The 114,774-nt window shown below is 67.3% G+C and carries 97 protein-coding genes and 1 pseudogene (1 of these 98 only partly in view); 50 read left to right on the top strand and 48 right to left on the bottom strand.

The window, feature by feature from the left end; translation table 11 throughout:
* The 5 genes from nadA to purN all read right to left on the bottom strand — a co-directional run.
* Positions 1-1,077, bottom strand: the 5' portion of a protein-coding gene (nadA, locus tag F7Q96_RS06105) for a quinolinate synthase NadA (protein WP_151022252.1). 72 nt of this gene lie to the left of the window's left edge; the window shows 1,077 of its 1,149 coding nt (coding positions 1-1,077); the start codon lies at positions 1,075-1,077; its stop codon lies beyond the left edge, outside the window.
* A 178-nt stretch (positions 1,078-1,255) separates the two neighbouring features.
* Positions 1,256-2,446: a DesA family fatty acid desaturase gene (locus F7Q96_RS06100; protein WP_151022250.1), complete on the bottom strand. Its 1,191-nt coding sequence runs from the start codon at positions 2,444-2,446 to the stop codon at positions 1,256-1,258.
* A 353-nt stretch (positions 2,447-2,799) separates the two neighbouring features.
* A complete protein-coding gene (locus tag F7Q96_RS06095) occupies positions 2,800-4,173 on the bottom strand; it encodes a mechanosensitive ion channel family protein (protein WP_053822442.1) in 1,374 nt (457 codons plus the stop codon).
* A 109-nt stretch (positions 4,174-4,282) separates the two neighbouring features.
* The gene (locus tag F7Q96_RS06090; RefSeq protein ID WP_053822443.1) at positions 4,283-5,686 is read right to left on the bottom strand and encodes an RsmB/NOP family class I SAM-dependent RNA methyltransferase; all 1,404 of its coding nucleotides are present in this window, start codon (positions 5,684-5,686) and stop codon (positions 4,283-4,285) included.
* Positions 5,683-6,387 carry a phosphoribosylglycinamide formyltransferase gene (purN, locus tag F7Q96_RS06085; protein ID WP_053822444.1) on the bottom strand — a complete coding sequence of 235 codons (705 nt, stop codon included), beginning with the start codon at positions 6,385-6,387 and terminating at the stop codon, positions 5,683-5,685. The genes F7Q96_RS06090 and purN overlap by 4 nt, the downstream gene beginning before the upstream one ends.
* A gap of 197 nt (positions 6,388-6,584) precedes the next feature.
* Between purN and F7Q96_RS06080 the strand changes: the two genes are divergently transcribed.
* Entirely contained in the window at positions 6,585-7,244 is a 660-nt protein-coding gene (locus F7Q96_RS06080) for a response regulator (RefSeq protein WP_053822445.1), read from the top strand.
* Between the two features lie 57 nt (positions 7,245-7,301).
* On the opposite strand, the gene F7Q96_RS06075 is transcribed toward F7Q96_RS06080, so the two are convergent.
* A complete protein-coding gene (locus F7Q96_RS06075; RefSeq protein WP_390885696.1) occupies positions 7,302-9,149 on the bottom strand; it encodes a hybrid sensor histidine kinase/response regulator in 1,848 nt (615 codons plus the stop codon).
* A 234-nt stretch (positions 9,150-9,383) separates the two neighbouring features.
* Between F7Q96_RS06075 and F7Q96_RS06070 the strand changes: the two genes are divergently transcribed.
* The 5 genes from F7Q96_RS06070 (at position 9,384) to dut (ending at position 15,858) form a co-directional block, all read left to right on the top strand.
* On the top strand, positions 9,384-10,400 hold the full coding sequence (locus F7Q96_RS06070; RefSeq protein ID WP_151022248.1) for a bifunctional riboflavin kinase/FAD synthetase: 1,017 nt from the start codon (positions 9,384-9,386) through the stop codon (positions 10,398-10,400).
* 117 nt (positions 10,401-10,517) lie between these two features.
* On the top strand, positions 10,518-13,436 hold the full coding sequence (gene ileS / locus F7Q96_RS06065; RefSeq protein WP_151022246.1) for an isoleucine--tRNA ligase: 2,919 nt from the start codon (positions 10,518-10,520) through the stop codon (positions 13,434-13,436).
* Positions 13,436-13,960 carry a signal peptidase II gene (lspA, locus tag F7Q96_RS06060; protein ID WP_053822447.1) on the top strand — a complete coding sequence of 175 codons (525 nt, stop codon included), beginning with the start codon at positions 13,436-13,438 and terminating at the stop codon, positions 13,958-13,960. The genes ileS and lspA overlap by 1 nt, the downstream gene beginning before the upstream one ends.
* Before the next feature lie 93 nt (positions 13,961-14,053).
* Positions 14,054-15,253 carry a bifunctional phosphopantothenoylcysteine decarboxylase/phosphopantothenate--cysteine ligase CoaBC gene (gene coaBC, locus F7Q96_RS06055; RefSeq protein ID WP_053822448.1) on the top strand — a complete coding sequence of 400 codons (1,200 nt, stop codon included), beginning with the start codon at positions 14,054-14,056 and terminating at the stop codon, positions 15,251-15,253.
* A 104-nt stretch (positions 15,254-15,357) separates the two neighbouring features.
* Positions 15,358-15,858, top strand: coding sequence for a dUTP diphosphatase (dut, locus tag F7Q96_RS06050; protein WP_053822449.1), 501 nt, complete (start codon positions 15,358-15,360; stop codon positions 15,856-15,858).
* A 57-nt stretch (positions 15,859-15,915) separates the two neighbouring features.
* Here the strand turns inward: dut and F7Q96_RS06045 are convergent, their stop codons facing one another.
* The 4 genes from F7Q96_RS06045 to clpS form a co-directional block, all read right to left on the bottom strand.
* Positions 15,916-16,770, bottom strand: coding sequence for a VOC family protein (locus F7Q96_RS06045; RefSeq protein ID WP_053822450.1), 855 nt, complete (start codon positions 16,768-16,770; stop codon positions 15,916-15,918).
* A gap of 64 nt (positions 16,771-16,834) precedes the next feature.
* Positions 16,835-17,827, bottom strand: a complete 993-nt coding sequence (locus F7Q96_RS06040; RefSeq protein ID WP_053823193.1) for a tripartite tricarboxylate transporter substrate-binding protein — start codon at positions 17,825-17,827, stop codon at positions 16,835-16,837.
* 172 nt (positions 17,828-17,999) lie between these two features.
* Positions 18,000-20,297: an ATP-dependent Clp protease ATP-binding subunit ClpA gene (clpA, locus tag F7Q96_RS06035; protein WP_053822451.1), complete on the bottom strand. Its 2,298-nt coding sequence runs from the start codon at positions 20,295-20,297 to the stop codon at positions 18,000-18,002.
* A complete protein-coding gene (gene clpS, locus F7Q96_RS06030; RefSeq protein ID WP_006578051.1) occupies positions 20,294-20,620 on the bottom strand; it encodes an ATP-dependent Clp protease adapter ClpS in 327 nt (108 codons plus the stop codon). The genes clpA and clpS overlap by 4 nt, the downstream gene beginning before the upstream one ends.
* 469 nt (positions 20,621-21,089) lie before the next feature.
* On the opposite strand from clpS, the gene F7Q96_RS06025 reads away from it, so the two are divergent.
* Positions 21,090-21,296, top strand: coding sequence for a cold-shock protein (locus F7Q96_RS06025; protein ID WP_006578050.1), 207 nt, complete (start codon positions 21,090-21,092; stop codon positions 21,294-21,296).
* Between the two features lie 281 nt (positions 21,297-21,577).
* Here F7Q96_RS06025 and icd read toward each other — a convergent pair whose 3' ends face one another.
* Positions 21,578-22,828: an NADP-dependent isocitrate dehydrogenase gene (gene icd, locus F7Q96_RS06020; protein ID WP_023263378.1), complete on the bottom strand. Its 1,251-nt coding sequence runs from the start codon at positions 22,826-22,828 to the stop codon at positions 21,578-21,580.
* 264 nt (positions 22,829-23,092) lie between these two features.
* Here icd and F7Q96_RS06015 point away from each other — a divergent pair, with 264 nt between their 5' ends.
* Positions 23,093-23,785, top strand: coding sequence for a pseudouridine synthase (locus F7Q96_RS06015; protein WP_082371545.1), 693 nt, complete (start codon positions 23,093-23,095; stop codon positions 23,783-23,785).
* Positions 23,786-23,917: 132 nt separating this feature from the next.
* On the top strand, positions 23,918-24,415 hold the full coding sequence (locus tag F7Q96_RS06010) for a DUF192 domain-containing protein (RefSeq protein WP_170265883.1): 498 nt from the start codon (positions 23,918-23,920) through the stop codon (positions 24,413-24,415).
* Positions 24,416-24,498: 83 nt separating this feature from the next.
* Here the strand turns inward: F7Q96_RS06010 and F7Q96_RS06005 are convergent, their stop codons facing one another.
* Entirely contained in the window at positions 24,499-24,984 is a 486-nt protein-coding gene (locus tag F7Q96_RS06005; RefSeq protein ID WP_053822452.1) for a YajQ family cyclic di-GMP-binding protein, read from the bottom strand.
* Positions 24,985-25,153: 169 nt separating this feature from the next.
* On the opposite strand from F7Q96_RS06005, the gene murB reads away from it, so the two are divergent.
* Complete coding sequence (gene murB, locus F7Q96_RS06000; protein ID WP_053822453.1) at positions 25,154-26,164, top strand: UDP-N-acetylmuramate dehydrogenase; 1,011 nt, start codon at positions 25,154-25,156, stop codon at positions 26,162-26,164.
* A gap of 49 nt (positions 26,165-26,213) precedes the next feature.
* Here the strand turns inward: murB and F7Q96_RS05995 are convergent, their stop codons facing one another.
* The 4 genes from F7Q96_RS05995 to argF form a co-directional block, all read right to left on the bottom strand.
* On the bottom strand, positions 26,214-27,254 hold the full coding sequence (locus F7Q96_RS05995) for a patatin-like phospholipase family protein (protein WP_053822454.1): 1,041 nt from the start codon (positions 27,252-27,254) through the stop codon (positions 26,214-26,216).
* A gap of 76 nt (positions 27,255-27,330) precedes the next feature.
* The gene (gene ppnP, locus F7Q96_RS05990) at positions 27,331-27,642 is read right to left on the bottom strand and encodes a pyrimidine/purine nucleoside phosphorylase (RefSeq protein WP_053822455.1); all 312 of its coding nucleotides are present in this window, start codon (positions 27,640-27,642) and stop codon (positions 27,331-27,333) included.
* 156 nt (positions 27,643-27,798) lie between these two features.
* Positions 27,799-29,028 carry an argininosuccinate synthase gene (locus F7Q96_RS05985; protein WP_053822456.1) on the bottom strand — a complete coding sequence of 410 codons (1,230 nt, stop codon included), beginning with the start codon at positions 29,026-29,028 and terminating at the stop codon, positions 27,799-27,801.
* A 163-nt stretch (positions 29,029-29,191) separates the two neighbouring features.
* Entirely contained in the window at positions 29,192-30,115 is a 924-nt protein-coding gene (gene argF, locus F7Q96_RS05980) for an ornithine carbamoyltransferase (RefSeq protein WP_053822457.1), read from the bottom strand.
* A gap of 404 nt (positions 30,116-30,519) precedes the next feature.
* Between argF and F7Q96_RS05975 the strand changes: the two genes are divergently transcribed.
* On the top strand, positions 30,520-30,819 hold the full coding sequence (locus tag F7Q96_RS05975) for a DUF3579 domain-containing protein (protein ID WP_006579060.1): 300 nt from the start codon (positions 30,520-30,522) through the stop codon (positions 30,817-30,819).
* A gap of 106 nt (positions 30,820-30,925) precedes the next feature.
* Here F7Q96_RS05975 and rpsT read toward each other — a convergent pair whose 3' ends face one another.
* The gene (gene rpsT, locus F7Q96_RS05970) at positions 30,926-31,192 is read right to left on the bottom strand and encodes a 30S ribosomal protein S20 (RefSeq protein WP_006579059.1); all 267 of its coding nucleotides are present in this window, start codon (positions 31,190-31,192) and stop codon (positions 30,926-30,928) included.
* Between the two features lie 329 nt (positions 31,193-31,521).
* On the opposite strand from rpsT, the gene murJ reads away from it, so the two are divergent.
* Together murJ and F7Q96_RS05960 are read left to right on the top strand one after the other, a co-directional pair.
* Positions 31,522-33,072 carry a murein biosynthesis integral membrane protein MurJ gene (murJ, locus tag F7Q96_RS05965; protein WP_053822458.1) on the top strand — a complete coding sequence of 517 codons (1,551 nt, stop codon included), beginning with the start codon at positions 31,522-31,524 and terminating at the stop codon, positions 33,070-33,072.
* A 33-nt stretch (positions 33,073-33,105) separates the two neighbouring features.
* Positions 33,106-33,954, top strand: coding sequence for a SirB1 family protein (locus F7Q96_RS05960; protein WP_023263957.1), 849 nt, complete (start codon positions 33,106-33,108; stop codon positions 33,952-33,954).
* 93 nt (positions 33,955-34,047) lie between these two features.
* Here the strand turns inward: F7Q96_RS05960 and F7Q96_RS05955 are convergent, their stop codons facing one another.
* Positions 34,048-34,695, bottom strand: a complete 648-nt coding sequence (locus F7Q96_RS05955) for a VTT domain-containing protein (protein WP_170265880.1) — start codon at positions 34,693-34,695, stop codon at positions 34,048-34,050.
* Between the two features lie 173 nt (positions 34,696-34,868).
* On the opposite strand from F7Q96_RS05955, the gene mutL reads away from it, so the two are divergent.
* The 3 genes from mutL (at position 34,869) to F7Q96_RS05940 (ending at position 38,432) form a co-directional block, all read left to right on the top strand.
* Complete coding sequence (mutL, locus tag F7Q96_RS05950) at positions 34,869-36,866, top strand: DNA mismatch repair endonuclease MutL (RefSeq protein WP_151022244.1); 1,998 nt, start codon at positions 34,869-34,871, stop codon at positions 36,864-36,866.
* A gap of 34 nt (positions 36,867-36,900) precedes the next feature.
* Entirely contained in the window at positions 36,901-37,854 is a 954-nt protein-coding gene (gene miaA / locus F7Q96_RS05945; protein ID WP_053822461.1) for a tRNA (adenosine(37)-N6)-dimethylallyltransferase MiaA, read from the top strand.
* A gap of 71 nt (positions 37,855-37,925) precedes the next feature.
* Entirely contained in the window at positions 37,926-38,432 is a 507-nt protein-coding gene (locus F7Q96_RS05940; protein WP_053822462.1) for a GNAT family N-acetyltransferase, read from the top strand.
* A 92-nt stretch (positions 38,433-38,524) separates the two neighbouring features.
* Here F7Q96_RS05940 and purM read toward each other — a convergent pair whose 3' ends face one another.
* On the bottom strand, positions 38,525-39,577 hold the full coding sequence (purM, locus tag F7Q96_RS05935; protein ID WP_053822463.1) for a phosphoribosylformylglycinamidine cyclo-ligase: 1,053 nt from the start codon (positions 39,575-39,577) through the stop codon (positions 38,525-38,527).
* A gap of 281 nt (positions 39,578-39,858) precedes the next feature.
* Between purM and F7Q96_RS05930 the strand changes: the two genes are divergently transcribed.
* From F7Q96_RS05930 to F7Q96_RS05890, 9 genes are all read left to right on the top strand, one after another.
* A complete protein-coding gene (locus F7Q96_RS05930; RefSeq protein ID WP_053822464.1) occupies positions 39,859-40,929 on the top strand; it encodes an AI-2E family transporter in 1,071 nt (356 codons plus the stop codon).
* Between the two features lie 10 nt (positions 40,930-40,939).
* Complete coding sequence (gene hda / locus F7Q96_RS05925; protein WP_064576515.1) at positions 40,940-41,647, top strand: DnaA regulatory inactivator Hda; 708 nt, start codon at positions 40,940-40,942, stop codon at positions 41,645-41,647.
* A gap of 113 nt (positions 41,648-41,760) precedes the next feature.
* Positions 41,761-42,435 carry a histidinol-phosphatase gene (locus tag F7Q96_RS05920; RefSeq protein ID WP_053822465.1) on the top strand — a complete coding sequence of 225 codons (675 nt, stop codon included), beginning with the start codon at positions 41,761-41,763 and terminating at the stop codon, positions 42,433-42,435.
* 1 nt (position 42,436) lies between these two features.
* Positions 42,437-43,942 (top strand): polynucleotide adenylyltransferase PcnB, encoded by a 1,506-nt coding sequence (gene pcnB / locus F7Q96_RS05915; RefSeq protein WP_053822466.1) that lies wholly within the window; start codon positions 42,437-42,439, stop codon positions 43,940-43,942.
* On the top strand, positions 43,939-44,457 hold the full coding sequence (gene folK / locus F7Q96_RS05910) for a 2-amino-4-hydroxy-6-hydroxymethyldihydropteridine diphosphokinase (RefSeq protein WP_053822467.1): 519 nt from the start codon (positions 43,939-43,941) through the stop codon (positions 44,455-44,457). Before pcnB ends, folK begins: the two co-directional genes overlap by 4 nt.
* On the top strand, positions 44,421-44,783 hold the full coding sequence (locus F7Q96_RS05905) for a DMT family protein (RefSeq protein ID WP_006578922.1): 363 nt from the start codon (positions 44,421-44,423) through the stop codon (positions 44,781-44,783). Before folK ends, F7Q96_RS05905 begins: the two co-directional genes overlap by 37 nt.
* A 49-nt stretch (positions 44,784-44,832) precedes the next feature.
* A complete protein-coding gene (panB, locus tag F7Q96_RS05900; RefSeq protein WP_053822468.1) occupies positions 44,833-45,654 on the top strand; it encodes a 3-methyl-2-oxobutanoate hydroxymethyltransferase in 822 nt (273 codons plus the stop codon).
* Positions 45,655-45,663: 9 nt separating this feature from the next.
* On the top strand, positions 45,664-46,362 hold the full coding sequence (locus tag F7Q96_RS05895) for an ABC transporter permease (RefSeq protein WP_023263954.1): 699 nt from the start codon (positions 45,664-45,666) through the stop codon (positions 46,360-46,362).
* Positions 46,359-47,081, top strand: coding sequence for an ATP-binding cassette domain-containing protein (locus tag F7Q96_RS05890; RefSeq protein WP_053822469.1), 723 nt, complete (start codon positions 46,359-46,361; stop codon positions 47,079-47,081). The genes F7Q96_RS05895 and F7Q96_RS05890 overlap by 4 nt, the downstream gene beginning before the upstream one ends.
* Here the strand turns inward: F7Q96_RS05890 and F7Q96_RS05885 are convergent.
* The gene (locus tag F7Q96_RS05885; protein WP_170292916.1) at positions 47,078-48,943 is read right to left on the bottom strand and encodes a bifunctional anthranilate synthase component I family protein/class IV aminotransferase; all 1,866 of its coding nucleotides are present in this window, start codon (positions 48,941-48,943) and stop codon (positions 47,078-47,080) included. The genes F7Q96_RS05890 and F7Q96_RS05885 overlap by 4 nt on opposite strands.
* A gap of 357 nt (positions 48,944-49,300) precedes the next feature.
* Between F7Q96_RS05885 and F7Q96_RS05880 the strand changes: the two genes are divergently transcribed.
* Entirely contained in the window at positions 49,301-53,233 is a 3,933-nt protein-coding gene (locus F7Q96_RS05880) for a hypothetical protein (protein ID WP_053822470.1), read from the top strand.
* Between the two features lie 336 nt (positions 53,234-53,569).
* Entirely contained in the window at positions 53,570-54,397 is an 828-nt protein-coding gene (locus F7Q96_RS05875) for a hypothetical protein (RefSeq protein WP_151022242.1), read from the top strand.
* 114 nt (positions 54,398-54,511) lie between these two features.
* Here the strand turns inward: F7Q96_RS05875 and dnaJ are convergent, their stop codons facing one another.
* The 3 genes from dnaJ to F7Q96_RS05860 all read right to left on the bottom strand — a co-directional run bounded on the left by dnaJ (position 54,512) and on the right by F7Q96_RS05860 (position 58,533).
* Positions 54,512-55,645 carry a molecular chaperone DnaJ gene (gene dnaJ, locus F7Q96_RS05870; RefSeq protein ID WP_006575623.1) on the bottom strand — a complete coding sequence of 378 codons (1,134 nt, stop codon included), beginning with the start codon at positions 55,643-55,645 and terminating at the stop codon, positions 54,512-54,514.
* Between the two features lie 185 nt (positions 55,646-55,830).
* On the bottom strand, positions 55,831-57,786 hold the full coding sequence (dnaK, locus tag F7Q96_RS05865) for a molecular chaperone DnaK (protein WP_053822472.1): 1,956 nt from the start codon (positions 57,784-57,786) through the stop codon (positions 55,831-55,833).
* Between the two features lie 195 nt (positions 57,787-57,981).
* Complete coding sequence (locus tag F7Q96_RS05860; protein WP_053822473.1) at positions 57,982-58,533, bottom strand: cob(I)yrinic acid a,c-diamide adenosyltransferase; 552 nt, start codon at positions 58,531-58,533, stop codon at positions 57,982-57,984.
* Positions 58,534-58,733: 200 nt separating this feature from the next.
* Between F7Q96_RS05860 and F7Q96_RS05855 the strand changes: the two genes are divergently transcribed.
* The 9 genes from F7Q96_RS05855 (at position 58,734) to F7Q96_RS05815 (ending at position 69,182) form a co-directional block, all read left to right on the top strand.
* A complete protein-coding gene (locus F7Q96_RS05855; RefSeq protein ID WP_053823196.1) occupies positions 58,734-60,152 on the top strand; it encodes an FAD-binding oxidoreductase in 1,419 nt (472 codons plus the stop codon).
* 29 nt (positions 60,153-60,181) lie between these two features.
* The gene (locus F7Q96_RS05850; RefSeq protein WP_006575626.1) at positions 60,182-61,072 is read left to right on the top strand and encodes a LysR substrate-binding domain-containing protein; all 891 of its coding nucleotides are present in this window, start codon (positions 60,182-60,184) and stop codon (positions 61,070-61,072) included.
* A gap of 195 nt (positions 61,073-61,267) precedes the next feature.
* Positions 61,268-62,791 carry an FAD-linked oxidase C-terminal domain-containing protein gene (locus F7Q96_RS05845; RefSeq protein WP_053822474.1) on the top strand — a complete coding sequence of 508 codons (1,524 nt, stop codon included), beginning with the start codon at positions 61,268-61,270 and terminating at the stop codon, positions 62,789-62,791.
* A 17-nt stretch (positions 62,792-62,808) separates the two neighbouring features.
* Positions 62,809-63,753 (top strand): ion transporter, encoded by a 945-nt coding sequence (locus F7Q96_RS05840; protein ID WP_170265881.1) that lies wholly within the window; start codon positions 62,809-62,811, stop codon positions 63,751-63,753.
* A gap of 122 nt (positions 63,754-63,875) precedes the next feature.
* Positions 63,876-64,982: a glycolate oxidase subunit GlcE gene (glcE, locus tag F7Q96_RS05835; RefSeq protein ID WP_053822475.1), complete on the top strand. Its 1,107-nt coding sequence runs from the start codon at positions 63,876-63,878 to the stop codon at positions 64,980-64,982.
* A 128-nt stretch (positions 64,983-65,110) separates the two neighbouring features.
* Entirely contained in the window at positions 65,111-66,346 is a 1,236-nt protein-coding gene (gene glcF / locus F7Q96_RS05830; RefSeq protein ID WP_053822476.1) for a glycolate oxidase subunit GlcF, read from the top strand.
* A 67-nt stretch (positions 66,347-66,413) separates the two neighbouring features.
* Positions 66,414-66,821 carry a CidA/LrgA family protein gene (locus tag F7Q96_RS05825; RefSeq protein WP_053822477.1) on the top strand — a complete coding sequence of 136 codons (408 nt, stop codon included), beginning with the start codon at positions 66,414-66,416 and terminating at the stop codon, positions 66,819-66,821.
* Entirely contained in the window at positions 66,818-67,540 is a 723-nt protein-coding gene (locus tag F7Q96_RS05820; protein WP_053822478.1) for an LrgB family protein, read from the top strand. The genes F7Q96_RS05825 and F7Q96_RS05820 overlap by 4 nt, the downstream gene beginning before the upstream one ends.
* Positions 67,541-67,625: 85 nt before the next feature.
* Positions 67,626-69,182 (top strand): glycine betaine uptake BCCT transporter, encoded by a 1,557-nt coding sequence (locus tag F7Q96_RS05815; protein ID WP_006578594.1) that lies wholly within the window; start codon positions 67,626-67,628, stop codon positions 69,180-69,182.
* A 53-nt stretch (positions 69,183-69,235) separates the two neighbouring features.
* Here the strand turns inward: F7Q96_RS05815 and F7Q96_RS05810 are convergent, their stop codons facing one another.
* Positions 69,236-69,730, bottom strand: a complete 495-nt coding sequence (locus F7Q96_RS05810) for a glutathione peroxidase (RefSeq protein WP_006580237.1) — start codon at positions 69,728-69,730, stop codon at positions 69,236-69,238.
* A gap of 90 nt (positions 69,731-69,820) precedes the next feature.
* On the opposite strand from F7Q96_RS05810, the gene F7Q96_RS05805 reads away from it, so the two are divergent.
* Both F7Q96_RS05805 and proC read left to right on the top strand, forming a co-directional pair.
* Positions 69,821-70,519: a YggS family pyridoxal phosphate-dependent enzyme gene (locus F7Q96_RS05805; protein ID WP_151022240.1), complete on the top strand. Its 699-nt coding sequence runs from the start codon at positions 69,821-69,823 to the stop codon at positions 70,517-70,519.
* 88 nt (positions 70,520-70,607) lie between these two features.
* Positions 70,608-71,447 (top strand): pyrroline-5-carboxylate reductase, encoded by an 840-nt coding sequence (gene proC / locus F7Q96_RS05800; RefSeq protein ID WP_053822479.1) that lies wholly within the window; start codon positions 70,608-70,610, stop codon positions 71,445-71,447.
* A gap of 115 nt (positions 71,448-71,562) precedes the next feature.
* Here the strand turns inward: proC and ubiA are convergent, their stop codons facing one another.
* The 5 genes from ubiA to recG all read right to left on the bottom strand — a co-directional run bounded on the left by ubiA (position 71,563) and on the right by recG (position 78,557).
* Complete coding sequence (ubiA, locus tag F7Q96_RS05795) at positions 71,563-72,420, bottom strand: 4-hydroxybenzoate octaprenyltransferase (protein ID WP_151022238.1); 858 nt, start codon at positions 72,418-72,420, stop codon at positions 71,563-71,565.
* A 173-nt stretch (positions 72,421-72,593) separates the two neighbouring features.
* Complete coding sequence (locus F7Q96_RS05790) at positions 72,594-73,079, bottom strand: Dps family protein (protein WP_006577618.1); 486 nt, start codon at positions 73,077-73,079, stop codon at positions 72,594-72,596.
* Positions 73,080-73,238: 159 nt separating this feature from the next.
* Entirely contained in the window at positions 73,239-74,687 is a 1,449-nt protein-coding gene (locus F7Q96_RS05785) for a catalase (protein ID WP_053822480.1), read from the bottom strand.
* A gap of 430 nt (positions 74,688-75,117) precedes the next feature.
* Positions 75,118-76,068, bottom strand: a complete 951-nt coding sequence (locus tag F7Q96_RS05780) for a LysR substrate-binding domain-containing protein (protein WP_053822481.1) — start codon at positions 76,066-76,068, stop codon at positions 75,118-75,120.
* Positions 76,069-76,331: 263 nt separating this feature from the next.
* Positions 76,332-78,557 (bottom strand): ATP-dependent DNA helicase RecG, encoded by a 2,226-nt coding sequence (gene recG, locus F7Q96_RS05775; RefSeq protein WP_053822482.1) that lies wholly within the window; start codon positions 78,555-78,557, stop codon positions 76,332-76,334.
* Between the two features lie 301 nt (positions 78,558-78,858).
* Here recG and queA point away from each other — a divergent pair, with 301 nt between their 5' ends.
* The 5 genes from queA to secF all read left to right on the top strand — a co-directional run bounded on the left by queA (position 78,859) and on the right by secF (position 84,698).
* Positions 78,859-79,896: a tRNA preQ1(34) S-adenosylmethionine ribosyltransferase-isomerase QueA gene (gene queA, locus F7Q96_RS05770; protein WP_053822483.1), complete on the top strand. Its 1,038-nt coding sequence runs from the start codon at positions 78,859-78,861 to the stop codon at positions 79,894-79,896.
* A gap of 46 nt (positions 79,897-79,942) precedes the next feature.
* A complete protein-coding gene (tgt, locus tag F7Q96_RS05765; protein WP_053822484.1) occupies positions 79,943-81,073 on the top strand; it encodes a tRNA guanosine(34) transglycosylase Tgt in 1,131 nt (376 codons plus the stop codon).
* A gap of 132 nt (positions 81,074-81,205) precedes the next feature.
* Positions 81,206-81,535: a preprotein translocase subunit YajC gene (gene yajC / locus F7Q96_RS05760; RefSeq protein ID WP_006577207.1), complete on the top strand. Its 330-nt coding sequence runs from the start codon at positions 81,206-81,208 to the stop codon at positions 81,533-81,535.
* 209 nt (positions 81,536-81,744) lie between these two features.
* Positions 81,745-83,619, top strand: coding sequence for a protein translocase subunit SecD (gene secD / locus F7Q96_RS05755; RefSeq protein ID WP_053822485.1), 1,875 nt, complete (start codon positions 81,745-81,747; stop codon positions 83,617-83,619).
* Positions 83,620-83,726: 107 nt separating this feature from the next.
* Positions 83,727-84,698, top strand: a complete 972-nt coding sequence (secF, locus tag F7Q96_RS05750; protein WP_053822486.1) for a protein translocase subunit SecF — start codon at positions 83,727-83,729, stop codon at positions 84,696-84,698.
* Between the two features lie 125 nt (positions 84,699-84,823).
* On the opposite strand, the gene F7Q96_RS05745 is transcribed toward secF, so the two are convergent.
* The 8 genes and pseudogenes from F7Q96_RS05745 to purB all read right to left on the bottom strand — a co-directional run bounded on the left by F7Q96_RS05745 (position 84,824) and on the right by purB (position 94,101).
* Positions 84,824-85,816: a response regulator gene (locus F7Q96_RS05745; protein WP_053822487.1), complete on the bottom strand. Its 993-nt coding sequence runs from the start codon at positions 85,814-85,816 to the stop codon at positions 84,824-84,826.
* A complete protein-coding gene (locus F7Q96_RS05740) occupies positions 85,813-86,997 on the bottom strand; it encodes a hybrid sensor histidine kinase/response regulator (RefSeq protein WP_053823198.1) in 1,185 nt (394 codons plus the stop codon). Before F7Q96_RS05740 ends, F7Q96_RS05745 begins: the two co-directional genes overlap by 4 nt.
* Before the next feature lie 5 nt (positions 86,998-87,002).
* Positions 87,003-88,332, bottom strand: a pseudogene (locus F7Q96_RS05735) (sensor histidine kinase).
* A gap of 20 nt (positions 88,333-88,352) precedes the next feature.
* The gene (locus F7Q96_RS05730) at positions 88,353-89,744 is read right to left on the bottom strand and encodes an SAM-dependent methyltransferase (RefSeq protein WP_053823199.1); all 1,392 of its coding nucleotides are present in this window, start codon (positions 89,742-89,744) and stop codon (positions 88,353-88,355) included.
* Between the two features lie 496 nt (positions 89,745-90,240).
* On the bottom strand, positions 90,241-90,831 hold the full coding sequence (locus tag F7Q96_RS05725) for a YceI family protein (RefSeq protein WP_053822489.1): 591 nt from the start codon (positions 90,829-90,831) through the stop codon (positions 90,241-90,243).
* A gap of 98 nt (positions 90,832-90,929) precedes the next feature.
* Positions 90,930-91,502 carry a YceI family protein gene (locus tag F7Q96_RS05720; protein WP_053822490.1) on the bottom strand — a complete coding sequence of 191 codons (573 nt, stop codon included), beginning with the start codon at positions 91,500-91,502 and terminating at the stop codon, positions 90,930-90,932.
* A 65-nt stretch (positions 91,503-91,567) separates the two neighbouring features.
* Positions 91,568-92,116 carry a cytochrome b gene (locus F7Q96_RS05715; protein WP_053822491.1) on the bottom strand — a complete coding sequence of 183 codons (549 nt, stop codon included), beginning with the start codon at positions 92,114-92,116 and terminating at the stop codon, positions 91,568-91,570.
* 593 nt (positions 92,117-92,709) lie between these two features.
* Positions 92,710-94,101 carry an adenylosuccinate lyase gene (gene purB, locus F7Q96_RS05710; protein ID WP_053822492.1) on the bottom strand — a complete coding sequence of 464 codons (1,392 nt, stop codon included), beginning with the start codon at positions 94,099-94,101 and terminating at the stop codon, positions 92,710-92,712.
* A gap of 417 nt (positions 94,102-94,518) precedes the next feature.
* Here purB and F7Q96_RS05705 point away from each other — a divergent pair, with 417 nt between their 5' ends.
* Positions 94,519-95,133 (top strand): glutathione S-transferase family protein, encoded by a 615-nt coding sequence (locus tag F7Q96_RS05705; protein ID WP_053822493.1) that lies wholly within the window; start codon positions 94,519-94,521, stop codon positions 95,131-95,133.
* A gap of 19 nt (positions 95,134-95,152) precedes the next feature.
* Here F7Q96_RS05705 and F7Q96_RS05700 read toward each other — a convergent pair whose 3' ends face one another.
* From F7Q96_RS05700 to F7Q96_RS05690, 3 genes are all read right to left on the bottom strand, one after another.
* Positions 95,153-97,120, bottom strand: coding sequence for a hypothetical protein (locus tag F7Q96_RS05700; RefSeq protein WP_144425833.1), 1,968 nt, complete (start codon positions 97,118-97,120; stop codon positions 95,153-95,155).
* Positions 97,121-97,354: 234 nt separating this feature from the next.
* On the bottom strand, positions 97,355-98,491 hold the full coding sequence (gene mnmA / locus F7Q96_RS05695; RefSeq protein ID WP_257720531.1) for a tRNA 2-thiouridine(34) synthase MnmA: 1,137 nt from the start codon (positions 98,489-98,491) through the stop codon (positions 97,355-97,357).
* On the bottom strand, positions 98,488-98,991 hold the full coding sequence (locus F7Q96_RS05690; RefSeq protein WP_170265882.1) for an NUDIX hydrolase: 504 nt from the start codon (positions 98,989-98,991) through the stop codon (positions 98,488-98,490). The genes mnmA and F7Q96_RS05690 overlap by 4 nt, the downstream gene beginning before the upstream one ends.
* A gap of 267 nt (positions 98,992-99,258) precedes the next feature.
* On the opposite strand from F7Q96_RS05690, the gene F7Q96_RS05685 reads away from it, so the two are divergent.
* From F7Q96_RS05685 to F7Q96_RS05660, 6 genes are all read left to right on the top strand, one after another.
* The gene (locus F7Q96_RS05685) at positions 99,259-100,380 is read left to right on the top strand and encodes a Re/Si-specific NAD(P)(+) transhydrogenase subunit alpha (protein ID WP_053822496.1); all 1,122 of its coding nucleotides are present in this window, start codon (positions 99,259-99,261) and stop codon (positions 100,378-100,380) included.
* Between the two features lie 160 nt (positions 100,381-100,540).
* Positions 100,541-100,903, top strand: coding sequence for an aspartate 1-decarboxylase (gene panD / locus F7Q96_RS05680; RefSeq protein ID WP_006577190.1), 363 nt, complete (start codon positions 100,541-100,543; stop codon positions 100,901-100,903).
* A gap of 121 nt (positions 100,904-101,024) precedes the next feature.
* Positions 101,025-102,080, top strand: a complete 1,056-nt coding sequence (locus F7Q96_RS05675) for an HAD family hydrolase (protein WP_249041651.1) — start codon at positions 101,025-101,027, stop codon at positions 102,078-102,080.
* 68 nt (positions 102,081-102,148) lie between these two features.
* Positions 102,149-102,481 carry an NAD(P) transhydrogenase subunit alpha part 2 gene (locus F7Q96_RS05670; RefSeq protein WP_053822498.1) on the top strand — a complete coding sequence of 111 codons (333 nt, stop codon included), beginning with the start codon at positions 102,149-102,151 and terminating at the stop codon, positions 102,479-102,481.
* A complete protein-coding gene (locus F7Q96_RS05665; RefSeq protein ID WP_053822499.1) occupies positions 102,478-103,941 on the top strand; it encodes an NAD(P)(+) transhydrogenase (Re/Si-specific) subunit beta in 1,464 nt (487 codons plus the stop codon). The genes F7Q96_RS05670 and F7Q96_RS05665 overlap by 4 nt, the downstream gene beginning before the upstream one ends.
* A 190-nt stretch (positions 103,942-104,131) precedes the next feature.
* Positions 104,132-105,169: a response regulator gene (locus tag F7Q96_RS05660; protein ID WP_053822500.1), complete on the top strand. Its 1,038-nt coding sequence runs from the start codon at positions 104,132-104,134 to the stop codon at positions 105,167-105,169.
* Positions 105,170-105,196: 27 nt separating this feature from the next.
* On the opposite strand, the gene F7Q96_RS05655 is transcribed toward F7Q96_RS05660, so the two are convergent.
* The 8 genes from F7Q96_RS05655 to dapB all read right to left on the bottom strand — a co-directional run bounded on the left by F7Q96_RS05655 (position 105,197) and on the right by dapB (position 114,460).
* A complete protein-coding gene (locus F7Q96_RS05655) occupies positions 105,197-106,462 on the bottom strand; it encodes a THUMP domain-containing class I SAM-dependent RNA methyltransferase (protein ID WP_053822501.1) in 1,266 nt (421 codons plus the stop codon).
* A gap of 144 nt (positions 106,463-106,606) precedes the next feature.
* A complete protein-coding gene (locus F7Q96_RS05650; RefSeq protein ID WP_053822502.1) occupies positions 106,607-107,212 on the bottom strand; it encodes a 2-hydroxychromene-2-carboxylate isomerase in 606 nt (201 codons plus the stop codon).
* A gap of 39 nt (positions 107,213-107,251) precedes the next feature.
* Positions 107,252-107,674, bottom strand: a complete 423-nt coding sequence (locus F7Q96_RS05645; protein WP_053822503.1) for a CopD family protein — start codon at positions 107,672-107,674, stop codon at positions 107,252-107,254.
* 24 nt (positions 107,675-107,698) lie between these two features.
* Positions 107,699-108,979, bottom strand: a complete 1,281-nt coding sequence (locus F7Q96_RS05640) for a glutamate-5-semialdehyde dehydrogenase (protein ID WP_053822504.1) — start codon at positions 108,977-108,979, stop codon at positions 107,699-107,701.
* A 119-nt stretch (positions 108,980-109,098) separates the two neighbouring features.
* Positions 109,099-110,154 (bottom strand): DNA polymerase III subunit delta, encoded by a 1,056-nt coding sequence (gene holA, locus F7Q96_RS05635; protein WP_053822505.1) that lies wholly within the window; start codon positions 110,152-110,154, stop codon positions 109,099-109,101.
* Between the two features lie 77 nt (positions 110,155-110,231).
* Complete coding sequence (locus F7Q96_RS05630; RefSeq protein ID WP_006579735.1) at positions 110,232-110,738, bottom strand: LPS-assembly lipoprotein LptE; 507 nt, start codon at positions 110,736-110,738, stop codon at positions 110,232-110,234.
* A 62-nt stretch (positions 110,739-110,800) separates the two neighbouring features.
* Positions 110,801-113,425 (bottom strand): leucine--tRNA ligase, encoded by a 2,625-nt coding sequence (gene leuS / locus F7Q96_RS05625; RefSeq protein WP_053822506.1) that lies wholly within the window; start codon positions 113,423-113,425, stop codon positions 110,801-110,803.
* Positions 113,426-113,662: 237 nt separating this feature from the next.
* Positions 113,663-114,460 (bottom strand): 4-hydroxy-tetrahydrodipicolinate reductase, encoded by a 798-nt coding sequence (dapB, locus tag F7Q96_RS05620; RefSeq protein WP_053822507.1) that lies wholly within the window; start codon positions 114,458-114,460, stop codon positions 113,663-113,665.
* Positions 114,461-114,774 lie beyond the last annotated feature (314 nt).

Below are 114,774 nucleotides of genomic sequence, written 5' to 3'. Positions count from 1 at the left end.
CTGCTGGGCGGCAAAGTCCAGCATGCGATCGATGCAGGTATAGGCGCGGCGGCCGATCTGAGGATCGACGTGGATCTCGTTGCGGCCGGTCTCCAGCACCTCGGCCAGATTGGTCAGCGCATTCATCGCCATCCACGGGCAATGCGCGCAGCTCTTGCAGGTCGCGCTGTTGCCGGCGGTCGGCGCCTCGATGAAATGCTTGCCCGGCGCGGCCATCCGCATCTTGTGCAGGATGCCGTTGTCGGTGGCGACGATGAACTCGCTGGCGTCGAGCTGCTGGGCGGCGGCGATCAGTTGCGAGGTCGAGCCGACCACGTCGGCCTGCGCGACCACGTTGGCCGGCGATTCCGGATGCACCAGGATCTTGGCCTTCGGATGTTCCTTGCGCAGCAGATCAAGCTCGATGCCCTTGAACTCGTCGTGCACCAGGCACGAGCCCTGCCACAGCAGCATGTCGGCACCGGTCTGGCGCTGGATATAGCTGCCCAGATGCTTGTCCGGCGCCCACAGGATCTTCTCGCCGCGCGCGTGCAGATGCTCGACGATCTTCAGCCCGATGCTGGAGGTCACCATCCAGTCGGCACGCGCCTTGACCGCGGCGCTGGTGTTCGCATAGACCACCACGGTGCGATCCGGATGCGCGTCGCAGAATGCCGCGAACTCGTCGGCCGGGCAACCCAGGTCCAGCGAGCAGGTCGCGTCCAGGTCGGGCATCAGGATGGTCTTTTCGGGGCTGAGGATCTTGGCGGTCTCGCCCATGAAGCGCACGCCCGCCACCACCAGCGTCTGCGCCGGATGGTCGCGCCCGAAGCGGGCCATCTCCAGCGAATCGGACACGCAGCCGCCGGTTTCCTCGGCCAGGTCCTGCAGGTTGGCATCGACATAGTAGTGCGCGACGAGCACCGCATTGCGCGCCTTCAGCAAGGCGCGGATGCGATCCTTCAACGCGGCGCGCTCGTCCGGGGTCAGCGCGGGCGGCACCTTGGCCCAGGCGTGGGCCACACAGCTCGCGCCACCTTCGGCCTGCATCTGCGTCGGTTTCTCGAACTCGACGGTCTTGATCGTTTGGGGGGTCATCTCCTGTACTCCTCGGGGCACCCTGCGCTCGCCGCCGCATCGCAACGCGTCTTCATGGCGGCCGGGACCGGCCTCTAGATGGGGCGGCGTCGCCAAAAGAAAAGCCCCGCCAGCGACAGCATGGCGGGGCTTCGGGCGCGCCTGGCATTGTAGCAGGCGCTGTCCTTCTTATCAGGCGTTACGCGTAGCGGCGCAGGCGCAGCGAGAACTCCTGCAGCGCCTGGATGCCGCTGGCTTCGGCGCGGTGGCACCAGGCCTGCAGCTGCTGCAGCAACTGTTCGCGCGTCAGGTTCGAACGGCCCCAGATCGCGGCCAGTTCGCGGCGCATTTCGACGAAGGTCTGCAGCGCCTTGTTGTGCTCGACGATGCTGGCCAGTTGCTGGCGCTGCGGCTCGGCCAGCTTGGTCTCGTCACGGTGGAACCACTTGCGAGCCAGCTTGAAGCGCCGATAGTCGGCAACGCGCTTGGCCTTCAGTTGAGCCAGTTCCTCGCGGTACGCGTTCTTGACGGCCTTGGCATAGCGGGCCATCACGTCATAGCGGTTGGCGATGATCGCCTCCAGCGTGTTGTGATCGACCGGACGGGCCTCGACCAGACGCGCCTTCGGCGGGGTCTTCTTGACCTTGGCCAGGCCGACCGCCTGCATCGCGCGGATATACCACCAGCCGATATCGAACTCGTACCACTTGATCGAGAACTTGGCCGACGTCGGGTAGGTATGGTGGTTGTTGTGCAGTTCCTCGCCGCCGATGATGATGCCCCACGGCGACACATTGGTCGACGCGTCCTCGCAATCGTAGTTGCGATAGCCCCACCAGTGGCCCAGGCCGTTGATGATGCCGGCGGCATGGATCGGGATCCACAGCATCTGCACGCCCCAGACCGACAGGCCGACCACGCCGAACAGCGCCAGGTCGATGATCAGCATCAGGCCGACGCCCTGCCAGGTGAAGCGCGAATACAGGTTGCGCTCGATCCAGTCGTTGGGCGTGCCGTGGCCGAACTTGGCCAGCGTTTCCTTGTTCTTCGCTTCGGCCCGGTACAGCTCGGCGCCTTCGAGCAGCACCTTGCGGATGCCGCGCGTCTGCGGGCTGTGCGGATCGTCTTCGGTTTCGCACTTGGCGTGGTGCTTGCGGTGGATCGCGGTCCACTCCTTGGTGACCATGCCCGTGGTCAGCCACAGCCAGAACCGGAAGAAGTGCGCGGCGATCGGGTGCAGATCGAGCGAGCGGTGCGCCATGCACCGGTGCAGGAAGATCGTGACGCCGGCGATGGTGATGTGGGTCATGACCAGGGTGAAGATCACGATCTTCCACCAGGACCAGTCGAGAAGGCCGTTGGCGGCCCACTGAAGAATTGTGTCGAACAAACTGTTCTCCGTGCTAGATAGAGGCTGGCTGCGACGCGTCAGGGTGTCGCAGCAACGCGCAGAAAAATGACTGCAAATCCAGTGATTGCGTCTTATGGCGTCAGCCAAGGCGCCTTGCGCCTTCGCGGGACCCCGGCACGCGCCGCTGCAATCTGGCGGCTGGCCCTCGGGCACGGATCGGTAGTCCGGCCGGGAGAATCCCCGGGACGACCCGCGATTTTACCGGAACGCCAGCGTCCCGGCATCCGCTTTTACCCGTGCGTGTGCTTTTCGTTTGCGGTGTTGGACGCCGAAAACGATACTTCGTTCCTGCAATGGCAAAGGCGTCACATCGGTGTTGAGTCTCACACCACTTATGCCGATTCCGCCGCATTGGCGGCGACCGTCGACACCGGCGTCGTGGTCAGCGCGCCGCTCTGGGGCAGCACCCGCAACTCGCGCTGCGGATAGGGAATCGAAATGCCGTTGGCGCGGAACGCCTTCCAGATCGCGCGGTTCATTTCGGATTGCACGCCGAGCTTGCCGTTCTGGGGATCGGCGATGAAGCCGGCCACCTCGTATTCGACGCCGCTGTCGGCAAACGCCACCAGGAAGGCCGACGGCGCCGGGTCGGCCAGCAGCCGCGGCACGCCGCGCACCGCCTCGGTCAGCAGCGTCAGCACCATCTCGGGATCGGCGTCGTAGTCGGCCTGCACCCGCGTCGCCACCCGCACGTTGGTGTTCGAGAACGAATGGTTCTGCACAGATTGCGCGACCAGCTGCTCGTTGGGCACCAGCGTCTCGCCGTCGCCATTGCGCACCACGGTGTAGCGGGTGCGGATCTGCGCGACGATGCCGGTGTACTTGTCGACCGTGATCTGGTCGCCGAGCTTGACCGAGCGGTCCAGCAGGATGATGAAGCCGGACACGTAGTTGCTGGCGATCTTCTGCAGGCCCAAACCCAGGCCGACGCCCAGCGCGCCGCCAAACACCGACAGCACGGTCAGGTCGATGCCGACCAGCGACAGGCTGAACAGCAGCGACACCAGCAGCAGCAGCGCCTTGGACAGCCGCGTCAGCACCACGCGCAGGCTGGTGTCGATCGTCGCCGAACGCATCAGCCGCTCCTCCAGCCACGAGCCGAACCACAGCGCGGCCAGCACCGTCAGCAGGATCCACACGCATGCCATCAGCAGATCGGCCACGCTGATGCGCTGCTGCCCCAGCGCGAACTGGATCGAGTCGAGCCACTGCACCGCCTCGGACAGCATGCCGAGCACGTACAGCGCCATGCCGGCCCAGACCAGCGTGGTCAGCACCTTCTCCACCAGCGTCAGCATCCCGTGCAGCTGGCCGTTGCCGGACAGCACCCGGCGCAGCACGTAGAAGGCGAAATAGAGGAAGGTGATGCCGAACAGCGGCACCAGCGCCAGCCGCAGCATGCTGACCGGAATCAGCGGCGCCAGCGCGAAGCGTGCCGCCAGCACCAGCAGCCAGCCGAACAGCGGAAACATCGCGCGCTCCAGGCTCGCGGCGGCAAAGCGCAGCGCGAAGCTCGACCCCGCGTAGCGCGCCTCGAGCCGGGCCGCGACATGGCGCGCCAACGGCCAGGCCAGCAGCACGCAGCCGGCCAGCACGGCCAGTTGCCAAAGAAAGCCCGGGTCGCCGGCGTCTTGCATCAGGTCGCCCAGCATCTTGCCGAACACGGCGTGGGATTGCGACAGATCGGTCAGGGAATTGGAGGCCATCGATCGACGAGTTCAACCAGTGGAGACAATGGAAACAGCGAAGAACAAAAAAATACCGGGCCATCGGTGCCCGGTATCCGTGAAACGACAGGGGCCGGAGCCCCCATGCTCATGGACGCGTCCGCTCCAGCACCGCCGCGAAGAAGCCATCGGTCTGGTGCAGATGAGGATAGAGCGCCAGCGTCTGCGCGTCATCCGGCAGGTCGGCGATCGCAATTTTCTGCTCGGCCAGCACCTGCGCGACCGGCACCAGCTGGAAGTCGGCATGGCGGCTCAGGAAGTCGCGCACGATCGCCTCGTTCTCGGCCTCCAGCACGCTGCAGGTCGCGTAGACCACGCGGCCGCCCGGCTTGACCAGCCGCGCCGCCGATTCGAGGATCGCGGTCTGCTTGGCGGTCAACTCCAGCACCGTCTGCGGAGTCTGGCGCCATTTGAGGTCCGGATTGCGCCGCAGCGTACCGAGGCCGCTGCACGGCGCGTCGACCAGCACGCGGTCGATCTTGCCGGCCAGGCGCTTGACCTTGGCATCCTGTTCCGAGTCGATCAGCACCGGATGGACGTTCGACAGGCCGCTGCGCGCCAGCCGCGGCTTCAGGTTCGCCAGGCGCTTGTCGGACACGTCGAAGGCATAGAGCCGTCCGGTCGAGCGCATCAGCGCGCCAAGCGCCAGGGTCTTGCCGCCCGCGCCGGCGCAGAAATCGACCACCATCTCGCCGCGCCGCGGCGCCACCAGATGGCACAGCAGCTGACTGCCCTCGTCCTGCACCTCGACCAGTCCGTTGACGAAGATCGGCAGCTGGTTCAGCGCCGGCTTGCCGGCCAGCCGGATGCCGGTCGGCGCGATCGGCGTCGGCTCGGCCGCGAGTTCGGCCTCCTCCAGCTGCGCCAGCACGGCCTCGCGCGAGGTCTTGATCAGATTGGCGCGCAGATCCAGCGGTGCCGGACGCAGCCAGGCATCGCCGAGCGCCGCGGTAAAGGCCTCGCCATGCCGGGCGACCAGCTGCTCGTACAGCCATTCGGGCAGGTTGGCGCGCACGCGCGGTGCCAGGCTGGCGCGCTCGATCGTCATCAGCCGGTCCAGCCACTGCGCCTCGTCGGGGTACAGGAACGGCGTCAGCGCGTCGCGGCCCAGCGTCGCCGCCAGGCCCAGCAGCGCCAGCCGGCGCGGGGCGGCGCCCGAGCCCGACTCGGCAAACTGGGCGAATTCCACGCGCCGGCGCAGCACGGCGAACACCGCCTCGGCGATGATGCCGCGCTCGCGATGGCCCAGTTTGGGGTTTTCGCGGAAGTAGTAGCTGACCACGGCGTCGGCGGGCCGCGCGAACAGCATCACCTTGCCGAGCAGCCGGTCGATATGCTGGATATGCGTGGCATGCAGGGCGCCATGCGGACGAACCTGGCCATCGCTGGCGCTCTCGCGCGGCGCGCCGGCCTTGCGCAGCGGGGTGGGCTTGCGCTTGCTGCGCGGGGACGGACGCGCGCCGCCGCGCGGTGCCTGGGCGGGACGGGTCATTGACGGGCTCCGGTGGTATCGACAGGGTTGGCGGAGTCCGAGGGGGAGTCCGAGGGGGAGTCCGAGGCCGCCAGCGCGATCAGCAATTGCGGCTCCGGCGGATCGACATGGACCACGCCGTCCTTGACGCGCAGCCGTCCTTCGACGAACCAGCGCACCGCGCGCGGATAGATCTGGTGTTCGCAAGGCAGCAGCCGCGCCGCCAGCGTTTCGGGCGTGTCCTCGGGCCCGATCTCGATGGCCGCCTGCAGCACGATGGGACCGTGGTCCAGCGCCGCGGTGACGAAATGCACGCTGGCGCCGTGCACCTTGACGCCGGCTTCCAGCGCCTGCTGGTGGGTATGCAGGCCGGGGAAGCTGGGCAGCAGCGACGGATGGATGTTCATCATCCGGCCGGCATAGTGCTCGACGAATTCGGGCGTCAGGATCCGCATGAAGCCAGCCAGCACCACCAGATCGGGCACGTGGGCGTCGATCGCGTTGGCCAGCGCCTTGTCGAAGCTGGCCCGGTCGGGATAGTGGCGATGATCGACCACGCCGACCGGAATGCCTTGCGCCGCGGCGAACTTGAGGCCGGGCGCGTCGGGACGGCTGGACAGCACGGCGGCGATCCGTGCCGGCCAGGCCTGCTCGCTGCAGGCCCGGACGATCGCTTCCATGTTGGAACCGCGTCCCGAGATAAGGATGACGATATTTTTCATCGCGCAATTCTACCAAGGCGGCGCCCCGCCACAGCGCGCTGGAGACCCCGGCGGCGCAAACTCGCCGGCCGTTGCTTCCCCCGATTGCGGATTGTGACGCCCCGCTCGCTCTGCTAGAGTCGCCCTATCGCCAATCCGCCTGCTCGACGGGACGGGACCATACAACAAGGGCGAAGCTGTTTTAGACGGGAAATCGCATGTCGAATGTTGCACCGACCTTGCTGGTGGTCGACGACCACCCCATGGCGCTGTCCGGCACTACCCTGTTCCTGGCGCAGGTCATGCCCGATGTTGCAGTCCATGCCGCCGGGAGCGCCTCCGAGGCGCTGAGTACTCTCCAGCGCGGGCTGCGGCCCGATATCGTGCTGCTCGATATCTGGCTGAACGACGGCACCGGCTTCGACGCCATGCAGACGCTCAAGTCGATCGTGCCGGCCGCGCGCTTCATCTTCATGTCGGCCGAGGCCACGCCCGAAATCGTCGAGCGTGCCCGCGCGCTGTCGGCCTTCGGCTTCGTCGGCAAGCATCTGGACGCGCCCGCTTTCGCCGCGGTGGTACGCCGCGTGCTGGCCGGCGACACCGCCTTTCCGTCCGACGAGGCCTTGAACGGCCAGCCGCGCGCCTTCGGCCCCACGCACAGCATTCCGGTCACGCCGGCCGAGCTCGGCCTGACGCCGCGCCAGGGCTCGGTGCTGGCGCTGGTGCTCGAGGGCCTGCCGAACAAGGTGATCGCGCGCGAGCTCGGGCTGACGGAAAACACCGTCAAGGAGCACGTGTCGGCGATCCTGCAGCGGCTGGGCGTGCGCACGCGGATGCAGGTGATGTCGCGGATGGAGCGGTTCCGGCTGCGGCAGTAGGGGCCGGCGCCTGGCCGCTCCGGCCGCTCCGGCCGCTCGGCCGCTCGGCCGGCGCTGTCAGACCGTCCGCAGCCAGCGCCGCAGCAGCATCCGCAGCGCGCCCGGATCGACCGGCTTGGGCAGCACGAAGTAGCCCGCCTCCTCGGCCTCGGCCAGCGCCGCCGACTTCAGGTCGCCGGTCAGCAGCGCGCTGCGCGCCTGCGGCTGCGTCTGCTGCCAGCGTTCGAGCAGCGCCAGGCCGTTTTCCTTTCCCGGCAGGCGCAGGTCGCAGAAGATGATGTCGGGCCGCAGGCCGTCCGCAAACATCCGCTCGGCCTCGGCGCCATCGGCGGCGCACGACACCCGCACGCCCCAGGCCTCCATCAGCGCGATCCAGGCGTTGCGCACGTGGCTGTCGTCGTCGACCACCAGCACCTCGCCATGCAGCCGATCCGGCATCGTACGCTGCGCCACCGCGTCGCTGCGCATCGCGCGGATCGTCGCGACCGACTCGGCCGGGGCCGGATTCAGCGTGAACCAGAACATCGAGCCCTTGCCCGGCACCGAACGCACGCCGTAGGTGCCGCGCATCAGCCGCACGCATTCCTTGAAGATCGCCAGACCCAGGCCGAGGCCGTGCGAGCGGTCGCGCTGCGGATTGTGGACCTGGAAGTACGGGCCGAAGATCTCCGGCAGGTGCTCGGCCGGGATGCCCGCGCCGGTGTCCCAGACCTCGATGCGAACCTGCGTACCGCGCATGCGCGCGGCGACCAGCACCCGGCCCTGGCGCGTGTAGCGCAGCGCGTTCTGGACCAGATTGAACAGCGCGCGGCGCAGCAGCACCGGCTCGGCCATCGCATGCAGCTCGCCGGCGACGCGCGGCGACAGCCGCAGCCCGGACGCCTGCGCGTCGCCGGCGAACTGGTCGCAGACCTCGCGCACCAGCTGGCCGGCGTCGCAGGGCTCCAGTGTCGGCAGCACCTTGCGCCCCTCGAGCTTGGACAGGTCCAGCAGCGAGCGGAACAGCAGATCGATGGTCTGCGTGCCGGCCGCCACCTGCTCGACCAGCGGCCGCAGCGCCGGCGAATCGTTGCGCGCGCGCAGCGCCTCGACCAGCATCACCAGCGCATGCACCGGCTGGCGCAGATCGTGGCTGGCGGCGGCCAGGAAGCGGGATTTCTCCTCGCTGGCATGCAGTGCGCGCTCCTTCTCCTGCTGGAACTGCCGCGCCAGCCGCCGGCTTTCGCCCTCCAGCCGGATCGCGCGCACCAGCGAGCCGTGCAGGTTCAGCGCGTGGCGCGCCAGCATCAGCGCATAGATCAGCAGCAGCAGCCGGATATAGCCGCCGTGGCCGGGAAACGCGTAGCCGGCCAGCAACAGATTGGGCACCAGGATCGGAATGCCGACATAGAGCAGGTTGACCGGCGCCGGTGCCTGCGAGCTCGCGCCGCCGGCCAGCGCGCCGAGCGTCAGCACCAGCAGCACGCCGGAAAACACGGCGGACGACGACACCAGGTGCAGCAGCGCGGCGCTGCCCCAGCTCAGGCCGACCAGCACCGCGACGCCGCGCATCGGGTCGCGCCACTTGCGCGTATGGGCCGAGCGGCTCAGGTGCGGGATATCGCGCAGGTAGCCCAGGTAGAACCACGTGCAGCCGGCCGCCTGCAGCAGCATCGCCGCGCACCAGGCCAGCAGCGCGCCGCGGCTTGCCTCGTGCCAGAAGGCGGCGGTGGTCAGCCCCGGCAGCAGCAGCGCCGCCACGATGCCGCTGGGCACGACCCGATGGACCGCCGCCAGCAGCTTGGCCTCGGTATCGGCGTCCAGCGGCGGCGCGGGCGGCGGAAGGATGCGCTTGAGCTGCGCGATCAGGTTGGCGGGCGGCACCGGAGGTCGGCGTGCGTGACGGCAAGAATGTGGACGCGGCATATCATGCCGACTTTCGCCGCGGCGCGCCACCGGGCCGGATCGGCCGGCGGGCGGGCCCACGCGCCGGCCGTCCCCCCGCGCCGGCCGCGCGCTTGTGCCACGCTTGTGCCGCGCTTGTGCCGGGCTTGTGCCGCGCGTGGCCGCCCTTGTGCCGTCCTTGTGCCGCAAGGCGGGGCAAAGCGCCCGTTCCCTTTATAATCCAGCCTTTATTCCTAACCGTTTGTCGCCGTCCTCGTGAAAGTCTTCCGCGGCCTGCCCAATGCCGAGAGCCGGGCACCCTGCGCACTCACCATCGGCAATTTCGACGGAGTGCACCGGGGCCACCAGTCCCTGCTCGCGCGCGCGCGCGCGGCGGCCGACGCGCGCGGGCTGCCGCTGTGCGTGATGACCTTCGAGCCGCACCCGCGCGAATTCTTCACGCCGGACCGCGCGCCGACCCGCATCGCGCTGCTGCGCGACAAGCTCGAAAGCCTGCGCCGCAACGGCGTCGACCGCGTGGTGGTCGAGCACTTCAACGCCCATTTCGCCGCCCAGTCCCCCGAAGCCTTCGTCGAGAACGTGCTGTGGCACGGGCTGCATGCGCGCTGGGTGCTGGTCGGCGACGACTTCCGCTTCGGCGCCAGGCGCGCCGGCGACTTCGCCTATCTGCAGCAGGCCGGCAAGCGCTACGGCTTCGACGTCGAGCAGATGGGCTCGGTCTCCGAGGGCGGCGTGCGGATCTCCAGCTCGGCGGTCCGCCAGGCGCTGGCCGACGGGGACCTGGACCATGCGCGCCGGCTGCTCGGCCATGGCTATGCGATCAGCGGACACGTGGTCCATGGGCGCAAGCTGGGCCGCGACCTCGGCTTCCCGACGCTGAACCTGCGCATTGCGCACAAGCGCCCGGCGGTCAACGGGATCTTCGTGGTGCAGGTGCACGGCATCGCCGACACCCCGCTGCCGGGCGTGGCCAGCATCGGCGTGCGGCCGACTGTCGAGGACGCCGGACGGGTATTGCTGGAAGTGCATCTGTTCGATTTCGACCGCAGCGTCTACGGCAAGCTGGTGCGGGTCGAGTTCATCAAGAAGCTGCGCGATGAAGCGCGTTTCGACTCGCTGGAAGCGCTGACCGCGGCGATCGCCAAGGACTGCGCCGACGCGCGCGCCTTTTTCGGCCTGACCGAGCCCGACGCGCAGACCGCGGCGGACGCTGCCGGCACCGCCGGCGCGCCGGCGGTGCGCACCACCTCCGCCACGGACCGAATTAGCTAGCGGCCGGCTTTCGCCGCGCATGCGCGCGCAGCCGGGTCACCGCCGACCCAGCCCAATTTTCGCGCCGGCCCCGCTCCGTCCGGGCCGGGCGCTCACCGAATCGCCCTGAGAATCGTCATGTCCGACACCAAGCAAGCCAAGGCCGGCGCCAAGCCGGAGAACAAGAACGCCGAGAAGAGCAAATACCCGGTCAACCTGCTCGACACCCCGTTCCCGATGCGGGGCGACCTGCCCAAGCGCGAGCCGCTGTGGGTCAAGCAGTGGCAGGAAAAGAAGATCTACCAGGCGATCCGCGCGGCGCGCCGCGGCGCGAAGAAATTCGTGCTGCACGACGGCCCCCCGTACGCCAACGGCGACATCCACATCGGCCACGCCGTCAACAAGGTCCTGAAGGACATGATCATCAAGGCCCGGGGCCTCAGCGGGCTCGACGCGGTCTACGTGCCGGGCTGGGACTGCCACGGCATGCCGATCGAGATCCAGATCGAGAAGCAGTACGGCAAGGGCCTGCCGGTGCAGGAGGTCCAGGCCAAGGCACGCGCCTACGCGACCGAGCAGATCGCCCGCCAGCGCAAGGACTTCGAACGGCTGGGCGTGCTGGGCGACTGGGACGACCCCTACCTGACGATGAACTTCAGCAACGAGGCCGACGAGATCCGGGCGCTGGGCAAGATCCTGGAGAAGGGCTACGTCTTCCGCGGCCTGAAGCCGGTCAACTGGTGCTTCGACTGCGGTTCGGCGCTGGCCGAGGCCGAGGTCGAGTACAAGGACAAGACCGACCTGTCGATCGATGTCGGCTTCCCGTTCGCGGAGACCGACAAGGTCGCGCGCGCCTTCCACGTGCCGCTGGAAACGCTGTCGTCCAAACCCGGCTGGATCGTGATCTGGACCACCACGCCGTGGACGATCCCGTCGAACCAGGCGCTGAACCTGCATCCCGAAGTCGAATACGCGCTGGTCGACACGCCGCGCGGCTTCCTGATCCTGGCCACCGAGCGCGTCGAGGAACAGCTCAAGACTTATGAGCTCGAAGGCAAGGTCGTCGCGACCTGCACCGGCGCGGCGCTGACCGAGGTCCGCTTCCACCATCCGCTGGCCAAGATGGACCCGGGCTACGAGCGCACCTCGCCGGTCTACCTCGGCGACTATGTGACCACCGATACCGGCACCGGCATCGTCCATTCGGCGCCCGCCTACGGCATCGAGGACTTCCAGTCCTGCAAGGCGCACGGCATGCGCGACGAGGACATCCTGAGCCCGGTGATGGGCGACGGGGTCTATGCCAGCTGGCTGCCGCTGTTCGGCGGGCTGTCGATCTGGGATGCCAACCCGCGCATCGTCGAGACGCTGAAGGCCTCGGGCAACCTGTTCAACTCGCACCGCTACGAGCACAGCTACATGCACTGCTGGCGGCACAAGACGCCGATCATCTACCGCGCGACCTCGCAATGGTTCGCCGGCATGGACGTGGTGCCGGCCGACAACGGTCCGACGCTGCGCGAGACCGCGCTGGCAGGCATCGACGCGACCGCCTTCTACCCGTCCTGGGGCAAGCAGCGCCTGCACAACATGATCGCCAACCGGCCCGACTGGACGCTGTCGCGCCAGCGCCAGTGGGGCGTGCCGATGGCCTTCTTCGTCCACAAGGAAACCGGCGCGCTGCATCCGCGCACGCCGCAGCTGCTCGAGGCCGTGGCCAGGCGGGTCGAGCAGCACGGCATCGAAGCGTGGCAGACGCTGGACGCCACCGCGTTCCTGAAGGAACTGGGCGAGACCGACGCCGAGATGTACGAAAAAAACCGCGACACGCTGGACGTCTGGTTCGACTCGGGCACCACGCACTGGACCGTGATCCGGGGCTCGCACCGCGAGGACCTGTACGATGCGGCCGCCGACACGCCGGACGGGCGCCTGGCCGACCTCTATCTGGAAGGCTCGGACCAGCACCGCGGCTGGTTCCATTCGTCGCTGCTGACGGCGTCGATGCTGTACGGCAAGCCGCCCTACAAGGCGCTGCTGACGCACGGCTTCACCGTCGACGGCGAGGGCCGCAAGATGTCGAAGTCGATCGGCAACACCGTGTCGCCGCAGGACGTCGCCAACAAGATGGGCGCCGAGATCATCCGGCTGTGGGTGGCGTCGACCGACTACTCGGGCGAGCTGTCGATCTCCGACGAGATCCTGAAGCGCGTGGTCGAAGGCTACCGCCGCATCCGCAATACGCTGCGCTTCCTGCTGGCCAACCTGACCGACTATGACCACGCACGCGACGCGCTGCCGCCGTCGGAATGGCTGGAGATCGACCGCTACGCGGTCGCGCTGACCGCGCAGCTGCAGAAGGAAGTGCTGTCGCACTACGACGTCTACGAGTTCCACCCGGTGGTGGCCAAGCTGCAGACCTTCTGCTCGGAGGACCTGGGCGGCTTCTACCTGGACGTGCTGAAGGACCGGCTCTATACCACCGCGCCGAACTCGAAGGCGCGCCGCGCCGCGCAGAACGCGCTGTTCCATATCACGCAGGCCATGCTGCACTGGATGGCGCCGTTCCTGTCGTTCACCGCCGAGGAAGCCTGGCAGGTGTTCGCGCACGGCACCGAACACGCCGACACGATCTTCACCAGCACCTATTACACGGTGCCCGAGATCGACCAGGCCGACGATCTGCTGCAGAAATGGCATACGGTGCGCGCGGTGCGCGCCGAGGTCACCCGGCAGCTGGAGGCGGTGCGGACCGAGGGAAGCATCGGCTCGTCGCTGCAGGCCGAGGTCTCGATCCAGGCCGGCGGTCCGGCGCTGGAGGCGCTGGCCAGCCTCGGCGACGACCTGCGCTTCGTGCTGCTGACCTCGGCCGCGACGGTGTCGCCGGCGCCCGAGGGCGGCGATCTGCTGGTGACCGTGCATCCGTCCGGCCACGCCAAGTGCGAGCGCTGCTGGCACTACCGCGAGGACGTCGGCCACGACGCCGCGCATCCGACCCTGTGCGGCCGCTGCACCAGCAATCTGTTCGGCGCCGGCGAACCGAGGAGCCACGCCTGATGGCCGCGACTACCCGTACCGCCCGCGCCCGCGCCGCCAGCAACAAGAGCCGCAGCGGCACGCCGCTGCTGTGGCTGGCCTTCGCCGCGCTGGTCGTGGTGCTCGACCAGTTCTTCAAGATCGTGATCGTGCGCAGCTTCGACTATGGAGAATCGCGCCCCGTCACAGGCTTCTTCAACCTGGTGCTGGTCTACAACAAGGGCGCCGCGTTCAGCTTCCTGGCCGACGCCGGCGGCTGGCAGCGCTGGTTCTTCACCGGGCTGGGGCTCGCGGTTGGCACCTTCATCGTCTGGCTGCTGTTCCGCCATGCCGGCCAGCGGCTGTTCAGCCTGGCGGTGTCGCTGGTGCTCGGCGGCGCGATCGGCAACGTGATCGACCGCATCGTCTACGGCCATGTGGTCGACTTCCTCGACTTCCATCTGCGCGGCTACCACTGGCCGGCGTTCAACGTCGCCGACTGCGCGATCACGGTCGGCGCGGTGCTGCTGATCGTCGACGAATTCCGGCGAGTGCGCCGGCACTGAGCCTGCGCCGAGGCGCGCCGCGCGACGAGCCGGCGCGTCCTTCGGCGCGCCGGTATCATCGACTCCCTCCCCCCTCGCATCGAAGGCCCTTCCATGGATCTGCGCGGCAAACATCTCGTACTCGGGCTGACCGGCGGCATCGCCTGCTACAAGTCGGCCGAGCTGGTCCGGCTGCTGACCAAGGCCGGCGCCACCGTCCAGGTGGTGATGACGGACGCGGCGACGCAGTTCATCACGCCGGTCACGATGCAGGCGCTGTCGGGGCGGCCGGTGTACACCTCGCAGTGGGACGGCCGCATCGCCAACAACATGGCCCATATCGACCTGTCGCGCGAGGCCGATGCGATCGTGATCGCACCGGCGTCGACGGACTTCCTCGCGCGGCTGGCCAACGGCCTGTGCGACGACCTGCTGTCGACGCTGTGCATCGCGCGCGATTGTCCGCTGCTGGTCGCGCCGGCGATGAACCGGCAGATGTGGATGGCGCCCGCGACCCAGCGCAATATCGCGCAGCTGCGCGCCGATGGCGTCGCCGTGCTCGGCCCGGGCAGCGGCGACCAGGCCTGCGGAGAGGTCGGCGATGGCCGCATGCTCGAGCCCGAGGAGCTGCTGGACGATATCGTCGCGCACTTCCAGCCGAAGGTGCTGGCCGGCCGCCGGATGCTGATCACCGCCGGGCCGACCTTCGAGGCGATCGACCCGGTGCGCGGCATCACCAACCGCTCGTCCGGCAAGATGGGCTTCGCACTGGCTCGCGCGGCGCGCGAGGCCGGCGCCGACGTGCTGCTGGTGGCCGGTCCCACCGGGCTGCCGACCCCGCGCGGCGTCGCCCGCATCGACGTGCAGAGCGCGCAGCAGATGCACGACGCGGTGCTGTCGCAACTGCGCGGCACCGACGTGTTCGTCGCGGTGGCCGCGGTGGCCGACTGGCGCCCGGCCGAGGTGTCGGAGCAGAAGCTGAAGAAGGCCAACGACACCGACACGCCGACGCTGCGCTTCGTGCAGAACCCCGACATCCTGGCCACCGTGGCCGCGCGGGCCGATGCGCCCTACTGCGTCGGCTTCGCCGCCGAGAGCGAAAACCTGGAGCAGTACGGCGAGCAGAAGCGCCGCCGCAAGGGCGTACCGCTGCTGGTCGGCAATATCGGCCACCATACCTTCGGCCTGGACGAGAACGAGATCGTGCTGTTCGACGAGCGTGGCGCGACGCGTCTGCCGCGTGCGGACAAGCTGTCGCTGGCGCGGCATCTGGTGGCGGCGATCGCCGACCGGCTGCCGGTGGAACGGCCTTGACGGGCGTCGCGTATTTCGCCGGCCTTCTGCATTGCTTCCCTCTTCCCGACCCTCTCCTCCCGAGGGGAGAGGGAGAACACAATCTCCCATCCGACCCGACTCCGATGACCCCTTCCCCCAATCCCACCGTCGAAATCAAGATCCTGGACGCGCGCCTGCACGAGTGGGGCTTGCCCAATTACCAGAGCGACATGGCCGCCGCGATCGATCTGCACGCCTGCCTGGACGCGCCGCTGACGATCGAGCCCGGCACGCCGGCGCAGCTGGTGCCGGCCGGCATCGCGGTGCATATGGGCAACCCGTATATGGCCGCGACGATCGCGCCGCGCTCGGGGCTGGGACACAAGAAAGGCCTGGTGCTGGGCAACTCGATCGGCGTGATCGATGCCGATTACCAGGGTCCGATCATGGTCAGCGTCTGGAACCGCAATGCGCCCGGCACCGAGCCGATCGTGATCCAGCCGGGCGAGCGCATCGCACAGATGATGTTCGTGCCGGTGCTGCGCCCGGTCTTCACCACGGTGGAAGCGTTCTCGAGCGAATCGGCGCGTGGCGCCGGCGGCTTCGGCTCGACCGGCGTCCATCACGGCGGGGCCGCCGCCTGACGGTCGCCTGACCGTCGCCTGACGGTCTCTGACCGTCGCCGCCGCAGCGGCCGCGTCTCAGCGCTGCTCGAACAGCAGCGCGACGCCCGCGGCGGCGTGGGCCGGAATCAGCGTCTCGGTCGCGCTCAGGTCGAGGCTGGGAACGCCGGCCTCGCGCCACAGTGCGCGCGCCTGGTCCAGCGACGCCGTGCGCAGCCGGATGGCGGCATAGCCGGGCACCGCCTGGCGGATATGGCCGGTGCCGGTCGCCGCGGCAAGGGCCTGCGGGGTGGACAGCACCAGCGTCGCGTCGCCGACGGCCAGGCTGCAGACGTGTTCGCTCAGCTGGGTCAGCTCGGCGCCCATCAGCTCCGCATAGGCGCGCGCGGCGGCATCGACCAGCGAGGGCGCCACCACCAGGAACATCGTCCCGATCGCCTGCGCGCCATTGGGGTGCGTCATCCATTCCGGCCGCCACAGCAGCTCCGGCGTGCGGTGCTCGCACAGGAAGAAGCGCGCGCCCGGCGCGTCGTCCATCGCGGTGACGCGGAAGATCGCCGGGTGTTCGGAGCCATCGTTCAGGCGCACCGGACGCGAGAACTCCACCGGCTCTGCGGTATGCCAGCCGCCGCCGCGCAACGCCGCGGCATCGGCCACCGCATCGTCGCTGCGGCACGACAGCGCGGCGCAGCCCCCGCCATGCTGCTGGCTGTGCCAGTAGTACTGCAGCGCCTCGCTGGGGCCGTCGACATGCATCAGCTCGAGATAGTCCCGAGCCAGCATCACGCAATGGTTCCGCGAGCCCAGCGTATGAAAGCCCCGCGGCGTCAGCGTGAAGCCGAGCCGCTGCCAGGTCTGTGCGGCGGCGTCGAGGTCGGGGCAGATCACGACGGCATGGTCGAACTGGCGCTGCGCTGCGAGGGTCGCTGTCATTGCCACTGTCCTTGCGTCACGTTGGGTCGATTGTCGGATCGAACTCTGATCGATCGCGGATCGATCATTCGAACTGGAGATTGGCATGGCGGGCCACCGCCTGCCACCTGTCGTACTCGCGCCGGACCAGCTGGCCCAGCGCTTCCGGTGTGCCGGCCACGGGCTCGAGCCCATGAGCGGCCAGCGCCGAGGCGACCCGCGGCGCGCGGATCGCGTTCGACAAGGCACCATGCAGACGGCCGACCACGGCCGGCGGCAGGCCGGCCGGGCCGAACACGCCGATCCAGCCGTAGGCCTCGAAGCCCGCCACGCCCTGTTCCGCGACCGTCGCCACCTGCGGCAACTGCGCCAGCCTGCGCTCGCCGGTCACGGCCAGCGCCTTCAGCGTGCGCGTCTGAAGGTGGGCCTGCACGGCCGCGTAGCTGGCCAGCACCAGGTCCGCCTGGTCCGACAACACCGCTTGCACCGCCGGTCCGGTGCCCTTGAACGCGACGTGCCGCCACGACGCCCCACCTTCGCTCGCCAGCGCCTGCGCGGCCAGCTGATTGAGGCTGCCGGGGCCCGGCGACGCCACCCGGATCGGTTCGTCGCGCTGCCGCCCGAGGCCGATCAGCGCACGAACATTGTCGACCGGCAACGAAGGATGAACCGCCACCACCAGCGGATGGCGCGCCAGCTGGGAGATTGGCGTGAAGTCGCGGAAGGTGTCGTACGGCAGTTGCTTGTAGGCGATCGGCTGCAGCGCGAGGCTGTCGAAGGCCATCAGCAGCGTCTGCCCGTCGGGCCTGGCGCGGGCCACCGTGGCCGCGGCCTGCAGGCCCGCGGCGCCGGGACGGTGATCGACTACCACCGGCTGGCCGAGCGCCTGCTTCAGCCCCGGCTGCAACTGGCGCGCGACCACGTCGCCACTGCCGCCCGGCGGAATCGGCAGCACCATCGCCACGTGGCCGCCGTAGGTGCTCGCCGACTCGCCCGGCAAAGCGTGGGCGATCAACGGGATCGGGGATGTCGCGGCCAGCGGCAGCGACTTCAGCATCAGACGACGCAGGCGAAACATCGGTGGCTCGTTCAGCTTGCCGGCAGGCATCGGCGCCGCCCAAGGCGGTCCGCGCCGTACGCGGCCAAATGAATAGGGGCGGCATCGCTGCCGCCCCGTACTATTTTGCCGAAGGATAGCATGGAACTCGCGTGACGGGCCCGTCCGGCCCGCCACCCGTCCCTGCCTGGGATCAGGCCTCCGCGCGTTGCTCGCTTTCCGGCGCCTCCGGCGGCTCGGTATCGATCTCGGCGAACTCCAGCTTGATCTGGTCCTTGTCGTCCAGATCGACCACGACCTTGCCGCCCGACGCCAGCTGGCCGAACAGCAGTTCGTCGGCCAGCGCCTTGCGGATCATGTCCTGGATCAGCCGTTGCATCGGACGCGCGCCCATCAGCGGATCGAAGCCCTTGCGCGCCAGGAACTTGCGCAGCTTCTCGGTGAAGCTGGCCTCGACCTTCTTCTCGTGCAGTTGCTCTTCCAGCTGCATCAGGAACTTGTCGACCACGCGCAGGATGATTTCCTCGTCCAGCGAGCGGAAGCTGATGATCGCGTCGAGCCGGTTGCGGAACTCGGGCGTGAACATCCGCTTGATGTCGGCCATCTCGTCGCCCTGCTCGCGCGACGACGTGAAGCCGATCGTCGCGCGGTTCATCGTCTCGGCGCCGGCGTTGGTCGTCATGATGATGATCACGTTGCGGAAGTCCGCGCGCCGGCCGTTGTTGTCGGTCAGCGAGCCGTGGTCCATCACCTGCAGCAGGATGTTGAAGATATCCGGATGCGCCTTCTCGATCTCATCGAGCAGCAGCACACAATGCGGCTTCTTCGTCACCGCCTCGGTCAGCAGACCGCCCTGATCGAAGCCGACATAGCCCGGGGGCGCGCCGATCAGACGGCTGACGGCATGGCGCTCCATGTACTCGGACATGTCGAAGCGGATCAGCTCGATGCCCATGATGAAGGCCAGCTGCTTCGCCACTTCCGTCTTGCCGACGCCCGTCGGGCCCGAGAACAGGAACGAGCCGATCGGCTTGTCGGTCTTGCCCAGGCCGGCGCGCGACATCTTGATCGCCGAAGCCAGCGCCTCGATCGCCGGATCCTGGCCGAACACCACCGACTTCAGATCGCGGTCCAGCGTCTGCAGCTTGCTGCGGTCGTCCTGGTTGACGCTCTGCGGCGGGATCCGGGCGATGCGCGAGACGATGTCCTCGATCTCGCTCTTGCCGATGGTCTTCTTCTGCTTGGACTTCGGCAGAATCCGCTGCGCGGCGCCAGCCTCATCGATCACATCGATAGCCTTGTCCGGCAGATGACGGTCGGTGATGAACCGCGCCGACAGCTCGGCCGCCGCGGTCAAGGCCGCCGATGCGTACTTGACGCCGTGGTGCTCCTCGAAGCGCGACTTCAGGCCGCGCAGGATCTGCACGGTCTGGTCGACCGAAGGTTCGACCACGTCGATCTTCTGGAAGCGCCGCGAAAGCGCCGCATCTTTCTCGAAGATGCCGCGATATTCGGTGAACGTCGTGGCGCCGATGCACTTGAGCTGGCCCGACGACAGCGCCGGCTTCAGCAGGTTGCTGGCGTCCAGCGTGCCGCCCGACGCGGCACCCGCGCCGATCAGCGTGTGGATCTCGTCGATGAACAGGATCGCGTTCGGGTTGTCCTTCAGCGATTTGAGCACGCCCTTGAGCCGCTGCTCGAAGTCGCCGCGGTACTTCGTGCCGGCCAGCAGCGCGCCCATGTCCAGCGAGTAGACGACCGCCTTCTCGAGGATGTCGGGCACCTCGTTCTTGGTGATTCGCCAGGCCAGGCCTTCGGCGATCGCAGTCTTGCCGACGCCGGCCTCGCCGACCAGCAGCGGATTGTTCTTGCGCCGGCGGCACAGGACCTGCACCACGCGCTCGACCTCGCTCTCGCGGCCGATCAGCGGATCGATCTTGCCGGCCTTGGCGAGCGCGTTCATGTTCTGGGTGTACTGCTCCAGCGGGCTTTCCTTGCCGTCGCCGCCCTCGCCCTCGGCCGTGCCGTCGCCATGCTTGGCGGGCTCGGACTGATCCTTGCGGATGCCGTGGCTGATGAAGTTGACGACGTCGAGCCGCGTCACGCCCTGCTGCTGCAGGTAGTAGACCGCGTGCGAATCCTTCTCGCCGAAGATGGCCACCAGCACGTTGGCGCCGGTGACTTCCTTCTTGCCGTTGGAGGTCGACTGGACATGCATGATCGCGCGCTGAATCACGCGCTGGAAGCCGAGGGTCGGCTGCGTGTCCACCTCGTCGGTACCAGGCACGACGGGGGTGTTGTCGACGATGAAATTCTTCAGGCTGGTGCGCAGGTCCTCGATATTGGCCGCGCAGGCGCGCAGAACTTCCGCTGCGGTCGGGTTGTCCAGCAACGCCAGCAGCAGGTGCTCCACGGTGATGAATTCGTGGCGTGCCTGCCTGGCCTCGACGAAGGCCATATGCAGGCTGACTTCCAGTTCTTGCGCAATCATGCTTCCTCCATCACGCACTGCAGTGGATGCCCTGCCTGCCGTGCGTGCGTTGACACCAGCTCGACCTTCGTCGCGGCGATATCCCTGGTATAGATACCGCAGACTCCCTTGCCTTCCCGATGCACGGTCAGCATGATTTGCGTCGCCGTTTCTCGGTCCCTGCTGAAATACTGTTGCAGGATCATGACGACAAACTCCATCGGAGTGTAGTCGTCGTTCAGCAGGACGACCTTGTACATGGCCGGCGGTTTGAGCGCCTGCTCTTTCCGCTCCAGTACGGTGCCTGCATCGCGTTGTGGGACATTCGCCAGCCGTGTAGCCATGGCTTTATTCTAACCCCTCCGCTCAAGTCTGCAATTTGGGCAAATGCTGTCGGTTTCAAGGGCAAGCTTCCAATTCAGGACCATTCCTCGACCCTCGAACCACGCCGCCCGGCGCAGCGGCGAACGGCGTGCCCGAAGGCGTGCGCCAGAGCGTTCCAATACGCTGCGCGAGCCGTCACAGTAGCACGGTTGCGAGCCGTCCCATTCCTGCCACATTGGCATCAGGGTGGGGAATGTGCCGTCTTGACAGTCTGATTGTTTGCCAGAAGAATCGTTCGGACATTCAGGTCCGGTCCCGCGAGCCAAAGCAACAGACCGGACCTCGAGTGCTCCGTGAGCAGGGAGGCCTACGGAGCCGGCAGCGGCGCCTCGACAGAGGCGCTGCAGTGTTTGGTGCAACCCCTCGTTGCATCTGCCGCTGGCCTGAGCGCCCCCCTGTTTGAAATCTGTTTTTTCGTTGGGGGAGTTTATGGCAAGCGGTACGGTCAAATGGTTCAATGATGCCAAGGGCTTCGGGTTTATCACCCCGGACGACGGTAACGAAGAACTGTTTGCGCACTTTTCGGCTATCCAGATGAATGGCTTCAAGACCCTGAAAGAGGGCCAGCGCGTTTCGTTCGAAATCGTGCAAGGTCCGAAGGGCAAGCAAGCCACGAACATCCAGAGCGCCGCCTGAGCGCGACATCGCGACCGCACCGGCCGACAGAGCGCGCGGCGGTCGCTGCAGGCTTCGACGGCAGGCGTCCGGCGGGGGCAATCGAATCGTCGATTGCCGAGGCGCAGGTCGTTGAATCCTGGGGAAAGGGCCCGGCAATGCCGGGCCTTTTCCATTGCATTTCCGCCGCCTGAAAGCTGGCAAGAAAAACAAACCCCCGCTGCCTGACGGCAACGGGGGTTTTTCGCCAACGCGGTGCGCCGCGCGGCCGCGAGGCAGCGCGACGCCAGCGAAGCGGGCGATTACATATTGTCGATCATCACCTGACCGAAGCCCGAGCACGAAACCTGCGTCGCGCCTTCGAGCAGGCGGGCGAAGTCGTACGTGACCTTCTTCGACAGGATCGACTTCTCCATCGACGAGATGATCAGGTCCGCGGCCTCGGTCCAGCCCATATGGCGCAGCATCATTTCGGCCGACAGGATTTCCGAACCCGGATTCACGTAGTCCTTGCCGGCGTACTTCGGCGCGGTACCGTGGGTGGCTTCGAACATCGCCACCGAGTCCGACAGGTTGGCGCCCGGCGCGATGCCGATGCCGCCGACCTGCGCGGCCAGCGCGTCGGAAACGTAGTCGCCGTTCAGGTTCAGCGTCGCGATCACCGAGTATTCGGCCGGACGCAGCAGGATCTGCTGCAGGAACGCGTCAGCGATCGCGTCCTTGACGATGATGTCCTTGCCGGTCTTCGGGTTCTTGAACTTGCACCACGGGCCGCCGTCGATCAGCTCCGCACCGAATTCCTTCTGCGCGAGCTCGTAGCCCCAGTCGCGGAAGCCGCCTTCGGTGAACTTCATGATGTTGCCCTTGTGGACCAGGGTCACCGAGGGCTTGTCGTTGTCGATCGCGTACTGGATGGCCTTGCGGACCAGGCGCTGGGTGCCCTGCTTCGACACGGGCTTGACGCCGATACCCGAGGTTTCCGGGAAGCGGATCTTCTTGACGCCCATTTCGTTCTGCAGGAAGGCGATGACCTTCTTGGCCTGCTCGCTTTCGGCTTCCCATTCGATACCGGCGTAGATGTCTTCCGAGTTCTCACGGAAGATCACCATGTCGGTCTTCTCGGGCTCGCGCACCGGCGAGGGCACGCCCTTGAAATAGCGCACCGGGCGCAGGCAGACATACAGGTCCAGCTGCTGGCGCAGCGCCACGTTCAGCGAGCGGATGCCGCCGCCGACCGGCGTGGTCAGCGGGCCCTTGATCGAGACCACGTATTCGCGCAGCACGTCCAGGGTTTCGTCGGGCAGCCACACATCCGGGCCATAGACCTTGGTCGACTTCTCGCCGGCGTAGATCTCCATCCACGAGATCTTGCGCTTGCCGGCGTAGGCCTTCGCCACGGCCGCGTCCACCACCTTGATCATCACCGGGGTGATATCGAAGCCGGTACCGTCGCCTTCGATATAAGGGATGATCGGATTGTCCGGAACATTCAGCGAGAGATCCTGGTTGACCGTGATCTTCTCACCGGCCGGGACCTTGATGTGTTGGTACATGACGTCTCCAGTACGGAACGGGGGTTTTCGAACGGCCGGCGGGTTCGTGACCAGACGGCGAAATGCGGGCCTAGCGGGAGGCATTGTAACGGCCCTCGCGACACCGGCATTGCTGCATCGCGAGACTGCGTCCTAATTGAGTCTTATATAAGACACAAGACCGGTTTCGTATTATGCAGCAATTTTTCATCATCCGCCATCCCGGACAGGCGCCGGCGTCGCGCCGCTGCGGCATACTGGCGCCTTTCCCGCACCGGTTCCCCCATGACCCTGATCGCCCTGAACAAGCCGTTCGGCACCATGAGCCAGTTCTCGCCGCATCCGAGCCGGCAGACGCTCGCCGACTGGATCGCGATGCCGGACGTCTATCCCGCCGGCCGGCTCGACGCCGACAGCGAAGGGCTGCTGCTGCTGACCGACGACGGCGTGCTGCAGGCACGCATCGCCGACCCGCGCCAGAAGCTGGCCAAGACCTATCTGGCGCAGGTCGAAGGCGTGCCGGACGAGGCCGCGCTGGCCCGGCTGCGCGCCGGCCTGGATCTGGGCGACTTCCACACGCTGCCGGCACAGGCCACATTGATCGACGAGCCCGCTTTCCTGTGGCCGCGCACGCCGCCGATCCGCTATCGCGCGGCGATCCCGACCCAGTGGATCGAGATCGTGATCCACGAGGGCAAGAACCGGCAGGTGCGCCGCATGACCGCGGCGGTCGGCCACCCGACGCTGCGGCTGGTCCGGGTCGGCATCGGTGCGCTGGACCTGCGCCAGCTCGGTCTGGCGCCGGGGCAATGGCAGGAAGTCGCGCCGCAAAGCCTGGGCATGACCGGCCCTGCCCGCGGTACGACGCCCGTGCGGCCGCGGTCGAATCCGCCCAGCCCGAATGCACGGCGCACCAACCCGGGCCGTACCGAGACGGCGCGCACCGCCGGCCGTACCAACCGCCGCCGGCCGGCCTAGCCGCGCTGCGCTATGCTTGCGGCTTGCGTTCCGCCGCGTACAGCCGCGTACAGCCGCGTATCGCCGCGTATTGCCGACCCCGCCGTGATGACCTTCGCCACTCGCGCCCTTCGCTCGTTTCCCGCCATGCCACTGCACCGTCCGCCGTTCGCCGCCCCGCTCGATCGCGCTTCGCTTCCTTCATCCCGCCGCCCGCTGGCGCGCCGGCTCGCCGCCCTGGCCTGCGGCGCGGCGCTGCTGGCCCCGCTCGCGCACGCGCAGCAGCGGCTGCCGGTCGTCTCGCTGAGCGCCGGCATGTACGTGATCCGCGCCGAGGTTGCGGCCGACCAGCAGTCCCGCCAGCAAGGCCTGATGTATCGCAAGTCGATGCCCGCCAATGCCGGCATGCTGTTCGTGTTCGAGCAGAAGGCCGGCCACTGCTTCTGGATGAAGAACACGGAGCTGCCGCTGTCGATCGCCTTCCTGGCCGACGACGGGACGATCGTCAATATCGAGGACATGCGGCCGCACAGCGAGGACAATCACTGCCCGAAGGCGGCGATCCGCTATGCGCTGGAGATGAACCAGGGGTGGTTCGCGCAGAAGGGCATCAAGGCCGGCGCGAAGATCGGCGGCCTGCCCGCGCAGTAAAGGGCTTCGGAAGAACGAGCCGGAAAGAAATACGCGGCCCTCTGCCGGGCCGCGTCGTCATCGCCAATGGCTGGCTCCGGACTTCAGTCTCGGAAGTTGTTGAAGTCCAGCGGCGCCTCGGATACGTCCTTGCGCAGCATCGCGATCACGCTTTGCAGATCGTCGCGCTTGGCGCCCGACACGCGCACCGCATCGCCCTGGATGCTGGCCTGTACCTTGATCTTGCTGTCCTTGATCATCCGCACGATCTTCTTGGCCAGATCGCCGGTCACGCCCTTCTTGATCGTGATGACCTGCTTGACCTTGTCGCCGCTGATCTTCTCGGTCTTGCCGTAGTCGAGGAAGCGCACGTCGACATTGCGCTTGGCCATCTTGCTGAGCAGCACATCCTTGACCTGGCCGAGCTTGAAGTCGTCATCGGCAAACGCGGTCAGTTCGCCTTCCTTCTGCTCGACACGGGAATCGGAACCCTTGAAGTCGAAGCGGGTCGAGATTTCCTTGTTGGCCTGCTCGACCGCATTCTTGACCTCGACCATATTCGCTTCGCACACCACGTCAAACGACGGCATCGCCTACTCCTTCTGAATGTCCGGTACCTCGGTCCTCGGTACCGCTGTTCGATTGCTGAACCTGTCCGGCCGGCGCCGGTGGTTCCGTATAATCCAGCCAACCCTGCAGTCCAGGCCGTTCCGCTTCCATCCCGCTGTCCGGGCATCCTCGTCCGGCAACTCTTTCCGCATGGCAGATTTCCACGAATTTTATCCGCTGCGCCAGCACAACACATTGGGTTTCGACGTACGCGCGCGCTTCGCGGTGACGGTGCGCAGCGAAAGCGACCTCGTCGAGGCGCTGGCCGACCCTCGCGCCGCACAGCGGCCGGTGGTCGTGCTGGGCGGCGGCAGCAACGTGGTGCTGACCGGCGATCTGGATGCGGTGGTGCTGCTGATGCAGATTCCGGGCTACACGGTTGCCAGTGACGACGAGGCCTGGCTCGTGACGGTCGGTGCCGGAGAGAGCTGGCACGCGACCGTCAACCGCACCATCGCCGACGGCATGCCCGGCCTCGAAAACCTGGCGCTGATCCCGGGCAGCGTGGGCGCCGCCCCGATCCAGAACATCGGCGCCTACGGCGTCGAACTGCGCGAGCGCTTCCACAGCCTGCGCGCCTGGGACCGGCAAACCCGCCGCTTCGTCACGCTGAGCCTGAGCGACTGTGCGTTCGGCTATCGGGACAGCCTGTTCAAGCAGGCGGGCCGCGATCGCTACGTGATCACCGCGGTCACGCTGCGATTGCCCCGCCGCTGGCAGCCGGCGCTCGGCTATGCCGAACTCGCCCGTGAGTTGCATGACAATCCGGCACCCGATGCGGCAGCGATCCGCGATGCGGTCATCGCGATCCGCCAGCGCAAGCTGCCCGACCCCGCTGTGCTCGGCAATGCCGGCAGCTTCTTCAAGAATCCGGTGGTCGGCGCCGCGCAGCGCGACGCGCTGGTGGCCGAACACCCAGACCTGGTCAGCCATCGGCAGCCCGACGGCAGCTACAAGTTGGCCGCCGGCTGGCTGATCGACCGCTGCGGGTTCAAGGGCCTGCGCGAAGGCCCGGTCGGCGTGCACGAGCGGCAGGCGCTGGTGTTGGTGCACCACGGCGGCGGCGATGGCCGCGCACTGCTGGCGCTGGCAACCCGCATTGCGGATACGGTGCGGCAGCGCTTCGGCGTGGAGATCGAACCCGAGCCGGTGGTGCTGTAGCGCCAGCGGTATTGCGAACCCCCTTCGCGGTCGCGCCGTTCGTCGACACCTACAACGGCATGTCCTGCAGGAATTCCTTGCGGATATCGACGGTGCCGCGCTTGCCGACGGCGTCGTAGTGCTGATCCAACCAGCCCTGCGCGGCAGCGCGTCCGCGCTCGCGCAGCATCAGCAGGAAATTCCAGTCGGTCACCAGCTTGGTCGACGACGACAGGTCCGCCAGGGCCTCGTCGGCCCGGATCGAATGCAGCAGGATGTATTTGAGCTTGTCGCGGTATTCGGGCTTGAGCCACTCCTCGTCAAGCAGCTTCTGCACGAAGGCGATCGCGCGCATCTCGCGCAGCAGCGACGCGTTGAAGGTGATCTCGTTGAGCCGCTCCATCACTTCCTGCGGCTGCGTGGGCACGTCCGGGCGCGAAATCGGATTGATATGGACGACCAGGATGTCGCGGGTCGCGGTCTGGTAGAAGAACGGGAACAGCACCGGATTGCCCATATAGCCGCCGTCCCAGTAGTACCGCTCGCCGATCTCGATCGCCGGATACAGATAGGGCAGGCAGGCCGACGCGAGCACCGCGTCGACGGACAGATCGGCGGTCTGGAACACGCGCACATTGCCGCTGTTGACGTCGGTGGCGGCGATGAACAGCTTCGTCTCCGGGCAGGCCCGCACGCGCTCGAAGTCGACCTGGTCCTCGAGCAGCGCGCGCAAGGGGTTGAACGTGCTGCCCTGCGCGGTCGCGCTCCACCAGCCGGACCACATCCGCATCCAGTCCTGCAGCGGCCAGCTGTTGCCCGGTTGGCCCGACAGCCAGTCGACCGTCTGCTGGCCGATCGTCGAGAACGGCGAGCCTGCACGCGACACGCCGAACCAGAAGTCGTGCAGCTTCTCTCTTGCACGCTCGGGGCCGCCCTCGAGCAGCCCATCGATCATCACCACCGCGTTCATCGAGCCGGCGCTGGTGCCGCTGATGCCGTCGAAACGCAGGCGGCCATCTTCCAGCAGCGCGTCCAGTACGCCCCAGCCGAAGGCGCCGTGCGCGCCGCCGCCTTGCAGCGCCAGATTGATCGGCTTGTGTCGATTTGCCATGCCGGAACTCCGTGAAGCGTGACGATCGAGAGAGACGGCCGCGGCATGCGCGCCGCCGCGGACAAGCGAGATGCGATCAGCCGAAGTGGCAGACGTAGTCGAGCGTCTGCTGCACTTCGATATCGAAGCTGCTGTCGCCCGGAATGCTGAACTGCTGGCCCGCGCCGTAGGTCTGCCATTCGTCCGAGCCGGCCAGCCGCACGCGGCAGACGCCGGCATTGATTTCCATGATTTCCGGCGCGCCGGTCTTGAAGGTCAGCGAGGCGGGGAAGATCACGCCCAGCGTCTTGCGGGTGCCGTCCGGAAACAGCACGGTGTGGCTGACGCATTTGCCGTCGAAATACAGATTGGCTTGCTTGACCACGGAAACATTGTCGAACTGGCTCATGGTGACTCTCCTGACAAACGATGGAATTGGTGTACAGACCTGCGCCGACTTGCACGGACATGCCGACACGCGCGGACCTGCGCGGACATGAAAAGAGGGGCCGCCAGGGCCCCTCTCCTTCCTTGCCGATGCGCGTGATAGCCGCTCGCTGGCGACTTACTTGCCGCGCTGGCGGCGGGCGTTCTCGGCGATGCGCATGCGCAGCGCGTTCAGCTTGATGAAGCCGCCGGCGTCGGCCTGGTTGTAGGCGCCGAAGTCGTCGTCGAAAGTGGCGATGTTCTTGTCGAACAGCGTGTCCTTCGAATCGCGGGCCAGCACGATGACGTTGCCCTTGTACAGCTTGACGCGCACCCAGCCGTTGACGTTCTGCTGCGTATGGTCGATCAGCACCTGCAGTGCGCGGCGCTCCGGGCTCCACCAGTAGCCGTTGTAGATCAGGCTGGCGTAGCGCGGCATCAGGTCGTCCTTCAGGTGGGCGACTTCGCGGTCCAGCGTGATCGATTCGATCGCGCGGTGGGCCCGCAGCAGGATCGTGCCTCCCGGCGTTTCATAGCAGCCGCGGCTCTTCATGCCGACGTAGCGGTTCTCGACCAGGTCCAGACGGCCGATGCCATGCTTGCCGCCCAGGCGGTTCAGTTCGGTCAGCACTTCGGCCGGCGACATGCGCTTGCCGTTCAGCGCGACGATATCGCCCCGCTCGAACTCGATGTCGAGGAACTCGGGCGCGTCCGGCGCCTGCTCCGGCGACACCGTCCAGCGCCACATGTCTTCCTCGGCCTCTGCCTTCGGGTCTTCCAGATGGCGGCCTTCGAACGAGATGTGCAGCAGGTTGGCGTCCATCGAGTACGGGGCGCCGCCCTTCTTGTGCTTCATGTCGATCTCGATGCCCGCCTTCTCGGCGTAGGCCAGCAGCTTCTCGCGCGACAGCAGGTCCCATTCGCGCCACGGGGCGATGACCTTGACGCCCGGCTCCAGGCCGTAATAGGCGAGCTCGAAGCGAACCTGGTCGTTGCCCTTGCCGGTGGCGCCGTGCGACACGGCGTCGGCGCCGGTGCTGCGCAGGATCTCGATCTGGCGCTTGGCGATCAGCGGACGGGCGATCGACGTGCCCAGCAGGTATTCGCCTTCGTAGACGGCATTGGCGCGGAACATCGGGAAGACGAAGTCGCGCACGAATTCTTCGCGCAGGTCGTCGATGAAGATGTTCTCGGGCTTGATGCCGAACTTGAGCGCCTTCTGGCGAGCCGGCTCCAGCTCCTCACCCTGGCCGATGTCGGCCGTGAAGGTGACCACCTCGCATTGGTAGGTGTCTTGCAGCCACTTCAGGATCACCGAAGTGTCCAGCCCGCCGGAGTAGGCGAGCACGACTTTCTTGATATCGCTCATGTTCGACTCGATGCGCAAAGGAGGCGCGGACCGGCAGGTAAGACAGCCCGCGCATCGGATAAGGAAAACGGAAAGCCGCTATTTTGACATGACCGCCCGGGCTTGGGCGCCACATCGCCGGACGGCGCGGCTCGGGCGCCAGACGATCGATCGGATCAACCGTTCAATAGCGCCCGCACAGCAGGTACTCCATCAGCGCCTTCTGCACGTGCAGCCGGTTCTCGGCCTCGTCCCAGACCACGCTCTTCGGTCCGTCGATCACGGCCGCCTCGACTTCCTCGCCGCGGTGCGCCGGCAGGCAGTGCATGAACAGCGCGTCGGGATTGGCGCGGTCCATCATCGCGGTGGTCACCATCCAGTCCTGGAAGGCGCGCTTGCGGACCTCGTTCTCGGCCTCGAAGCCCATGCTGGTCCAGACGTCGGTGGTCACCAGATCGGCGCCCTGGCACGCGGCCAGCGGATCGTCGAAGACCTTGACCAGGCTCGCGGCGCTGGCCGGCACCATCGCCGGATCGAGCTGATACCCCGGCGGCGCCGAGAAATGGAAGGTGAAGCCCAGCCGCTCGGCGGCCTGGATCCACGTGTAGGCCATGTTGTTGGCATCGCCGATCCACGCCACGACCTTGCCGCGGATGCTGCCGCGATGCTCGATATAGGTGAAGACGTCGGCCAGCACCTGGCAAGGATGGTATTCGTTGGTCAGCCCATTGATCACCGGCACGCGCGAATGGGCCGCGAAACGGTCGATGATCTCCTGGCCGAACGTGCGGATCATGATGATGTCCACCATGCGGGAGATCACCTGCGCCGCGTCCTCGATCGGCTCGCCGCGGCCCAGCTGCGAGTCGCGCGTGTTCAGGAACACCGCGTGACCGCCGAGCTGGTGGATGCCGGCCTCGAACGACAGCCGCGTGCGGGTCGAGTTCTTCTCGAAGATCATCGCCAGCGTACGGTCGTGCAGCGGATGCCAGGTCTCGTAGTTCTTGAACTTGGTCTTCAGAATCCGGGCGCGGTCGAGCAGGTACTCGTACTCCTTCGCATCGAGGTCGCTGAACTGGAGGTAGTGCTTGATCGGCGTTGGGCTCATAAAACAAAGAAGGCGGCTCGATGGGGACACGCGAGGCCATGAACGGTCATGGAACCACGCTGTCGCGGAGCCGCCTTTCGCGTCGCTTGCGCAATGTGAGTTCAGGAATCATAAGGGATTATTCCTGCTTTGGCGAGCCTGGGCGGGCACCCGGCCATGCCGGCAAAGCCCTGTGCCGGGCCATGCGGCGGCTTATGCGGCAGTCTTATATAAGATATAATACTCGCTGATTCACGCGGGGCCCGGCATACCCTTGCCGCCGCCCGCCGCCGGCATCAAAAGTGCCCCCGCCACTCCCGACGCCCCGCCTTCCGGCCAGATTCGCGCGAACCCATCGCCGCTCGCCGCGTCAAACGGGCGCCCGTTGCGGGTTTCCCGTCGAGTCACCAGCCTCACCGCAGTCCATGAATTCCACCGTTCGCCAGTACTTCATCCAGGGCATCACCAAGGAAGGCAAGACCTTCCGTCCGAGCGATTGGGCTGAACGGCTGTGCGGCGTGATGGCGCAATTCCGCCCGCCCGGCGATACCGGCGATCCCCGCCTGACCTACTCCCCTTACGTGCGCCCGGTGATGTCGGGCGGCGTCAAGTGCGTGGTGGTCGATGCAAGGCTGCGCGAGATCGAGCCCAAGGCGCTGGACTTCGTGCTGAACTTCGCGCGCGACAACCACCTGCAGCTGGTCGAGGCCTGCTCGCTGGATTGAGCGGAAGGCCGCATCGAGCGGAAAGCCGAAATGCAAAAAGCCCGTCATCGGACGGGCTTTTTTACTGCGCCGACCGCGCGCCAGGCGCGGCCGGTGAACGCGGCAATCAGGCGGCCATGGCCTTGATCGCAGCCGACAGGCGCGACTTGTGGCGCGCTGCCTTGTTCTTGTGAACGATCTTCTTGTCGGCGATGCTGTCGATCACGGCTTGCGAGTTCTTGAAGATCTCGGCAGCAGCTGCCTTGTCGCCGGCATCGATCGCCTTGCGGACAGCCTTGACGGCGGTGCGCAGACGCGAGCGCAGGCTGGAGTTGTGCGCGTTCTGGGCGACGGCTTGACGCGCGCGCTTGCGAGCTTGTGCGGAATTTGCCATTTCGTTAAATATCCTGAATTCAGATGCGTGCGTGGATTGCACAAGAGCGACCCGGGATGCACTGACACACGAATCCGGAACGCAACTATCTTCTCGAATCGGCGATTATACACACAAGATCGAAGCCGCCGCAAGGAAGATCCCGCCCCTCGGCGAAGGCGGCGGGCCGCGCACTCCAATCCGTATAATTGGCGCCACAATTGGCGGGCCCCGGCTCGCCCGGTGTGGTGCGATTGCAACTTTCGGCGTCCGGATGCCGTCTGACTGCGGTCTGCCGCCCAGCGACGCGCCCCGAGGCGGCGCTCCAACCGTTTCCTGTCTCCCCGACCTTGAACCTGCTCAAATCGCTCGCCACCATCAGCGGCCTGACGATGCTGTCGCGCATCACCGGCCTGATCCGCGAGATCCTGATCGCCCGCGCGTTCGGCGCCTCGGACATGACCGACGCGTTCAATGTCGCCTTCCGCATCCCGAACATGCTGCGCCGGATCTTCGGCGAAGGTGCCTTCCAGCAGGCCTTCGTGCCGATCCTCGGCGAATACCACGGCAAGCGCGGCGACGAGCCGACCCGGCTGCTGGTCGATGCGGTGGCCACCGTGATGGCGTGGGCCCTGGCCGCGGTGTCGCTGATCGGCGTGCTGGCGGCCCCGGTGATCATGACGATCGTCGCAACCGGTTTCCGCGGCGACCACCAGACCTACGACGCGGCCGTCTTCATGACCCGCGTAATGTTTCCGTACATCGGGCTGATTTCGATGGTCGCGCTGGCCTCGGGCGTGCTGAACACCTGGCGCAACTTCGCGGTGCCGGCCTTCACGCCGGTGCTGCTGAACCTGTCGCTGATCGGCGCGGCGCTGTTCGTCGCGCCGCATCTGCAGCAGCCGATCTACGCCCAGGCCTGGGGCGTACTGGTCGGCGGCGTGCTGCAGCTGGCGATCCAGATCCCGGCGCTCAAGCGCATCGGCATGCTGCCGCGCATCGGCGTGAACCTGCGCGCCGCCTGGCGCGACCCCGGCGTGCGCCGGATCCTGCGGCAGATGGGCCCGGCGCTGCTGGGCGTATCGGTCGCGCAGATCAGCCTGATCATCAATACCAATATCGCGTCGCGGCTGGCCACCGGCAGCGTGTCGTTCCTGACCTATGCCGACCGCCTGATGGAATTCCCGACCGCGCTGCTCGGCGTGGCGATCGGCACGATCCTGCTGCCCAGCCTGTCCAAGGCCAGCGCGCGCGAGGACGGCGCCGAATACTCGGCGCTGCTCGACTGGGGCCTGCGGCTGACCTTCCTGCTGGCAATCCCGAGCGCGATCGGCCTCTATGTGTTCGGCGGGCCGCTGACCGCGGTGCTGTTCCACTACGGCAAGTTCGACGGCCATGCGGTCGAGATGACAAAGCTGGCGGTGATGGCCTACGGCGTCGGCCTGCTGGGCCAGATCCTGGTCAAGATTCTTGCGCCAGGCTTCTACGCCCGCCAGGACATCCGCACCCCGGTCAAGATCGCCATCGCGATGCTGGTGATGACCCAGCTCGCCAACCTCGCCTTCGTGCCGTGGATCGGCCACGCGGGCCTGGCGCTGTCGATCAGCGTCAGCGCGACGCTGAACGCCGTGCTGCTGTTCATCGGCCTGCGCCGCGTCGGCGTCTACCGGCCCGCGCCCGGCTGGTGGCTGTTCTTCGCGCAGCTGTCGGCGGCGGCGACGCTGCTGGCCGGCGTGCTGCTGTGGTTCGCGCGCACCTTCGACTGGGTCGCCCTCGGTACCACGCCGCTGCTGCGGATCGCGCTGATGGCCTCGTGCCTGGTGCTTGCGGCGGTCGTCTACTTCGGTACACTGTGGCTCACGGGCCTGCGCTATGCCGCCTTCAAGCGCAAAGCTGTCTGAAGACCATGGCGCCGGCCGCAACCAGGAACCGCTATGACCTCGACCAAAGTCCTGGACTATTTTGCCGCGCTGGTGGCGGACGACAGCGGCATCCCGCTGACCGAAACGGCCCTGTCGATCGCACAGGACGCCTACCCTGACCTGGACCTGCAGGCCGAACTGGCCGCCATCGATGTGCTGGCGCTGCGGCTCAAACGCCGGATCGCCGACGGCACCCCCGCCATTCAACGCCTGCGACTGCTGAACCATTTCTTCTATCGCGACCTGGGCTTCGGGCCCAACGCGAACGACTACTACGACCCCGACAACTCGTATCTGAACGTGGTGCTGCGGCAGCGGCGCGGCATTCCGATCTCGCTCGCGGTGCTGTACATGGAGCTGGGCCAGCAGATCGGCCTGCCGCTCAAGGGGGTCTCCTTCCCCAACCACTTCCTGCTGCGGATGTCGATTCCAGCGGGCGAGGTCGTGCTCGATCCGCTGACCGGCGAGACGCTGTCCAAGGAGCAGCTGCAGGACATGCTCGACCCGTACCTCGAGCGCGAGGGCATCGCCGATCCGAACGCGGTGCCGCTGGGCCTGTTCCTGCAGACGGCCAGCCACCGCGAGATCATCGCGCGGATGCTGCGCAATCTGAAGGCGATCTATCTGCAGGAGTCGCGCTGGCAGCGGCTGCTGGCGGTGCAGAACCGGCTGGTGATCCTGCTGCCCGATTCGATCGAGGAAGTGCGCGACCGGGGCCTGGCCTACGCGAATCTGGAATGCTTCCGGCCCGCGCTGGAAGATCTGGAGGCCTATGTCAGCGCCCGGCCCGACGCGGCCGATTCGACCCAGATCCGCGACCGCATGCCGGCGCTGCGGATGATGAGCCGGTCGCTGAATTGAGCGCCCGCAGGGAACGAAGTCACCGAGAAACGAAGGAAGAACGAAGCGACAGGCCGGCATCGCAACGGTGCCGGCCTGGCATCAAGCTGCGCCTTACGACACGCGGCGGCGCTTGTCGCCTCGCCGCACCAGGCGCCACAGCCCGCCGAGGATCAGCGGTACGATCGCCGCGCTGATGCCGACCAGCACGATCAGGTTCAGGTATTGCTTGATGAACGGCAGGTTGCCGAAGAAGTAGCCCGCAAACACCAGGCCCACCACCCAGGTGACGGCGCCGACCACATTGAACAGCTGGAAGCGCGCGAAGGTCATCTGCGACACGCCGGCCACGAATGGGGCAAAGGTCCGCACGATGGGCACGAAACGGGCGATCACCAGCGTCTTGCCGCCGTGGCGCTCGTAGAAGTCGTGGGTCTTGCGCAGTGCCTGCTGGTCCAGGAAGCGCCATTGATGGTCGAACACCTTGGGTCCGATCCAGCTGCCGACCCAGTAGTTGACGGTATTGCCGCCGATCGCGGCGACCAGCAGCAGGCCGATCAGCACCCACTCGTTCATCGCCCCCGTCGCGCAGAAGGCGCCGGCGATGAAGAGCAGCGAATCGCCGGGCAGGAAAGGCGCCACCACCAGGCCGGTCTCGGCAAAGACGATCGCGAACAGAATGGCGTAGACCCAGGCGCCATATTGCTGAATCACGGTGCCGAGGTACTTGTCGACATGCAGCAGCATGTCAATCACCTGCAATACGATATCCAAGACGTTCCCCAACTTTTTCCAGCCCGACATCATACAAGACGAACGTGCCCGCACCGGCGACGAAACGGCCGCCTGCGGACCGTGAGTGCGACCTCGCGCACGCAAGGCAGCCACGAAACCATGAGAAGGCCGCAATGAAGCCGGCACGTATAATCGCTGCCATGTCCGCGCCGCACTCCTCCTCCGCCTCTCCAGCCTCCGACGCCGCCTCGGCCGAACGCCCCCGGCGCCGCCTGGGGCCGGCCCGGCCGATCCGTCCGCTGCCCGACCAGCTGGTCAGCCAGATCGCGGCCGGCGAGGTGGTCGAGCGCCCGGCCTCGGTAGTCAAGGAGCTGCTGGAGAACGCCCTCGATGCCGGCGCGACACAGCTGTCGATCCGGCTCGAGGAAGGGGGCGTACGCCGCATCGTGATCACGGACAATGGCTGCGGCATCCCGGCCGACGAACTGGCGGTCGCGCTGATGCGCCATGCCACCAGCAAGATCGCCTCGCTCGACGAACTGGAATCGGTGCTGACGCTGGGATTTCGCGGCGAGGCGCTGGCCTCGATTGCCTCGGTCTCGCAGCTGGTGCTGACCAGCCGCACGGCAAACTGCCCCCACGCCAGCCAGATCCACGCGGATACCGGGGCGCTGCAGCCCGCGTCGGGCGGAGTCGGCACCACCGTCGACGTGCAGCACCTGTACTTCAATACGCCCGCGCGCCGCAAATTCCTGAAGAGCGAACAGACCGAGCTCGGCCATTGCCTCGAGGTGATCCGGCGCATCGCGCTGGCGCGGCCCGACGTCACGCTGTCGGTTCATCACAACGGCAAGCCAATGGAGCACTGGAACGCGGGCGATGTCGCCACGCGTACGGCCCAGGTGCTGGGCAGCGAATTTGCACGCGCGCGGCTGCCGCTGGAGGAACAGGCCGGCGACCTCGCGCTGTACGGCTTCGCCGGACTGCCGACCGCCTCGCGCGGCCGTCCCGACCAGCAGTTCTTCTTCGTCAATGGCCGCTTCGTCCGCGACAAGCTGCTGACGCACGCCGTGCGCAGCGCCTATCAGGACGTGCTGCACGGCGACCGTTTCCCGGCGTATGTGCTGTGCCTGGACCTGCCGCCCGAGCTGGTCGACGTCAACGTGCACCCATCCAAGATCGAGGTGCGCTTCCGCGAGTCGCGCGCGGTCCATCAGTTCGTCTACCACGCGGTACAGCGCTGCCTGGCGCGCCAGGCGGGCGAGAACGGCGACAGCCTGCATACCGCCGACATCGGCGTCGGCCATGGTGGCCAGGCGCCGGCGCTGCGCGTCGCGGCCACCAGCCCTGCGCAACCCGGCGGGCGCCCCTGGGTCGATTACACCGCCGTGGCACGCCAGACCGAACTGGGCATCGCCCAGCCGCGGCAGGCTTATCTGGGCATGGTGCGCGATGCGCTGTCGCCGGCCGGCCAGCGCTTCGCGCCGTCGAGCCAGCCGCCCGCATGGCTGGCCGATGCGCGTGCCGCGCGAGAAAACGAACCGCCGTCGCTGCTCGACGGCGCGCCGACGCAGGCGCCGCGTGCCACCGTGGGCCTGCAGGACGACGCCGACGACCATCCGCTCGGCTACGCCATCGCCCAACTGCACGGCATCTACGTGCTGGCGCAGAACGCGCGCGGGCTGGTGCTGGTCGACATGCACGCCGCGCACGAACGGATCCTGTACGAGCAGATCAAGACCGCGCTCGACGCGCGCCGGATGACGGTGCAGCCGCTGCTCATTCCGGTCACGCTGCCGGCCAGCCCGGTCGAGATCGGCGCAGCCGAGGAACATCAGGAGACGCTGGCGCTGCTCGGTTTCGATATCGCACCGGTGTCGCCAACCACGCTGGCGGTGCGCGCCATTCCCGCGCTGCTCAAGCAGGCCGACGCCGAGGCGCTGGCGCGCGACGTGCTGCGCGATCTGCACGCCTACGGCGGTTCCCGCGTGCTGGCCGAGCGTCAGAACGAACTGCTGGCGACGCTGGCCTGCCACAGCGCGGTGCGCGCCAATCGCAAGCTGACCGTCGAGGAAATGAACGCGCTGCTGCGACAGATGGAGCAGACCGAGCGCGCCGACCAGTGCAACCATGGCCGGCCGACCTGGGTCCAGCTCACCGTGGCCGAGCTGGACCGCCTGTTCCTGCGCGGCCAGTAAGGCCGCACCCTCGCTGTCGCCGCCCGCTTCCTCCATGGCCGCCGCTTCGCCCGCTCCGATCGTCTGCCTGCTCGGCCCCACCGCCTCGGGCAAGACCGCGGCCGCGCTGGCGCTGGCCGCACGCGCGCCGATCGAGATCATCAGCATGGATTCGGCGCTGGTCTATCGCGAGATGGACGTCGGCACCGCCAAGCCCTCCGCCGCCGAACTGGCCGCGGTGCCCCACCATCTGATCGACATCATCGATCCCGCCGACAGTTATTCGGCCGCGCAATTCGTCGCCGACACCAATGCGCTGGTCGAATCGATCCGCGCGCGCGACCGCGAGCCGCTGATCGTCGGCGGCACCATGCTGTACTACAAGGCGCTGACCCAGGGCCTGAACGATCTGCCGCAGGCCGATCCGCAGGTGCGCGCCGAGCTCGACCGACTGGCCGAAGAGCGCGGCTGGCCCGCCCTGCATGCGATGCTTGCCCAGGTCGACCCAGTCACCGCGGCCCGGCTGGCGCCCAACGATTCGCAGCGCATCCAGCGCGCGCTCGAGATTCACCGGCTGACCGGGCAGCCGATGTCGGCGCTGCTGGCCCGCGAGGCCGATGCGCGTACCTTCGATGGCCAGGCGGGCTCGCGTTTCCGCGCCATCGCGCTGGAGCCGTCGGACCGCGCCGTGCTGCACGCGCGCATCGAGGCCCGCTTCGACGCAATGCTGGGCGGCGGCCTGCTCGACGAGGTCGAGCGCCTGCGCTCGCGCGGCGACCTGCATCCGGGGCTGCCGTCGATCCGCTGCGTCGGCTACCGGCAGGTCTGGGAATACCTGGACGGCCACTGCGATTTCGCCACGATGCGCGAGCGCGGCATCGCCGCGACCCGCCAGCTGTGCAAGCGCCAGCTGACGTGGCTGCGCTCGACGCCGGAACGGCTGGTGGTCGATTGCCTGGCGCCCGACTATGTCGATCAGGTGGCGCGGCTGGCGCGGTTGGGCTCGTAGCCAGGGACGCACGCAGCGCGCGATAATCGCGGCTTCGTCCCGTCCGGACTCCTGACTCGAATTCTGCCGCCATGACCGACGCCGCCTTCACGCTACGCCCCGCCACCGCCGCCGACTGCGACACGCTGCTGCGCCTGATCGCCGAACTCGCCGAGTACGAGAAGCTGACCCATCTGGTCGAGGCGACGCCCGAGAAGCTGCGCCGGACGCTGTTCGGCGAGCGGCCGCTGGCCGAGGCGGTGCTGGCCGAGGTGCCAACACCCGAAGGCCCCCGCGCCATCGGCTTCGCGCTGTTCTTCCACAACTATTCGACGTTCCTGGCCAAGCCGGGCCTCTACCTCGAGGACCTGTACGTCGAGCCGGCCTGGCGCGGCCACGGCATCGGCAAGGCCTTGCTGGTCCATCTGGCAGGGCTGGCGGTCGAGCGCGGTTGCGGTCGTTTCGAATGGACGGTGCTGGACTGGAACACGCCGTCGATCGACTTCTATCGCGCGATGGGCGCGAGCGTGCTGCCGGACTGGCGCATCTGCCGGGTCACCGGCGAAGCGTTGACGGCGATGGCGGCCAGGCAAGGCTGACCTCAACACCGCAGCGGCGCGCCCCAAACAAAAACAGGCGGATGCCCGAGCATCCGCCTGTTTTCTTTCGGCATTCCAGAGCCGAAGGGAGATCAGACCACCACGGTCGGCGCCTGTCCTTCCTCGCGCTCGCGGATCTCGCCGATCTGCCACACCGCCTCGCCGGCCGCCTGCAGATGCCGGATCGCGCGTTCGGCATCTTCCTTGGCGACGATCACCACCATGCCGATGCCGCAGTTGAACACGCGGTGCATCTCGTCGTCGGCGACGCGGCCCTGGGCCTGCAGCCACTGGAACAGCGGCGGCAGCGTCCACGCATCGCGCTGCAGTACCGCGGTGACTTCCTTGGGCAGGACGCGCGGCACGTTTTCGGTCAGGCCGCCGCCGGTGATGTGGGCCATGCCCTTGACCGGCAGCGTCTCGATCAGCGACAGCAGCGGCTTCACGTAGATGCGGGTCGGCGCCATGATGGCGTCCTGCAGGCGCTGGCCGTGGAAATCGGCGTCCAGATCGGGCTTGGCGACCTCGATGATCTTGCGCACCAGCGAGTAGCCGTTCGAATGCGCGCCCGACGAGGCCAGGCCCAGCACGACGTCGCCAGGCACGATGGCGGTGCCGTCAATGATGCGGCTCTTCTCGACCGCGCCGACCGCGAAGCCGGCCAGGTCGTATTCGCCGTCCGGGTACATGCTCGGCATCTCCGCGGTCTCGCCGCCGATCAGCGCGCAGCCGGCCAGCTCGCACCCATGGGCGATGCCCTGGATCACGGTGGCGGCGGTATCGACGTCCAGCTTGCCGCAGGCGAAATAGTCGAGGAAGAACAGCGGCTCGGCGCCCTGTACCAGGATGTCGTTGACACTCATCGCGACCAGGTCCTGGCCCACGGTATCGTGGCGGTTCAGCTGGAAGGCCAGCTTCAGCTTGGTGCCGACGCCGTCCGTGCCCGACACCAGCACCGGCTCCTTGAACTTGCGCGACAGCTCGAACAGCGCCCCGAAGCCCCCGATGCCGGCCATCACGCCCTCGCGCATGGTGCGCTTGGCAAAGGGCTTGATACGGTCGACGAGCGCGTCGCCCGCATCGATGTCAACGCCGGCATCGCGGTACGAAAGGCCTGCCTGGCCGGAAGTGGGGGCTGCGCTCATGGAGTTCTGCGGGTCCTGGATGATGGAAATGACGACACTCGGGCGAGTCGGATCAAGCGTCGGACCACGCACAAGTGAGGAATGCGGCCCTCGCGGCACCGGTTGGCCGGTCGCGAGTCCAGTAGAATCGCGATTTTAACGGATACAGGGTGTCGGCTTCCAGTTGCATCGGCTCGCGCCATGCAAACCCGCCGCCGCCGGGCGACGACGCGCGCTTGCCGCCCGTTCTCGCCCTTCTTTTTTGCTGGTCTCTTTTTGCCGGTCTTTTCCCGACTTTCCCGATGAACGCCCCCCTGCTGTCCCACGAGGCCAAGCGCATTCTGCTCTGGGTCGCGCTCGGCGTCGTGCTGTTCGCCACGCTGCTGGCGCTGGCGCCGGTGCTGTCGCCCTTCCTGTTCGCGTTCATCTTCGCCTATATCCTGAACCCCGGCGTCGATTGGCTGCAGCGGCACAAGGTGCCGCGGATGATCGCCGTCTCGCTGATGATCCTGCTGCTGATCGTCGTCGTGGTGCTGCTGGTGCTGCTGGTCATTGCCGTGCTCCAGCGCGAGATTCCGCAATTGCGCGAGCAGTTGCCCGAGCTGCTGAAGAAGCTCAATTCGGTGGTGGCCCCGCGGCTGTCCGAGCTTGGCGTGCGCGTGCGCTTCGACTTCCCGGGCCTGCGCCGCATGATGTCCGAGCGCTTCGCCGCCAGCCCCGAGGACCTGCTGGCGGTGCTGCTGACCTATGTGCGCGTCTCCGGCACGGCGCTGGTCACCTACGGCGGGCTGGCGCTGCTGGTGCCGATCGTCATGTTCTATCTGCTGATGGACTGGCACATGGTGATGCGCCGGATCGAGGGCCTGGTGCCGCGCCGCTGGGTGCCCAAGGTACGCGAGCTGACGGCCGAAACCGACGCGCTGCTGTCGCAGTATCTGCGCGGGCAGATCCTGGTGATGCTGATCCTGGCCGCGCTGTATTCGATCGGCCTGACCATCGCCGGCTTCGAGATCGCGATCCCGATCGGCGTGTTCACCGGCCTGGCAGTCTTCATCCCCTATATCGGCTTCGGCTTCGGCTTGGCGCTGGCGATCGTCGCGGCGCTGCTGCAGTTCGGCAACTTGTACGGACTGGGCGCGGTCGCGCTGGTCTACGGCATCGGCCAGTTCGTCGAGAGCTTCTATCTGACGCCGCGGCTGGTGGGCGACCGGATCGGCCTGCATCCGCTGGTGGTGATCTTCGCCCTGCTCGCCTTCGGGCAGCTGTTCGGCTTCTTCGGCGTGCTGCTGGCGCTGCCGACCTGCGCGGTCCTGCTGGTTGGCGCCCGCCAGCTGCGGCGGCTGTACGTGACAAGCGACCTCTACCGGAAGTAATCGATACGCCATGTCTCCGCGCCCCAAGCAACTGTCGCTGGAACTCGGCAGCCCGCCGCCGTCGACCTTCGAGAACTTCTTCGTGTCGGCCAACCGCGAGCCGGTGCAACGGCTGCGCGAGCTGCCGGGCGCGGTGGCGCAGGAGCGCGCCGCCGACCGGCTGATCTATCTGTGGGGCGAGACCGGCTCGGGCCGCACCCATCTGCTGCACGCGCTGTGCGATGCCGGCGCCCATGCCGGCCTGCGCTGCCGCTATCTGAGCCCGCACCACGCGCTGGCCGACTTCATCTTCGATCCGAGCTGCCAGCTGTACACCGTCGACGATGTCGACCTGCTCGACGAGGCCCGCCAGATCGCGGTGTTTTCGCTGTATAACGAGGTCCGCGCGCACGTGCGCACCGCGCTGGTGGTGGCCGGCAGCCTGGCCCCGGTCACCATGCCGGTGCGCGAGGACCTGCGCACGCGGCTCGGCTGGGGCCTGGTCTACCAGCTCGCGCCGCTGTCGGACGACGACAAGATGGCGGCACTGGTGCAGGCCGCGCGCGAACGCGGGCTGCAGCTGTCTCCCGAAATCCCGCACTGGCTGGTGACACGTCACTATCGCGACATGCCCAGCCTGATGGCGCTGCTGGACGCGCTCGACACCTATTCGCTCGAACGCAAGCGGGCAGTGACGCTGCCGCTGTTGCGCGAAATGTTCGCCGAGTTGCGTGAATAGCGCGCGGGCCGGCCAAAAGCCGTCGCCAGGTCTGCACCCGGCCCGCGTCCTGGCACGGTCCCTGCAATTGGCCGCCAGCCGGCCGTCATCCCCTTAAGGTAAAATCGCCGCCCATGAATCTGGCATTGTTCGACCTCGACCACACCCTGATCCCGACCGACAGCGACCACGAATGGGGCCGCTTTCTGGTCCGTCTCGGCGTGGTCGACGAGGAACCCTACCGTCGCAAGAACGACGAGTTCTACGGCCACTACAAGGCCGGCACCCTCGATATCCAGGCCTTCCTGAAGTTCGCGCTGGCCCCGCTGGCCGCTCATCCGCGCGAGCGCCTGAACGCCTGGCGCCAGCAATTCATGCATGAAGTGATCGAGCCGGCCATCACGCCGCAGGCTCGCGCGCTGGTCTACAAGCATCTGGATGCCGGCGACCTGTGTGCCATCGTCACGGCAACCAACAGCTTCGTCACCGCGCCGATCGCCGCCGCCTTCGGCATCAAGCACCTGATCGCCACCGAACCGGCCACCGCCGACGGCCTGGCCGAGAGCGCCTACACCGGCGAAGTGTTCGGCATCCCGAGCTTTCGCGAAGGCAAGATCGCCCGCGTCGAGGCCTGGCTGAAGGAACAGGGCGCGCGCTGGCAGGACTTCGCCACCACCACCTTCTACAGCGATTCGATGAACGACCTGCCGCTGCTGGCCAAGGTCACCGAGCCGATCGCCACCAACCCGGACGAGCGCCTCCGCCATCATGCCGCCGCGGCCGGCTGGCGCATCATGGACCTGTTCTGACGTGATCAAGAAGCTAATCAACCGGCTGCTGGGCAAGCCCGGGCCCAAGCAGCGCCGCCTCGGCCGCGCCCACACGCCGCGCATCATCACCGCCGACGAGCACCAGATCGATCCGGCGCTGCTGTCGCGCAACGCGGTCAAGGTAACCAGCACGCTGCAGCAGGCCGGCTACCAGGCCTTCATCGTCGGCGGCGCGGTGCGCGACCTGCTGCTCGGCATCAAGCCCAAGGACTTCGACGTGGCGACCAACGCCACGCCCGAGCAGGTGCAGGCGCTGTTCCGCCGCTCGCGCATCATCGGCCGGCGCTTCCAGATCGTGCACGTGACCTTCTACGGCGGGCGCGAGCAGGAAATCATCGAGGTGTCGACCTTCCGTGCGCTGGTCGACGCGGTGGCCAGCGAAACGCTGCCCGAAGGCCGCCGCCTCAAGCGCGCCGAACTGGACAACAAGACCCACGCGATCGACGCCTCCGGCCGGGTGCTGCGCGACAACGTCTGGGGCTCGCAGGCGGAGGACGCCGAACGGCGCGACTTCACCATCAACGCGATGTACTACGACCCGGCCGAGCAGACGGTGCACGACTACCACCACGGCATGGAAGACATGCGGGCGCGCACGCTGCGGATGATCGGCGACCCGGTCACCCGCTACCGCGAGGACCCGGTGCGGATGCTGCGCGTGGTACGGTTCGCCGCCAAGACCGGCTTCGACATCGACGAGGCCACGCGCCAGCCGATCGCCGATCTGGCCTCGCTGATCCACAACGTGCCGAGCGCGCGCCTGTTCGACGAGATGCTCAAGCTGCTGATGTCCGGCCACGCCTGGGCCTCGCTGCAGGAGCTGCGCAAGGCCGGCCTGCACAAGGGCTTGCTGCCGCTGCTCGACGTCGCGATCGAACAGCCGCTGGGCCAGCGCTTCGTGCAGCTGGCGCTGGACAATACCGACCGCCGGGTGCAGACCGGCAAGCCCGTTTCGCCGGGCTTCCTGTTCGCCGCGCTGCTGTGGCACCACGTGCTGCAGCGCTGGAAGTCGCTGCGCGAGGCCGGCGAGCATCCGATCGCGGCGCTCAATGCGGCAATGGACGACGTGCTCGAGCGCCAGACCGGCCAGCTGGCGATCCAGCGCCGCTTCGTCACCGACATGCGGGACATCTGGGGCATGCAGCCGCGCTTCGAGAAGCGCGTGGGCCGCATGCCGTTCCGGCTGCTGGAGTCGCCGCGCTTTCGGGCCGGCTTCGACTTCCTGCAGCTGCGCTGCGAGGCCGGCGAAATGCCGGCCGAACTGGCGAGCTGGTGGCAGGACTTCCAGAACGCCGATTCCGAAGGCCGCGAGAATCTGATCGAGGCGGCACGCGCCTCCGGCACCGCCGGCAGCGAAGGTCCCGCGCGCAAGAAGCGCCGTCGGCGGCCGGCACGGAAATCGGATAAAGTTTCCCCCCGGGATGAGATGGACGCGCCAGCCGACCAGCAAGGTGGCAGGCGCGGCCAGCCGGAGGAAACCGAATGACACTGGCCTTCATCGGCATCGGCGCCAACCTGGGCGACGCAAAACAAGCCGTCAAGGACGCCATCGTCTGCCTGGCGCAGCAGGTCGGCATCCGCATCGTCGCGCGATCCTCGCTGTACCGCAGCGCGCCGGTCGATGCCAGCGGCGACGATTACTACAACGCGGTGGTCAAGCTGGAGACCAGCTTCACCGCCGCCCAGCTGCTGGTCATCTGCCACCATATCGAAGACCAGTTCGGCCGCGAGCGGCCCTTCCGCAATGCGCCGCGCACGCTGGACCTCGACCTGCTGGTGTTCGGCGACGAAATGCATGACGGCGCGCAGCTGACCGTGCCGCATCCGCGCGTGGCGGCGCGCGCGTTCACGCTGGTGCCGCTGCTCGAACTCGAACCCGACCTGGTGATTCCGGGCCTGGGCCGCGCCGCCGACCATCTGCCCGCGGTCGCGGGCCAGCGCATCGACAAGGTCTCCTTCTGCCAATGTACGCGCCAAGCGGAATCTCTCCGTTCCTCCTGACCACGGGCCTGCTGACGCTGTCCAATGTGTTCATGACCTTCGCGTGGTACGGCCACCTGAAGGACCTGAGCAGCCGCCCCTGGTATATCGCGGCCATCGTCAGCTGGGGTATCGCGCTGTTCGAATACATGCTGCAGGTGCCGGCCAACCGGATCGGCTTCCAGCATGGCATCTCGCTGGCGCAACTGAAGATCCTGCAGGAAGCGATCACGCTGACGGTGTTCGTGCCGTTCTCGCTGCTGTACATGCAGCAGAGCTTCAAGTGGGACTACGTGTGGGCGGCGCTGTGCATGGTGGGTGCCGTCTATTTCATCTTCCGCAGCTGAACGCGCCGCCCGTCGCGGGCGCCGGCAAGCGGACCTCCGAGGCACATCGATGAGCTATCTCCTGGAACCCTCCCGCAAGTCCATCACTATCCCCAAGCTGCAGGCGATGCGCGCCGCCGGCGAAAAGATCGTGATGCTGACCGCCTACGACTCGAGCTTCGCCGCGCTGCTCGACCACTGCGGCGTCGAGGTGATCCTGATCGGCGATTCGCTGGGCAACGTGATGCAGGGTCAGCAGACCACGCTGCCCGTCACGCTCGAACAGATGGCGTACCACACCGAATGCGTGGCGCGCGGCAACCAGACCGCGCTGGTGGTCAGCGACCTGCCGTTCGGCACCTACGGCACGCCCGAGCAGGCCTTCGCCAGCGCCGCGACGCTGATGCGCGCCGGCGCGCAGATGGTCAAGCTCGAAGGCGGCGAGTGGCTGGCGCCTACCGTGCGCTTCCTGGTCGAGCGCAGCATTCCGGTGTGCGCGCATATCGGGCTGACCCCGCAGTCCGTCCATGCATTCGGCGGCTTCAAGGTACAGGGCAAGACCGACGCCAGCGCGGCCCAGCTGCGCCGCGACGCCGAGGCCTTGCAGAGCGCGGGGGCCCAGCTGATCGTGATGGAGGCGGTGCCGGCCGCGCTGGCCGCCACCGTGACCAGCCAGCTCGAGATTCCGACCATCGGCATCGGCGCCGGCGTGGACTGCTCGGGCCAGGTGCTGGTGCTGCAGGACATGCTGAACATCTATCCGGGCCGTAAGGCCAAGTTCGTGCGCAACTTCATGGAAGGCCAGACCTCGATCGAGGGCGCCATCCGCGCCTATATCGCCGCGGTCAAGGACGGCAGCTTCCCCGCGCCCGAACACACCTTCACGGCCTGACGGCGCCCGATGGAGATCGGCGCGGCCACCGCGACCGCCTTTGCCTTGCTGGCCGGCGGCGATCCCGCGCTGTGGGAGATCGTGTGGACATCGCTGAAGATCGCCCTCGCCGGGCTGGCGATCGCCACCGTGCCCGCGGTCGGCGCCGCCTACCTGATCGCCACCCATGACTTTCCCGGCCGGCGGCTGGTGGTGGTGCTGGCGCAGGCCTTCCTGTCGTTTCCGACCGTGCTGGTTGGCTTGATCCTCTATCTGCTGCTGACACGCCAGGGGCCGCTGGGCAGCCTCGGGCTGCTGTTCACGCCGACCGGCATGGTGATCGGCCAGGCGGTGATCGGCTTTCCGGTGGTGCTGGCGTTCGCGCTGTCGACACTGCAGGGCGCCGACGCGCGGCTGCGCGAAACCGCCTGGGTGCTGGGCGCGGGTGCCTGGCGTACCTTCTTTACGGTGCTGCGCGAGCTGCGCTTCGGCCTGATGGCGGCCGTGGTCGCCGGCTTCGGCCGCGTGATCGCCGAGGTCGGCTCGGCGCTGATGATCGGTGGCAATATCGAAGGCTCGACCCGTACCATCACCACCGCGATCGCGCTGGAAACGAGCAAGGGCGAATTCGCCCAGGGCATCGCGCTGGGCATCGTGCTGGTAGCGCTGGCCCTGCTGGTCAACGTGCTGCTGGCGTGGCTGCAGGGCGCCGGAGGATTTCGCCGATGAACGCACCGGAACCGGAGCTGAACCGCCCCGCCGCGGACGCGCTGGCCCCGCCACTGCTGGTGGTACGCGGGCTGCGCCGCCGCATCGGGGCCCGGGCCCTGTTCGATATCGACGCGCTGGCCTTTCCGCGCGCAACCGCGGTGGTGCTGACCGGCGTCAACGGTGCGGGCAAGACCACGCTGCTGCGGATGATCGCCGGCCTCGAACGGGCGCCGGGCGCCACCGTCGACTGGACCGGCGCGGACGGCAAGCCGTGCAGCGCCGCGCTGGACCCGCTGCCGCCGGCGCTGCGCCAGCGCATCGCCTACATGCATCAGCATCCGTACCTGTTCCGCACCTCGGTGCGCGAGAACATCGCCTACGGACTGCACGCGCGCGGACTGCCGGCCGACGAGGTCGCGCGCCGCGTCGGCGCCGCGCTGGGCTGGGCCGGCATCACGCATGTCCAGGACACCGCGCCCGACCGCCTGTCCGGCGGCGAGATCCAGCGCGTCGCGCTGGCCCGCGCCAAGGTGCTGGAGCCCGACCTGCTGCTGCTCGACGAGCCGACCTCCAACCTGGATGGCCACGCGCGCGAGCAGGTGATCGCGCTGGTGCGCGAACTCGCCGCCGAGGGCCGCACCGTGGTGATGATCTGCCACGACCGCGACCTGATCAATCTGCCCGGCGTGGTGCGCTGGAAACTGACCGACGGGCGGCTGGACACGCACCATCGCTAGCGCTGGTTCACGGCAAGCCTGGCGGCCAGCACGCCGCGCAGCGCATTGGCGACCGCCAGCGCATCGGCCCGAAGCAACATCTCGCGCGTAATCGGGCTCTCCGTCACCGGGCCGCCCAGATGGGCCTCGCCATCGCGCAACACCGCATCCCGCATCACGCCCGGCAGGATGTCCGCCGCCAGCGGCGGCGTCAGCCAGCGGCCGTCGACGCGAACGAAGACCGAGCTGCGCCCCCCTTCCAGCAGTTCGCCGCGCGTGTTGAAGAACAGGGCGTCGAAAGCGCCGGCGCGCTCGGCCTCGCGCCAACCGGCATCGAACGTTTCGCGCGCGCTGGTCTTGTGCCGGCGCAAGGAATCGGCGACCGGCAAGACGGCGGCGGCGACGATCAGGCCGACCGGCCCTGGCTGCAGCGGGTCCAGCGCGCCGCTTGTCAATTGCAACGCTCCGGCCTTGTCCAGCGTGACTCGCAGACGTGCGGGGCCTTGTCCCGAGGACGCCAGCTCCCGCGCAATCGCATCGCGCGCCTTCTCCTCGTCGAAGCGAAAACCGAAATACGCTGCCGAGGCGCCCAGCCGGGCCAGATGCGCATCGAGGCGCAGGCAACGGCCCTGCTCGACCCGCATCGTCTCGATCAGCGTGAAGCCGGGATCGTGTCCCGTCAGAAAGCGCGCCTTCCAGCCGCATTCCGCGTACTCGTCCGCGGCAACGCTGTCGTGCACGATGCCGCTGCCGACGCCCATTTCGCCGGCGCGCAAGCCATCGTCGCGGCGCGGACCGAGCACCAGCGTGCGGATCGCCACGGACAACGCCGCCCGTCCCAGCGTCTCGCCCGGCTCCGGCGCATCGACCCAGCCGATCGACCCGGTATAGAGTCCGCGCGGCGCACGCTCCAGCTCGGCGATGATCTCCATGGTCCGGCGCTTCGGCGCACCGGTGATCGAGCCGCACGGAAACAGCGCAGCGAGCAGACCGGCAAGCGTGGTCCCGGCGCGCGCGCTGGCCGTGACAGTCGAGGTCATCTGCAGCACCTGCCCGAATGGCTGCACGGCAAAGCGCTCTGGCACCCGCACCGTACCCGGCTGCGCGACCCGGCCGAGGTCGTTGCGCAGCAGATCCACGATCATCACGTTTTCGGCCCGGTTCTTGGCGTCGGCCGCCAGCGCAGCGGCGGCTTGCGCATCGCGCTCCGGCTCGCCGCTGCGCAACGCGGTGCCCTTCATCGGCCGGGTCACCAGCTGGCCGCCTCCATCGTGGCGGAAGAACAGCTCAGGCGATAGCGACAACACCCACCGATCGCCAGGCAGCCGGGCCAGCGCGCCATATGGCACAGGCTGCGCGCGGCGCAGATCCCGATAGAAGGCGATCGGATCGCCAAACGCTTCGAAGCGCAGACGCTGCGTGAAGTTGACCTGATAGGTGTGCCCGGTCTCGATCCATTCGTGGATGCGCGCGATGGCCGCGTGAAATTCTTCGCCATCGGTGTCCGAGCGGATCTGCATCGCACCGGCGGGCCTGTCAGGGCCGGATTGCGCTTCCAGCCAGCGTTGCACGGCCGCCGCCTCGCACACCGTTTTCGAGGCAAACCACACGACGCGCATCGCGCCGTCGGCGAACGGATTGTCGGCACTGGGCTTTGCGAGCGTCGGCACTCGGACCAGCGGCGCGCCGAATTCGTACGGCGCAAACAGGCAGGCATGCCATCCCAACTTCCATCCCTCTCGGAGCCTTGGCTCCAGCTCTTGCAGTGCACCCGCCGGCACGACATCCATCCGCATGAAGTCGGTATAGAGCCGGCACATCGCCATCGGGTCAGTGGCGTCGTCGAGCAGTACGAAGGGGCCTCCTTCGTCGATCCGAGGCAAGGCGGAGGAAACGGAAGAGCCTGGGCTAGGAGACAACGGGGACATCGGGCAGTGGCAGAGAGAACACCACGGGCGTGGTGACGGGGCAGACCTTGTGGAGAGCCGACATTATCGCCCGCGACCCGATCTTCGCACCAATTCCTTGCAAAAAGCACCGCGCGGCACCGCCGTCGGCTTGCGCTCCCACACGGCGGTTCCCTTCGTCGTTACCGGCAAAAACAAGTCTCCACCGTTTTTTATAGCGGCCTCCGTGCAATGCGCGGATCGTTGCCGCCATGCCATCCGCAGAGATGACGCAAAAAAACGGGACCGCCACCCGTGCATGCCGCACGGGACTGAAACCGCTACGAGGGAGAAATGGGAGACAGCACCTCATTCATCCAGTGTGCGCGCCTTGAGGACCTGGCCACCATCCCAAGGTCGAAGAAGGAACGGATACTCCGGGTTCCCGAAGGCGATATCGGCTGCCTCAATGTACGGGTCGAGGGTCACGAATACCTGGTAATCAGGACTCATCAGTTCGGCATTCAGGTCTGCCGTCTCGATATCGAAGACCTGACGCCCGCGGCGCGATTGATTCAGGCCATCAAGGAGTTTTTCACTCACCGCGTTGCGGATTTTTTTCAGCTCCGCGGCGTAGGGAGCCGGTCCTACCGGATCGGCAAGACGGTGGAAAGCTGGTTGCGGTTTCCGGATGGGCAGGAGAATGCGAAAGGACCGCCAAGGATACTGACGCCAACGGTCAGTATCCAAACGCCGGGGAAAAGGACAACGGAGGCTCAGTCAGACTACGTCGCTGACCATTTGGGAAACCATGGTACGCGGCCAGCCGCCCAGATCCAGATTTCGCCGGTGTGCAAACCCTTGAGCGACAGGGACTACGCGTGGCGAAACGGCTTGCTGCGTCAGCTTTTTGGACCGGCGATCGAATCCCGGGCCGCAGCTGTGCCCGAATTGGACGAGGAGGCCTGCAAGAGGGAACTTGCAGCAGCATTCGATCTCGCCGGCGAGGACGCGTCACGTGCATTCGCCAGACTGTATGACATGCTGCACGGTCTCGTCGCCGAGGGCTTCGGGGGTGCTATCGAAACCGGATCAAACCCACCGATCGTCACTCTCGCAAAGCTCCTTCTACTAGGCAGCGCCATCTCTACCGAAGTCTCGGCGGAACTGGAGCCGCTGAAACGCTCACCGCAAAAGGCCGCCGAACTCCTCCGCATGCTTCGCAGCCCGTGGCACCAATTGAGCAATGACAATGAGGCGGTGATTGCATGTTGGCAGGTCGCCCGGCATCTTTCGCGCTGCGAGCTTGGCTTCCAGATGCTCTGCGACCTGATTCCCCCGCCCGCGGGCCTGGCCGAGCCGGTTGCGAAGCAGTGGCGTGCCGCGTTGCGGATCTATCTTCAATCGTGCGATTACCTCATTGCCCGCGCCGATGCCGTCCGCCGGGAATATGAAAGCCGTGGGGCGGCACGCGGCGACAGCAATGTCGCGAGAGAGATTGCCGCCCTGCAAGCCTGGATCGGACATCCAATTGGCGCCGCGGAATTTGCCGCGGCAATGCTCGCCGATGAAAACCACCCGCCGGAAAACCGGCTTGCGTATCGCGCGTTGCTGGGTTCCGTCAAGCTGATGCAGATTCGAGCGCTGGCCGATCCGACGTGGCTGAAGGCTCAGCGCCGAGCGATGGAGGGTCCAGACGCCGCGCCATCCTTCACCGCGCCGCTGTCCAAAGACGAAGTCGTGGCCCTCGCCTTGTGGCGTAACGGCTTCCGGGACGACCTGGACAACGGCCTGCTGGCACAGTTCCAGCACCTGCTCAACAAGCTGGTACTGGAATGGCTGCCGCGCAGGCATGTGGATCTGCAGACTGGCGTCGAGAATGAAGTGATGCCCGACGATTCACCTGTTGCCTTGGCGCTGGCTGATCCCATGACGCAGGCTGTGACCCGTAGAACCGTGGTTCAACAGAGCCAGGATCACCAGACGGCAATGGGTCGTATGACACGGTTGCTGGTGTTGCAATTGAAGGTGGTCGCCGGGACTCCGTTGCTTCGGCATGAGGCACTGTTGCGGGATGTGCTGGATTCCCGAGATGCACTGCGGAAGCTTGGGTTGCCGGCAGAAACCACAGCCCGATTAGACCGAGAGTTCGAAGATATTTTGACGAGACTCGACAACGTGACGCGTGCGATCGAGCTCGAAAGTGCATTTCAGTGCTACTCCGAACACGATCTTGAACTGGCTTATCACCGGCTCGACATTAAAGGCAGTACCAGAGCGTCCATAAATGGACTAAGGATGCATCTGACAGCGATACAAGCGCAGTATCAGAACGCCGGATTGGCTTTGCACCCCGATTCCCCCGCCGATGAGGTTGCGCCCAACATTACGACCACGCCACGAACTGCCTGCATTGTCCGATCCAGTCTTCTAACGCGATGGCTCGGCTCCACCGAGTTCGGCATGCGTCTTCACGCGTATACCGTTACAGACGCATTCAAGAAAGCAGTAATCAGCGACTTGATGGATCTACCGGGCAATCTTCCGCACCTACAGGAAATCGAAGCGGAAGTGAACCGCATCACACGGATCGATCTCGACGCAATTGACCAGTGGGCTGTTGAGGCCTCCATGCTCGCTCGCACGGCCTCCACTCAGCAAACGGTTCGGCTGAAGCCCGAAGCATCCACGGACGCTCCTGAGATAGGCCGCCGCTTCAAACAGTATCGGCAGATCGTCGCGATGCTGCGAGCCGGCCGCGACAAAGCTGATGCCGGGATGATCCTCCCCGAAGCGCCGCGGACAAGGGAAGACTTCCGGCAGATCGCAAGTCATCGAATCGACACCAATCTCGGTAACGGCGCCAAGGGTAGCGTTTCGAGCGCCTCCGGTGTAGGGGCCAGCGTCAGCATCGGCGCCGGCACCGCTGCGATATTGGCAGGCCCGGCCCCTACGATAAGCGTGTCATTCTCGCATGCAAGTACGACGGCCCGTACGGGAACCTTCGGCATCTTGAGCAGTTCTGTCGGTGGACAGACGATTACCGCGAGCGAGACGAGGGGAGATACCGGCCAGGTCGGGGCCGGTATCTCCGTTTCCGCAACGACCGCTTTGGATGTTGGCGTGGACGTCAGTTACGTCGATCGAGATGGTACCGAGACGGGCATCGCCATACGTGCCCCGGCGATCCGCGGTTCAAGGGATTGGGTAAAGGCGGGGCAGAACGCCGTCAATGTGGTGTTCGGCAAGAAACTGGCAAGCAAGTTCGAGAAGGATCTCGCCGCACAGCCACATCAGGCTAAACGTGACCGAGCGCTTCTGGAGCTGTGCAACCAATGCTTTCAGCCCCTACTGACTGGCGAACTCGCCCTGAACGTTTTTGAAAATAAGACTTCGACAGAAGCCGTTAACGCCGGCGTTTCGGTCGGCGTCAGTGCCAAGATCCACGAAGGCGTTCTTCATGGCTCTGTCAATGCACGCCTTGGCAAGGAGACCGATCTGCTGATCAAGCAGAGACGCATCGACCGAACAGGATCCACGCGGGTCGCGGTTCATGGCATTGGAGCCGGCTCCCGATACAACGCAGCGGTGCGGGTGCTCGCTACCCTGCTGCCCATGCAGTTCACGAGCCATCTCAAGAGCGGACTGCCATCGGGCGAGCTGTTGGGCGCGCAAGTCGCCTTCAGGGAGCGGGGCCTTCAACATTTTATTCGGCGCGAAACGAGAGACGGCATCACGCAGCCTTCGTTCGCCTGGGACATCGTTTTCCGGAATGTCGACGACCTGATCGCCCACTTGAACACACCCGAGGTACACAAGCAATGGAGCGCTTGCAACGAATCGTTGACGCCTGAAGTAGCGAAGCTGGACCACAACAGGTGCCTGCAGTACACGCTTTTGCATGCCCGGGATTCAAGGCAGACCTTCATGGTTCGGCGAAATCTGGTGGACGACAAACTCGCCGAACTCAACACGTGGATAGCGTTGGCGGAAGGACTAAACGGTGCATGCTCACCGTTTGGCGATTTGACTAGCCGCTATGGTATGCCACAGCGCTGCATGGCGCTGCTGATCACCGACGAGCACTACAAGCTTGCTGGATTCGGCGCCTACACGGGAGACTATCGGGAAGAAGAAATCGGCATCCACAGTGACGTGATGCTTACCGAGACCAGAACAGTATCTGTGTCGACGGAATTGCTTTGGTTCAACGCTCGAATCTCTTCGCGAGCACCGAAATCTCTGGAGGAGACAGACGCACCGGGATCTGAAGAGGCAAGCCCCTAATTGCTCGGGTAGCCGCGACAAAATCAGTCCGTGCGTCATATTCCCCGATTTGCGCAACCGGTTCCGTTCCCAGAGCAGCACAAGTCGGCTCCCCAATCCAATCCCAGGAGTTACACCATGCTCCACGCCTCCACTAGCCGCTCACCATTCAACACGCTAAACCCTCTGGATCACGCGCGTCGTGCATCAGCATTCATTGCGCGCGCTTGCATCGATTCATTCCCCTCAGACGAGAAGCGCTTGGACCAATTCGCTATCGCGCTCAGCGCCTCCTCCGCAAATGGTGTTGCGAACGCTTGCAACCCACAAAATCCAGTGCCTCTGGATAAGAGCGACATGCTGAAGACGCTAAAAGCGCGGAATTTGACAGTTCACGGCGCCCACGTACGACTTCTTGGGATTCCGGCCATCTTGCTCGTAGCCTCCGCGTACGCTGCCGACAAGATAACGCGCAAGGTTTTTTTTGACACCCTCGACCTGTTTGTCCAACACGTTCGACGAGACTCTGACCATCCCGATGGGATCAAGGCACATCACCTCACACGGCTGGGAATCTCGGCAGCCGATGCTCGGAAGTTGCCACTGCACGATTCGCGGCACGACATCGTGCTAGTGGCGTGCCTTTTGAACGGCGTAATCGACATGGAGGATTTTGAACTGCTATACGGTCCCGGCCCGAAGGGGCGATTTCTGCAACGCCACTTCCCTGGCGCCCCAGTACTGCCTCCGGCTCCGCCCCAAGCCGATCGCTTCTACTGCCGTCCTTACAACGTGCTAATGAGGGATACAAGCTACAGCCGAGAAAAGTTGAAGCACTCAATCTCGCTGATCTGTGCTGACCTGGAGCAAGGTCCCGACTCATACATCTCGACAAATCACTACAAACTTCGCCTGCTAGCCGCGGAAATGAAGGGCGTTCCGCTCAGCTTCCTCGGCCCATTCGACAACGAGGCATCGATGAATCAAGCCTTCGCCAACACCTTCCATGTCGTGCACCCCGACTACGAACCCAATGAAACCTGGCGCCAGGATGTCAAAACCTTCCACTTCGTAGAGCCGAAGCGGATCGACTGGATACCGCCGCAGCCGAAGAAATCGGAAACGGGCACCCATCGGTCCAAGCCGAATCGCACTTGCGCCGAGCTCCTATGCAACGTCGTATGACTGCCCAGCACAGGTAGCTAGAACATAACGATTCACGTACAAAAAAAAGCCGCGCCCAACAAAGGGCGCGGCTGACTTTTTTGGCGCTCCCCGCCGACCGCAGGGAAGCAAGCCTCAACTAAAAAAACTCTTCACCTTATCCAGCCAGGACTGCTCCTGTGGACTGTGCCGCGAGCCGCCTTCGTGGACCGAGCGGTCGAACTGGCGCAGCAGCTCCTTCTGGGCTTCGGTCAGCTTGACCGGCGTCTCGACGTTGACGTGCACGTAGAGGTCGCCCGGCGTGCCGGAGCGGACGCCCTTGATGCCCTTGCCGCGCAGGCGGAAGGTGCGGCCGGTCTGGGTACCTTCGGGGACCGGGAAGCTGGCCTTGCCGTTCAGCGTCGGCACTTCGAGGTCGCCGCCCAGCGCGGCGGTAGCGTACGAGATCGGCATCTGGCAATGCAGATCGTCGCCGTCGCGCTCGAACACCGGGTGCGGCTTGATATGGACCTCGACATAGAGGTCGCCCGGAGGCCCGCCGTTGATGCCGGGTTCGCCGTTGCCGGTCGAGCGGATCCGCATGCCTTCGTCGATGCCGGCCGGGATCTTGACCTCGAGGGTCTTCTGCGTCTTGATCTTGCCCTGGCCGTGGCATTTGACGCACGGCTTGGGGATGTACTTGCCGGTGCCGTGGCACTTCGGGCAAGTCTGCTGCATCGTGAAGAAGCCCTGCGATACACGGACCTGGCCGATGCCTTTACAAGTGGGGCAGGTCTCGACGTGCGAGCCCGGCTCGGCGCCGTTGCCGTGGCAGTGATCGCAGTCGTCCCAGTGCGGTACGCGGATCTGCGCCTCGTGGCCGTGCGCGGCCTGCTCGAGCGTGATCTCCATGCTGTAGCGCAGGTCGGCGCCGCGATAGACCTGCGGACCGCCGCGTTGCCGGCCGCCGGCTGCCTGGCCAAAGATGTCGCCGAAGATATCGCCGAAGGCCTCGGCGAAGCCGCCGTAGCCCTGGGCACCGCCGAAGCCGCCCGCCATGTTCGGGTCCACGCCCGCGTGGCCGTACTGGTCGTAGGCCGCCTTCTTTTCGGGGTCGGAGAGCATCTCGTAGGCCTCCTTGGCCTCCTTGAATTTCTCCTCCGCATCCTTGCTGTCCGGATTGCGGTCCGGGTGGTACTTCATCGCGAGCTTGCGATACGCCTTCTTGATGTCGTCGTCGCTCGCGTTCTTGCCTACCCCGAGCACTTCGTAGTAGTCACGTTTTGCCATGGTGGCTCAAACCCTGATTGGCCGATCCGCGCGCACATGCGCGCCGGTCGACGAATAGCAAAAAGCCGAGCGGGGAAATCCGACGGCGCCGGCCCGCAGGTCCGCGCTTGGTCCGATATCCGCCGCCCGGCGTCGGGACAGGCATGGCGCCGGCGGAAGGCCCGCGCCATCCCATGTCCGTCGCATTACTTCTTGTCGTTGACTTCCTTGAACTCGGCATCCACGACGTTGTCGTCCTGCGGCTGCGCTTCGTGCGCACCGCCAGCCGCGCCAGCGCCGGCAGCAGCACCGGCGGCGCCGGATTCGCCCGCCTTGGCCTGCATGTCGGCGTAGACCTTCTCGCCCAGCTTCTGGCTGACCTCGGACAGCGCCGCGACCTTGGCGTCGATCTCGGTCTTGTCGCCGCCGCGTGCGGCGTCTTCCAGTTCCTTGATCGCAGCCTCGATCTTTTCCTTCTCGCCCAACTCCAGCTTGTCGCCGTACTCGGTCAGCGCCTTGCGGGTCGAGTGCACCAGCGCGTCGGCCTGGTTGCGCGCGTCGGCCAGTTCGCGGGCCTTGCGGTCTTCCTCGGCGTTGGCCTCGGCGTCCTTGACCATGCGCTGGATCTCTTCTTCCGACAGACCCGAGTTCGCCTTGATCGTGATCCGGTTTTCCTTGCCGGTCGCCTTGTCCTTGGCGCCGACGTGCAGGATGCCGTTGGCGTCGATGTCGAACGACACCTCGATCTGCGGCATGCCGCGCGGCGCCGGAGCGATGCCTTCCAGGTTGAACTCGCCCAGCAGCTTGTTGCCGCTGGCCATCTCGCGCTCACCCTGGTAGACCTTGATCGTCACCGCCGGCTGGTTGTCGTCGGCCGTCGAGAACACCTGAGCATGCTTGGTCGGGATCGTGGTGTTCTTGCTGATCATCTTGGTCATCACGCCGCCCAGCGTCTCGATGCCCAGCGACAGCGGGGTCACGTCGAGCAGCAGCACGTCCTTGCGATCGCCGGACAGCACCGAGCCCTGGATCGCCGCGCCGACGGCAACGGCTTCATCCGGGTTCACGTCCTTGCGGGCGTCGCGGCCGAAGAACTCGCGCACCTGCTCCTGCACCTTCGGCATGCGCGTCATGCCGCCGACCAGGATCACGTCGTCGATGTCGCTGACCTTGACGCCCGCGTCCTTGATCGCGATGCGGCACGGTTCGATGGTGCGGGTGATCAGCTCCTCGACCAGCGCTTCGAACTTGGCGCGGGTGATCTTCAGGTTCAAGTGCTTCGGACCGGAAGCATCGGCCGTGATGTACGGCAGATTGATTTCGGTCTGCTGCGAGCTCGACAGTTCGATCTTGGCCTTTTCTGCGGCTTCCTTCAGGCGCTGCAGCGCGAGCACGTCCTTGGACAGGTCGACGCCCTGCTCCTTCTTGAACTCGCCGATGATGTAGTCGATCAGGCGCTGGTCGAAGTCTTCGCCACCGAGGAAGGTGTCGCCGTTGGTCGACAGCACTTCGAACTGCTTTTCGCCGTCGACGTCCGCGATCTCGATGATCGAGATGTCGAAGGTACCGCCGCCGAGGTCATACACCGCGATCTTGCGGTCGCCCTTCTCGTTCTTGTCCATGCCGAAGGCCAGCGCGGCCGCGGTCGGCTCGTTGATGATGCGCTTGACCTCCAGGCCGGCGATGCGGCCCGCGTCCTTGGTGGCCTGGCGCTGGGCGTCGTTGAAGTACGCCGGCACGGTGATGACCGCTTCGGTCACCGGCTCGCCGAGGTAGTCCTCGGCGGTCTTCTTCATCTTGCGCAGCACTTCGGCCGAGACTTGCGGCGGAGCCAGCTTCTGATCGCGCACCGATACCCAGGCGTCGCCGTTGTCGGCCTTGACGATCGAGTACGGCATCAGGCCGATGTCCTTCTGGACTTCCTTCTCTTCGAACTTGCGGCCGATCAGCCGTTTGACGGCGTACAGGGTGTTGCGGGGATTGGTCACTGCCTGGCGCTTGGCGGGGGCGCCGACCAGGATCTCGCCGTCTTCCATGTAGGCGATGACCGAGGGGGTGGTACGCGCCCCTTCCGAGTTCTCGATCACCTTGGGCGTGTTGCCCTCCATGATCGCGACGCAGCTGTTGGTGGTACCGAGGTCGATACCGATGATCTTACCCATTTATTCTCTCCTCTTGAGCCATCGCTATCCGCGCGGCCTCAACTCAACCTGAGGCCGAAGTGTGGCCGGCCGGCACCTTTTCAAGGGCGGAACCAGCAAATCCGAGTAAATTTCTTGGTTTTTAGGGCGCCGCGCTGGGGGCTTCCGGGACGCCGTCGGGGGCGAGAATCCGCCCGAATCGTCACTTATGTCAAATCAATTCTTGCGGCCGCGTTGCCATTGCACGTCGGTCTGCCCGCCGGCCCGGTTGGCGACGCGGGCCAGCACGAACAGCAGGTCCGACAACCGGTTCAGGTACTGGCGCGGCGCCTCGTTGACCGCTTCGACAGCGCCCAGCGCGACCAGCGCCCGTTCGGCGCGCCGGCAGACGGTGCGGCAGACATGGGCCAGCGCCGCCGCGCGGGTGCCGCCGGGCAGGATGAATTCGGCCAGCCGCGGCAGATCGGCGTTGTAGTGGGCCAGCCAGTCGTCGAGCTGGGCGACCTGCTCCGGCTTGACCAGGGTGTAGCCGGGAATCGACAGCTCTCCGCCCAGATCGAACAGGTCGTGCTGGATATGCAGCAGCGCGGCGCGGATGTCGTCGGGCAGCGCCTCGGTCAGCAGCACCCCGAGCTGTGCGTTCAGTTCGTCCACCTCGCCGATCGCGGCGATGCGCAGGCTGTCCTTGCCGGTACGGCTGCCGTCGCCCAATCCGGTGGTGCCCGCATCGCCCGTGCGGGTGGCGATCCGGCTCAATCGATTGCCCATGGAAGTTCTCCCTGTCGAAGCCGCATTATGGCGCGGCATGCACGCGGCGTAGAATAACGGGGTCCGCAACACCCGGCCGCCCCCACGCGGCCGCATCCAGACAAGGGCAGCGGCTCGGCGGTCGCCCAGAATGACGACCATTGATGGCCACCGCGGCCAGCCAGGGCAAGCCAGCCCGCCCAGCCTCGCCGGAGACCAGCATGAACCATCCCACGCCCCACGCCGCCCTGACCCGCCGTCCGTTGCCGCCGGAAGTGGCCGACGCCCTGCAGGCGCGCTTCGGCGAGCGCTTCACCACCTCGGCCGGCGTGCGCGATCACCACGGCCGCGACGAATCGCCGTTTCCGCCGGCCCCGCCCGATGCCGTGGTGTTCGCCCACAGCACCGAGGAAGTCGCCGAGGTCGCCCGGCTATGCAACGCCCATGGCGTGCCGCTGATTCCCTACGGCGCCGGCTCGTCGCTGGAGGGGCATCTGCTGGCCGTGGCCGGCGGCATCAGCCTGGACCTGTCGCAGATGAACCAGGTGCTGGCGGTGCAGCCGGAAGACCTGACCGTTACCGTTCAGCCGGGCGTCACCCGCAAGCAGCTGAACCAGGAGATCAAGGACACGGGCCTGTTCTTTCCGATCGACCCGGGCGCCGACGCCTCGCTGGGCGGCATGTGCGCGACGCGGGCGTCGGGCACCAACGCCGTGCGCTACGGCACCATGCGCGAGAACGTGCTGGCGCTGACCGTGGTCACCGCCGACGGCCGCGTGATCAAGACCGGCACTCACGCCCGCAAGTCCTCGGCCGGCTACGACCTGACCCGTCTGTTCGTCGGCAGCGAAGGCACGCTGGGCATCATCACCGAAATCACGGTGCGGCTGTATCCGCAGCCCGAGGCGATCTCGGCCGCGGTCTGCGCCTTTCCCGACATGGGCAGCGCGGTGCGGGCCGTGATCGACACGATCCAGCTCGGCGTGCCGGTGGCGCGGGTCGAGTTCGTCGACGCGCTGGCGATCCGCGCGATCAACCGCCACGACCGCCTGACGCTGCCGGAAAGCCCGCACCTGTTCTTCGAATTTCACGGCACCGAGGCCGGCGTGCGCGAGCAGGCCGAGACCGTGCAGCAGATCACCGCCGAGCATGGCGGCCAGGGCTTCGAATGGGCGACCCGGCCGGAGGACCGCAGCCGGCTATGGAACGCCCGCCATACCGCTTATTTTGCGATGCTGCAGCTCAAGCCCGGTTGCCGCGCGGTGACCACCGACGTCTGCGTGCCGATCTCGCGTCTGGCCGACTGCGTGGTCGAAACCGAGCGCGACCTGATCGCTTCCGGGCTGCCCTGCCCGATCGTCGGCCACGTCGGCGACGGCAATTTCCACGTGGCGATCCTGACCGATCCGAACAAGCCCGAGGAGCTGGAACAGGCCGAGGCGCTGAACGCGGCGATCGTCGCGCGCGCGCTGGCGATGGGCGGTACCTGCACCGGCGAGCACGGCGTGGGACTGCACAAGATGGATTTCCTGGTCAGCGAGCATGGCGAGGACGCGCTCGACCTGATGCGCGCGATCAAGCGCGCGCTGGACCCGAACGGCATCCTGAACCCGGGCAAGATCTTCCGCCCGAGCCGCTGAGCCGCACCCAAGCCGATACGAAACCGACCATGGCCGCGCTGTTCAACCGCATCCCGCCGCTGCATCTGCTGATCGCCTTCGAGGCGGCGTCGCGGCTGGGCAGCTTCGCCCGCGCGGCCGAGGAACTGTCGGTGACGCCCAGCGCGGTGTCGCACCGGATCAAGAACCTCGAGGAGCTGTGGGGCGAAGACCTGTTCGTGCGCGCCAACACCGCGCTGCGGCTGACCGCGGCCGGCACGCGCTATCTGCGCAATGTGCAGGACGCGCTCAAGTCGCTGAACGAACTGGCCCGGCCCGAGTACAACAAGATGCGCACGCGGCTGCGGGTCGCCACGCCGCCGACCTTCGGCCGTCAGCATCTGGTACCGCGGCTGCCCGAGTTCGGCGCGCTCTACCCGCATATCGACCTGGAACTGCAGCTGGCGATCCCCTTCCTCGATGTGAAGGCCGAGGACACCGACGTCGAGATCCGCTATGGCACGGGCCGCTATCCGGACCTGAAGACCACGCGGCTGCTGGTCGAGCCGGTGTTTCCGGCCTGCGGCCGCGAGTACTATGAACGGATCGACGGGCGCTCGATCACGCGCCCCGAGCACCTGGCGAATCTGGTGCTGCTGCGCAGTCCGCTGGAGCCGTGGAAGCCGTGGTTCGAGACCGCCGGGCTCGACTGGCCGGAGCCGCAGAGCGGCCCGCAGTTCAACGACATCGGCTTCATGCTCGAAGCGGTCGCCTCGAATCAGGGCGTGGCCCTGGTGCGCCAGCGCATGGCGCGGCACTGGCTGTCGCTGGGCCAGATGGTGCGGCTGCTCGATATCGAATCGGAGTCGCCGCATGGCTACTACATCGTCGAGCGCGAACAGGCGCCGCTCAAGCCCGAGGCCCGCTACTTCGTCGACTGGCTGCTCAGCCTCGAGTGGTGAGTTGGTGAGGCGCGGCGCCGGCGCGGCCTGAAACGCCGCGCAGCACCGCGATGCCGCCCCGGCATGAACGAATTTGATCGGCGCGGCGCGCCGAATTCACGTGCGGCGGCGGCTGCACGGCCATCGCCTGCGCTATAGTCTGCCGTCCCCGCCTCGCCCGCGCCGCCAGGGCCGCGAGGCCATACAGGAGTCGCCATGAACGCCCCGCAAGACGCCGCCATCCCCGCGGCCTCCTCCGCCGCGCTGGCCGCCGCGCTGTCGCCCGAGCAGACCGCCGAGCTGCTGCGCGAGCTCGCGCGCATCCTTCCCGAGCCGGCGCTGCTGACGCGCCCCGAAGACACCGTGCCGTATGAATGCGATGGCCTGGCGGCCTATCGCCAGGTGCCGCTCGCGGTGGTGCTGCCCGATAGCGAGGAACAGGTGATCGCGATCCTGCGGCTGTGCCACCGGCTGCGCGTGCCCGTGGTGCCGCGCGGCGCCGGCACCAGCCTGTCCGGCGGCGCGATGCCGATCGCCAGCGGCGTGGTGCTGTCGCTGGCCAAGTTCAAGCGCATCGTGTCGATCGATCCGCTGTCGCGCACCGCGGTGGTCCAGCCGGGCGTGCGCAACCTGGCGATCTCCGAAGCCGCCGCGCCGTACGGCCTGTACTACGCGCCCGATCCCTCGTCGCAGATCGCCTGCACCATCGGCGGCAACGTCGCCGAGAATTCCGGCGGCGTGCATTGCCTGAAATACGGCCTGACCGTTCACAACGTGCTGCGCGTGCGCGCGATCACGATGGAAGGCGAGGTCGTCGAATTTGGCAGCGCCGCGCCCGATGCGCCGGGCCTGGACCTGCTGGCGGTACTGATCGGCTCCGAAGGCATGCTGGCGGTCACCACCGAGGTCACCGTCAAGCTGGTGCCGCGCCCGCAGCTGGCGCAGGTCATCATGGCCAGCTTCGACGACGTCGAGAAAGGCGGCAATGCGGTCGCCGACGTGATCGCGGCCGGCATCATCCCGGCCGGGCTCGAGATGATGGACAAGCCGGCGACCGCCGCGGTCGAGGAATTCGTCCATGCGGGCTACGACCTCGACGCGGCCGCGATCCTGCTGTGCGAATCCGATGGCACGCCCGAGGAAGTCGCCGAGGAAATCGAGCGGATGAGCGAGGTGCTGCGGGCCTCCGGCGCGACCCGCATCGCGGTGTCGCAAAGCGAGCCCGAGCGGCTGCGCTTCTGGAGCGGCCGCAAGAACGCCTTCCCCGCCGCGGGCCGGATCTCGCCCGACTACTACTGCATGGACGGCACCATCCCGCGCAAGCACATCGGCACGCTGCTCAAGCGCATCGAGCAGATGGAGCACAAGTACGGCCTGCGCTGCATCAACGTGTTCCATGCCGGCGACGGCAACATGCATCCGCTGATCCTGTTCGATGGCGCGGACCATGACGAGTGGCAGCGCGCCGAGCTGTTCGGCGCCGACATCCTGGAGACCTGCGTCGAGCTCGGCGGCACCGTCACCGGCGAACACGGCGTCGGTGTCGAGAAACTCAATTCGATGTGCGTGCAGTTCGCGCCCGAGGAGCGCGAGGCCTTCCTGCGCGTCAAGGCGGCGTTCGATCCGGCGCGGCTGCTCAATCCGGACAAGGCCATCCCGACGCTGGCGCGCTGCGCCGAATACGGCAAGATGCATGTGCGCCGCGGCCTGCTGCCGCACCCGGACCTGCCGCGCTTCTGAGCGCAGCCCGCACGCCGATGGCCAATTACCGCCAAGCCCCTCGCAACGACGGCCCCCGCCAGGCGCCGCGCGACGATCCGCGCCGCCGCCAGGAAGCCTTCGTGCGCCAGTACCTGGGCAAGCCGGAGACCGGCTGGCGCCAGCGCTGGTACACGATCATCTTCGAGGCCGATACGCGCGAGGGCCGGCAGTTCGATGTCGCGCTGCTGCTGGCGATCGTCGCCAGCGTGCTGGTGGTGATGTTCGACAGCGTGCCGGCGATCCACGCGCGGCTCGGCGTGGGCTTCACCGTGCTCGAGTGGATGTTCACGCTGCTGTTTACCGCCGAGTACGTGATGCGCATCCTGGTGGTGCGGCGGCCGCTGCGCTACGTGTTCAGCTTCTTCGGCATCATCGACTTCATCTCGATCATGCCGACCTGGCTGGCCTTCTTCATGCCGGAGCTGGCCTTCCTGATCGACGTGCGCCTGCTGCGGCTGCTGCGCGTGTTCCGGATCCTGAAGCTGACCGTCTACTTCGAGGAGGCGCAGATCCTCTATCGCGCGCTGGCCAACAGCCGGCGCAAGATCGCTGTCTTTCTCGGCACGGTGTTCATCATCACCGTGATCCTCGGCACCGTGATGTATGTGGTCGAAGGACCCGAGAATGGCTTCGTCAGCATTCCGCGCAGCATGTACTGGGCCGTCGTGACGCTGACCACCACGGGCTACGGCGACATGGTGCCCAAGACCGCGTTCGGGCAATTCATCACCTCGCTGACGATCCTGCTGGGCTACGGCATCATCGCCTTCCCGACCGGCATCGTCGGCGCGGAACTGGCCGCCAGCATCATCCGGCGCCCGCTGACCACGCGCACCTGCGTGCATTGCCTGACGGAAGGGCACGACCCCGACGCCTCCTATTGCAAGCACTGCGGCAAGAAGCTGCCGCCGTATCAGGCCGAGGTCGGCGACAACGCCTGACGCTGCGCGACGACGAACGACCGAGCCACAGAACCAGAGCGCCCGCCGGCGCGGCCGCGTGCCGCGCGCAGGACGCCCCGAACCACAGAAAACCAGAACCCCCAGCCATCCCTGCCAACGCCATGCAAGACAAGCTCGACGCCTTTCGCGATGCCATCCGGCACGCCGCCGCCAGCCGTACGCCGCTGCGCTTCACCGGCGGCGGCAGCAAGGACTTCTACGGCCAGCCGCCCCAGGGCGAGGTGCTGGACACGCGCGGCCATGCCGGCATCGTGGACTACGACCCCGCGGAGCTGGTGATCACCGCGCGCTGCGGCACGCCGCTGGCCGAGATCGAGGCGACGCTGGCCGAACGGCGCCAGATGCTGGCCTTCGAGCCGCCCCACTTCGCCGGCGCCGATAGCGTCAGCCGGGCGACGCTGGGCGGCGCGGTCGCGGCCGGCCTGTCCGGCCCGCGCCGGCAGTCCGTTGGCGCGCTGCGCGACTTCGTGCTCGGCGTGCAGATGATGGACGGCCGCGGCGATACGCTGCAGTTCGGCGGCCAGGTGATGAAGAACGTCGCGGGCTACGATGTCTCGCGGTTGATCGCCGGTTCGCTCGGCACGCTCGGCCTGATTCTCGAGGTTTCGCTGAAGGTGCTGCCGGTGCCGTTCGACGACGCCACGCTGCGCTTCGAGCTGGGCGAGGCCGAGGCGCTCGAGCGCCTGAACCAGTGGGGCGGCCAGCCGCTGCCGATCGCGGCCTCGGTCTGGCACGACGGCGTGCTGCACGTGCGGCTGTCCGGTGCGGCGGCGGCATTGCGTGCCGCGCGCGAGCGTCTCGGCGGCGAGGCGATGGAGCAAGGCGAGGCGCAGGCGCTGTGGCAGGCGCTGCGCGAGCAGACCCATCCGTTCTTCGCGCCGTCCCATGCCGGCGCGCCGCTGTGGCGCCTGGCGGTGCCGACCACGGCCGCGCCGCTGGCGCTGCCTCCGGCGGCGGGCGGCACGCAGCTGATCGAATGGGGCGGCGGCCAGCGCTGGTGGATTCCGGCGCAGCCGATACCGGCAGCGCAGGTGCGCGCCATCGCGCAGGCCGCGGGCGGGCACGCCACGCTGTTCCGCCACGGCGACAAGTCGGAAGGCGTGTTCACGCCGCAGTCCGCGCCGCTGATGGCAATCCACGCGCGGCTGAAGACGGCCTTCGATCCGGCCGGCATCTTCAATCCGGGGCGGCTGTACCCGGAGCTCTGAAGCGGCGCTCGCTTCGTTCATTCGCCCATTCGCCCATTCGCTAGACAAGCGTCCCGGCAAGTCCCCGCGACAAACCCGAACAGCAAGCCAACCGACAAGCCGGCGCGACAAACCCTCTGGTCCCTATCATGCAAACGACCCTGGCCGATTTCCTCCGCGACACGCCCGATGGCGAAGAAGCCAAGTCCATCGTCGGCAAGTGCGTGCACTGCGGCTTCTGTACCGCGACCTGCCCGACCTACCAGCTGCTCGGCGACGAGCTCGATGGCCCGCGCGGGCGCATCTATCTGATGAAGCAGGTGCTCGAGGGCAATCCCGTCACCGAAAGCACGCGGCTGCATCTGGACCGCTGCCTGACCTGCCGCAACTGCGAGTCGACCTGCCCGTCCGGCGTGACCTACGGCCGGCTGGTCGACATCGGCCGCCAGGTCGTCGACGAGCGGCTGGCCGAGCAGGGCCTGCATCGGCCGGCGCGCCAGCGCATCGCGCGCTGGGTGCTGCGCGAAGGGCTGACGCGCCCTCGCCTGTTTGGGGCGGCGATGCGCATGGGGCAGCTGGTGCGTCCGCTGCTGCCCGAGGTGCTGCGCAACAAGGTGCCGGTCGCCGCGCCGGCCGGCGCATGGCCGCAACGCGAGCACGCCCGCAAGATGCTGCTGCTGGCCGGCTGCGTGCAGCCGTCGATGTCGCCCGGCATCAATGCCGCCACCGCGCGCGTGTTCGATCGTCTCGGCGTGCAGATGGTGGTCGCGCCCGAGGCCGGTTGTTGCGGAGCAATCCGCTATCACAATGGCGACCATCCGGGCGGCCTCGACAATATGCGCCGCAATATCGATGCATGGTGGCCGCATGTCGAGGCCGGCGCCGAGGCCATCGTGATGAACGCGTCGGGCTGCGGCGTGATGGTCAAGGAGTACGGCCATCTGCTGCGCCACGACCCGGAGTACGCCGAACGCGCGGCGCGCATCTCGGCGCTGACGCGCGACGTGTCCGAGCTGCTGCCCGCGTTCGCCGAGCCGCTGAAACGGCTGGCCGAGGCCGCGCCGCCGCCCGAGCAACGGGTCGCCTGGCACCCGCCCTGCACGCTGCAGCACGGCCAGCAGATCCGCGGCAAGGTGGAGGCGCTCTTGACCGCACTCGGCGTGGAGGTCAAACTCTGCGCTGACAGCCACCTGTGCTGCGGATCGGCGGGCACCTACTCGGTGCTGCAGCCGGACCTGGCCTATCGCCTGCGCGACGACAAGCTCGCCAAACTGCAGGGTGACACCATCGTGTCCGCCAATATCGGCTGCATCACCCATCTGCAAAGCGGCACGCAGACGCCGGTGCTGCACTGGATCGAACTGGTGGATCGCATGCTCGGTTGACGATGCGCGGGGGCTGCCGCCGGTGGAATCGCGGTGATTCCGCCTGGCCGACCAACCTGCCCCTCGCATGCTTCAGACGCTTGCCATCCTGCTGGTATTCCAATCCGTGGGCGAGGTGTTCAGCTACGCGCTGCGCCTGCCCGTTCCCGGTCCCGTGATCGGCATGATCCTGCTGTTCTGCTGGCTCGCGATCGACGATCGCCTGCTTGCCGTGATCCAGGGCACCACCGCCGAACTGCTCAAGCACCTGTCGCTGCTGTTCGTGCCGGCCGGCGTCGGCATCATGGTGCACGGCAGCCGCATCGGCGGCGAATGGATGCCGATCATCGTCGCGCTGGTGCTGTCGACCTGGCTGGCGATCGCCACCACGGCGCTCGTCACGCGCGCGCTGATGCGCAAGCCTCCGGCTTCGCCGTCCGCCCCTTCCAGCCCTTCCGCGGACGATGCCGCGAACGGCACGGGGCAGACGCGATGACGCCGCGCCTGAACGAGATCTGGGTCTATCTGGCCGCCAGCCCGCTGCTCGGGCTGACCGCGACGCTGCTGGCCTATGTGTTCGCCTTCCGCATCTACGAGCGCGCGCGTTTCTCGCCGCTGGCCAATCCGGTGATGATCTCGGTCGCGCTGCTGGTCGCGGTGCTGACCGTGACCGGTACGCCGTACCAGACCTACTTCGACGGCGCCCAGTTCGTCCACTTCCTGCTCGGCCCGGCCACCGTGGCGCTGGCGGTGCCGCTGTACCAGCAATTGCCGAAGCTGCGCGCGCACGTGCTGCCGCTGCTCTGCGGGCTGCTGGCAGGCTCGCTGGTCGCGGTGGTGTCGGCGGTCGGCATCGCCTGGCTGCTGGGCGCCTCGCCCGAGGTGGTGCGCTCGCTGGCGCCCAAGTCGGTGACCATTCCGATCGCGATGGGCGTCGCGGAAAAGATCGGCGGCCTGCCGTCGCTGACCGCCGTGCTGGTGATGGGCACCGGCATCATCGGCGCGATCAGCGCGACCAAGATCCTGAACCTGCTCGGCATGCGCGACTACAGCGTGCGCGGCTTCGCCACCGGCCTGGCGGCGCATGGCATCGGCACCGCGCGCGCCTTCCAGGTCAACCAGGAGGCCGGCGCCTTCGCCGCGCTCGGCATGGGCCTGAACGGCGTGCTGACCGCGGTGCTGGTTCCCTTGCTGGCGACGTGGATGCCGCGCTGATTTGCGCCGATCGGCGCTGAACCCGCCGCAGCGCGCTTCGGCGCCGGCAACGCAGGACCGAACGACAACCGACCGGGAGAACGCGATGGTACTGAAGCTGGCTCTGGCGCTCGTCTCGCTGTTCGTGCTGTGGGGTGCGCTGGCGCCCGATCAGCTCGGCGCGACGATGCAATGGCTGCTGACGGGCGTGATTGCCCGCTTCGGCTGGTTCTATCTGCTGACGATGTTCGGCTTCCTCGTGTTCGCGCTGTACCTGGCGTTCGGCCGCTTCGGCAGCATCCGGCTTGGCGGCGAAGACGCGGAACCGCAGTTCCACCGGCTCAGCTGGTTTTCGATGCTGTTCGCCGCCGGCATGGGCATCGGCCTGGTCTTCTGGGGCGTGGCCGAACCGGTGTCGCACCTGATCAAGCCGCCGCAGGGGCTCGAACCGCTGACGCCGCAGGCTGCCGGCACCGGGCTGCGCTACGCACTGTTCCACTGGGGCCTGCATCCGTGGGCCGCCTATTCGGTGGTGGCGCTGGCGCTGGCCTTCTTTCAGTTCAACCGCGACCGGCCGATGCTGATCAGCACCACCTTCGAGCCGCTGATCGGCGCGCGCGCCAACGGGCCGCTCGGCAAATGGATCGACGTGCTGGCGCTGATCGCCACGGCCTTCGGCGTCGCGACCTCGCTGGGGCTGGGCGCGCTGCAGATCAATGCCGGCCTGTACCGGGTGTTCGGCGTGCCCAACGATATCGCGGTCGAGCTGATCATCATCGCGGTGGCCGGGGCGCTGTACATCCTGTCGTCGCTGAGCGGGCTGACGCGCGGCATCCAGTGGCTCAGCAATCTGAACATGGTGCTGGCCGTGCTGCTGCTGTTGACGGTGTTCGTGCTGGGGCCGACCTCGTTCATCCTCGATGCGCTGACCACCACGATCGGCGCCTATCTGGACAACCTGATCGGCATGAGCATGCGGATGACGCCGTTCAGCCAGGGCACCTGGGTCGCCGACTGGACACTGTTCTACTGGGCCTGGTGGATCGCCTGGGCGCCGTTCGTCGGCACCTTCATCGCGCGCATCTCGAAGGGCCGCACCATCCGCGAGTTCATCGTCGGCGTGCTGCTGGCGCCGACGCTGATCAGCTTCCTGTGGTTCGGTGTGTTCGGCGGCGCGGGCCTGTATGCGTCGATGTTCCAGAACGTGCCGGTGGTGCAGGCGGTCCAGCAAGATCCGTCGCTGGCGCTGTTCGCGCTGCTGGACGCCTACCCGGCGGCGACGCTGACATCGATCCTGGCGATCGTGCTGGTCACCGTATTCTTCGTGACCTCGGCGGACTCGGCGACCTTCGTGCTCGGCATGATGTCCGACCACGGCAATCCGCGTCCGCCGGCGCGGCTCAAGCTGATCTGGGGCGTGCTGATCGCGCTGATCGCCGGCGTGCTGCTGGTGTCCGGCGGGCTCAAGGGATTGCAGTCGATGTCGATCCTGGCGGCGCTGCCCTTCGCGGTGGTGATGGCCGCGATGTGCGTCAGCCTGTTCCGTGCGCTCGACGAGGAATCGACCCGGCTGGAACGCCGGCACCGCGCGCGCGACCGGCTGCTCGAGCGTCTGCTGCGCGACCGCGAAACCCAGCCGCCGGCGGGGCCGCCGCAGGACTGAGCGGCCGCTGGCGACGGCCGGCGCCGCCTCGGTGCGCCGGCTCAGTGCGCCGCTCAGTGCGCCGGCTCGGCCAGCAGCGTCTCGATGTCGGCCTCGATGTCCTCGGGCTTGGTGGTCGGCGCGTAGCGCTTGTACACCGTACCGTCGCGGCGCAGCAGGAACTTGGTGAAGTTCCACTTGATCGCCTCGATGCCGAGCAGGCCCGGCTTCTGCCCGGTCAGCCAGCGATACAGCGGATGCGCGTTGGCGCCGTTGACATCGATCTTGGCGAACATCGGAAAGCTGACCTGGAACCGCGATTCGCAGAACTGGCCGATCTGCTGCGCGTCGCCGGGCTCCTGCTTGCCGAACTGGTTGCAGGGAAAGCCCAGCACCGCGAAGCCGCGGCCCGCATGGCGCTCGTGCAGCCGCTGCAGCCCGGCGTACTGCGGCGTGAAACCGCATTCGCTGGCGGTATTGACGATCAGCAGCACCTTGCCCTCGAACTGCGATAGCGATACCGGTTGGCCGGCCAGCGATTCGGCGGTGAACTGGTAGACATTGTCCATGGCGTGTTCCTGTCGGCGATTGGGTCGGGAGCAAACACTATAATGGCCTACCCCTAGTTGCCAACCGTTTCTTTTGATGTTTGCCGAATCATGTCGGTCATAGCCGCGAATCTGCAAGCCGTGCGCCGGCGCCTTGCCGCCGCCGAACTCGATGCGGGCCGATCGGCCGGCGACGTATCGCTGCTGGCGGTGTCCAAGACCTTTCCGCCGGGGGCCGTGCGCCAGGCTTTCGAGGCGGGCCAGCGCGCCTTCGGCGAGAACTACGTGCAGGAAGGACTCGACAAGATCGCCGCGCTGGCATCGTTGCGCGAGCAGTTGTCCTGGCACTTCATCGGCCCGCTGCAAAGCAACAAGACACGTGCGGTGGCCGAGCACTTCGACTGGGTCCATTCGGTCGACCGGCTGCGCATCGCCGAGCGGCTGTCGGCGCAGCGCCCGGCCTCGATGGGGCCGCTGCAGGTCTGCATCCAGGTCAACATCAGCGGCGAGGCCAGCAAGAGCGGTGTGGCACCAGCCGACGTGCTGCCCCTTGCCCGCGCCATCGCGCCGCTGCCCAATCTGCATCTGCGCGGGCTGATGGCGATTCCCGAGCCCGAGGAAGATATCGCGGCCCAGCGCCGCCCGTTCGCCGCGCTGCGCGCCCTGCTGGCCACGCTGCGCGAGGACGGGCTGGCGGTCGACACGCTGTCGATGGGCATGTCCGGTGACCTCGAAGCGGCGGTGGCCGAAGGCGCGACCATCGTGCGCGTCGGCACCGCGATCTTCGGCTCCCGTCCGCGACCGGCCTGAACCCGGCCTGAACCCGTCCTGAATCGGGCCGGAACCCGGCCGTTCACCTTCCGATTCCCACGTTCCAGACTCACAGCGAGACCCACCCATGCTCACCACCCTGACCTTCGGCTTCGTCGGCGGCGGCAACCTTGCCACCGCGCTGATCGGCGGCCTGATCGCCCGCGGCGTGCCGCCGACGTCCATCCGCGTCGCCGACCCGTACGCGCCGGCACGCGAGCGGCTCGCGCGCGAACAGCGCGTGCATACCGTCGAGACGCCCGATGTCGAACTGGCCGGCAGCGACGTGATCGTGATGGCGACCAAGCCGCAGCAGTTCCGCGAGGCGGCCGAGCAGCTGCTGCCGCATCTGCGCGCCGCCGGCAGCCGCAGCCTGGTCATCAGCGTGGCCGCCGGCATCCGCCTGCAGGACATCCACCGCTGGCTCGGCGGCCATGCGCGCGTGGTGCGCGCGATGCCGAATACGCCGGCGCTGGCTGGCAAGGGCATGACCGGCTTGAGCGCGCCAGCGAGCCTGTCGGCCGAAGACCGGGCGGTCGCCACCGCGCTGGCCGAGGCGGTCGGCCAGTGCGTCTGGCTCGACAACGATGCGCAGATGGATGCGGTCACCGCGGTCTCGGGCAGCGGTCCGGCCTATGTGTTCTACGTGATCGAAGCGATGGAGCGCGCGGCCACCGAACTCGGGCTGACCGCGGCGCAGGGCCGCCAGCTGGCGATCGAAACGTTCCGCGGCGCGGCCGCGCTGGCTGCGCAGTCGAGCGAGCCGGTGGCCACGCTGCGCGAGCGCGTGACGTCCAAGGGCGGCACGACCTATGCGGCGCTGACGGTGCTGGAGCAATCGGGCGTCGGCGACGCCTTCGTCAAGGCGGTTCATGCCGCCGCGGCGCGCGGCGCGCAGATGGGCGAGGAATTCGGCAAGGAAGGTTGAGTCCGGAGCCAGCGCCAGGATCGCTGTGGTCCCCGCGCAGGCGGGGACCCAGCGGCTTTCAGCCGCCCCCCCATTGGGAGTCCCTGGGTTCCCGCCTGCGCGGGAAGGACAGGCTCTACCGCAGTGCGTAGGCCAGCGCGGTGCCGGCGAACACCCAGGCGCCCAGCCAGTTGTTGTGGCGGAATGCCGCGAAGCACTGCATGCGGTCGCGCCCGCGGATCAGCGTGTAGTGATACAGCGCGGTCGCCGCGGCGGCCGCCAGGCCGAGCCAGTACGGCCAGCCCAGCCCGAGCATGCTGCCGGCCAGCGCCATCAGCGCGAGGAAGCCGGCATAGCAGATCATGATCGCCGCGACGTCGAAGCGGCCGAAGGTAATCGCCGAGGTCTTCATGCCGATCAGCAGGTCATCGTCGCGATCGACCATCGCGTAGGCGGTGTCGTAGGCGACCGACCAGAACACATTGGCCAGCAGCATCAGCCAGGCCACCGGCGGCACCTGCTCCTGCACCGCGGCGAACGCCATCGGGATGCCGAAGCCGAACGCGATGCCCAGATAGGCCTGCGGGATCGCGAAGAAGCGCTTGAAGAACGGATAGGTCGCCGCGACGATCACCGCGACCACCGACAGCCACCTGGTCAGCGCGTTGAGCGGCAGGATCAGCAGGAAGGCCAGCACGGCCAGCGTGCCCGCCACCGCCAGCGCCTCCCAGGGCTGGATGCGCCCGGCGGTCAGCGGCCGCTCGCGGGTGCGCTTCACGTGCTTGTCGAAGTCGCGGTCCGCCCAGTCGTTCATCGCGCAGCCGGCCGATCGCATCAGGAAGGTACCGGCCACGAAGATCCAGAAGATCGGCCACGGCGGCGGGCCGCCGGCCGCCATCCACAGCGCCCACAAGGTCGGCCACAGCAGCAGCAGCGTGCCGATCGGCTTGTCGATGCGCACCAGGCGCGCGTACAGGGCGAGACGTTCGAACATCGGGGTCGGGCGGTGGGAGGGGGACAGCGGCACGGGCGGACGGGCAGGAAGCGGGATCGGGAACGAGGCCCAGCGGTTGCCATCAGGTTCGGTTGCCCCTGGCGAGGCCCCTGTTGCAACCTGGAACGATGCGCCGCCGGCATCGGCGGCGCATCGTCACGACACCGGCCCGGTCAGGCCAGCATCGAGCGCAGCATCCACGCGGTCTTTTCGTGGGTCTGCATGCGCTGGGTCAGCAGGTCGGCCGACGGCTCGTCCGCGGCGGCCTCGACCAGCGGGAAGATCGAGCGCGCGGTGCGCACCACGGCCTCCTGGCCCTCGACCAGCTTGCGGATCATCTCGGTGGCCTCGGGCACGCCCTCTTCCTCCTGGATCGACGACAGCCGCGCGTATTCCTTGTAGGTACCCGGTGCCGGATAGCCCAGCGCGCGGATCCGTTCGGCGATCGAGTCGACCGCCAGCGCCAGTTCGTTGTACTGCGTCTCGAACATCAGATGCAGCGTGTTGAACATCGGGCCGGTGACGTTCCAGTGGAAGTTGTGCGTCTTCAGATAAAGGGTGTAGGTGTCCGCCAGCAGCTTGGACAGGCCCTCGGCGATCTTCTTGCGGTCCTTGTCCGAAATCCCGATGTTCACGCTCATCTCGTTCTTCTTCGCCATGATCGATACGCTCCGTTCTGATGTGGCCACGACTAACTGCGGAAAAATGCGACGGGGCCGCGTGCGGGATCTCCGCCTGCGGCCCGGCATCGCATTATGGCATCCCGCGGCGAATGCGGACAAACCCGCACGCGCCGGCTGGACGCCCCGCGACGATCGTCAACGTACGTTCAGCGCCTGCTCCACCCCCTGCGCATAGGCCGGGTCGATCTTGCGGAAGTGCGCCAGCTGGACCTGGACGATGTCGGCCGGCACGCCCTGCATCGCCGCCGCGATATTGCCGAACAGCCGTTGGCGCTGGCCTTCGTCGAACAGCTGGAACAGCGCGCGCGGCTGGCTGTAGTAATCGTCGTCGTCCGCCCGGTGGTCGAAGCGGTCCGCCACCGCGCCGACCGCCAGCGGCGGCTCGACCGCGCGCTCGCCGGCCGCGAAGGCGCCCTGCCGGTTCGGCTCGTAGTTCAGCTTGCTGCCCTGGTTGCCGTCGACGCGCATCGCCCCGTCCCGGTGGAAGCTGTTGTGGAACGGGCATTTCGGCGCGTTGACCGGAATCTGGTGGTGATTGACGCCGAGCCGGTAGCGCTGCGTGTCGCCGTACGAGAACAGCCGCCCCTGCAGCATCCGGTCCGGCGAGAAGCCGATGCCCGGCACGATGTTGGACGGGTTCATCGCAACCTGCTCGACCTCGGCGAAGTAGTTGTCCGGATTGCGGTTCAGCTCCAGCACGCCGACGTCGATCAGCGGGTAGTCGGCATGCGGCCAGACCTTGGTCAGGTCGAACGGATTGATCCGGTAGGTCGCCGCATCGGCCTCCGGCATGATCTGCACCTGCAGCTTCCAGCGCGGGAAATTGCCCTGCTCGATGTTCTCGTACAGGTCGCGCTGCGCGCTCTCGCGGTCGCCGGCCACGACTTTGGCCGCTTCCTCGTTGGTCCAGTTGGCGATGCCCTGCTGCGACTTGAAGTGGAACTTGACCCAGAAGCGCTCGCCGGCGGCGTTGATGAACGAGTAGGTGTGCGAGCCGAAGCCGTGCATCTGCCGGTAGTTTTGCGGCAGGCCGCGATCGCTCATCAGGATCGTGACCTGGTGCAGCGATTCGGGATGGCGCGACCAGAAGTCCCAGACCGCGATCGGGTCGCGCAGATTGGTGCGCGGATTGCGCTTCTGCGTGTGGATGAAGTCGGGGAACTTCAGCGGATCGCGGACGAAGAACACCGGCGTGTTGTTGCCCACCACGTCCCAGTTGCCCTCGTCGGTATAGAACTTGACCGAGAAGCCGCGCACGTCGCGCTCGGCATCGGCGGCGCCGCGCTCGCCGGCCACGGTCGAGAAGCGCAGGAACAGCGGGGTCTGCTTGCCGACTTCGGCGAAGATCGAGGCCTTGGTGTACCGCGTGATGTCGTGCGTCACCGTGAAGGTGCCGTGGGCGCCCGAGCCCTTGGCGTGCACGCGGCGCTCGGGAATGACCTCGCGGTCGAAATGCGCGAGCTTCTCCAGGAACCAGACGTCCTGCAGCAGCATCGGACCGCGCACGCCGGCGGTCAGCGAATTCTGGTTGTCGGCGACCGGCGCGCCGGCGGCGGTGGTGAGGATGTCCTTGTCCTTGCTCATCGTGACCTCTGCTGGTGGGGATACGGGGAATACGGGGAATACGGAGATACGGGGGTGCGCGGAACGGCTGCGCAAAACGGCTGCCCCAACGAGCGCGAGACTACGCGCCGTTTGCGATGCCGCCGTGACGCCGCGTTCGCCGGCCGTCAATAGACGGTGGCGAAACAGGCCAGGCAGTCGGTCAGCTGACGGCGCAGGTCGCGCCAGACGGGGCCCGAGGCGGGCAACGACAAGGGACGATTGCGGGTCATGCTGACTCCTTCTGCGAGCGGTATCGTGCGTCGATGGAAGGAGTTTAACAACCACCTATTGGTATGGGAATTTAATTATTTAAAACTATGATATAGCGGAAAGCTAACAGCGCCTTTGCAAGGCACTGCGGTCCCCCCTGCGCGGGGACGAACGGTGGATGCAGCGGGATGGAAAAGGGTCAGGCCGCCTTGGCCAGCGCGTCCGGCGTCAGCTTGCGCACGCCCGGCAGATCGCAGGCAGCGACCGCGGCGCACAGCGCTTCCATCGCCGGCAGCCGGGTGAAGCTCTTGCGCCAGGCCAGCACGACGCGGCGATCGGGCACCGGCTCGGCGAACGGCACGTAGGACAGCAGATCGTTGCCGGCCTGCATGTCCGGCACCGAGGTACGCGGCAGCACGGTAATGCCGACGCCGCTGGCCACCATATGACGGATGGTCTCGAGCGACGAGCCCTCGAAGGTCTTCTGGATGCCGTCGGCCGCCTGGGAGAAGCGCGACAGTTCCGGGCAGACGCCCAGCACATGGTCGCGGAAGCAGTGGCCGCTGCCCAGCAGCAGCATGGTCTGCTGCTTCAGCTCGTCCGGCGCGACATGCTCGGCCTTCTCCAGCTGATGGCCGCGCGGCACCGCGACGACGAAGGGCTCGTCGTACAGCGGCCGCACCGTCAGCCCCGAGTCGGGAAACGGCTCGGCCATGATCGCGCAGTCGATCTCGCCCTGCTTGAGCAGTTCGATCAGCTTGACCGTGTAGTTCTCCTGCAGCATCAGCGGCATCTGCGGCACGGTCTGGATCATCTGCTTGACCAGCGCCGGCAGCAGGTACGGCCCGATCGTATAGATCACGCCGACCCGCAGTGGCCCCGCCAGCGGGTCCTTGCCCTGCTTGGCGATCTCGCGGATCGCCATGGTCTGCTCCAGCACCCGCTGCGCCTGCGCGACGATCTGCTCGCCCACCGCGGTCACCGACACCTCGGAGGTGCCGCGCTCGAAGATCTGCACGTTCAGCTCGTCTTCCAGCTTCTTGATCGCCACCGACAGGGTCGGCTGCGACACGAAGCAGGCCTCGGCGGCACGGCCGAAATGGCGCTCTCGCGCGACGGCAACGATGTACTTCAGTTCGGTCAGCGTCATGTCGTATCGGCTTGGGACGGTTGCGGTGGAGCGGGCGATTCCGGTGATGTTGCCGGAGCTTGCCGGGCGTATCCCCGGCGGCCGGTGCGGCCGGCGGGACGGTCGAATCGCCGCGAAGGCACGTGACAGAAGTGCTTCGCAAATTATCGCTTTTCGGAAGCGATAGATTTTACCTTCGAATCGAGGTTCTGTCAGAGCCCCGCGGCAAAGCGGCGCCGGCTGCTCTTGCCTGCGACGGCCCGGCGCGCACCGCGGCAGCCGTTTCAGGCCTTCAGGTAGTGCTCGCGCCCGCCCAGCCAGCGCGACAGATGCGCTTGCGCCGCCTCCGGATAGCGGCTCAGCAGCAGCTCGGCCGCCTGCTGCGCCGGCTCGACCAGCCAGGCGTCGGTCTCGAGGTCGGCAAAGCGCAGCATCGCCTCGCCGGACTGGCGCGCCCCAAGGAATTCGCCCGGCCCGCGAATCTGCAGATCGCGCCGCGCGATCTCGAAGCCGTCGGTCGTCTCGCGCATCGTCGCCAGCCGCTGCTTGGCGGTCGGCGACAGCGGGGCCTGGTACATCAGCAGGCAGACCGACTCGGCGCTGCCCCGGCCGACGCGGCCGCGCAGTTGGTGCAGCTGCGCGAGTCCGAAGCGCTCGGCATGCTCGATCACCATCAGCGAGGCATTGGGCACGTCGACGCCGACCTCGATCACCGTGGTGGCCACCAGCACCTGCAGACGGTTGGCCGAGAACGCATCCATCACCGCGGCCTTCTCGGCCGGCGGCAGCCGCCCATGGACCAGGCCGACCTTCAGGTCCGGCAAGGCGGCGGCCAGCGTCTCGAACGTTTCCTGCGCGGTCTGCAGCTGCAGCGCCTCGCTCTCCTCGATCAGCGGGCAGACCCAGTAGACCTGCCGGCCCTGCGCGGCGGCGTGGTGCACGCGCTCGACCACCTCGTCGCGGCGGGCGTCATTGACCAGCCGCGTGACCACCGGGCTGCGGCCGGGCGGCAGTTCGTCGATCACCGAGACGTCGAGGTCGGCGTAATAGGTCATCGCCAGCGTGCGCGGGATCGGCGTGGCCGACATCATCAGCTGGTGCGGCACCGTGGCGGGCTCGTCGGCCTGTTGCGGGCGCGCGGCGCCGTGCTGCTCCGGCCCTTCGGCGGCGTCGGCCTTGCCGCGCAGCGCCAGCCGCTGCGCCACGCCGAAACGATGCTGCTCGTCGACGACCGACAGGCCCAGCCTGGCGAAACGCACCGCGTCCTGGATCAGCGCGTGCGTGCCGATCGCCAGCTGCGCCTGGCCCGATTCGACCCGTGCCACGGCTTCGCGCTTTTCGGTGCGCTTCAGGCTGCCGGCCAGCCACACCACCTCGACGCCCAGCGGCGCCAGCCAGCCCGACAGCTTGCGGTAATGCTGCTCGGCCAGGATCTCGGTCGGCGCCATCAGCGCGGCCTGGTAGCCGGCGTCGATCGCCTGGCAGGCCGCCAGCGCGGCGACGATGGTCTTGCCGCTGCCGACATCGCCCTGCAGCAGCCGGTGCATCGGGTGCGGCGCGCCCATGTCGGCGGCGATCTCCCTGACCACGCGCTGCTGCGCGCCGGTCAGCGCGAACGGCAGCGCGGCGAGGAATCGGTCCAGCAGGCCGCCGGCGCGGCGCGGCATCGGCGGCGCGTTGCGGGCGCGGCGGGCGGCCTGGGCCCGCTTGAGCGACAGCTGCTGGGCCAGCAGCTCGTCGAACTTGATGCGTATCCATGCCGGATGGGAGCGGTCGACCAGCGCGGCCTCGTCGACCTGCGGCGGCGGCGCATGCAGCAGCCGCAGCGATTCGGCCAGCGGCTGCAGCCTCAACGGCGCCAGCGGGCCGTCCAGCAGCGGCCGCGGCAGCGTTTCCGGCAGCGGCGTGCGTTGCAGCGCCCCGCCGATGGCCTTGCGCAGATAGGCCTGCGAGATGCCGGCGGTAGCGGGATAGACCGGTGTCAGCCGGTCCGGCAGCGGCTCGTCGGGACCGACCGGGCGCACGACCGGATGGATCATCTCGGCGCCGAAGAAGCCGCCGCGGACCTCGCCGCGCACGCGCAGCCGTACGCCCTCGGCCATCTGCCTGGCCTGGCTGCCGTAGAAGTTGAGAAAGCGCAGCGTCAGCTCGCCGCTGTCGTCGGCGATGCGCACCACCAGCTGCCGGCGCGGCCGCAGCGTGACCTCGCTCGACACCACCTCGCCCTCGACCTGCACGGCAAAGCCCAGGCCTGCGCGATGCACGGCCTCGCGGATCGGCAGCAGCGTGGTCTCGTCCTCGTAGCGCATCGGCAGGTGCAGCACCAGGTCGACGTCGCGCTTCAGGCCCAGCTTGGCGAGCTTGGCCATCGCCGACGACGGCGCGGCCGCCTTGGCGGATTTCGCGGCCGCGGCCGGCTTGGTCGGCCTGGACGTCGATTTGCCGGCCGGCTTGGTCGATTGCGGCTGGGCGTCGGGCTCGGGCGTGCGTTCGCTGGCGGTGACGGGCATCGAGGCGGTGGTCGGCAGGGCGCGGCGGCGCCGCTGGCGTGTCGGATCGGATCGTGGAAAACGGCTGGGCCGTCGGCGCTTCGCGGGTCGCCCCGGCGCAATACCCGCCATCATGGCCGGCGCGGCAAGCCTGGCGGCCGAAGCCTTACAATAGCGGGTCCGCCGATTGTACCCATGCCTGCGCCGCGCGCTCCAGGCGCCACCGGCGGTTCCCTGTCCTGCTGCGGCTCGCTGCCCACTGTTGCCGACTGTTTGAGAATACGTGCCGGCCTCGTTTCGAGGCGCCGGCCCCTGTCCCTTTATGCTGACGCTGTCCGATTTCGACTTTCCGCTGCCGCCCGAACTGATCGCCCAGACCGCGCTGCCAGACCGCAGCGCGAGCCGGCTGCTGGTCGTGCGGACCGGCGCGGACGGCGCTACCGAGCTGGACGACCGTGCGTTCGCCGACCTGACCGACTATCTGCGCCCGAACGACCTGCTGGTGTTCAACGACACCCGCGTGATCAAGGCCCGTTTCTTCGGCCAGAAGGCCAGCGGCGGCAAGGTCGAGGTGCTGGTCGAGCGGGTCCTGGACCAGGACACGGTGCTGGCCCAGGTGCGTGCCTCGAAGACGCCGGCCGAGGGCAGCACGCTGCGGCTGGCCGATGCCTTCGATGTCACGGTCGGCCCGCGCGTGGACCAGTTCTTCACGCTGCGCTTTCCCGAGCCGGCGCTGGACCTGATCGAGCGCTTCGGCCGGCTGCCGCTGCCGCCCTATATCACGCACGATCCCGACGCCTACGACGAGACCCGCTACCAGACCGTCTATGCCCGTCATCCGGGCGCGGTGGCCGCGCCGACGGCCGGGCTGCATTTCGACGACGCGCTGTTCGCGCGGCTCGATGCGCACGGCGTGCGGCGCGCCTTCCTGACGCTGCACGTCGGCGCCGGCACCTTCCAGCCGGTGCGCACCGAGAACCTGGCCGAACACAAGATGCACTCGGAGTGGTACGCGATCTCCGAGGAACTGGCGCAGGCGGTGCGCGACACCCGCGCCGCCGGCGGCCGCGTGATTGCGGTCGGCACCACCTCGCTGCGCGCGCTGGAATCGGCCGCGACGCCCGAGGGCGAGCTGGTGGCCGGCAGCGGGGACACCGACATCTTCATCACGCCTGGCTACCGCTTCAGGCTGGTCGACGCGCTGATCACCAACTTCCACTTGCCCAAGTCGACGCTGCTGATGCTGGTGTCCGCGCTGGCCGGCATCGAGCCGATCCGCATCGCCTATCGCCATGCGGTCGAGCAGCGCTATCGCTTCTTCAGCTACGGCGACGCGATGCTGCTGCAGCGCCAGCGCTGAGCCGCCGGCACGCACCGCCCCAACGAATCTCCGCCACCGCTACCCCATGCTCCAATTCGAACTGCTCACCACCGACGGCAACGCCCGCCGCGGCCGCGTCACCCTGAACCACGGCGTGGTCGAAACGCCGATCTTCATGCCGGTCGGCACCTATGGCTCGGTCAAGGCGATGTCGCCGCTGGAGCTGAACGAGATCGGCGCGCAAATCATCCTCGGCAATACCTTCCATCTGTGGCTGCGGCCCGGGCTCGAGGTCATCGACACCCACCAGGGCCTGCACCGCTTCATCGGCTGGGACAAGCCGATCCTGACCGACTCGGGCGGCTTCCAGGTGTTCTCGCTGGGCGAGCTGCGCAAGATCACCGAGGACGGCGTGACCTTCGCCTCGCCAGTCAATGGCGACAAGCTGTTCCTGTCGCCGGAGATCTCGATGCAGATCCAGCGCACGTTGAACTCGGACATCGTGATGCAGTTCGACGAATGCACGCCGTACGAGATCGAGGGCCGCCCGGCCACGCACGAGGAAGCCGCGCGCTCGATGCGGATGAGCCTGCGCTGGGCCAAACGCTCGCGCGACGAGTTCGAGCGGCTGGCCAACCCCAACGCGCTGTTCGGCATCGTCCAGGGCGGCATGTTCGAGGACCTGCGCGACGAGTCGCTGGCCGGGCTGTCGGAGCTCGGCTTCCATGGCCTGGCGATCGGCGGACTGTCGGTCGGCGAGCCCAAGGAAGACATGATGCGGGTGCTCGAACACGTTGGCCCGCGGCTGCCGGCGGACAAGCCGCACTATCTGATGGGCGTCGGCACGCCGGAGGACCTGGTGGCGGGCGTGGCCTCCGGTGTCGACATGTTCGACTGCGTGATGCCGACCCGCAACGCGCGCAACGGCTGGCTGTTTACCCGTTTTGGCGACGTCAAGATCAAGAACGCGGCGCACCGCAACGACCCGCGGCCGCTGGACGAAAGCTGCGCCTGCTACACCTGCCGCAATTTCTCCCGGGCCTATCTGCACCATCTGCACCGGGTTGGAGAAATTCTGGGCGCGCGGCTCAATACGATCCACAATCTGTATTACTACCTGCAGTTGATGCGCGAAATCCGCGAGGCGATCGAGCAGCACCGCTTCGACGCCTTCCGCCGCCAGTTCGCCACCGACCGGGCGCGCGGCACCCAGTAGACCGGGCCTGCCGGCCCTGCCGCCGGCCGTGCGAGACGGGCCTGTCCAGGCGGGCGAAGAAGCGCCTGAACCGCCCGAAGCGGGTGATAGAATGCCCGATTCCTTGAATGTAATTTGTGACGGAGAAGCAACGTGCTGATTTCGAACGCATTTGCCCAGGCCACCGGCGGAGCCGGCGGCGCGGCGGGTGGCCTGATGAGTTTCCTGCCGATCATCCTGATGTTCGCGGTGCTCTGGTTCATCATGATCCGCCCGCAGATGAAGCGGCAGAAGGAAGCGAAGGCGATGCTGGAAGCGCTGGCCAAGAACGACGAAGTCGTGACCGCCGGCGGCATCCTGGGCCGGATCACCAAGGTCAACGAGCAGTATGTGACGCTGGAAATCGCCGAAGGCACCGAGATCACGGTGCAGAAGAACGCCGTCACCGCGGTGCTGCCGAAGGGTTCGCTCAAGGCGCTCTGAGCCCCTCGCTCTCTTACGCCTTGCGGCTTGGCCGCAAGGTTCCGGCACGCCGCCAATAGCGTGCCCGCACAGCCGCCTGGCCCCGCCCCGGGAAGTCTCCGGTCGGGCCAGGCGGCTGTTTGCCAACCGGTTGCCTGCGCGGCGCGCCCGCGGACTGCCGTCCGCGCGCCGCGCCGGCCGTAGCAAGACCGTAGAAAGACTGGCCGAAGATGAATCGCTATCCGCTTTGGAAATACCTCGTGATCCTGGTGGCGCTTGCCATCGGCATCATCTATACGCTGCCCAACTTCTTCGGCGAGGCGCCTGCGGTGCAGGTCTCGTCGGGCAAGGCCACCGTCAAGGTCGATCTGGCGATGCAGAAGCAGATCGAGCAGGTGCTGGCGCAGAACGGCTTGCAGCCCGACGGTGTGTTCTTCGACGTGTCGGGACAGTCCGGCTCGGTCAAGGCGCGTTTTCGCACCACCGACGAGCAGCTGCGCGCCAAGGACGTGCTGTCGCGCGCGCTGAACCCCGATCCCGCCGACCCGACCTATGTGGTCGCGCTGAACCTGCTGTCCGGCTCGCCGAAGTGGCTGACGTCGCTGCATGCGCTGCCGATGTACCTGGGCCTGGACCTGCGCGGCGGCGTGCACTTCCTGCTGCAGGTCGACATGAAGGGCGCGGTCGACAAGAAGCTCGACAGCCTGGCAGGCGATGCGCGCACGGTGCTGCGCGACAAGGGCATCCGCCACGGCGGCGTGGACCGCAACGGCGACCGCGTGACGGTGCGCTTCAACAATCCCGAGGACGCCAACCGTGCTCGCGGCGTGCTGGCCGACACCATGCCGGACCTGACCTTCGCGATGGACGGCAACAACGTGGTCGGCACCTTCACCGAAGCGGCGCGCCGCGCGGTGCAGGATGCCGCCGTGAAGCAGAACATCACCACGCTGCACAACCGCGTCAACGAACTGGGCGTGGCCGAGCCGGTGATCCAGCAGCAAGGCGCCGAGCGCATCGTGGTGCAGCTGCCGGGCGTGCAGGACACCGCCAAGGCCAAGGACATCATCGGCCGTACCGCCACGCTGGAGGCCCGCCTGGTCGATCCGGACGCGCCGCGCGCGCCGCGCCAGGGCGATCCGATCCCGTTCGGCAGCGAGCTGTTCCTGCACGGCAACGGCGCCCCGGTGGTGCTGAAGAAGCAGGTGATCTTCACCGGCGACCGCATCGAAAGCGCGTCGGCCGGCTTCGACCAGAACCAGCGCCCGTCCGTCAACATCAAGCTCGACGCCCAGGGCGGCCGCGTGCTGCGCGATGTCTCGCGCGAGAACATAGGCAAGCCGATGGGCATCGTGCTGTTCGAGAAGGGCAAGGGCGAAGTGCTGACGGTGGCGACGATCCAGTCCGAACTGGGCTCGAGCTTCCAGATCACCGGCTCGTACTCGACCGAGGCCGCCAACGACCTGGCGCTGCTGCTGCGCGCCGGCTCGCTGGCCGCGCCGATGGAGATCATCGAGGAACGCACGATCGGCCCGTCGCTGGGCGCCGACAACATCGAGAAGGGCTTCGATTCGGTGGCCTACGGCTTCGCCGCGATCGCCGTCTTCATGGTGCTGTACTACCTGCTGTTCGGCGTGTTCTCGGTGATCGCGCTGGGCGTCAACCTGCTGCTGCTGATCGCGGTGCTGTCGATGCTGCAGGCCACGCTGACGCTGCCCGGCATCGCGGCCATCGCGCTGGTGCTGGGCATGGCGATCGACGCCAACGTGCTGATCAACGAGCGCATCCGCGAGGAACTGCGTGCCGGGGCGTCGCCGCAGATGGCGATCGCGGTCGGTTTCGACCGCGCCTGGGCCACGATCCTGGACTCGAACGTGACCACGCTGATCGCCGGCCTGGCGCTGCTGGCCTTCGGTTCGGGCCCGGTGCGCGGCTTTGCGGTGGTGCACTGCCTGGGCATCCTGACGTCGGTGTTCTCGGCGGTGTTCTTCAACCGCGGCCTGGTCAACCTCTGGTACGGCCGCAAGAAGAAGCTGCAGAGCGTGTCGATCGGCCAGATCTGGAGGCCCAGCCCCGACAACAAGGGCACCGTGGCCAACAAGTGAGCGAAGTCAGCGCATCGAGCGCGAGCCGCGCGCGGCCCTGCCCCGCGGCTTCGCTCTGAAAACGAAACACCCGAACGCAGCACGCTGCAGCAGATACAGGATTCACCATGGAATTCTTCCGCATCCGGCGCGACATTCCGTTCATGAAGCACGCGTTGATCTTCAACGTGATTTCCTTCGTGACGTTCTTCGCCGCCGTCTTTTTCCTCTGGCAGAAGGGCCTGCACCTGTCGATCGAGTTCACCGGCGGCACGGTGATGGAGGTCAGCTACCAGCAACCGGCCGATCTGGAGCGGATCCGCGGCCAGGTCGGCAAGCTGGGCTACACCGACGTGCAGGTGCAGAACTTCGGTACCTCGCGCGACGTGATGATCCGCCTGCCGCTGCAGAAGAGCGCCGACGGCAAGCCGATCAGCTCGGCGCAGCAGAGCGAGCAGGTGATGGGCGCGCTCAAGGCGGTCTCGCCCGACGCCAACCTGCAGCGCGTCGAATTCGTCGGCCCGCAGGTCGGCAGGGAGCTGGCCACCGACGGCCTGCTGGCGCTGCTGTTCGTGATCGCCGGCATCGTGATCTACCTGTCGATCCGCTTCGAATGGAAGTTCGCGGTGGCGGGCATCATCGCCAACCTGCACGACATCGTGATCATCCTGGGCTTTTTCGCCTTCTTCCAGTGGGAATTCTCGCTGTCGGTGCTGGCGGCGGTGCTGGCGGTGCTCGGATATTCGGTCAACGAGTCGGTGGTGATCTTCGACCGGATCCGCGAGAACTTCCGCAAGTACCGCAAGATGACGACCCACGAGGTCATCGACAACGCGATCACCAGCACGATGTCGCGGACCATCATCACGCACGGCTCGACCGAGATGATGGTGCTGTCGATGTTCTTCTTCGGCGGCCCGACGCTGCACTACTTCGCGCTGGCGCTGACCGTGGGCATCCTGTTCGGCATCTATTCGTCGGTGTTCGTCGCCGCGGCGCTGGCCATGTGGCTGGGCGTCAAGCGCGAGGACCTGATCAAGGGCGAAAAGAAGGCCAGCGGCGCGGACCGCGACGATCCGAACTACGGCGCGCAGGCATGACGTTCCGGTAGTAAGGAAGCACGCATAAAAAAACGGGGCTCAGGCCCCGTTTTTTCTTGCTCCAGCGTACCGCTCACCGGCTGTGTCCCCCCTCTCCCCCAAGCGGGAGCGGCGAGAAAACCGCATCAGAACTGCTCGATCCAGATTGCCAGCCGGTCGGCCCCGAATTCGCTCGACGCGGGCGCCAGGCGCGAGACGATCGTGTTGCCGTCGCGCAGCATCTGCAGCGCATTGCCGCTGTGGTCGAGCCACAGCAGCGCGGCAAACCACGCGGCGTGCTGCTCCGACACCGCCGTGCCGACCGGTGCGCCGAGGAATTCGGACAGCACCGGCAACGACAGCCACACCAGGGCGTCGCCGTCGCGGCGCACCGCCTCGCCCAGCTGCTGCGCGATCACCGCCAGCGCATCGGCGCCCGCGGCGGCGTCATGGGCGGCGCGCAGCTGCGCCAGGCGGCTCGCCACCGCATGGCCGAAGGCGCCGCTGCGCTGGCTTTCGGCGCCGACCAGGTCGGCGTAGTCCATCCGCGCCCAGTCCGGCTCGGGACCCTTGGCCCCCGCCAGCACGGCGGCCGCCAGATAGGTCTCGACCGGCTGGAAGCGCTCGGGACCGATCAGGCTGGCACACAGCGCGCGCACCATGCCGATGCGCGCCGCCAGCGTCTGCCGCTGAATCACGCTGAGCTTCTCGCGCACCAGCTGGTCGCGCTCGCGGCGCAGGCCGGCAATCTCCAGCGCCTGCTTGAGTTCCATGCGAAGCGCGGTGATGTCCCACGGCTTCTTGATATAACGGTGGATCTGCCCCTCGTTGACCGCCTGCACCGTCGACTCGAGCTCCGAATAGGCAGTGGTCAGGATGCGAACGATATGCGGATAGTGCTCGCGGGCATGGCGCAGCAGCTCGTTGCCATATTCGCCCGGCATGCGCTGGTCCGAGACCAGCACGGCCAGCGTGTCGCCATGGGCTTCGAGCAGCGCCTTGCCCTCCTCGACCGAACCGCCGGTGACCACGGGCGCCAGCCCGCCGATCGCCCTCTGGAAATACTTGACCGCGGTGGCCTCGTCGTCGACGAACAGAATCGCGGGAGGCGATGCCTGGTTGTCGTTCGGTTCGTTCATTGACCGCTCCTATTGCTGTGCATTCGAGTCTTCGTATGGGGGAATTCCAGCGTCACCGTGGTGCCGGCGCCCGGGGTCGACTCGATCCGGATGCCGCCGCCGAACGACTGCATGACGCGGTTGCAGAAAATCATGCCGAGGCCATTTCCGCCGGCGGCGGCATGCGTGGTGACCGGATCGACCAGCAGGCGTTCCATCACGTCCGGTGGAATGCCCGGGCCGTTGTCGCTGATGCAGATCACGGGGTCGGGCTGCGCCACCACACGGAAGCGCAGCGACGGCCTGGGAACATCGGTCAGCGCCCGCAAGCCGTTGTTGAGCAGCGACGACAGCACCAGCGACACGCAGTTCGGCAGCGTATGAACGATGAAATCGCCGTGCAGTTCGACCTCGATCCAGTTGCGCTGCGGGCCCGTGAACGGATAGCTGTCGAGCAGCGCCATGATCAGGCTGCCGGCGGTGATGTCGCGATCGTTCTCGCTGGTCAGCGGCCGTTCGCCATTGCCGCGCACCGATTCCAGGAACGACGAGATCACCGCCAGGCAGTACTGCGCATTGCTGTGCATCACCGCGGCCGCCTGGCCGATCTCGGCCTGGCGCTGCGGATCGTATTCGGCGCTGCTGCGGCTTTCAACACCACGGGCAAAATTCGCGATAGCCGCGAGCGGGGTGTTAAGTTCGTGCGCCAGAAACGCCAGCGTCTCGTCGATCGCGGTCAGCCGCTGGTGGCGCGACTGCCGTTCGCGATAGCGCTCGCGCGCCAGCGCCAGTACGTCGCGCACCGCCTGCAGGCCGAGCGGCTTCTCGAGGATGCGAAACACCTCGCCGCTGTTGACCGTCTGCAGCAGCATGTCCTTGTCGGCGTAAGCCGTCACCAGGATCCGCACGATCTGCGGATATTCGGCGGCAACCTGCCGCAGCAGATCGGCACCGTTGCGCCCGGGCATGCGGAAGTCGGTGACCAGCACCGCGGTGCGGCCGCTGTCGTTGCGCAGCATCTCGATCGCCTGGTCGGCGCCCTGGGCGAGCAGCACCTCGTACTCCGCGCCGGCCGCGCGCGCGAAGTACTTGCAGGCCATCTCCTCGTCGTCGACGTAGAGCACGGTCAGCCGCGGCTGGCGCAGATCGGATCGCAGCTCGGGCCGCGGATCCGTCCGCTGGTCTGTCCGCTGTTCTGTCATCGCGCTCATTCCGCCCGCGGCAGATCGAAGCTGAACGCGGCCCACTGGCCCAGCTCGCTTTCGGCGAACAGTACGCCGCCATGCCGCTCGATCACCGCATAGCTGATCGACAGCCCCAGTCCCAGGCCCTGTCCGACTTCGCGCGTCGTGAAGAACGGCTCGAACACGCGCGCAAGATTCTCGCTGGGGATGCCCGGGCCGTTGTCGCGCACGTTGACATGCAGCCGGCCGTCCCGCCAGACGACGGTGGTATGGATCGCCGGTGCAGGCGTGCCGGCCTTGCGCATCGCCAGCGCCGCGTTCGAGAACAGGTTGATCAGCACGCCGATGATGGCCGCCTCGTCGCCGAACACCAGCGTGTCGGGCGGCAGCTCGCGCGTCATCCGCACGCCGCGCAGTTCGTGCGCGGTCAGCCGGCTGGCCGAGTCCAGCGCCTTCTCGAACAGGAAGGGCCGGCCCTCGACCTCGGCGCCGGGCTGCCGATAGGCGAAGATCTTCAGGTCCGAGACGATATGCTGGATCCGCTGCATCCCCTGGCGCGCGTCGATCAGGCATTCCTGCAGCGAGGCGCTCTCCTTGGCTTCGGGCTCCTCCAGCGCGATCTCGATCGCCATCAGGCAGAAATTGACCGGGTTGTTGACCTCGTGCAGCAGCCCCGCGGCCAGCGTACCGACCGCGGCCATCTTCTCCTGCTGCAGCAGCTGGCCCTTGATCTGCGCCAGGTTCTCGTTGATGCGCGCCAGCTCGTCGTTCTTGTGGGCCAGTTCTTCCTTCAGCCGGAACAGCTGGAAGCGGCCCTTCTCGTTGAAGTAGGTGTAGACCGCGCTGGCCGCCCCGGCGAACAGCACGAACAGCGAATTGACGATGAAGGTGCCGATCGGATGCAGCCCATCAGGATGCAGCAGGCAGGCGACCAGGTAGCACAGGTAGGACAGCCCGCCGAACACCACGTTCTGCCACAGGCCGAACGGCAGCGCGATGCCCGGCGAAGATCGCCAGGTTCAGGCCGACGTAGTACGGCGAGGCGACGCCATCGGTCTCCCAGATCATCCACGCGATCATCAGCTGCGGCAGCAGCAGCCACGACAGCGTCAGCCACGGGGCCAACCTGCGCCCGTGCTGGCTGTACAGCACCACGACGATGCCGGCGATCAGCATCGAGACGACGATGCGGGCGACCGCGAACGGTACCTGCCATTCCGGGTACTGGCCGTAATCGAGACCCATGCCGAGCAGCACCAGCACGATGGCGGTGTAGGCCCCGCCGCGGCTGAACGCCAGGCGAAAGTCGGCCAGTTCGGCCTGGTATCCGGCGTAGAGTCGGTTGACAGTCATGGCAGATCGGCGGCGCCGCCTCAGGAGATGGTGGCTTCAGCGAACACGTTGACGCCCGTGGCATCGACATAGACCTGGTGGTCGGTCGACTGCTCGGGCAGCAGGCTCAGCATCTTTGCTTCGTCGCGATAGATCAGGTACCACTCGAGCAGATGCTCCATGCCGTATCGCTCGGGATTGCTCGAATGGACGTTGGTGACCAGGACCCGCCCGCCGGGGCGCGTGCGCGCCGCGAAATGGTTCAGCAGGCGGGCGCAGACCTTGTCGGACAGGTAGTCGAACAGGCCGGCGCAATAGACCGCATCGAACTCGCGCACCGAAGGGTCCTCGACCGCGATACGGCGCTTGAGCAGCTCGTGCACCGACTCGTGCACCATCTCGACCTGCAGGTTGCGGCCCGCCTCGCGTGCCGCCCGCTGGATCGAGCCGCGCGTGAATTCGAGCGTCTCCTCGCTGAAGTCGACCAGCTGGAACGACAGCCGTTCGGGCTCGGCGTATTCGCGCGCAAAGCGCTGGATTTCGAAGGCCGGGCCGCAGCCGACGTTGAGCACGCGAAACGGTCGGCCCTCGGCGCGGGCGCTGTCGGCCTGGCGGCCGAGGAACTCGACCAGCAGATCGATGCGGTTGCGGTGCGCGGTGGCGACCGCCGCCTTCAGGAAGGCCGTGTTGACGATCTGGAAGTAGGTGGTGGGCCCCTGCTGCGGATCGCTGAGGATCTGGTTCACCATCTCGTAGTCGCCGGCGTAGCCGAGCGGCTTGGTGAAGGTGCGATAGACGAACGGCGCACGCAGCAGCAGCGGATGCAGCGCCGATTGCGCATAGGTCCGATGGACCGGCGCCAGTTCGACGTCGACGCGCTCGGCCTCCCCTTCCAGCCGGTCCAGATACGCCTTGACCTTGACCATCAGCGGCGTGGCCAGCTCCTGGAACACGTCCTCGCGCAGGCGGCCGTCGACCTTGGGCAGGCTTTCGGTCAGGTCCACCTGCTCGACCCAGCGCGACACCTCGGACAGGAAGGCGCGCATCTCGTTGACGGCGATCTGGTAATCGCGGCGGATGTTGAAGCGCGTGTCCCAGTCCGTGACGAACAGCTCGGCCTCGCGTCCCACCGAGCGCGGCTCGTTGGGCAGGTCGCTCAGCTCGCGCCACTCGTCGATCAGCGTCAGCGAGACCACCGCCGTGAGACCGGTATTGACCAGGCTCATCACCACCGCTTTGCCAAGATAGGCGTTCTTGGCCCCGATCCTGACGCTCAGGTCGCTCAATACCTCGCTGACCTGGACGATCGAATACGGGTTATAGACTTCCATCACCAGAGACTTTCTCTGGAGATTGATGATCGTGCCCCGCACCTGCTCGCCCTGCGAGTTGCGGAAGCTGACCACCGGATCAATTTGCGTTTGGGAGTACACGGTTTTGCGCCAGGGATAATCCGAAGAATGCGGCTGGCTCATGCCGACACGGGGGTCGGAACGGTCCGGCGCGGCATGGGCGAAGGAACTCGCGAACGGCTCGGCGAAGGCGATGCACGGAACTAGGGGTTGGGCATACGCTTGCGATCCTGATCGGGAAGTGAGCGGCGAAAGGGCAAAGCTGCGGGAACACAGCGGGCCAACGACAGGCCGATGCGGGCCAGCAGCCTGACCGGAAGCCGGCCGGCAACGGCCTCGGTCGCGGTCGGGCAACGCCTGCCCCGGTCCCGCTCCCGGGCCGCCAGGTGCGAATCAGCGACCGATTGTACTGTGGGCCCCTGCAGTGGACAACGACCCTCATCCCAACGAGGGGGAGCGGCCGCACATGCCCCCCACCGCGGGAGGGGTTGCCATCAATGAAAAAGGGCCGGATCGACCGGCCCTCGAATGGCAATGCGCAGGCAATGCGGATGCGCCCCAGGCAGGGGCAGCGGCGTCAGTCGGCGCGTACGCCCTCGACCTGGATCGCCAGCTTGACCTCGGGCTTGAAGCCCATCTTGACGCCGTAGTCGATGCCGAAGTCGGTTCGGTTGAAGGTGGCATAGGCGTCGGCACCGCAGGCCTCGCGCTTGAGCATCGGATGCTGGATGCACTTGAACTCGCGGATCTCGAGCTTGACCGGCTTGGACACGCCGCGCAGCGTCAGCACGCCATCGACCTCGGTCGGCACGTCGCCGGCGAACTTCGAGAACTTGCCCTTGTAGGTGGCCTCGGGATAGGCCTGCACGTCGAACATGTCCGGGCTCTTGGCGTGCTCGTTCATCTTGCCGTTGCCGAAGTCGATCGATGCGGCGTCGATCTTGATGTCCAGCGTGCCGGTCCTGGCCGCCCGATCGAGCGTGACGACGCCGCTGGACTTTTCGAACTTGCCGCGCCACTTCGACAGCCCGCCCAGGTGATCGGCCTCGAAGCTCGGATACGTGTGGGTCGGATCGAGGTTGTAGGTCACGGCGGCAGCCGAGGCGACGCCAGCGAAGGCGGTGGCGGAGGCGGCGGCGAGGATGGCGGCGACGGTACGCAGTTTCATGGGTTCTCCGGTCAGCGGTCGGGTTGGATACGTTCGATCGGTCCGATCCGATCGTTCGGGGTGGGTGAGTGGGTTGGGTTCGAACGTTGCGATTCGGTTCAGGACTTGGCGGCCGTCACCAGACGGAACTTGATCTGGACTTCGTCGGCGACCACCGAGGTGTCCTTCCATTCGCCCTCGCCGATATTGAAGACGCTGCGCTTGATCGGCAGCACGCCCTCGAAGACCTGGTTGGCGCCTTCCTGGCGATAGGTCGCGGGCACCACCACGTCGACGGTCTTGCCCTTGATGGTCAGCTTGCCGGCGACATCGAACTTGCCCGCCGCGGCCTGCTTGATGCCGGTCGATTCGAACACCGCCTTCGGAAAGCGCGCGGCATCGAACCAGTCCTTGCCCTTGACCTCCTTGGTGGTGGTGGCGTCGCCGATCTCGAAGCTGGCGACCTCGATCTCGACCTTGGCGCTGGAGCTGGCCAGCCTGGCCGGATCGAAGTCCACCGCGGCGGCAAAGCGCTTGAACTTGCCTTCCATCGGCACGCCGATCTGGCGCGCCACCGCGGTCACCGAACTCTTGCCGGCGTCGAGCTGCGCGGCGGCGAGATTGGCGGCAAAGCCGGCGCAGGCCAGCGACGCGGCCAGCAGCAAGGCACCGGGACGGGGAATACGTTTCATCGAGGGCTCCTCGGTTTCATTCGGTCAATGCTAAACAGGGGCGATTCTGGCGGGCTCGGGCCGACTCAGCGCAGGAACGGCAGCATGCGGCCGAGCGTGCCGTCGCGGTCCAGCCAATGGTGCTTCAGCGCCGCGGCGGCATGCAGCACGACGATCGCGGCCATCAGGTAGTTCAGCCAGATGTGGGCGAACTTCAGCGTCTCCTTCAGCGCATCATTCGGCTCGATCAGCTGCGGCAGCGGCCATACCCCGAGGTAGACGACCGGCACGCCGGCGGCCTGGCTGTACAGGTAACCGGTCACCGGCACCGCCAGGATCAGCAGATAGAGCAGCCCGTGGGCGGCCTTGGCCGCGGCTGCCTGCCAGGCCGGCATGCCGGCCACCGGCGCCGGTGCGGCGTGGGTCAGCCGCCACAGCACCCGCAGTACCGCCAGCGCGAACACCGTCACGCCCAGCCACTTGTGCCACGAGTACAGCTTCAGCTTGGTCGGCGTGAAGCCCGGGATATCGGTCATGTAAAGGCCGAGCCCGAAGGCAGCGAAGATCAGCAGCGCGACGATCCAGTGCAGGCCGATCGCGGTCGCGCTATAGCGCGCGGGAGTATTGGAACGCATTGAGGAAATCCGGCTTCAGTCTTTATTCTTTCGGCAAACGCTATTGATTCTCGCATTATTGCGCCCGGAAAGTGACGTCGGAAAGGCGGAACTTCATCAAGTCGTTCAAAGCGTTTGAATACTCTGGCGTTGGCCGCTGGCGCAGGGAACTTGCGCAATCGCTTGAGCCGGAAAAATCACAAACTCAAACTCTGACCGGGGCTCAGAGACTGACAGGGTCAGCCGGGAGGTCGTCGACATCGGACCAGTATTCCTCGAGCGGTTGCCACTCCTCGAGAAGCTGAGACAGCGACGCAGTTCAGACGGGCTCGGCAAGCAGCTTGTTGCCTGCTCGCCGCACCACTACTTCGTTACCGGGAAGTTGGAACTGGGGTGGGATACACAGGATTTGCCGCCCTCGACGACGAAGCAAGGGGACATGCAACGTTTCGATGGAGAACATGGTGGGCATACTGTTTCAACCTCGTGAATCGGGGAAGCGGTTTTGAAGGATGCCAGCCTGCGCTCCAAAGAAAAAGCCGCCCACAGTTGGACGGCTTCGAGGCATTGGGCGCCCGCCCGCCGGCACAAGACCGTGACGGCGCCGCGAAGACTTACTTCAACCGCTGCGCCAGTTCGACCGCCCGGCCGATATAGCTGCCCGGCGTCATCTCGAGCAGCCGGGCCTTGGCCTCGTCGGGAATTGCCAGGCCCTCGATGAAGGTGCGCAGCGCCTCGCGCGAGATGCCCTTGCCGCGGGTCAGTTCCTTCAGTTGTTCATAGGGATTGGCGATGCCGTGGCGGCGCATCACGGTCTGCACCGGCTCGGCCAGCACTTCCCAGCAATTGTCCAGGTCCTCGGCCAGCCGCTCCGGATTGGTTTCGAGCTTGCCCAGGCCGCGCAGGCAGGCCTCGTAGGCCAGCAGGCTGTAGCCGAAGGCGACGCCGATATTGCGCAGCACCGTCGAGTCGGTCAGGTCGCGCTGCCAGCGCGAAACGGGCAGCTTCTCCGACAGGTGGCGCAGCAGCGCGTTGGCCAGGCCCAGATTGCCCTCGGAATTCTCGAAGTCGATCGGGTTGACCTTGTGCGGCATCGTCGACGAGCCGATCTCGCCGGCCTTGGTCTTCTGCTTGAAGTAGCCCAGCGAGATGTAGCCCCAGACGTCGCGGTCCAGGTCCAGCAGGATGGTGTTGGCGCGGGCCACCGCGTCGAACAGCTCGGCCATGTAGTCGTGCGGCTCGATCTGGATCGTGTACGGGTTGAAGGCCAGGCCCAGCCGGTTCTCGATGACGTCGCGCGAGAACGCTTCCCAGTCGAACTCGGGATAGGCGGACAGGTGCGCGTTGTAGTTGCCGACCGCGCCGTTCATCTTGCCGAGCAGTTCGACCCGCTCGATCCGTTCGATCGCGCGGGCCAGGCGCGCGGCGACGTTGGCCATTTCCTTGCCCAGCGTGGTCGGGCTGGCCGGCTGGCCGTGCGTGCGCGACAGCATCGGCTCGCGCGCGTTGGCGTGCGCCAGTTCGACCAGCCGCGCATGCACGCGCCGCAGCGTCGGCACCAGCACGCTGTCGCGCGCGCCCTTGAGCATCATGCCGTGCGAGGTGTTGTTGATGTCTTCGGAGGTGCAGGCGAAGTGGATGAATTCGCTGGCGGCCACCAGCTCGGCGTTGTCCTGCACGCGCTCCTTCATCCAGTACTCGACCGCCTTGACGTCGTGATTGGTGACCGCCTCGATCTCCTTGATCCGCGCCGCGTCGGCTTCGCTGAAGTGCTCGACCAGCGCCAGCAGCGCGGCTTCCGACTGCGCCGAGAACTTCGGCATGTCGGGCAGGCCGGTGCGGGCCAGCGCAATCAGCCAATGGACTTCGACCTTGACGCGGTGGCGCATGAAGGCGGCCTCGGACAGCCATTCGCGCAGCGGGTCGGCCTTGGCGGCATAGCGGCCATCGATCGGGGACAGGGCGGTGAGCGGCGAGAGCGCGGCGGGGGAGGCGGTAGCGGACATGCTGGCAGACGGCGGGAGGGAATGAAGAGGAAAACCTGGAACGGTCGGCGGGCGCGCTGCGCTGGCACCCCCTATGTACTCGAACACATACAAAGCCGGGAACGATCCTGCGCAATCCGGCGCGAACCGGCGCGCCGGCCTGGCAGCCGGCGCTGGAAAGCCGCGATTTTACCACCGCCCTCCCCGCCGCGCCGCGCGATCGTCGCCAGTGTTGCGGGCAGCCCCGCGAGGTGCCGGTTCGGCGCCGGCGCCGTGCCGGATCGGCCTCCCGGGCGGTTATACTCGCCACGCCGAGCCAGCGGCCTGTTACGAAGTGCATCAAGGCAGACCGGACCCGTGCGCCACCGCCGGCGCGCGAGGCCAGCCGCTCCAACGCGGAGCGCCCGATGCACTTCATAACGAGCTCAAGGGGAGAACATGAAGCTGTACGCATCGCAGACCAGCCCTTACGCGCGCAAGGTGCGCGTGGTGATGGCCGAGAAGAAGATCGACTATCAGATGGTGGAAGTCGACGTGTGGTCGCCGGACACGGCGATCGGTCAATTCAATCCCCTCGGCAAGGTGCCCTGCCTGGTGATGGAGGACGGCGGCGCGGTGTTCGATTCGCGCGTGATCGTCGAGTACGTCGATACGCTGACGCCCGTCAGCCGCATGATCCCGCAGGGCAGCCGCGAGCGTCTCGAAGTGCGCTGCTGGGAGGCGCTGGCCGACGGCCTGCTCGACGCGGCGCTGCTGGCGCGGCTGGAACACACCCAACGCGAGCCGGGCGAGCGCAGCGAGCGCTGGGTGCGCCGCCAGCTCGGCAAGATCGACGGCGCGCTGGTGGCGATGGCCAATGGCCTGGCCGACCGCACCTGGTGCGCCGGCAACCATTATTCGCTGGCCGACGTCGCGGTCGGCTGCGCGCTGTCCTATCTGGACTTCCGCTTCCCGGACATCGCCTGGCGCGAGCGCCATCCCAACCTGGTCGCCTTCCACGACAAGATCAGCAAGCGCCAGTCGTTCATCGATACGGAGCCGCCACGCGGTTGAGCCGGCGCCCGCGCGAGGGTCAGTCGAAACGCCTGTCCTCGGGCGGCGCTGCCCAGCGTAGCGCATCGAAGCGCTTCCAGACGTCTCGCAGCGCCGCATGCCGCGTCGGCTGCGCGCGCAACTCGCACAGGGCGAGCAGCGGCAAACCCTGATACTGGCCGGGCAATGCCGCGGTGGCGGCGATCAGTTGTTCCAATAGCGGTTTGGCGGCAAGTTGCACACCCTTTCGATCGCCGCTCCATTTGCGCAGATCGAACATTGCCAGCCGGCACAGGACCTGCGCCTGCAGCGTCGATGGCAGCGTCCGGGTCTGCTGCAGCAGCCACGCGCGTTCATCGATCTTCCTGAACTTGAGCGCCAGCGCATCCAGGACCTCGGCGCGCGGCGTTGGCTCGACTCGGGACAGCGCCGCGGCGATGATGTCCCGCCAGATGCGACTCCACTCCGGAGGCGGTTCGCGCATTTCGACCATCATCGAACGCCATGCCTTGGCGAGCCCGGCATCGAGCGACCCGGCATGACGCCGCGCGTTGGTCGTGTGCGCCAGCATGGCGCCCGCCAGCGGTCCCCAGACCACGACGTTGCGGTCGCACCGATATGCCGTCACCCTCGCGCTGTCCTGGGCGGCCAGCTGGACGTCCTCCGGCAGACCGGCGTAGCGCTCCAGGATGACGGCGTCATCCCGGGTGGTGTTCAGGATGGCCTTGACGAACGCCATGAACTCGGAAATCGCCGCCGGTGGCCCGGCCGGGGAAGGGCCACCCCCCTCGACATACCGAAGCACTGCCGCCACCGCTTCCCGGTCCGTCGGCAAGAGCCCATCGGCGGCGGCACGGAGACGGTCCGCCGTCCCAGGCGGCGCCCATTCGTTCGCTACCCAGGCCATGGCCTTGATCACAACGGCCCGGTCCTCGACGGACAGCGCCTGCGTGGAATCCAGCACGGCGTTCCACACCGTCGGCCATGTCGCGCTCTGGAATCCAGGTCCCAAGGTGGTGTTGGTACGGTCGCACTCCAGCGTCTTGACCAGCTCGAGCAACAGCGCCGTTTGCGCCGACAGCGGACGTTGCCTGGCATCGACCAGTTCGCCATTGGCTTGCAGCAGTTGCAGATGGCGATCGGCAATCGCCGGCATGCCGCTACGCCAACGCACGCGCTCCAGCAATGTCAGCAGCAGATCCACGCGCGGCTCGAGCGGCAGGGCCCGGCCAGCATCGATCCACAGCGCCAGCGCCGCTTCGGACATCGGAACGGCGCAGAGCCGCAGATAGGCGCACAGGGACGGCCCGCGCTGGCTCGCCGGCAACTCCATGACCGAGACCATCAGGTCATCGGGCGAGACGCCATACTCGTCCCACACGGCGCGCACGGAATCGGCTTCGGACCGGGTCCGGTGGCCCGCCGCGGCCAGCAGTTGCCGAAGCGGCCTGGCGCGAACGGATGCCGGCAGGCCCAGCACCGCCTGGGCGGTATCGTGCTGGCCCCGGGTCGTGGTATAGGGCAGCCGGAACACGCTTCGCGCCAGCGTCGTCAGGATCTCGGCCCGGCTCGACATCGAAATGGGCGGCTGCGCCAGGGCCAGGCATTGCCGTTTGTCGCGATGCCGGTCGGGCAAGGCGTGCGTCCCGGGACTGCACGCCCGCAGGACCGGCGCGATCGTGGACGGCGTCGACGCTCGCCGCGCGTGGTGCAACAGTCTGTCGGCATGCACCGTGCTGCGTAGCGATTGCAGCATCGATTTCGACACGCGGGCCAGGTTGGCGCGGGTTCGCGGTGGCAGCATGCCGGCCACCTGTTGCCAGACATGGCAGGGAACGAGGTCGATGGTGGCCTTGCTGGCAGACGACGCCGGCTGTCCCGGTGGCAGCGCGATGGCAAGCGCACCGGTGCTGGCGGGATGGGAGGCAGGAAAGGCGGTCGGGTCGGCGACAGGCAGGAAGGACGGCGCGGGAGGCGCACGGCCAGTAACAGGCGGATTCAGGGGCATGGCAGGGAAACATGGGCAAGGTCGCTTGGCGCCTTGCCGCGCGGAGCTCGGGAAGTCGGGAACCCGGACGCAGGGCACTATCGTGCGCCATCGTACGGGCCATCGGGGCACCATCGCAGGCGCCGCACGAAGGCGGATGGTGCGCCAACTCCCTGCCCCCCGCTTTGCCGTAATTCCGCCCGCTTTCGCTTCTACCGCCTGCTTTTGTTCATCGTGCCGCTGACCACGCGCCCCTTACTGGATGATGCCCCCGCCGAGACACACCTCGCCGTCGTACAGCACCGCCGATTGGCCCGGCGTGACGGCCCATTGCGCCTCGTCGAAGCGCAGCCGCAGATCGTCTCCATCGACCGCATCGACCACGCACGGCGCGTCGCTCTGCCGATAGCGCGTCTTGGCGCTCAGCGCGCTACCCGCGCGCGGCGCTTCACCGGCGACCCACGACAGGTCGGCGGCACGCAGCGTCGGCGACAGCAGCCACGGGTGATCGTGCCCCTGCACCACGTACAGCGTGTTGGACGCCATGTCCTTGCGCGCGACGTACCACGCGTCGCCGCTGCCGTCGCGGCTGCCGCCCAGCCCGATACCCTTGCGCTGGCCCAGCGTGTAGAAGGCCAGGCCGATATGCTCGCCGACGACCTTGCCGTCGGCGGTCTTCATCGGCCCGGGCCTGGTCGGCAGATAGCGATTCAGAAAATCCCGGAATGGACGTTCACCAATAAAGCAGATGCCGGTGGAATCCTTTTTCTTCGCGTTCGGCAGGCCGATTTCGGCGGCGATCTCGCGCACCTGCGTCTTCGGGATCTCGCCCAGCGGAAACAGCGTGCGCGACAGCTGCGCCTGATTGAGCCGATGCAGGAAGTAGCTCTGGTCCTTGGTGTGGTCCAGCGCCTTCAGCAGTTCGAAGCGGCCATGCTCGCCCTGCCGCACGCGCGCATAGTGGCCGGTGGCGATGCGCTCGGCCCCCAGCGACATCGCATGGTCCAGGAAGGCCTTGAACTTGATCTCGGCGTTGCACAGCACGTCGGGATTGGGCGTGCGCCCGGCCGAATATTCCCGCAGGAAATCGGCGAACACGCGGTCCTTGTACTCGGCGGCGAAGTTGACCGCCTCGACGTCGACGCCGATCAGGTCGGCCACCGACACCACGTCGAGCCAGTCCTGGCGCGTCGAGCAGTATTCGCTGTCGTCGTCGTCCTCCCAGTTCTTCATGAACAGGCCGACGACCTCGTAGCCCTGCTGCTTCAGCAGCCAGGCGGTGACCGACGAGTCCACCCCGCCCGACATGCCGACCACGACGCGTTCGCCGCGGCCGATGCCGGGATTCAGTTCGGGGCGGGCCGAAGTGACGGCGCTCGCGACGGCGCTCATGGCAGCGCTCCCTGCATCAACGCCGACGGATGCGTGTACAGCGCGTCGAGCGCGAAGCGCTTTCCGGCCAGATAGTCCTCGACACAGGCCAGCACCAGCGGCGAGCGATGACGTTCCGGGCAGGCGCGGATCTCGTCGGCGCTGAGCCAGACGGTGCGCACGATGCCGGTATCGAGCGGACGGCCGCTGTCGAGCGGACCCAGATCGCCGGTAAACGCGAAGCGCACATAGGTGATGTCGCCCTCGGGATGCTGGCCGGTCGGCGAGGTCACCGAGCCGGCCAGATAGCAGCCGAGCAGCGCGCGCGGCTCGAAGCTGTGCGCGGTTTCCTCCAGCGTTTCGCGGATCACGGCGCGCACCAGGCTCTCGCCCGGGTCCAGATGGCCGGCCGGCTGATTCAGCTTCAGGCCGTCGCGGGTTTCTTCTTCGACCAGCAGGAAGCGGCCGCCGCGCTCGATCACGGCGGCCACCGTGACGCTGGTTTTCCAGTCTTGGGACATGATGCACAAGTTTTAGGCAATCCGGCATTTTACCGGCAGGCGCGCGGCGCTGCAGCGCGGCGGACCGCGCGGGGGCCGGCGCGGGACCGCACCTCGATCGCCCCCATCGCCCGGCTCGCCCCCAAGCTCCCAATCGCCCCAATTGCCGTCGGATTCCTGTAAGCTGCGGAAAAATTGTGCGCCGCGCTGGACGGCGGCGCCGATAAACGAGCCCGGATGCCTGCCCGGCCGTAGCGCGGAGCGGCACCGCAACAGGAGAAGCTGACGATGCAGATCGGTATCCCGCTGGAGACACGGGCCGGCGAAGCGCGTGTCGCCGCCACCCCCGAGACCGTCAAGAAGTACGTCGCCCAAGGCCATCAGGTGCTCGTGCAGAGCGGTGCCGGTGTACGCGCCAGCTGTCCCGACGCCGCCTACGAGGCCGCCGGCGCCAGCATCGTCGATGCCGCCCGCGCGTTCGGCGCCGAACTCGTGTTGAAGGTACGCGCGCCCGATCCGCAGGAACTGACGCAGATTCGCCCCGGCGCCGCGCTGGTCGGCATGCTCGACCCGTTCGACGCCGACAACAACGCGCGCATGGCGGCCGCCGGCATCGTCGCGTTCGCGCTCGAAGCCGCGCCGCGCACGACGCGCGCGCAAAGCATGGACGTGCTGTCCTCGCAGGCCAATATCGCCGGCTACAAGGCCGTGCTGGTCGCGGCCAACCACTACCAACGCTTCATGCCGATGCTGATGACCGCCGCCGGTACGGTCAAGGCGGCGCGCGTGCTGATTCTCGGCGCCGGCGTGGCCGGCCTGCAGGCGATCGCGACCGCCAAGCGGCTGGGCGCGGTGATCGAGGCCTCCGACGTGCGGCCCGCGGTCAAGGAACAGATCGAATCGCTGGGCGCGAAGTTTCTCGACGTGCCGTTCGAGACCGACGAAGAGCGCGAGATCGCGCAGGGCGTCGGCGGCTATGCGCGGCCGATGCCGGCAAGCTGGATGCAGCGCCAGGCCGCGCTGGTGCACGAGCGCGCGAAGCAGGCCGATATCGTCATCACGACCGCGCTGATCCCTGGACGCCGTGCGCCGGTGCTGCTGAAGGAAGAGACCGTGCAGGCGATGAAGCCGGGCTCGGTGGTGGTCGACCTGGCCGCCGCGCAAGGCGGCAACTGCCCGCTGACCGTGGCCGACGAGGTGGTCGAGCGCCACGGCGTGACGCTGGTCGGCTACACCAATCTGGCCAGCATGGTCGCGGCCGACGCCTCCGCGCTGTACGCGCGCAACGTGCTCGACTTCCTCAAGCTGATCGTCGACAAGGACGGCAAGCTGACAATCAACGCGGAAGACGATATCGTCGCGGCCTGCCTGATCAGCAGGGACGGCGCGCTGGCCCGCCAGGCGGCCTGAACGGCTGCCGGCCCGCGCTGCCGGTGCGACCGGCGCGCCGGCAGCGCCGACCCTCCACCATCGATTTCAACCCCGCGCCCATCCCGGGCGCGTTTTCACGGTGCCGCGGCCGCACGTTCGCGCCGTCGCGGCGCCAGCATCAACGAAGGAAAGCAACACCATGCAACGCATCATTCTGCGCGCCAAGCTGCATCGCGTCACCGTGACGCAGGCCGACCTGCACTACGAGGGGTCGTGCGGCATCGACGAGGATCTGCTCGACGCGGCGGACATGAAGGAGTACGAGAAGATCGAGCTCTACAACGTCAACAATGGCGAACGTTTCTCGACCTACATCATCAAGGGCAAGCGCGGCACCGGCGAGATCTCGCTGAACGGCGCCGCCGCGCGCCGCGCCCATCTCGGCGACCACCTGATCATCTGCACCTACGCGCCGATGAGCGATGCGGAACTGGCCGACTACAAGCCGAAGATCGTGCTGGTCGACGACAACAACCGCATCAAGGAAATCAAGAAGGTGTAATCCCATGATCGCCGCGCGCAGGCAGTCTCGCCCGCAATCCCGGCATGCCAACGGTGGCCCTGGCGCATGGCGCCGCTGGCTGATCGTTGTCGTGACGGCGGGCTGCGCGGCCTGCGCGGGCTTGTCGGCCCCCACCTCCGCCCCCACCTCGGCGCCCGTTTCCGCCCCCGACTCCGCCGCCCATGACGGCGGTGCCCCGCCGGCCACCGCCGCGGCGGACCCGCTGCCCTCCTGGCGCGACGGTCCCGCCAAGCAGGCGATCCTGCGCTTCGTGCGCGACACCACCACCGTCGGCGGTCCCGACTTCGTCGCTCCGGCCGACCGCATCGCCATCTTCGACAACGACGGCACGCTGTGGCGCGAGGACCCGCGTGCCGAGCTGCTGTTCGTCGCCCATCTGGCGCGGGCGCGCACCGACGCCGATCCCGCGCTCGGCGCGCAAAGCCCCTACCGCGAATTCCTCGCCGATCCGCGCGGCTATCTGCAGCGCGGCGACACCGCGGCGCTGCAGCTGCTGCACGCCGTGTACGGCAACACCGCGGTCGAATCGTTCCAGGACGAGGCGCGGCGCTTTCTCGCCGTCGCCCGCCATCCCCGCAACAGCGCGCCGCTGCGCGACGGCATCTACCAGCCGATGATGGAGCTGCTCGGCCATCTGCGCGCGCAGGGCTACCAGACCTGGCTGTGCGCGGGCTCGACCGCCGACTTCATGCGCGCGTTCGCCGCGGACTACTACGGCATCGCGCCACAGCAGGTGATCGGCTCCCGGCTGGCGCTGCGCTTTCGCCAGACCGCGCAGGGCAACGCGGTCTGGCGCGAGCCGCGCGTCGACAGCTTCAACGACAAGGAGAACAAACCCGCCAATATCGCGCTGCAGATCGGCAAGCGGCCGGTGTTCGCGGCCGGCAACGTCGGCGGCGCCGGCGATATCGCGATGCTGGCCTACAGTCAGGGACGGCGTGGGCCGTCGTTCCAGCTGCTGATCGAGCACGATGACGCGCAGCGCGAGTCGGCCTATACGGAGCCGGATGGCGCGTCGCTGAAGGCCGCCGCCGCGCACCGCTGGACCGTGGTCAGCATGCGGCGCGACTGGGAGCGGGTGTTCGTGGCGCCGTCGGCACGGCGGCCATCCCCGGCACTGGCCGGCGAGCCAATGGCGAAGCCGGCCACGCCATAGCTGGAAACTGCGCGGGCAACCGCGCAGGCAAGCGGATAACCGAATTCAAGCAACGGGAGGAGAAGTCGATGGAGATGGTGAACCACACGGTGATCAACCTGATCATCTTCGTGCTGGCGATCTACGTGGGCTACCACGTGGTCTGGACGGTCACGCCGGCGCTGCATACCCCGCTGATGGCGGTCACCAATGCGATCTCGGCGATCATCATCGTCGGCGCGATGCTGGCCGCCGGGCTGACCGAGGGCGGCGTCGGCCGTGCGATGGGCACGCTCGCCGTGGCCCTGGCCGCGGTCAACGTGTTCGGCGGCTTCCTGGTGACCCAGCGCATGCTGGAAATGTTCAAGAAGAAGGAGCCGAAGAAGTCGGCACCGGCCGGTAGCAAGGAGGGCGCGCAATGAGCATGAACGTCGTCACGCTGCTCTACCTGGTGGCCTCGGTCTGCTTCATCCAGGCCTTGAAGGGGCTCTCGCATCCGGCCACCGCGCGCCGCGGCAACGCCTTCGGCATGATCGGCATGGCGATCGCGGCGCTGACCACGGTCGCGCTGATCGTCAAGCTGAAGAACGAGTTCCTGGCGGCCGGCATCGGCCAGTCGTCGATCGGCACCGGACTCGGCCTGATCCTGGCCGGGCTGGTCGTCGGCGGCGGCATCGGCGCCTACGTCGCGAAGAAGGTCGAGATGACCAAGATGCCGGAACTGGTCGCGGCGATGCACTCGCTGATCGGCCTGGCGGCCGTCTTCATCGCCATCGCGGCGGTGGCGGAACCGGCCGCCTTCGGCATCACCGCGGCCGGCTCGCACGAGATTCCGCTGGGCAACCGCATCGAGCTGTTCATCGGCTGCTTCGTCGGTGCCATCACGTTCTCGGGCTCGGTGATCGCCTTCGGCAAGCTGGCCGGGCGCTACAAGTTCCGGCTGTTCCAGGGCGCGCCGGTGGTATTCGCCGGCCAGCACTGGCTGAACCTGGGGCTGGCGGTCGCGATGGTCGGCTTCGGCATCGCCTTCTTCATGACGCAGCAGTGGATGCCCTTCCTGGTCATGCTGGCAATCGCCTTCGTGCTCGGCGTGCTGATCATCATTCCGATCGGCGGCGCCGACATGCCGGTGGTGGTGTCGATGCTGAACTCGTATTCGGGCTGGGCGGCGGCGGGCATCGGCTTCTCGCTGAACAACCCGATGCTGATCATCGCCGGCTCGCTGGTCGGCTCCTCCGGCGCGATCCTGTCGTACATCATGTGCCGGGCGATGAACCGCTCGTTCTTCAACGTGATCCTGGGCGGCTTCGGCGGCGAGGCCGGCAGCGCGGCCGCCGCCGGCGCGCAGGCGCAGCGCAACGTCAAGTCCGGCTCGCCGGACGACGCGGCCTTCCTGATGGGCAATGCGGAGACCGTGATCATCGTGCCCGGCTACGGCCTGGCGGTGGCGCGCGCCCAGCATGCGCTGAAGGAGCTGACCGAAATGCTGTCGGAGAAAGGCGTCACGGTGAAGTACGCGATCCACCCGGTCGCGGGCCGCATGCCGGGTCATATGAACGTGCTGCTGGCCGAGGCCGAGGTGCCTTACGACCAGGTCTTCGAAATGGAAGACATCAACAGCGAGTTCGGCCAGGCCGACGTGGTGCTGGTGCTCGGCGCCAACGACGTGGTCAACCCGGCGGCCAAGACCGACCCGAACTCGCCGATCGCCGGCATGCCGATCCTCGAGGCCTACAAGGCCAAGACCATCATCGTCAACAAGCGCTCGATGGCGGCCGGCTACGCCGGGCTCGACAACGAGCTGTTCTACATGGACAAGACGATGATGGTGTTCGGCGACGCCAAGAAGGTGGTCGAGGACATGGTCAAGGCGGTCGCCTGACCGGGGCGGTCCGGCCCGCCGATCCGTCCCGCCGGCCCTGCTGCAGGGCCGGTTGCGCCCCCGCTCCGGCGCGCTATACTGGCCCTCGGCCGCGGGGGCCGGCTTGCGCCGGCCATGGCGGCCCTGGCGCCGGCCCCGCGCTCCCCGCTGCAGCCGGACCCGCTTCTCGCCTCCCGGGGTCGCACGCGACATGACATTCAATCCGCAGGACAGGCATCTGCCGGTCTTCCAACATCCGATCCTGACCGTGCTGGTCGACGACAGCCGTTCGTTCATGGACAGCCTCGCCTTCCAGATGGACCGGACCCGCCCGGTGGTCGCCTTCACCGACCCGCGCGAGGCGCTGCAGTGGATCCGGGAGGCGTACACCACGCGCTTCACCGGCTTCCTGCCGGTGCGCGTCACGCACGACGATCTGACGTTCCTGACCGAGCGCCGCACCGTGCAGCTCGATATCGACCGCATCCACCGGCAGATCCACGACATTCACCGCTTCGTGCAGCCGGGCGTGATCGTGGTCGACTATTCGATGCCGCAGATGGACGGGCTCGAGTTCTGCCGCGCGCTGCAGGACCTGCCGTGCAAGACCGTCCTGCTGACCGGCACCGCCGACGAGGGCGTCGCGGTGCAGGGCTTCAACCACGGGCTGATCGACCGCTACGTCAAGAAGCACGACAGCAATATGGTCGAGCGGCTGGACCAGGAGATCGACGCGCTGCAGCAGCAGTACTTCACCACGCTGTCGCACACGCTGCGCGACCTGCTGACGCGGCACTCGTTCTCGTTCCTGTCCGATGCCGCGATGGCCGAGCGCGTGCGCCAGCTGGCGGCGCGCTACGGTTTCGTCGAGTACTACCTGTACCCGAATCCGGCCGGCATCCTGCTGCTGACGGCGCAGGGCCAGGCCACGCTGATGGTGATCGAGACCCGCACCAGCCTGGCGAGCCAGGTCGAGTCGGCCGAGGCCTACGACGCCCCGGCGGCGCTGACCGAAGGCCTGCGCGAAGGCCGCATCGTGCCGTTCTTCTGGCCCGGCAACGGCATGTACACGCCGGCCTGCGTCGACTGGGAGCAATACTGCCTGCCGGCCGAGCGCGTCGAGGGCCGCGAGGAATTCCTGTACGCGCTGTTCGACCTGCCGCGCCACCTGCTGGACGAGCCGGTAGTCAGCTTCAAGACCTTCCTGACCGAATTCGAGCGCAACGAAGGCAGTCTGACGGGGCGCTGACCGCCCGGTTGCTCCCCTCTCCCGTCGTTACGGCTGCGCCCGATTGCCGCCCCTGACCATCTCGAAGCGGAACAGGCGGCATTCGATATTGCCGTTGTAGAGCGGCACCCGCCGCGATTCCTTCAGCCGCAGCCGGCGCGGCAGCGACAGGTCGCCGGTGAAGATCCAGGCTTCCCAGCCGGCAAAATGCTGCTTCAGCGTCGTCGCGAATGCGCTGGCGAACTGGTTGGCGGCGTCTTCCTCGGCGCTGTCCACCGGCGCCTCGTCGAATGCAGGCCGGCGCTGGCCGCGCACCGCGATCCGCTCGCCATAGGGCGGGTTCAGCAGCAACAGGCCGGGTTCCGCGAACGGCGGCTGCACGTGCCGCGCATCGACCTGCTTGGCGCGCAGCTCGCCCGGCAAGCCGGCACGCCGCCAGTTGGCGCTCGCCATCGCCAGCATGTCGGTCGAGATATCGCTGCCGGCAATGGCCAGGTCCGCCGCCGCGGACGTTGCAGCCGCGGCAGCGCGCTGGCTCGCGGCCTGGGCCTCGCTCTTGAGCGCCTTCCACGGCTTCAGGTTGATTCCCTTGAGCCATTCGAAGGCAAAGCTGCGTGCCGCGCCGGGGGCGAGGCCCAGCGCGACCTGCGCGGCCTCGACCAGGAACGTGCCGCTGCCGCACATCGGATCGTAGAAGGGCCGCGCGGTCTTGCCCGGCGTCCAGCCGGCCAGCCGCAGGATGCCTGCGGCCAGATTCTCCTTCAGCGGCGCCTCTCCCTTCTCCATGCGCCAGCCGCGCTTGAACAGCGGCTCGCCGGTGGTGTCCAGGTACAGCGTGCAGTCGTGCTCGGTCAGGTGCGCGTAGATCCGTACGTCGGGGCTGGCGGTGTCGACGCTGGGCCGCGCGCCCAGACGCTCCCGCATCGCGTCGCAGACGCCGTCCTTGACCCGCAGCGCGGTGAAGTTCAGGCTGCGCAGCGGCGAGCGGTGCGCGGTCAGTTCGATCTTGATGGTCTCGTCCGGACCGAACCACTGGTCCCAGCGCTGCGCGCGCGCCAGCTCGTAGATGTCGTCCTCGTGCCGGTACCCGCGAGCGGCGACCCGCAGCAGCACGCGGCTGGCGATGCGCGAATGCAGGTTGACCGCGTACGCGGCCGCCATGTCGCCGGAAAAGCTGACGCCGCCCGGCACCTCGCGATGGACGTCGAACGGCGCCAGGGCGTCGACATCGGGCCGCACGGCGATCTCGCGCAGCTCATCGGCGAGCGCGCTCTCGAGGCCGCGCGGGCAGGGGGCGAAGAAGGCTTGGGTCATTACAGCGGTCCGGCAAAAGGTCGAATGGGGTCGCGACAGGTCAAACAAACAGCAGGCGAAACGGCGGCACAAGCCGCTTCAAACAAAAACGTCCGCCGTGGCGGACGGGGGCGCCGGCGCCGGCCCGGGCCGGCAGGGATCGCCTCAGGCGGCCGCCAGCGCGCGGTCGAGGAAGTCCAGCCGGTCCTGGCCCCAGTACGGCTGGCCGTCGTAGACATACCATGGCGCGCCGAACACGCCGGCCGAAATCGCGTCCTGCGTATGGCGCGCGTATTCCTCCTGCACCCCCTGCCCTTCGCTGGCCTTGAGCAGCGCCGCGCCATCGAAGTCCAGGCGGTCGGCCAGCTCGGCCAGCGTGGCGGCATCGGCGATATTACGCTCCTGCGCCCACAGCGCGTGTCCGATCGCGCCCAGCAGCGCCATCGCGCGCGCGGTGCCATGGGCCAGCCGCGCCGCGATGATCAGCCGGCTGGCGGCGTCGCCCGAGACCGGAAAGTACTTCGGCTCCAGATTGAGCGGCACGCCGAGGTAGTCGCGCCAGCGCGCCAGTTCGATCAGCCGGTAGGCCTGGCGCTGCGGCGGCCGCTGGGCCAGCGGCAGACCGCCCGAGGTCGCGAACACCTTGCCCAGGTCGCACGGCTTCAGATTGACCTGGGCGCCATGACGGGCCGCGATCTCGGTAAAGCGCGCATGGCCGAGATAGACGTACGGCGACTGCGGCGAGAAGTAGTAGTCGATCTGCTTGCTCATCGGATCCTCGGGGACAGGTTCAGGCGGAGAAATACGGCATCAGAATGGCTTGACCACCACCAGCACCACGATCGCCAGCAGCACCAGCACCGGCAGTTCGTTGAACCAGCGGTAGAAGCGGTGCGAGCGGGTATTGCGGCCGGCCTCGAACTTGCGCAGCAGCACCGCGCAGCCATGGTGATAGCCGAGCAGCACCAGCACCAGCGCCAGCTTGGCATGCATCCAGCCCTGCCCCGGGCCGAGCCCGATGCCATAGCCCAGATAGAGCCACAGGCCGAACGCCAGCGCGGGGATCGCCAGCATCGTCATGAAGCGCAGCAGCTTGCGCGCCATCGCCAGCAGCCGCGCCACCGCGGCGGGATCGGTCTCCATCGCCAGATTGACGAAGATGCGCGGCAGATAGAACAGCCCGGCGAACCAGGAGACGACGAAGACGATATGCAGCGATTTGACCCAGAGCATCGGCGATCCGTATGACGCGGCGATTTACGTGCGAATCTCGCCGTGGCCGAACACCACGTACTTCAGCGAGGTCAGCCCTTCGAGGCCGACCGGGCCGCGTGCGTGCAGCTTGTCGTTCGAGATGCCGATCTCCGCGCCGAGGCCGTATTCGAAGCCGTCCGCAAAACGGGTCGACGCGTTGATCATCACGCTGGCCGAATCGACCTCGCGCAGGAAACGCATGCCGGCCGAATAGTTCTCGGTGACGATCGAATCGGTATGGGCCGAGCCGTAGGTATTGATATGGGCGATCGCCTCGTCCAGGCCAGACACCGTGCGGATCGCCAGCACCGGCGCCAGGTATTCGAGGCGCCAGTCTTCCTCGGTCGCATCGACCAGGCCTTTGATGCCGGCCGCTTCCAGCGTGGCGCGCGTGGCCGGGCAGACCCGCAGCTCCACGCCCTTCTGCTGGTAGATCGTGCACAGCGGCGGCAGCACGCGCGCGGCGATCGATTCGGCGACCAGCAGCGTTTCCATCGTGTTGCACGGCGCGTAGCGCTGCGTCTTGGCGTTGTCGCAGATGCGCACGGCCTTGTCGAGGTCGGCGTCGCCGTCGACGTAGACGTGGCAGATGCCGTCCAGATGCTTGATCATCGGCACGCGCGCCTCTTCCATCAGCCGCGCGATCAGGCTCTTGCCGCCGCGCGGCACGATCACGTCGACATATTCGGTCATCGTGATCAGCCGGCCGACCGCGGCGCGGTCGGTGGTCTCGATGACCTGCACCGCCTCGGCCGGCAGACCGGCTTCGGCCAGCCCTTCGGCGACCAGTCTGGCCAGCGCGGTGTTCGATTCGATCGCTTCCGAACCGCCGCGCAGGATGGTCGCGTTTCCAGACTTCAGGCACAGCGCCGCGGCGTCGATCGTCACATTGGGACGCGACTCGTAGATGATGCCGATCACGCCGAGCGGCACACGCATCTGGCCGACCTGGATGCCGGTCGGCCGGTATTTCATGTTGCCGATCTCGCCGATCGGATCGGGCAGCGCGGCGATCTGCTCCAGGCCCGCGGCCATCGTCGCGATGGCCTTGTCCGACAGGGTCAGCCGGTCGACGAAGGCGGCGTCCTGGCCGTTGGCGCGGGCACGCTCGACATCGCGCGCATTGACGGCCTTCAACTGCTCGGCGTCGCGGCGGATCGCGGCGGCGATGGTCAGCAGCGCGCGGTTCTTGTCGGCGGTCGATGCGCGCGCCATCGCGCGCGACGCGGCGCGGGCCTGGCGGCCGACGCGGTCCATGTACTGGTAGAGGTCGAGCTCGTTCATATCGGGGGCCGGTCGGTGCGGCCTGGCAATCTTGTATTTGGCGGCCCGCGCTGCGGGCGGCGCGGCGTCGCGGGTTCCGGCGGCGCTCGGCCGCAGCCCAGGGTTGGATCGGCGGCCGATCAGCGCGCGATCATCAGCGCCAGCTGCAGCAGACCGTCCCACGGCTCGGCCGGCATGCCGTCGACGCGCAGTCCCTTGGTCTGCCGGTCCAGCTTCGCGGCCATCGCCAGCGCGGCTTCGAGGCGCTCGGTGGACAGCCGCTGCGCGGCCTGCGGCACCAGCTTCTCGCGCGGTCCCCAGATGCGCAGCTCGCGGGTCAGCACGCCCATCGGCTTGCCGCCGGCCAGCCCCTGCCGGACCTTGGATAATACGCGAATTTCCTCGGTCAGCGCCCACAGCACCAGCACCGTGGCCTCGCCCTCGCCGCGCAGTCCTTCCAGCATCCGCACCAGCCGCGGCACGTCGCCGCCCAGCATCGCCTCCGACAGCTTGAAGACGTCGTAGCGCGCGACATTGAGCACCGCGTCGTGGACCTGGTCGAAGGTCAGCACGCCGGCCGGGTACAGCAGGCCGAGCTTCTGGATTTCCTGATGCGCGGCCAGCAGGTTGCCTTCGACCTTGTCCGCGATGAACTGCAGCGCGCGGCGGCCCGGTTCGCCCGGTTCCACACGCTGGTTCTGCAACGCCAGCCGCTCGCCGACCCAGGCCGGCAGCCGCGTGCGATCGACGTTGTCGACCTTGATCGAGACGCCGGCGCCTTCGAGCGCCTGGAACCACGCCGATTTCGACGCGGCGAAGTCCAGCCGCGGCAGCGTGATCAGCATCACCAGATCGGACGCGGACTGGGCGCCCGCCAGCTGCGCCGCCACCGCGCGCAGCACCTCGCCGCCTTCCTTGCCGGGCTTGCCCGACGGAATGCGCAGCTCGACGATCTTGCGGTCGCCGAACAGCGACATCGATTGCTGCGCCTCCAGCAACTGGCTCCACTGGAAGCCGCGCTCGGACACCAGCACGTCGCGCTCGCTGTAGCCTGCCTCGCGCGCGGCCTGGCGCAGACGATCGACCGCCTCGAGCACCAGCAGATGCTCGTCGCCGTGCACCACGTACAGCGGCGCCAGGCCACGCGTCTGTGCCTGGCGCAGGTGACCGTCGAGAGCGTCGAGCTTGAGCTGCATCCGCTGGGCCGTGTCCGCGTGACTTGTCTGTCTTGCCTATCGTGCCGGTCGTGCTTGCGATCGCGCCATGCGCGGCCTCAGGCCGGCTTGGCGGCGGCGAGCCGGCGCATCAGCTGCTGCACGATGTCGCGCTGCATGTCGCGATAGAGCTGCTCTTCCTCGTAGCCCTTGGCCAGCGCGTTGGCCTCGTTGTAGGTCAGGTCGCGGAACAGCACCATCTGCGACGGCGCGATCATCTCGCGGCCGGCGGCATCGCGCAGCCGGAACGTGAAGCGCTGCGTCAGCCGGTATTCGCGCACCACGCCGGCCGTCGTGATCGACAGCACGGTCCGCGTGCGGGTGTCCTCCAGCACGTCGAGCAGCGCGTCGGCCTGCTTCGGGTCGGTGACGACGATGGTGTCGGAGCCGCCCTGGATCGCGCGGGTCAGTTCCGCACCCATCAGCGAGTTCTTCGGGATGCCGACATACAGCCGCTTGAAGGCGAAGTCCGAGCTGCCGCGCAAATGGAAGCCGCAGCCGGCCAGCGCACCGGCGGCCAGCAGCGCAGCCAGCACGGCGCGGCGATTCGGGTTCGGTCTAGTCATGGCGCGATTCCTTTGATTGGGACGATGGCGCGGCGGCGGGATGCCTTGCGGGACGGCCCGCCTCAGATCACCACATTGACCAGGCGGCCGGGCACCACCACGATCTTCTTCGGCGCGGCACCGGCAGCGAACTTGGCGACGGTCTCGCTGGCGGCGGCCATCGCTTCGATCGCGGCGCGGTCGGCGTCGGCCGGCACCGTCAGGCTGCCGCGCACCTTGCCGTTGACCTGCAGCACCAGCTCGATCTCGCTCTGCACCAGCGCCGCCTCGTCGACCTGCGGCCACGGCGCATCGAGCAGATCGCCATACGCGGTGGCGTAGCCCAGCTCCTGCCACAGCACGTGGGTAATGTGCGGCACCACCGGGTACAGCACGCGCAGCAGGATGCCGAAGCCCTCGCGGCGCGCCGCCGGCGAAGCCGACTTGGCGTCTTCCAGTGCGTTCAGCATCTTCATCGCGGCGGACACCACGGTGTTGTACTGGATACGCTGGTAGTCGTAGTTGGCCTGGCGCAGCACGCCATGCACCTCGCGGCGCAGCGCGCGGTCCGCGTCGACGGCTTCACCGCCGGCGCCGGCCGCCCGGATCGCCTCGGCATTGGCCTGGCCATAGGCCCAGACGCGGCGCAGGAAGCGCGACGCGCCCTCGACGCCCGAGCTGCTCCACTCGAGCTGCTGCTCGGGCGGCGCGGCGAACATCGTGAACAGGCGCGCGGTGTCGGCGCCGTACTGGTCGATCAGTGCCTGCGGGTCGATGCCGTTGTTCTTGGACTTCGACATCTTTTCGACGCCGCCGATCTCGACCGGCTGGCCGTCGGCCTTCAGCGTGGCGCCGACCGGTCGGCCGCGCTCGTCGGTCTTCACGTCGACGTCGGCCGGATCGAACCAGTGCTTCTTGCCGCTGGCGTCCTCGCGATAGTAGGTCTCGTTCAGCACCATGCCCTGCGTCAGCAGGTTGGTGAACGGCTCGCCGAACTTGACCAGGCCCAGGTCGCGCATCACCTTGGTCCAGAAGCGCGCATACAGCAGGTGCAGGATCGCGTGTTCGATGCCGCCGATGTACTGATCCATCGGCATCCAGTAATCGTTGCGCCCGTCGACCATCGTGGCCGCGTCCGGGCACGTATAGCGCATGTAGTACCAGCACGAGTCGATGAACGTATCCATCGTGTCGGTCTCGCGCCGGGCCGGCTTGCCGCAGGACGGGCAGGTGCATTCGAGGAAGCGCGGGTCCTTCGCGAGCGGATTGCCGCTGCCGTCCGGCACCAGGTCCTCGGGCAGCACCACCGGCAGGTCCTGCTCGGGCACCGGCACCACGCCGCAGCTGTCGCAATGGATCAGCGGGATCGGCGTGCCCCAGTAGCGCTGGCGCGAAATGCCCCAGTCGCGCAGGCGCCAGGTCACCTTCTTCTCGCCCAGGCCCTTGGCGGCCAGGTCGGCGGCGATCGCATCGACCGCGGCGCGATGGTGCAGGCCGTCGTAGCGGCCGCTATGGATGCAGCGGCCATGTTCCTTGTCGGCGTACCAGTCCTGCCAGGCCTCGGTCGAGAACGGCTGGCCGTCCACGTCGATGACCTGCCTGATCGGCAGGCCGTACTTGCGCGCAAAGGCGAAGTCGCGCTCGTCGTGCGCGGGCACGCCCATCACCGCGCCGTCGCCGTAGCTCATCAGCACGTAGTTGCCGACCCAGACGTCGACCGGCTCGCCGGTCAGCGGGTGCACGACCTTCAGTCCGGTCGGCATGCCCTTCTTTTCCATGGTCGCCATGTCGGCTTCCATCACCGAGCCGCGCTTGCACTCGTCGATGAAGGCGGCCAGTTCCGGATTGGTCGAGGCGGCGTGCGTGGCCAGCGGGTGCTCGGCGGCGACCGCGCAGAAGGTCACGCCCATGATGGTGTCGGCGCGCGTGGTGAACACGTACAGCTTGCCGCCGCCGATCAGCTCACCGTCGTCGCCGACGATCGCGTGCGGGAAGGCGAAGCGCACGCCCTCGCTCTTGCCGATCCAGTTCTGCTGCATCACCTTGACGCGCTCGGGCCAGCCCAGGCCCTCCAGCTCGCCCAGCAGCTCCTCGGCGTACTGCGTGATGCCGAGGTAATACATCGGGATCTCGCGCTTCTCGACCACCGCGCCGGAGCGCCAGCCGCGGCCGTCGATCACCTGCTCGTTGGCCAGCACGGTCTGGTCGACCGGATCCCAGTTGACGGTGCCGGTCTTGCGATAGGCGATGCCCTTCTCGAGCATCTTCAGGAACAGCCACTGGTTCCAGCGGTAGTAGTTCGGATCGCAGGTGGCGACCTCGCGCGACCAGTCGATTGCCAGACCCATGGACGCCATCTGCTTCTTCATGTACGCGATGTTGTCGTAGGTCCAGGCCGCCGGCGCCACGCGGTTGTTGATCGCGGCGTTCTCGGCCGGCATGCCGAAGGCGTCCCAGCCCATCGGCATCAGCACGTTATGGCCGTTCATGCGCAGGTAGCGCGCCATCACGTCGTTGATCGTGTAGTTGCGCACGTGGCCCATATGGAGCTTGCCCGACGGATACGGCAGCATCGAACAGGCATAGAACTTGGGCTTCTCCTTGCCGTCGGGGCCCACCGCGTGCTCGTCGACGCGATAGGCATCGATGGCTTGCCAGTGCTGGCGGGCGGATTCTTCGACTTCGGCGGGGAGGTATTTGTCTTGCATGGTTGGGACAGCGGTGCGCGCGCGGCGCATCGGCGATGTGGAATCTGGCAGCGGTTGAAGGCACGCCGGCCGTTGCGGCGTGCGGGAAACGCCGATTATAACCGGCGGTGGCCTGCGGAAACGGCGCACTTGTCGTCCCGCCCAGGCGGGACCCAGCGACGTTTGCAATCCTGCCGGCACAATCCGGCGGCTGGTCCCCGCTTTCGCGGGGACGACGGCAATGCCGCCCCGAGGGGCTTACTTCAGGCCCAGCACGTCCTGCATGTCGAACATCCCGTTGGGCTTGTCCGCCAGGAAGCGGGCGGCCCGCACCGCGCCATCGGCATACGACTGGCGGCTCGAGGATTTGTGGGTGATCTCGATGCGCTCGCCGATGCCGGCGAACAGCACCGTGTGGTCGCCGACGATATCGCCGCCGCGCACCGTGGCAAAGCCGATCGAGTTCGGATCTCGCGCGCCGGTATGTCCCTCGCGCGCGAACACGCCGCAGGTCTTCAGGTCGCGGCCGAGCGCCTCGGCGATGACCTCGCCCATCTTCAGCGCGGTGCCCGAGGGCGCGTCCACCTTGTGCCGATGGTGCGCCTCGATGATCTCGATGTCGTAGCCGGAGGACAGCATCTTCGCCGCGACCTCCAGCAGCTTGAAGGTCGCGTTGACGCCGACACTCATATTGGCGGCGAAGACCACGCCAATCGACTGCGCGGCCTCTGCCAGAGCCGCCTTGCCGGCCTCGTCGAAGCCGGTGGTGCCGATCACCATCTTGACGCCGAGCCGACGCGCCACCTGCACGTGGGCCAGCGTGCCTTCGGGACGGGTGAAGTCGATCAGGCAGTCGGCACTGGACAGGGCGGCCTCGATGTCCGAGGTGATCGTGACACCGGTTTGGCGGCCGAGAAACAGGCCCGCGTCCTGCCCCAGCGCGGCCGCGCCTGGCACGTCGAGCGCGCCGGCCAGCGTCACGCCCTCGGCGTCCAGCACATATTCGATCAACATGCGGCCCATGCGGCCGGAGGCGCCGGCAATAGCGAGTTTCATGGCGAGTCGGTTCCCCGGAAAGAAATCAGGCGAATAACAGCGGATGACAGCGAATGACAGGACAACAAGACTGGAACGGCGCCCGGCGCAGCGTGATTGGGCCACGCGCGCCGCGGCGCCGATGCCACGGCATGGGCGACTGGGCGAAGGTCCGCGCCCCTGCTGCTTATCTTATTTGAGGGTGTAGGCGGGACCGGCGCTGGCGGCGCGCTCGCTGGCCGGCTCGCCGGCGGGCTGCGACGGCGCCGCACCGGCTGGCGCGGCCGCGGCTTCGGGCGCCGAGGCGGACGGCTGCGCCTGCGCCTGCGGCTGTG

It is taken from the genome of Cupriavidus gilardii (assembly GCF_008801915.1).
In the GTDB taxonomy this organism is placed as follows: Bacteria; Pseudomonadota; Gammaproteobacteria; order Burkholderiales; family Burkholderiaceae; genus Cupriavidus; species Cupriavidus gilardii.
This window is presented reverse-complemented; position numbering and strand designations above follow the sequence as displayed.

Excerpts from the sequence above, each read along its gene's own strand:
- F7Q96_RS06095 (WP_053822442.1), bottom strand. The coding sequence starts at position 4,173 with ATGGCCTCCAATTCCCTGACCGATCTGTCGCAATCCCACGCCGTGTTC.
- F7Q96_RS06090 (WP_053822443.1), bottom strand. The coding sequence starts at position 5,686 with ATGACCCGTCCCGCCCAGGCACCGCGCGGCGGCGCGCGTCCGTCCCCG.
- purN (WP_053822444.1), bottom strand. The coding sequence starts at position 6,387 with ATGAAAAATATCGTCATCCTTATCTCGGGACGCGGTTCCAACATGGAA.
- F7Q96_RS06080 (WP_053822445.1), top strand. The coding sequence starts at position 6,585 with ATGTCGAATGTTGCACCGACCTTGCTGGTGGTCGACGACCACCCCATG.
- F7Q96_RS06075 (WP_390885696.1), bottom strand. The coding sequence starts at position 9,149 with ATGCCGCGTCCACATTCTTGCCGTCACGCACGCCGACCTCCGGTGCCG.
- ileS (WP_151022246.1), top strand. The coding sequence starts at position 10,518 with ATGTCCGACACCAAGCAAGCCAAGGCCGGCGCCAAGCCGGAGAACAAG.
- lspA (WP_053822447.1), top strand. The coding sequence starts at position 13,436 with ATGGCCGCGACTACCCGTACCGCCCGCGCCCGCGCCGCCAGCAACAAG.
- coaBC (WP_053822448.1), top strand. The coding sequence starts at position 14,054 with ATGGATCTGCGCGGCAAACATCTCGTACTCGGGCTGACCGGCGGCATC.
- dut (WP_053822449.1), top strand. The coding sequence starts at position 15,358 with ATGACCCCTTCCCCCAATCCCACCGTCGAAATCAAGATCCTGGACGCG.
- F7Q96_RS06045 (WP_053822450.1), bottom strand. The coding sequence starts at position 16,770 with ATGACAGCGACCCTCGCAGCGCAGCGCCAGTTCGACCATGCCGTCGTG.
- F7Q96_RS06040 (WP_053823193.1), bottom strand. The coding sequence starts at position 17,827 with ATGTTTCGCCTGCGTCGTCTGATGCTGAAGTCGCTGCCGCTGGCCGCG.
- clpA (WP_053822451.1), bottom strand. The coding sequence starts at position 20,297 with ATGATTGCGCAAGAACTGGAAGTCAGCCTGCATATGGCCTTCGTCGAG.
- clpS (WP_006578051.1), bottom strand. The coding sequence starts at position 20,620 with ATGGCTACACGGCTGGCGAATGTCCCACAACGCGATGCAGGCACCGTA.
- F7Q96_RS06025 (WP_006578050.1), top strand. The coding sequence starts at position 21,090 with ATGGCAAGCGGTACGGTCAAATGGTTCAATGATGCCAAGGGCTTCGGG.
- icd (WP_023263378.1), bottom strand. The coding sequence starts at position 22,828 with ATGTACCAACACATCAAGGTCCCGGCCGGTGAGAAGATCACGGTCAAC.
- F7Q96_RS06015 (WP_082371545.1), top strand. The coding sequence starts at position 23,093 with ATGACCCTGATCGCCCTGAACAAGCCGTTCGGCACCATGAGCCAGTTC.
- F7Q96_RS06005 (WP_053822452.1), bottom strand. The coding sequence starts at position 24,984 with ATGCCGTCGTTTGACGTGGTGTGCGAAGCGAATATGGTCGAGGTCAAG.
- murB (WP_053822453.1), top strand. The coding sequence starts at position 25,154 with ATGGCAGATTTCCACGAATTTTATCCGCTGCGCCAGCACAACACATTG.
- F7Q96_RS05995 (WP_053822454.1), bottom strand. The coding sequence starts at position 27,254 with ATGGCAAATCGACACAAGCCGATCAATCTGGCGCTGCAAGGCGGCGGC.
- ppnP (WP_053822455.1), bottom strand. The coding sequence starts at position 27,642 with ATGAGCCAGTTCGACAATGTTTCCGTGGTCAAGCAAGCCAATCTGTAT.
- F7Q96_RS05985 (WP_053822456.1), bottom strand. The coding sequence starts at position 29,028 with ATGAGCGATATCAAGAAAGTCGTGCTCGCCTACTCCGGCGGGCTGGAC.
- argF (WP_053822457.1), bottom strand. The coding sequence starts at position 30,115 with ATGAGCCCAACGCCGATCAAGCACTACCTCCAGTTCAGCGACCTCGAT.
- F7Q96_RS05975 (WP_006579060.1), top strand. The coding sequence starts at position 30,520 with ATGAATTCCACCGTTCGCCAGTACTTCATCCAGGGCATCACCAAGGAA.
- rpsT (WP_006579059.1), bottom strand. The coding sequence starts at position 31,192 with ATGGCAAATTCCGCACAAGCTCGCAAGCGCGCGCGTCAAGCCGTCGCC.
- F7Q96_RS05960 (WP_023263957.1), top strand. The coding sequence starts at position 33,106 with ATGACCTCGACCAAAGTCCTGGACTATTTTGCCGCGCTGGTGGCGGAC.
- mutL (WP_151022244.1), top strand. The coding sequence starts at position 34,869 with ATGTCCGCGCCGCACTCCTCCTCCGCCTCTCCAGCCTCCGACGCCGCC.
- miaA (WP_053822461.1), top strand. The coding sequence starts at position 36,901 with ATGGCCGCCGCTTCGCCCGCTCCGATCGTCTGCCTGCTCGGCCCCACC.
- F7Q96_RS05940 (WP_053822462.1), top strand. The coding sequence starts at position 37,926 with ATGACCGACGCCGCCTTCACGCTACGCCCCGCCACCGCCGCCGACTGC.
- purM (WP_053822463.1), bottom strand. The coding sequence starts at position 39,577 with ATGAGCGCAGCCCCCACTTCCGGCCAGGCAGGCCTTTCGTACCGCGAT.
- F7Q96_RS05930 (WP_053822464.1), top strand. The coding sequence starts at position 39,859 with ATGAACGCCCCCCTGCTGTCCCACGAGGCCAAGCGCATTCTGCTCTGG.
- hda (WP_064576515.1), top strand. The coding sequence starts at position 40,940 with ATGTCTCCGCGCCCCAAGCAACTGTCGCTGGAACTCGGCAGCCCGCCG.
- F7Q96_RS05920 (WP_053822465.1), top strand. The coding sequence starts at position 41,761 with ATGAATCTGGCATTGTTCGACCTCGACCACACCCTGATCCCGACCGAC.
- folK (WP_053822467.1), top strand. The coding sequence starts at position 43,939 with ATGACACTGGCCTTCATCGGCATCGGCGCCAACCTGGGCGACGCAAAA.
- F7Q96_RS05905 (WP_006578922.1), top strand. The coding sequence starts at position 44,421 with ATGTACGCGCCAAGCGGAATCTCTCCGTTCCTCCTGACCACGGGCCTG.
- panB (WP_053822468.1), top strand. The coding sequence starts at position 44,833 with ATGAGCTATCTCCTGGAACCCTCCCGCAAGTCCATCACTATCCCCAAG.
- F7Q96_RS05895 (WP_023263954.1), top strand. The coding sequence starts at position 45,664 with ATGGAGATCGGCGCGGCCACCGCGACCGCCTTTGCCTTGCTGGCCGGC.
- F7Q96_RS05890 (WP_053822469.1), top strand. The coding sequence starts at position 46,359 with ATGAACGCACCGGAACCGGAGCTGAACCGCCCCGCCGCGGACGCGCTG.
- F7Q96_RS05880 (WP_053822470.1), top strand. The coding sequence starts at position 49,301 with ATGGGAGACAGCACCTCATTCATCCAGTGTGCGCGCCTTGAGGACCTG.
- F7Q96_RS05875 (WP_151022242.1), top strand. The coding sequence starts at position 53,570 with ATGCTGAAGACGCTAAAAGCGCGGAATTTGACAGTTCACGGCGCCCAC.
- dnaJ (WP_006575623.1), bottom strand. The coding sequence starts at position 55,645 with ATGGCAAAACGTGACTACTACGAAGTGCTCGGGGTAGGCAAGAACGCG.
- dnaK (WP_053822472.1), bottom strand. The coding sequence starts at position 57,786 with ATGGGTAAGATCATCGGTATCGACCTCGGTACCACCAACAGCTGCGTC.
- F7Q96_RS05860 (WP_053822473.1), bottom strand. The coding sequence starts at position 58,533 with ATGGGCAATCGATTGAGCCGGATCGCCACCCGCACGGGCGATGCGGGC.
- F7Q96_RS05855 (WP_053823196.1), top strand. The coding sequence starts at position 58,734 with ATGAACCATCCCACGCCCCACGCCGCCCTGACCCGCCGTCCGTTGCCG.
- F7Q96_RS05850 (WP_006575626.1), top strand. The coding sequence starts at position 60,182 with ATGGCCGCGCTGTTCAACCGCATCCCGCCGCTGCATCTGCTGATCGCC.
- F7Q96_RS05845 (WP_053822474.1), top strand. The coding sequence starts at position 61,268 with ATGAACGCCCCGCAAGACGCCGCCATCCCCGCGGCCTCCTCCGCCGCG.
- F7Q96_RS05840 (WP_170265881.1), top strand. The coding sequence starts at position 62,809 with ATGGCCAATTACCGCCAAGCCCCTCGCAACGACGGCCCCCGCCAGGCG.
- glcE (WP_053822475.1), top strand. The coding sequence starts at position 63,876 with ATGCAAGACAAGCTCGACGCCTTTCGCGATGCCATCCGGCACGCCGCC.
- glcF (WP_053822476.1), top strand. The coding sequence starts at position 65,111 with ATGCAAACGACCCTGGCCGATTTCCTCCGCGACACGCCCGATGGCGAA.
- F7Q96_RS05825 (WP_053822477.1), top strand. The coding sequence starts at position 66,414 with ATGCTTCAGACGCTTGCCATCCTGCTGGTATTCCAATCCGTGGGCGAG.
- F7Q96_RS05820 (WP_053822478.1), top strand. The coding sequence starts at position 66,818 with ATGACGCCGCGCCTGAACGAGATCTGGGTCTATCTGGCCGCCAGCCCG.
- F7Q96_RS05815 (WP_006578594.1), top strand. The coding sequence starts at position 67,626 with ATGGTACTGAAGCTGGCTCTGGCGCTCGTCTCGCTGTTCGTGCTGTGG.
- F7Q96_RS05810 (WP_006580237.1), bottom strand. The coding sequence starts at position 69,730 with ATGGACAATGTCTACCAGTTCACCGCCGAATCGCTGGCCGGCCAACCG.
- F7Q96_RS05805 (WP_151022240.1), top strand. The coding sequence starts at position 69,821 with ATGTCGGTCATAGCCGCGAATCTGCAAGCCGTGCGCCGGCGCCTTGCC.
- proC (WP_053822479.1), top strand. The coding sequence starts at position 70,608 with ATGCTCACCACCCTGACCTTCGGCTTCGTCGGCGGCGGCAACCTTGCC.
- ubiA (WP_151022238.1), bottom strand. The coding sequence starts at position 72,420 with ATGTTCGAACGTCTCGCCCTGTACGCGCGCCTGGTGCGCATCGACAAG.
- F7Q96_RS05790 (WP_006577618.1), bottom strand. The coding sequence starts at position 73,079 with ATGGCGAAGAAGAACGAGATGAGCGTGAACATCGGGATTTCGGACAAG.
- F7Q96_RS05785 (WP_053822480.1), bottom strand. The coding sequence starts at position 74,687 with ATGAGCAAGGACAAGGACATCCTCACCACCGCCGCCGGCGCGCCGGTC.
- F7Q96_RS05780 (WP_053822481.1), bottom strand. The coding sequence starts at position 76,068 with ATGACGCTGACCGAACTGAAGTACATCGTTGCCGTCGCGCGAGAGCGC.
- recG (WP_053822482.1), bottom strand. The coding sequence starts at position 78,557 with ATGCCCGTCACCGCCAGCGAACGCACGCCCGAGCCCGACGCCCAGCCG.
- queA (WP_053822483.1), top strand. The coding sequence starts at position 78,859 with ATGCTGACGCTGTCCGATTTCGACTTTCCGCTGCCGCCCGAACTGATC.
- tgt (WP_053822484.1), top strand. The coding sequence starts at position 79,943 with ATGCTCCAATTCGAACTGCTCACCACCGACGGCAACGCCCGCCGCGGC.
- secD (WP_053822485.1), top strand. The coding sequence starts at position 81,745 with ATGAATCGCTATCCGCTTTGGAAATACCTCGTGATCCTGGTGGCGCTT.
- secF (WP_053822486.1), top strand. The coding sequence starts at position 83,727 with ATGGAATTCTTCCGCATCCGGCGCGACATTCCGTTCATGAAGCACGCG.
- F7Q96_RS05745 (WP_053822487.1), bottom strand. The coding sequence starts at position 85,816 with ATGAACGAACCGAACGACAACCAGGCATCGCCTCCCGCGATTCTGTTC.
- F7Q96_RS05740 (WP_053823198.1), bottom strand. The coding sequence starts at position 86,997 with ATGACAGAACAGCGGACAGACCAGCGGACGGATCCGCGGCCCGAGCTG.
- F7Q96_RS05725 (WP_053822489.1), bottom strand. The coding sequence starts at position 90,831 with ATGAAACTGCGTACCGTCGCCGCCATCCTCGCCGCCGCCTCCGCCACC.
- F7Q96_RS05720 (WP_053822490.1), bottom strand. The coding sequence starts at position 91,502 with ATGAAACGTATTCCCCGTCCCGGTGCCTTGCTGCTGGCCGCGTCGCTG.
- F7Q96_RS05715 (WP_053822491.1), bottom strand. The coding sequence starts at position 92,116 with ATGCGTTCCAATACTCCCGCGCGCTATAGCGCGACCGCGATCGGCCTG.
- purB (WP_053822492.1), bottom strand. The coding sequence starts at position 94,101 with ATGTCCGCTACCGCCTCCCCCGCCGCGCTCTCGCCGCTCACCGCCCTG.
- F7Q96_RS05705 (WP_053822493.1), top strand. The coding sequence starts at position 94,519 with ATGAAGCTGTACGCATCGCAGACCAGCCCTTACGCGCGCAAGGTGCGC.
- F7Q96_RS05700 (WP_144425833.1), bottom strand. The coding sequence starts at position 97,120 with ATGCCCCTGAATCCGCCTGTTACTGGCCGTGCGCCTCCCGCGCCGTCC.
- mnmA (WP_257720531.1), bottom strand. The coding sequence starts at position 98,491 with ATGAGCGCCGTCGCGAGCGCCGTCACTTCGGCCCGCCCCGAACTGAAT.
- F7Q96_RS05690 (WP_170265882.1), bottom strand. The coding sequence starts at position 98,991 with ATGTCCCAAGACTGGAAAACCAGCGTCACGGTGGCCGCCGTGATCGAG.
- F7Q96_RS05685 (WP_053822496.1), top strand. The coding sequence starts at position 99,259 with ATGCAGATCGGTATCCCGCTGGAGACACGGGCCGGCGAAGCGCGTGTC.
- panD (WP_006577190.1), top strand. The coding sequence starts at position 100,541 with ATGCAACGCATCATTCTGCGCGCCAAGCTGCATCGCGTCACCGTGACG.
- F7Q96_RS05670 (WP_053822498.1), top strand. The coding sequence starts at position 102,149 with ATGGAGATGGTGAACCACACGGTGATCAACCTGATCATCTTCGTGCTG.
- F7Q96_RS05665 (WP_053822499.1), top strand. The coding sequence starts at position 102,478 with ATGAGCATGAACGTCGTCACGCTGCTCTACCTGGTGGCCTCGGTCTGC.
- F7Q96_RS05660 (WP_053822500.1), top strand. The coding sequence starts at position 104,132 with ATGACATTCAATCCGCAGGACAGGCATCTGCCGGTCTTCCAACATCCG.
- F7Q96_RS05655 (WP_053822501.1), bottom strand. The coding sequence starts at position 106,462 with ATGACCCAAGCCTTCTTCGCCCCCTGCCCGCGCGGCCTCGAGAGCGCG.
- F7Q96_RS05650 (WP_053822502.1), bottom strand. The coding sequence starts at position 107,212 with ATGAGCAAGCAGATCGACTACTACTTCTCGCCGCAGTCGCCGTACGTC.
- F7Q96_RS05645 (WP_053822503.1), bottom strand. The coding sequence starts at position 107,674 with ATGCTCTGGGTCAAATCGCTGCATATCGTCTTCGTCGTCTCCTGGTTC.
- F7Q96_RS05640 (WP_053822504.1), bottom strand. The coding sequence starts at position 108,979 with ATGAACGAGCTCGACCTCTACCAGTACATGGACCGCGTCGGCCGCCAG.
- holA (WP_053822505.1), bottom strand. The coding sequence starts at position 110,154 with ATGCAGCTCAAGCTCGACGCTCTCGACGGTCACCTGCGCCAGGCACAG.
- F7Q96_RS05630 (WP_006579735.1), bottom strand. The coding sequence starts at position 110,738 with ATGACTAGACCGAACCCGAATCGCCGCGCCGTGCTGGCTGCGCTGCTG.
- leuS (WP_053822506.1), bottom strand. The coding sequence starts at position 113,425 with ATGCAAGACAAATACCTCCCCGCCGAAGTCGAAGAATCCGCCCGCCAG.
- dapB (WP_053822507.1), bottom strand. The coding sequence starts at position 114,460 with ATGAAACTCGCTATTGCCGGCGCCTCCGGCCGCATGGGCCGCATGTTG.